The following is a 115343-nucleotide window of genomic DNA, read 5'->3' as shown; positions in this document are numbered from 1 at the left end:
TGATTCGGTTCTTTTTGCTTGCTGAAAATCTCCTCACTTCCCGAAAAGCTAAGAAAGTATAGTAAATGTTAAAAAAGTGCTATTGATAGCGCTTTCATATTGAATTTTCAGAGTTTATGATTAAGTAGTAAATACTTTTTATTCAAAAAGAGAGGGGTAAAAAAATGATTAAGAAATTTAAGGGGTTAACATTTTTGGCAATCTTGATGGTGTTCGCACTCGTCGCAGCTGGATGTAACAATGACGGAGGTAGTTCGGTTGACGTAGGTATTGTATTACCGACGAAGGATGAACCTCGATGGGTACAGGATGAGCAACGTTTCAAGGATGCATTAGCAGATTCAGATTATTCAACGGAAATTCTATTTAGTCAAGGATCTTCAGCGAAAGAAAAAGAAAATGTCGAGGCATTATTAAATAAGGGCATCAAGGTATTAATCATCACTCCTCATGATGGTGCGGCGGCTGCATCTGCAGTAGAAGCAGCGAAAAAAGAGGGTGTAACTGTTATAGCGTATGACCGTTTAATTACAGATACGGATGCAGTGGATTATTATGTAACATTCGATAGTTTAGCAGTAGGTGCTGCACAAGCACAGTATTTAGTGGACAATGCACAGGGGTCTGACGTTCCGCTTTACCTTTATGCAGGTGCGGCTTCAGATAACAACGCATTTTTATTCTTCGAAGGGGCCTGGAAAGTGCTTCAACCGAAAATTGCAGATGGTACCTTTAAAATTGCTAACTCAAGTGAAGCAGAGGGGTTAAAAGATTCAGCCGAACTTTCGCGCGACCAACTGGGAAAAATTATTGGTCAAGTTACAACGAACTGGGATGCAAATGATGCGAAAAACAAAGCGCAAACACACTTAACAGCTGCGGGTGACGACTTAAAAGGTGATGTTGCAGTTCTAGCTCCGAATGATGGAACAGCTCGGTCAATCGCAGACGTATTTGCTTCTGATAGTGTAATTTCAAGTTACTTTGTGACTGGGCAAGATGCAGAGAAAGCATCTATCCAATATATAATCGACGGAAAACAGTCGATGACGGTATTCAAAGACGTTCGTGCACTGGTGAAAGATGCGATGGGTATGGCAGTTGAAATCTTAGATGGCAATACACCAGAAACAACAGGTTCTTATGATAATGGTTCAGTTGAAGTTAAAGCGAAACAAACGGATGTAATCGTGGTGAATGAAGATAACGTGAAATCTGAGCTAATCGATTCTGAATACTACGAGGCAAGCGAATTCACAGGTTTAGAGTAAAAGTATCACATTGGAAAATGGAAAATAGTGATAGTGTAATCTATCACTATTTCTCCATTTCTATTTTGTTTGGGTTAGGGAGGCGATAGAATGAGCGAATATATTTTAGAGATGAATGACATATCTAAAGAGTTCCCGGGAGTCAAGGCCCTATCGAACGTGAATTTCAAAGTGAGAAAAGGAGAAATTCATTGTTTGGTTGGTGAGAATGGTGCAGGAAAATCGACGCTGATGAAAGTGTTGAGTGGAGTCTATCCATATGGCACATACGACGGAGATATCGTATTTGAAGATCAAGTTCAACAGTTCAATGAAATTAGCGATAGTGTGAAGGCTGGTATTGGCATCATTTATCAAGAGTTGGCACTTTTTCCGGATTTGTCCGTCTATGAAAATATATTTGCAGGCAATGAAGTGAAAAAGGGTCCGTTCGTTGATTGGAATCAAACAATCGTTCAAGCTACGCAGATACTGAAAAAAGTAAAGCTAAAAGTGACGCCGGAAACACTGATTAGGGAATTAAGTGTAGGAAAACAACAGCTCGTAGAAATTGCCAAAGCATTAAGTAAAGATGTAAATCTGCTGATTTTAGATGAGCCGACGGCAGCACTGAATGAAGATGACAGTGAAAATCTGTTAAAACTCCTAAAGGAATTAAAAAGCCAAGGAATTAGCTGCATTATGATTTCTCATAAGCTGAAGGAAGTTATCGAGATAGCGGATAAAGTAACGATTTTGCGGGACGGCAAGACGATTTGTACGCTAGATGCAAGTAAAGGGGAAGTAGTGGAAAATGTCATTATCAAAAATATGGTAGGACGTGAAATCGAAGACATTTATCCGAAACATCCTGATAAGAAAATCGGGGATACTGTCCTCAAATTAGATAACTGGTCAGCGTATGACACGCAACTAGGAAGAAATGTTGTGAAAAACATCAATCTTCACGTGAAAAAAGGCGAGATTATTGGGATCGCTGGTCTGATGGGGTCCGGTCGTACAGAACTTGCTCTTAGCATTTTTGGGAATCCGAAAAACTATAAGTTACAAGGGGATTTAGAAATTCAAGGGGCGCCAAAAGTACTGAAGCATACAAGTGATGCGATTAAGGCTGGTATTGCGTATGTGACGGAGGATCGAAAAGGAGACGGATTGTTTTTATTACAGGATATTAAGAGTAATGTCTCGGCGGCACATCTGAAAGGTATTTCGACGAAGGGGATTCTCAACTTAAATGAAGAAGTGAAGGTTGGTAAAGAGTACAAAGATTCGTTGTATATTAAAGCGAGTTCACTAGAGCAAATAGTTGGCAAATTGAGTGGTGGAAACCAGCAAAAAGTCTCGCTTGGGAAATGGTTGTTTACTGGACCTAAGATTCTGATCTTAGATGAACCGACAAGGGGAATCGATGTTGGGGCGAAATTCGAAATTTATACGATTATGAATCAGTTGATTGACGAAGGTATGAGTATTATTATGATCTCCTCTGAACTTGGTGAGGTGCTAGGGATGAGTGATCGTATCTATGTTATGGCAAATGGCGCGATCAAAGGAGAACTGGCCATGAAGGAAGCGACACAAGAAGCGATTATGGAACTTGCGACGCAATAGGAGGGATAACGATGGGATTTTATAAAGAAACTAAAGCGCTCGTCAAAGCCAATATTCGAGATTACGGGATGTATATTGCGTTAATCGTTATTTTGTTAACATTTACGATTATGACGAACGGCTTGTTTATGTCTTCTCGAAACATAAGTAACTTACTGGATTCTGCTGGTTATATTGCGGTTTTGGCGGTGGGGATGACCCTTGTTATCGTCATTCGTCATATTGATTTATCGGTGGGCTTTTTAGCAGGATTTCTAGGTGCGATTACAGCCATTTTCTTGACGCAAATGGGCTTGTCAGTATGGATTACTATTCCGCTGATTTTAATTTTAGGTGCTATCATTGGATTATTTAACGGGGTATTAGTTGCTAAAATTGGAATTCCATCATTCGTTGCTACGCTGGCGGGGATGTTGATTTTCCGTGGTGCACTCCTTCAGGTTACAGAAAAAACGGGAACGATTATTGTTAGGGATGAACAATTCAATGCGATTGGGAATGGATTTATTCCATCGATTATGCAAATTAATGGCTTGCATCTACTGACGTTATTAGTAGGGTTTGTCGGAGTACTTTTATATATATACAATGAAATCGCCAATCGTCGTAACAAATTGACGTATGGCTTTGATGTAATGTCTACGGGGATATTTAGTGTAAAGCTTGTTTTGATATCAGCGATTATTGCTTACATTACTTGGATTTTAGCTGGCTATAACGGATTTTCTTGGACGGTTGTCATTATAATAATCGTTGTCATAGTTTATCACTTCTTAACGACTAAAACAGTACTCGGTCGTCACATTTATGCAGTCGGTAGTAATCCTGAGGCCGCGCATTTGAGTGGGATCAATGTACAAAAGATTACATATATCGTCTTCGGTTCCATGGGGATGCTCGCGGCGTTATCAGGAATTCTATTTACATCTCGGCTTCAATCGGCAACGACCACAGCTGGAACTCTCTTTGAGCTTGACGCGATTGCAGCGGCATATGTTGGTGGAGTATCTTCTGCAGGTGGTGTCGGTAAAGTAACAGGTGCTATTATCGGAGCCATCGTGATGGCCTCGTTATCGAGTGGGATGAACTTACTAGGTGTAGGAATTTCCTATCAATATATGATTCGCGGTGGTGTTTTAGCTGGAGCGGTAATCTTTGACGTCATGACACGGAAGCAACGGGGTTAAAAGAGAATAGTAGAATAACTGGGCACCCTATTTGTAGGGTGCCTGATGTCGTTTTGTAAGACATTGTTAATTCCTAGACAGGTTGATAAGATGAAAGAAACAAGCTTTAGGAAAGGGGAAGGGATATGCGGAAAAAAGTTGTTTTAATACTTGTCGCACTCATTATGATTTTTAGCTATTTGACTATTGTATCCGCAACTAAAGCGTATCGTTTAACTAGTGATAGGCCAGCTAACCTCCCCATTTCCCTGGAATCTATTCGTCTCGTGCTCATTACCCAAGAGCTTGATACTCCATTTTGGAATAAGGTTGGCCAAGGGGCATTGAAGCAGGCACAAGAAGAAAATGTTCAGCTTGAAGTGTGGGGAAGCTATGGAAATAACCAAGATGATTTTTTGAAGACAATGGAGATTGCGATTCATTCTAAGGTGAATGGTATTATCGTTCAGGGGCTAGATAATGAAGAATTTAAAGAACTGACAAAGGTTAAGGCGGCTTTTTATGGGATTCCTATCATTACCATCGCTAATGATGTACCAGTGGAAGAGAGCTTGCGAAAAACATATGTTGGTTCAGATCAATTTGGGGCAGGACAAATGGTTGCTCGTCAATTGATAAAAGAAATGGGCACCACAGGAGAAGTGATTATACTTGGTGATCAAGAGCAAGCATATTATCAAAAAGAACGTTTAGCTGGTATCCAGAATGTATTGGGTGGCTATCCAGACATCGAAATGATTGTTAAAGGAACGGCAGATGCAAAGGAACAAGTAATGACAACGACGCAACAGCTGATGAATGAAGTACCGCGAGTCACTGCATTTATAGCCATCAATGCAAATTATACAGGTCCAATGATTCAAGAAATCGGAAGACGTACTCAAGTAGAGCCGTATTATATTTATACCTTCGATGACGGCGTTGGATTAACTGCCCTCTTAGAGCAAGGCAAGATCGATGGAATTTTGGAGCAAAAGCCAGAAGCGATGGGCAGCGAGAGTGTTAAGCGGTTGATGGAGTGGATTTCTGGCGAGACCGTCCCGCTCGATTCAAATGGTTACCTCACTGAAACGCGCATGGTTGACGCGGAAGGTGAAGAACTATGATGACGATTCAAAAAAAGATTTGGATACTCGTTTCCGTTGTGTTGCTGATAATGGGAATTATTTGGTTGACGCTTACATCCTATAATCAGAAAACTCAGGAAAAATCCAATGATATTTTACAACGCTATTTGCGGATGAATGAAGTAACAACAGCAAGTCAGCAAATAATTACCAACTTAAATAACTATTTACTTGACCCAACAGCTAATCATAAGCAACAGATAGAGAAAAGCGTAGCCGTTATTGAGGAGGTACAACAGGATGTAGCGGAGCTGCGGAATGTGGAAAATGCATTTTCAATAACCAATTATATTCATTTAATCGATAGTCTTATTGAGACGACGAATCGCTCCATTATGTTTTCAGAGGAGCAAGAAATGGAAGGGTCGACGAACGAATTTAATGAAGCAAACCGTATTTCTATGTACATATCTGAAATGACCTTAACGATTTTAGACCGAGAGCTGAAGACCTCTAACCGGTTTTATCGAGGTATTATCAAGCAATCGGAGGAGTTGAAAAAGCTAGGAATCTGGCTGTTGCTATTGATTACTGCTGTGTTACTTTTGGCTATCTACTGGTTTTCACTTAGTATTACGCGGCCGATTCATCAGCTCACGAAGGCCGCTAACGCATTGTCTCAAGGTAGTTTTAATCAACAGATTGAAGTGAAGTCTAATGATGAGATAGCCTTTTTAGCAAAGACCTTTGATGAGATGCGTGTAAACATTAATGATTTAATAGTAGAAATTCAACAAAAGGCACAGCTCGAGCATGAGCTTCAGCAAAGTAAGTTGTTATTGAAGGAGAGTCAATTTAGAAGCTTGCAGAACCAGATAAATCCACATTTTTTATTCAACACATTAAACACATTGTCGAAAAAGGCTTATTTAGATGGTGCGGAGGAGACGAGCGATCTTATAGTCAGTGTAGCCGGCTTGCTACGTTATAATTTGAAGCGGATTGACCGCTCTGTGACGGTGTATGAAGAAGTAGTCGTTTTGAATCAGTATATGGAAATCCAAAAGGCTCGTTTTACGGATCGCTTACAATTTAAATCTGACATCAACGAATCTTGCTTAGATGTAAAAATTCCGGGACTAACCCTTCAACCCATCATTGAAAATGCGGTAATTCATGCTATTGAGCCGGAGCAGGATGGAGGCATCATTTGGTTTAGGATTAAGAATGACGGTCCATGGGTCATCATTGAAATCGAGGATAGTGGGCAAGGGATGTCCCCAAAGAAAGTGGAGCAGTTGCTGAAGGGGCACATTATACCAATCGAAGGACATTCTACAGGAATAGGCTTTCAAAATGTGGTGAAAAGATTGCATTTATTCTATGGAATAGAGGATTTGGTCACGATTGAAAGTAGAGAAGGTCGGGGGACAAAGGTGGTCATACAAATTCCAAGGGCCAGGGAAGAGGGAAATGATGATGAAGCTTCTAATCGTTGATGATGAACCGATTGAGCGAGAAGGGATGCAGGCAATCTTACAAAAAGCGTTCCCTGAACTTTCCATTTACCAAGCAAGGAATGGGGAAGTAGCAATAGAATTAGCAGATACAATTCAACCAGATTTGGTCTTAATGGATATTAAGATGCCTGGTATGACAGGACTTGAAGCCTTAGAAAAGATTCAAGATAAGCATTCTACTATCAAATTTGTTATGGTGACTGCCTTTGATATGTTCGATTATGCGAGACAAGCGCTCAAGCTCGGTGTGAAGGATTACTTACTGAAACCCAGTAGAGCAAGTGAGATTGTTGCAACGGTAGGGAGAGTATTAGAGGAATGCAGGCTAGAACGTATTGCAGAGGCTACGAGCCAAATGCAGCATGAAAAGTGGCAAAAGGCGTTGACATTAGTCGAAACAGATATCGTGACACAGCTATTATTTGATCATGTTCATGAAGTTCATATCGATATGCTCGTCGAGATGCTAGATATTCGCTCTACTCATGAAAAGTTTGTAGTAGTAGTGTTGTTGCCAGAGGGAGCAGAACACTATTATGTGAGGATTAAGGAAAAGGTGCGTGAAGAGGGAAATGCTTGGGTAGGTGCGTTATATGGACGGCAGCTGCCCATCATTGTGTTTCGTGATCCAGTGAAATCCTTTCGTTCGCAAGCAATGACATTAGCCAAAGCGATTTTATCGTTGGCTAAGGAACAAATGAGCTTAGACTGGTTTATTGGGATTGGTCAGGTTTGCGAACCATTAGACGAGATTCGTCAGTCGTACCAAGAAGCGCTTATTGCGACTATGGATACAACGCTAGCGGTCAAGAGTCGGTTTTATGCTGACGCTCCAGTGCTCAGTTTAGAGACAGATAATCAGGTTATCAAGCAGCAGCAGAAAGACTTTTTTGACCAAATTCGTTTAGGGGACTGGGTGTCCATTCGCTCCGGGATATTGGATTTGATACAACAGCATGAGAATGAGGGGAATTCCCTAATTTACACGCAACAGCGAATGCTTGAGTTGCTTTGGATTGCGAACAGAGTGATGGATGAAATGGGAATGGAAGCGAATGCCCCATTTTTTTCGTTTCAAGCACAGGACTACCGACAATTGCGTACGGAGACGCTCCTGCTACTCGAACGGATGAATGCTGCGTATGAGGCACATTACGAACGAGTAGAGGCTGATAAGATACATCAAATTAAACAATTTATCAGTGAGCATTCACATAAAGACATTTCACTGAACATTCTCGCGCAAAAAGTCGATTTAAGCCCGATTTATATTAGTAAAATGTTCAAGGAGAAGTTGGGCATTAACTACATCGATTTTCTGACGGAGTGCCGAATTGAAAAAGCAAAGAAGCTATTGAATGATCCAGAGCGAAGCCTAAAAGAAATTACGTTTGAGGTCGGTTATCATGAGCCAAATTATTTCAGCAAGGTGTTCAAGAAAATGTGCGGAGTGTCCCCGAAGGAGTACCGAAAAACGTTATTGAGTAAAAAAGTTGAAGTCTGATAGGGGGCAAGTAGATGAAACGAAAGGCTATTATCGTATGGCTTTTGGGAATGATCTTGATACTAGTTACTTGTATAGCTATACCAAAGCAGACATTGGAGACTGTTGAGTTAGAAGAAACGATACCTTTTAGTGCAATCGACAGTCCAATCCGTATTGGATTTTCGATGGACACACTACTTGAAGAACGATGGCTGAGAGACCGTGATTTGTTTAAAGAAGCCGTTGAAGCACTAGGAGCAGAAATCGAGATTGTCGCTGCGAATGGAGATGATGCGCTTCAGATTTCACAGGCAGAGGCGCTCATTCAAAGCGGGATCGACCTTTTGGTAATTGTCCCACATAATGCTGAGGCAACAGCCGCGATTGTTCACAAGGCGCATCTTGCAGATATCCAAGTAATTGCCTATGATAGACTCGTCAAAAATGCGGATCTCGATCTATATGTTTCTTTTGATAATGAACAAGTGGGCGAAATGCAGGCGAAAGCCATCACTGCTCTCGTACCGAAGGGAAATTACGTCTTTATTGGTGGCGCGATTACCGATAACAATGCACATTTATTGAAAAAAGGTGTGTTCAATGTGCTGCGTCCCTATATTGAACGAGGTGATATTAAGATTGTCTATGATCAGTGGACGAAGGATTGGACTCCAGTGAATGCACAAGCCAATATGGAAGAAGCTCTTCGGACAACGAACAAGCAGATTGATGCGGTAATTGCTGCGAATGATGCCACGGCAGGTGGTGTTATTCAAGCACTTTCGGCTGTTGGACTAGCAGGTCAAGTACCAGTTGCCGGACAGGATGCGGATTTGGCAGGAGTGCAGCGAATTGTTACTGGAACACAAACGATGACAGTCTATAAGCCAATCAAGATGCTTACACAGGAAATGGCGAAATTAGCGGTTGCGATGGCAAAAGGTGAGAAAGTATCTGCTGAACAGAAAGTTAATAATGGGAAAATCGAAGTTCCTTCCGTACTACTAACACCAATCGCTGTAAATGAACACAACCTAGATAGTACGGTGATTTTCGATGGATTTCATTCATTTAAAGATGTGTATCAAGTAACATCGAAGTAAATCGGGTGTCCAACACTTAGCGAGAGACCATTTTTGGTAACTCTTGCTAAGTGTTTATTTTTCGTTGCAATACGAACGTGCATTCTATATGATGACTAAAAGAGGAGGGAACGAGTGTGCGTGTCGAGTTGGTTAAGTCAATGGAATGGAATCACGTCTCAGATATGATATCCGCGGTGAAAGACGATGCGATAGGCAAGCGAAGCATTAAAATACTACAAGTAGGTGATGTCTTATTTAGGGTCGATCGCTATTCACCAAAATCCAATCGTACATTTAAAATCGACACTATCCTTGCACTCGTTCCCGTTACTTCAAGAGAGCGGATTGTTGTATGATTGACTACGGTAAATTTCCAAATCGGCACATCGCCTGTATTGATATGGTGAGTTTTTATGCTAGTTGTATGGCTACGTTGTATAGCTTAGATGTACAAAAGGTGCCGATTGCGGTCGTTGGGAATCTTGAACGAAAAGGGTCTGTTGTACTCGCGGCATCGCCTCCAATGAAAAAAAGATTTCGCGTCAAAACAGGTTCTCGTTTGTACGAAATTCCACAACACCCTGACATTAGGCTATTCAATCCAAAGATGAGTTATTTTCTAGAAATGTCGATGGCTATTACATGCCTACTTCATAAATACGTTCCGGCTGAAGCGATTCATGTCTACAGTGTAGATGAAAGCTTTATTGATTTAACTGGAACCGAAAAGTTGTGGGGCGACCCAGTACAAACTGTTAAAGTTATTCAACAGGAAATAGTTGCGACGCTAGGCTTACCTTCAACGGTCGGCATGGGACCGAATATGTTAATGGCAAAGCTTGCACTAGATCTAGAGGCGAAGGATACAGGCTTTGCAAAATGGACCTTTGAGGATGTAGCGGGGAAATTATGGCCAATTTCTCCATTAAGTGAAATGTGGGGGATTGGTCGTCAAACGGAAAAAAGTTTAAACAATATGGGGATATTTTCAGTTGGTGATTTGGCCAATGCCGATTTACAAAGGCTTGAAAAAAAGTTTGGTGTAATGGGCAATCAGTTATTCCATCATGCGTGGGGAATAGACCTCTCCAAGATGGGTGCACCAATTCTTGAAGGCCAGGTTAGCTATGGGAAGAGTCAAATACTTATGCGAGATTATAATTTGCGGGAAGAAGTAAACGTGGTCTTGTTAGAGATGTGCGAGGATATCGCCAGAAGAGTAAGGGAAGAATACAAGGCCGGACGCACGATATCGCTCGGTATCGGATATAGTAAAAATGCTTTTGGTGGTGGATTTCGTCGTTCTCGTACTATTGTGGAAGCCACAAACGACACAATGAAAATTTATAACGTTTGCAAAGAATTGTTGAATGAAAATCATGGCAATCAAGCCGTGCGGCAGGTCACCGTTTCGATTACGAAGTTAGAAGATGAGCGTTCAATGCAATTAAGTTTATTTGACACGAAAAAGTGGCAAGTACGGAAGCTAGGTACAACAATGGATACTATTCGTACTCGTTATGGGGATACCGCTATATTAAGGGCGGTATCACTCACAAATGCAGGGACATCTATTAAGAGATCTACATTAGTTGGCGGTCATCAGGGATAGGAGTTGTACTATGATTAGGGACCGAGGAAATAGTAAATGGACAGCGATGATGCTGTCGGAGCATGTAAGGGAGTTACGAAAATGGATGGATCAGGATAATTACACTGAAAGACCAGAACTAAACGAGTGGGATCTTCAATCGATTCAAGAAGAGCTTGAATTAGCGTATAAGAGTCAATGTGAAACGCTAATTAAAACTTGGGAAAGTGGACGAATTATTCAACATCACGGGATAGTTGAAGACATCGATTTGAGAGGGCTGTGCATTGAATTGAAAAATCCGCTCGGTACAGAAATAATACGGGTAGCTGCTATCACAAATGTGCAAAGCTTAGAGTAGAGAGACAATAACGCCAATTTAAAACTGATAATAGTATCCCTATGTTAAGGGATACTATTTATTTTGGAGGTTAATTAATGGGGTATAATGGGTTTTTGAGAGTTGAAATGGTTAACTTTATCGACCAATAAACAGTAAGAGGCATTCCGGACTAATTCAAACAAGAAAGTCCCTCCTGTTCAGTGGTCGGTATCGTGTCGTATCTGGATGGTGTTAATCGCAGGAAAAGAAAATAGCGGACATTAATCGTGAAAACATATTAAGAGTATGTAAAGCTTCTTGATTACATCTTGAATGTATTATTTGAAATGGTATATTTGTCTTGTTGCAAAACAATATCGATATTAAGGGAATAGTGGCATAGAAGATAAAGTATTAAGAGGAGTCAATATGAAAAAAGCTAAATCAAATAGGGGATTAAAATCACTTTTGGAACTATTTTTAGTTTCAACACGACTTGGATTGACCTCCTTTGGCGGGCCAACAGCTCATTTGGGGTATTTTCATGAAGAATATGTACGAAGAAGAAAATGGATGGATGAAAAAAGCTATGCGGATTTAGTTGCTTTGGCTCAGTTCCTACCTGGCCCAGCTAGTAGTCAAGTAGGTATTGGTATAGGTGTTATGCGGGCGGGCGTTTTGGGTGGAATTATATCCTTCATCGGGTTCACAACGCCTTCAGTTATTGCACTTATTTTATTTGCCTTGTTGCTCACAGGAGTTGACGTTGGAAATGCTGGATGGATACATGGCTTGAAAATCGTAGCAGTGGCGGTAGTTGCGCATGCTATTATCGGAATGGCTAAAAATTTGACACCAGATTTAACAAGGAAATCCATTGCTCTATTCGCACTAATAGGTACCCTTTTTTTGCAAACAGCTTTTGCTCAAGTAGGTGTCATTTTAATCGCTGCATTTGTAGGGTTCATTCTGTTTAAACAACACGAAGAAAATGATGAGGTGAGTTCGCAATTTCCAATCGCTAAGAGTGTTTCAGTGATCTGTTTACTGCTATTTTTCGGGTTACTCTTTCTGTTACCCGTAATCAGGGAAGTAACTGGATCCTACTGGGTAGCTATGTTCGATAGTTTTTATCGGTCAGGTGCTTTAGTTTTTGGTGGCGGTCATGTCGTCTTACCTTTACTAGAACAGGAATTTGTACCAACTGGATGGATAAGCGAAGAATCATTCTTAGCTGGTTATGGTGCTACACAAGCAGTACCAGGCCCTTTATTTACATTTGCAGCTTATTTAGGAACGGTAATGAAGGGCTGGCAAGGTGGTTTAGTAGCTACGTTTGCAGTATTCCTACCTGCATTCCTACTTATTCTCGGCGCACTCCCTTTTTGGGATAGTTTACGAAGCAATCCTAAAATTAAAGGAGCCATCATGGGCGTAAATGCAGCAGTTATAGGGATATTAATAGCCGCTTTTTATTTTCCTATTTGGACGAGTTCCATTTTAGCGCCTATTGATTTTGCTTTAGCTGCCCTATTGTTTAGTATGCTTGCCTTTTGGAAGCTTCCACCTTGGATTATTGTAGTTACAGGAGCTATCGGTGGTTCATTACTGACACTATTATGAAATCAATAACGTCACGCATGGGGTTTTTCCTCAGGTGTGACGTTTATTTTATTTCTACTATTATTGTCATTTTATCGTTTCAATCTAACTCGATAGACATTCATCACACAGATGGTGTACAATAAAACCGAGAAAACTAAAAAAGGTTTTTTAGTTTTCCAGGTAGTTGAAGTTGAAAACAAGAAATTTAAATGCATTTAAAGAAGGAATTTATCGCGGGAGGCATCCACAAAGCGTCCAAGCGGTATTAGCCGGCCATTATTAGTTGTATATTCTTATATAAATCTAGTCTTTAAATATGAAAGGAAAAATGATGACAGTAATTATAAATGAAGTTACAAAAGACAATATAAACGATATTCTAAAACTGCGTATTAATGAAGAACAACAGTCTTTTATTGAAACGCCGCAACAATGTTTAGATGAGGCAAAGGCATGCAACAACTTTCAACCAGTAGGGCTTTATTGGGAAAAGAATTTAGTTGGTTTTGCTATGTATGGATTTTTTCCTGACGAAGGAATAAATGGACGAGTGTGGCTGGATCGGTTTTTAATCGATTCTAAACATCAAGGTCTTGGATTAGGAAGCATTATGTTAAGCGCATTAATTCAACGGTTAGAACAAGAATATAGTTGCAATGAAATCTATTTAAGCATCATTGCCGATAATCAAGGAGCACTTCACTTGTATCAGAAATTCGGCTTTAAGTTCAATGGTGAAGTGGATAGTAATAATGAAAAACTAATGGTGAAAAGTTTATAATATTTTTTGGTTTATCGTTTAGAACTTGACCTACTTAACTCTGTAGACATTCATCTCACAGAGGTTGTATAATGAAACTGGTAAAACTACAAACGGATTTTTAGTTTCTGGGGAGGTCGAAAATTGAAAACAAGAATCAGAAATGCATTTATTGAAGAAACGCGAAATAATGGCATTAAGTTCACGATGGATGATTTGGCAAAGCGTCTTGGAATTAGCAAGCGGACGTTATATGAAAATTTTTCATCTAAGGTAGATATCCTTGACTCAATTATAGATATGACGCTCGTTGAGTTCGATGAACAAACACGGCGTATAATTGACAATCCAGAACTTACGCTGTTAGAAAAAATCCGTAAGGCGATTGTCGTCATGCCAAAATACAATGAGTTTTACGATCTCCGGATTCTGAACCAATTAAAACGGACTTACCCTGCACAGTGGGAACGGGTGAACCGTGAGTTGCATCAGTGGGATGATTTAAAGGGTCTTCTTAAAGAAGGGATCCGAACAGGTATTATTGTGGATCGAAATATCGATTTGCTGATGAAATTGATTATTGAAGCTTCGAATGCAACGCTCGACCGACAATTTTTTTTAGAACATAGTATTTCTGTTACGGAAGCGTACGGGGCGATTGTGGATGTGTTATTGACAGGTATGGTGAAGGAAAAATAAGGTGAGCTTACTGGCATTTTAACTGCCAGTCTATTTTTTTGACTGGCGAAACTATAAAAACTAAAATCGTTTCCGTGTTTTATGGAACGACAAAAGATAAGGAATTGAATTGGTAATGAAAAAGGAACAAGTAGTAAATCGCTTAGATACGGAATCTGTTGGAAAATCTTTTTTGAGGTATTTAATCCCGTCGATGATTGGGATGCTACTGATGGCTGTCAATATTGTGATCGACGGAATTATGGTAGGCAATCGCTTAGGCCCAGTCGCCCTTGCCGGGGTAGGGATTGCAGCGCCAGTTTATACGGTTTTTGTCGCGATGTCACTGTGGATTGGAATTGGTGCAGCGACCCGTTATTCCGCAATGATGGGAGCTAAACGACCTGATAAGGCGCGTGTTATTTTTTCACATGCCATTGTCTCTATATTTATTTTAACGCTGATTGTCGGGCTTACTGCCTTTGTTTTTAGGACGGAACTTGCGTATTTATTGGGCGCGAATGCCGACACATTTCAGTACACTGCAGGTTATATGAAGGTCATGTTGCTATTTGGATTCATCTTCACTGTTGAAAATGCATTCAGTATTTTGGTGCGAAATGACGGTGGACCGAACTTATCAATGATTGCACTTGTTGCTACGGCAGTCGTCAATATCGGATTGAATTATGTGTTTTTATTCGTACTTGATTATGGTGTAGAGGGTGCTGCAGCGGCAACGGTCATTGGTGCATTTGTGGGGCTTGTCATATTGAGCACGCATTTTTTCAGAAAGAAAAGTAATTTGCGTTTTGTTCGCTTTAAGTTCAATCGAAAGCTTTTTCTATTAATATTAGTGATTGGATTTCCGAATTTTCTTGCGGAAGTTGGATTTTCGGTCTTTACAATCTCGCATAATATTACGTTTGAATACCTCGCTGGAACCGTAGGCGTGTCTGCATTTACGATATTGAATTATGTTCACAGTGTTATGTTGCTGTTATTTTTAGGAATGGGTGCGGCGATTCAACCGCTGATTAGCTATTACCGTGGGGCAGGTAGCGAAGTCAAGATGAAAAAGACTGTTCGAATGGCTATTGGGACAGCACTCGGGGCCGGCATCTTCTTTCTGCTTGTCGGCCAATTTGCAGCCGCTCCAATTGCAAGTTTGTTCGGCGATTTTCCAGAAGAAGTAATGAAAATTGCGGTTCCGGGTATTAAACTGTTCTTTATCGCCTATCTTTTTATGGGCACAAACTTTGTCATGATGACGTATTATCAATCCATCGGACAGATCCGAATGGCAACGTGGATTACTGCAGCAAGGGAAATTGTTGTTTTGCTAATCTTGCTCGCCATCATGCCACGGCTATTTGGATTAACAGGTGTCTGGCTCGCTATACCGATATCGGAATTCATCGTTCTGATGACAATTTATTATTACCACAAAAAATGGAACAATTGAGATGTGACTTTATAAGAAATGTTGTAAGAGAAATAACCTATATATGTTGAATTAAAGAATCCTATTGAATCTGCCGTGGCGCTCAATAATAAGAGATGTGTAATTCGGGGTATGGATTGTAGAACGCTTGGCGCTTCGGCGACCCCTTTGCCGCGCCTGCGCTAGGGTGTTCATTATCGAGAGAAATGTGATTTTAAGATGTATATGGCGAGACTATAATGTGATTACTAGTTGATACTGCTTATAGTCAAGAAAGACGCACTCCAGGTTGCAGATTTCATCACTAATAATGAAATGCGCTTTCTCAAATAGACCATCCAGCGAAGGCGCGTCTTCGTGGTAGCCGGAGCGATAAGACTGAAAGAGGTCTTCTTTCTGGCTTATCGCGGGAGGCATCCACAAAGCGGCGAAGCGGTATTAGTGGCAATACTAATTCATTCCAATTGCTAGGGATTTTTCAGTGGCCTCCTAAAATCCCTTGTAAAGCGCATACGCCGTCTTCATTTGTTCAACATATCTAGAAGGTATTGGGGGATAAATATGCAAAAAGTAGTGCAGACTAAGTGATTGGTCTGTACTACTTTTTTGTTGTAAGAAGAACAATTTCTTTAGGGTTATTTTTTCTAGTGAGTACATATAATTTATTTTATTAGATTATAAACTGGTATAGACAACTATACCGATTGAGTGTATAGTGAAAATTAAGAATACTAGACGTGTTGAACAAATAATACCTATATAAACTAGCGAAGGTGCTGTAAGCGGCGGATTTGAATGGAGTTTATTTCTATTTATACAGGATATTCAAAAGGGATGAGGAATTTGATGAAGACATTGTTGATTTCAAATATTACAATTGCCAATGCAACAAAGGATGGTATATCGGGAGACATTTATATAGAAAATGGCGAAATTATAGAAATAGCTACTTCTATAAATAAAGGTGCAGATATACGAATCGATGCGGCGGGTAAGGATTGGATTGTTGTGCCTGGTTTTATTGACATTCACATTCACGGTTCTTCAGGCTTTGATGTAATGGATGCGACGCCGGAAGCATTAAATGGTTTGGCGAGCACGCTTCCCCGTGAAGGGACGACGAGTTTTTTAGCAACAACAATGACGCAGTCGGATGAAGCGATAGCAGGGGCGTTACGCAATGCGGGTTTATTCAATGCGGATGAAAGGCAAGCTGAAATGTTGGGGGTTCATTTGGAAGGGCCTTTTATTTCAGCTATACGAGCGGGTGCACAACCGGTTGAGCATATTACAACACCGTCTTTTGCCCTTTTTGAACAATGGCAAGAGCTGAGTGGTAACCGCATTAAAATTGTAACTGTTGCTCCTGAGGTGGAAAACGGTCTTGCTTTCATTGAAAAGGTAACGACGAGTGGTGTGATTGCATCTATTGGACATACGGATGCAACATCGGATATCGTTCGTAATGCGGTTGAGGAGGGTGCTACTCATGTGACTCATTTATACAACCAAATGAGCCCGTTTCATCATAGAGAACCAGGGGTTGTTGGAGCTGCTTTTTTAGAGGATTCACTTCTCGTTGAAATTATCGTCGATTGCATTCATAGTCATCCGAAATCGGTTGAACTCGCTTATCGTCAAAAGACTTCCAATCGAATTATTCTTATTACGGATGCAATGCGTGCGAAAGGGCTTCCGCCTGGCATTTATGATTTAGGAGGCCAAGATGTAGAAGTATCACACAAAGATGCGCGGCTTCGCGATGGAACGCTTGCAGGAAGCATATTAACGATGGAACAAGCAGCGCAGAATATGAAGGCTATTACAAATTGTTCATTAGCTGAATTAGTTGCAATGACCTCAACAAATGCTGCCGAACAACTTGGCCTATCCAATAAAGGCAGGATTGAGCCTGGAAAAGATGCGGATCTTACCATCATCGATGGGGAGTGGAATGTCCAGATGACTATTTGTAGGGGGGAAATTGCTTATACAAAGGAGGTAATGGGATGAAGGTAGTCATATGTGCTAATTATGATGAAGTAAGCGTAAAGGCCGCACAATTGGTAGAAGCACAAATTCTTGGAAATGATCACTCGGTGCTTGGACTTGCAACAGGATCAACGCCACTAGGGCTTTATGAACGATTAGTTGAAGGTGTTAAATTACGTGGGATATCGTATAAAAATGTGTGCACGATTAATCTAGATGAATACCTAGGTCTAGATAAAGGGCATCCGGAAAGTTACCGCACATTTATGACTGAAAACTTATTTGATAAGATTGACATTGTAATTGGAAATACGTATATTCCGGATGGGACATCTGATTCAGCAGAAGAATGTCTGCGTTATGAACAAGTAATTGATAGCGTAGGGCCGATTGATCTGCAGGTATTGGGGATAGGAAGAAATGGGCATATCGGCTTTAACGAACCGGGAACGGATTCAAACAGTCTGACACATGTCGTTGAACTTGTTGCATCTACCCGAGAAAGTAACGCACGCTTCTTTCCTTCCATTGATGAAGTTCCAACACATGCGATTACAACGGGCATCAAATCGATATTAAAAAGTAAGGAAATTATTTTATTGGCATCCGGAAAAGATAAAGCAGAAGCTGTGAGAACATTATTAAATAAAGATGTGACTGAAAGTTTTCCAGCATCAATTTTATGGAATCACGATAATGTTACACTTATTGTTGATAGGGATGCATATGAACTGGTTAAATCATAAGGGAAGTGAATATTATGCTGGATAAACAGTCACCGATACCCATGTATGTCCAAATCGAGGACTATTTGAAAAATCAAATTCTGCAAGGGGATTTTGTAATTGGAGAGGCAATCCCTTCCGAACGTGAACTGACGGATACGTTTGACGTAAGTCGCATGACTGTCCGCCAATCCATAACGAATCTAGTAAATGAGGGGCTCCTTTATCGTGAAAAGGGGCGCGGAACATATGTGGCGACACCCAAGATTGAACAGCCTCTTAGTGGTCTTACAAGCTTTACGGAAGATATGCTGTCACGTGGGATGAAACCTAGTAACAAACTTATTAGTTTTGAGAAAATGATACCTGAAATAGATATTATGCATGAGTTACAGTTGGCTAAAGATGAAGAAGTATTCGTCGTTAAGCGAATTAGGTATGCGGACGACAAACCGATGGCGATCGAAAGGTCATATCTTCCTGTTAAGCTCGTCCCAAATCTTGAATCGAATGACATAGAAGGATCACTGTATTCGTTTATCGAGAAGGATAAACGGCTAATAATTAGCCATGCCTCGCAACGCATGGAAGCAGTGTTAGTGAAAAAGGAAGATGCAGAGTTCCTTCAAATTTTTATGCCTTCAGCAGTTTTGTTGATAGAACGAATCAGTTATTTAACGAACGATGTTCCGATTGAAATTGTTCGAAGTACATATCGGGCAGATCGTTATAAATTTATCAGCGAGATTCGGAGATGATTGAATGAATGCGTATTTCAAGGAAATCGAATCATTGATGAAAAAAGTTATTCAAGAAGAACAGCAATCTGTTGAAAAGATTGCAGCAGAGATAATGAAACGCCTTTCGCGTGGTGGTATTGTTCAGTTATTCGGCTCAGGTCATTCTCACTTAATAGCGGAGGAGCCGTTTTTCCGTGCGGGCGGTTTAGTACCAGTACGACCAATTATTGTCGAGACTTTGATGCTTCATAATGGGGCTTCACAGGCATCTACGAATGAAAAAGACCCTGAATTTACCCAAACATTTGCGGGTCAGCTAGACATTCGTTCTGAAGATGTAGTCATTATTATTTCAACTTCTGGACGAAATGTGGTACCAATAGATGTGGCGTATATTGCAAAAGAGTCCGGGGCTTATGTTGTTTCTCTCCAGTCTCTTTACTACAACGCGTCTGAACAGCCATCTAAACACCATTCAGGAAATAGACTTGAAGATGTTACTGAAGCTGTTTTGAATACGCATGTAACGGTTGGGGATGGGCTTCTGCTATCGGAGGGAACACCTTATGCACCGGCTTCTGGCGTCATTGGGAATATGCTTCTTCATGCGACATTCAGTCGTGTGATTGGTATGATGATTGAAAGTGGTATAGAACCTCCAATATTTAAAAGCGCAAATTTGGATGGAAGCTCAGCACATAATGAGCAAATGATTGCTACTTATAGCAAGCGAATTAAGTTTTAACTTGATTCGACTAATCTATTAAAAGGGAGAGTTTAAAATGATTGAGAAAAATTACAAAGTTACTAGCAACGAGGGACTTCACGCCCGTCCATCATCCGTATTAGTATCAGCGGTGACACCATTTACGTCAGATGTGAAACTTGCATACATGGAAAAGACAGTGAACTTGAAATCGATTATGGGTGTTATGTCACTGGGAATTTCAGCTGGGGCAGACATTAAAATCATCGCTGATGGTGAGGATGAAGAAGCATTAATGGCTAAAGTGGATGAAGTAATAAAATCAGAAGGAATCGGTGAGTGATTTCAACGATTTAAGGCATTCCACTTTTGCATGCTTTTAGCGTTTTGAATGCATCTATATATTGAACTACTAAAAACTATATAAACTAAGCGAAGGCGCCTTACAAGGGGTAGCCGAAGCGAAGTCAATGGGATTATTTATTTCATCAAATATAAAACAAAGATGTTTCAAGTCCTTGTGAAAGCGTCACCGAGCTCTAGTCGGGTGACGCTTTACTGTTTTACGGGATAGCTCATCGACTTTTTTTACCTAATTGACCAATTATCAATGTTAAAACAGAAATCGCTGTGATATAGTGGGAAATGATGAAAGAAGGTGTGCGTATTGAGAAAGAAATACGGAAGACTCAGGAAAAAAGAAAATGTTATCGTCTTTCCAGGAACATTTGAAAAGCTTGTTGAAAATGGCCATGTAGCCGTCGAACAGGAGAACTATGAGTTAGCGGTGGAAGCATTTGACCAAGCTATTGTATATGAACCTGACAATCCGGAATTTCTGGGACCATACGCGGTTGCCCTTTATGAGACAAAAGACTTTCAACGTGCAAAAGAAATTGCAGCAAGGCTCCTTCATAGCGGAACCGCCGATTACGTCGATGCAATGGAGCTGTATTTGACAATTAGCATTCAACTGCAGGAGTACGATGAAGTTGAAATGACAATTGATGCGCTAATTGATGAAGGAATCGTTCCGCCTGATATGCTGAACAAATTCAATTATCTGCGGGAATTGAATGGTCGTTTGTCTGACCGCTATGCACAGGACGAGCCCAGCTATCGAATGGAATTATTCACACTAGACGAATTCATGAAGATGGATGCTTTGGCACAACAGTATGCACTGGCTTCACTTGAAGGTAGTGATTTAACTGATTTAGTCCCTTTACTTGCGATAATTGTAGCGCGGGACGATGTGGCACCATTAGCAATTACGTTCGCATTAACGCTTCTGCATCAGACAGGGCACTCTGATGAACTTACAGTGCGGAAATTCGGCTGGGAGAAGCGTATTGTTCCAGCAGCTATGACATTACCTGGGCAAGATGATTTAACGAAACAAGTTCTTGAAGAAGTGGATCGTCGGTTACTGCAGGATCCATCTAGATTAGAAATGGCTCAAGGTCTCATTGAGAAATTTGCAATTACTGCTTTCCCTTTCGGCTGGGGGACTCATCAAGCAGAAGAAGTCGCAACAGCCTATGTAAACTACATAGAAAGTCTGTTTTCAGGTGAGCAGTTACCCGAGACAGCACTGAACTTACTTATTCAACAGATTGACAACGATTCGGACCTTTAACAAAGTGTGAAATCTGTTGAAAGATGAAGAGACTATGATATACTGAAATGGTTGTCAATGGAGTATATACGGAACAAAAGATATTGGCCAAAACGATTCGGAGGTATTTAATTATGTCAGTTAAATGGGAAAAGCAAGAAGGAAACACAGGGATTCTAACAGTAGAAGTACCTGCAGAAGCAGTAACGGTAGGTCTTGATAAAGCATTCAAGAAAGTTGTGAAAACAATACAAGCACCAGGATTCCGTAAAGGGAAAATGCCACGTCAAATGTTTGAAAAAATGTATGGCGTAGAATCACTTTACAATGAAGCACTTGATTTCATCCTTCCAGAAGCATATTCAAATGCTCTTGACGAAGCAGGCGTTGAACCAATCGATCGTCCTGAAATTGACATCGAGCAAATGGAAAAAGGAAAAGACCTTATTTTCAAAGCGGTTGTTACATTGAAACCAGAAGTGAAACTTGGCGATTATAAAGGCCTTGAAGTAACACGTCAGGAAACAACAGTTACTGACGAAGAAATCGAAGAGCAACTGAAAGATCGTCAACAAAAATTCGCTGAATTAGCTATTAAAGAAGATGGCGCAGTTGAAAATGGCGACACAGTGAAAATCGACTTCGAAGGTTCTGTTGATGGAGAAGTTTTCGACGGCGGAAAATCTGAAGGGTACGACCTTGAAATCGGTTCAGGTTCATTTATCCCTGGATTCGAAGAACAATTGGTTGGCATGAAACAAGACGAAGAAAAAGACGTCGAAGTGAATTTCCCTGAAGAATACCATGCAGCAGAACTTGCTGGTAAACCAGCGATTTTCAAAGTGAAAATTCATGAAATCAAGTCAAAAGAAGTTCCAGCACTTGATGACGAACTTGCAAAAGAAATTGATGAAGAAGTAGAAAGTCTTGAAGCATTGCGTACGAAGCTGAAAGAAACTACTTTGGAAGAGAAGAAATCGGCATCTGAAGTAGCACTTCGCGACGATCTTGTCGAAGCGGCTGCGAGAAATATGGAAGTCGAAATCCCTGAAGTAATGATCAATTCTGAAATTGAACGTATGATGGAAGAGTTCGGACAACGTCTTCAATCACAAGGTATGAACCTTGAGCTTTACTTCCAGTTCTCTGGACAAGATGAAGAAGCACTTCGTTCACAAATGAAAGACGATGCACAAAACCGTGTTCGCGTTTCACTTGTACTTGAAGCGATTGGTAAAGCTGAAAACATCGTAGTTGAAGAAGCTGATATTAACGCAGAACTTGAAAAAATGTCCGCGCAATTCGGTATGGATGTTGAGCAAATTAAAACAACACTTGGTGGAACTTCTGTTCTTGAAAATGACCTTCGTTTCAATAAAACAGTTGAATTCCTTGTTGAAAATGCAAAGATTACTGAATAATAAAGTGAAATAAGGACAAGGTACGGAAGACCGTACCTTGTTTTTCATAGAAAGACATAGAATTACCTTCTTGAATAGGGAAGAATTCTAATTAGTTGATAAAAACGGGGGAATCTTGTAAGATTGTCACTTGAATAGGGGTGAGCATAATGTTCAAATTTAACGATGAAAAAGATAACTTGAACTGTTCTTTTTGCGGGAAATCCCAGGAACAGGTTCGTAAGTTAGTCGCTGGTCAAGGCGTCTATATTTGTGATGAATGTGTTGAACTTTGTGCTGAAATCGTTGAAGAGGAAGTCGGACTTGAAGAAGGTTTCGAGCTTAAAGACGTTCCGAAGCCGAAAGAAATACAAAGTATACTCGATGAATACCTTATTGGACAGGACCGTGCAAAGAAATCACTTTCAGTTGCTGTCTATAATCACTATAAACGTGTTAATTCGAACAGTAAGATTGATGATGTCGAGCTATCGAAATCCAATATCGTCTTAATCGGACCAACAGGGAGCGGTAAAACATTACTTGCTCAAACGCTTGCTAGAATTCTCGATGTACCTTTCGCGATTGCAGATGCTACATCTTTGACGGAAGCGGGATATGTTGGTGAAGACGTAGAAAATATTCTATTGAAACTGATTCAGGCTGCAGATTATGATGTAGATCGTGCGGAAAAAGGGATCATCTATATTGATGAAATCGATAAAGTCGCGCGTAAATCCGAAAATGCGTCCATTACACGTGACGTGTCAGGGGAAGGTGTCCAACAGGCACTTCTGAAAATTCTTGAAGGGACAGTTGCGAGCGTGCCACCACAAGGCGGACGTAAACATCCACATCAAGAATTTATCCAAATCGACACGACGAATATTCTCTTTATTGTTGGGGGAGCATTCGACGGAATCGAAGAAATCATTAAACGCCGTATCGGACAAAAAGTAATTGGTTTCGGTGCTGAGCCGAACTTGGTTATTGAAGAGGAGTCTTACCTTGCTAAACTGATTCCGGAAGATCTTCAACGTTTTGGTTTGATACCAGAGTTCGTAGGTCGTTTACCTGTTCTTGCAAGTTTGGAGCAGTTGAGCGAAGATACGCTGTATCAGATTTTGACGCTTCCGAAAAATGCGATTGTAAAACAATACCAAAAAATGTTTGGGCTGGACAATGTTGAACTGCGATTCGAAGATGATGCCTTGCTTGAAATTGCAAAAGAGGCAATCACACGAAAAACAGGTGCTCGTGGTCTGCGTTCAATCATTGAGAATATTATGCTCGACGTAATGTATGAACTGCCTTCACTTGAAGAAGTGACTGAGTGTGTCATTACTAAAGACTCCGTCTTGGGGCAATCAAATCCAATTCTTTTAACAGCGGACGGTACCCGAGTTCATCTGGATAATGAGAAAGACTCGGCGTAACGCCTGAAGGATGAAGCTGACTCCGATGACGCGCGTGAAAATGCGCTCTTCGGATGTCAGCTTTTTTTAAATATTTGATTGAACTAAAAGTTGGATATACATAATTAATGGAGGTGACTTCCGCATGTTAACTAATAAATTGAACAATATACCATTGTTGCCGCTGCGTGGGCTGCTCGTATACCCTACGATGATTTTACATATTGATGTTGGAAGAGAGCGCTCCGTATTTGCCATTGAACACGCAATCGCACAGGATAACCTTATTTTTCTTGCTACGCAGAAAGATATAAGTATAGAAAATCCGGAACCGGAGGATCTGTATAAAGTAGGGACATTGGCGTTTGTTAAATCGATGACACAATTACAAAACGGGACGTATCGTATACTTATTGAAGGTATTGAACGTGCAGAATGGTCGGATTATGAGGAAGCGGATCTTTATCCCGTGGTTAAAGTAATTGGTTATCCAGATGATGAGGAAATTGATGCTGAATCAGAAGCGCTAATGAGAACGCTACTTACATATTTCAAAAAGTACTCAAAAATCTCTAAAAAAGTGACAGAAGAAACATATGATTCTGTTGCTTCAATTATAGAACCGGGAAGGCTGGCAGATACGGTCGCTTCTCATTTACCGCTGAAATTGGTTGCAAAGCAAGAAGTACTTGAAATAAAAAATGTCAATGAACGCCTTGAATGGCTAATGAGTAGACTTTATAATGAGCAAGAAGTGCTGAACCTTGAAAAGAAAATTAATGAACGTGTCAGGGAAGCCATGGAGCGAACGCAAAAAGAGTTTTATTTGCGTGAGCAGATGAAGGCGATTCAGACTGAACTCGGTGATAAAGACGGTAAAGGTCTAGAAGTAATAGACTTGACTGAAAAAATTGAGAGTTCCGGTATGCCGGCAGGTGTTAGAGAAGCCGCGTTGCGTGAACTCGACAGATATGAAAAACTACCATCTGCTGCAGCTGAAAGCGGAATCATCCGTAATTATATCGAGTGGCTTGTTACGTTGCCATGGTCCGATGCATCAACAGATCAGCTTGACATTAATCGCTCGGAAGAAATCTTAAATCGCGACCACGATGGACTAGAAGCTGTTAAAGAACGTATACTTGAATATTTGGCAGTTCGTCAATTAACGAATTCATTACGGGGACCAATCCTTTGTCTTGCGGGTCCACCAGGTGTCGGAAAAACGTCTTTAGCTAGGTCTATTGCAGAATCTCTAGGTAGGAAGTTTGTTCGAATCTCACTTGGCGGAGTGCGTGACGAGTCGGAAATTCGTGGTCATAGACGGACATATGTGGGCGCAATGCCTGGACGAATTATTCAAGGTATGAAAAAAGCTGGCAAGATTAACCCCGTGTTCTTACTGGATGAAATCGATAAGATGTCGAATGACTTCCGTGGGGATCCATCGTCCGCGATGCTTGAGGTGCTTGACCCGGAACAAAACAATAAATTTAGTGATCATTACATCGAAGAGCCTTATAACTTATCGAATGTTTTGTTCATTGCGACTGCCAATGATTTAAGTGCAATTCCGGGACCACTTCGTGACCGGATGGAAATCATTTCAATTGCCGGTTACACAGAAATTGAGAAGCACGCTATTGCGAAAAATCACTTAATCCCGAAACAGTTGAAAGAGCACGGACTGACAAAATCGCAGGTTCGTATCAATGATCCTGCGATACAGGACATTGTAAGGTATTATACACGCGAGGCAGGTGTACGTGGCCTAGAACGACAAATTGCAGGTATTTGCCGTAAAGCTGCGAAACTGATTGTCACGGGAGAGAAGAAAAGTATAACGGTTAGTTCTAAAACACTTGAATCTCTTATTGGTAAAAAGAAATACAGGTATGGACAGGCGGAGACAGTGAATCAAATAGGCGTCGCGACAGGACTTGCTTATACGCAAGTTGGTGGAGATACATTGCAGATTGAGGTTTCTTTATCGCCAGGAAAAGGTAAACTTATACTGACGGGTAAACTTGGAGATGTTATGAAAGAGTCTGCACAGACTGCATTGTCCTACGTGCGTTCGAAAACGGTGGAATTCGGTATTGATCCAGATTTCCATGAAAAGTGTGATATTCATATCCATGTACCTGAAGGTGCGATCCCTAAAGATGGTCCTTCAGCCGGTGTGACGATTGCTACATCACTGGTCTCTGCATTGACTTCACGGCCAGTACGCCGTGAAGTCGGGATGACTGGTGAAATTACACTGCGCGGTAGAGTTTTACCGATTGGTGGCGTGAAAGAAAAAACATTAAGTGCCCATCGAGCTGGCTTGACGACGATTATCTTGCCAAAAGAAAATGAGCGCGACATCGAAGATATTCCAGAAAGCGTCCGAGAGGAACTGACATTTAAACTCGTTTCTGACGCAGAAGAGGTCCTCGAAATTGCATTGGAGGAGACTTCCAAATGAAAGTCCATAACGTAGAAATGATAATGAGTGCTGTACGCCCCGAACAATATCCGGCGGAAGGGTATCCGGAATTTGCGTTAGCAGGCCGGTCGAACGTCGGTAAATCATCTTTCATAAACAAGATGATTGGTAGAAAAAGCCTTGCTCGAACTTCTTCGAAGCCAGGTAAGACACAAACATTAAACTTTTATAAAATTGAAGAGCAATTATTTTTCGTCGATGTACCGGGATACGGGTATGCAAAAGTATCCAAGTCTTCTCGTGAAACATGGGGGAAATTCATTCAACAATATATGACTGAACGGGAGCCACTTCGAGCTGTCATTCAAATTGTAGATTTACGCCACGCTCCAAGTGCTGATGATTGTGCAATGTACGATTTCCTTGTAGAGAATAATATGCCTGCAATCATCATTGCGACGAAAGCGGACAAGATTCCAAAAGGGAAATGGGAAAAGCATAAAAAAGTCGTTCGTGAAACGCTTGCAATGCGACCATACGATGCATTAATTGTCTTTTCATCTGAAAAGGGAATCGGAATGGACGAAGCATGGAAAGAGATTGAAAGCAGAATGTAATTGTAGAATTGGGAAATCCGGAAGACGAGATATACATCGTTTTCCGTTTTTTTATAGTGTGCTGGCGCACAGTTTAGTAATTCAGTCGTATACTATAATAATTTGTTCTTCAGTTTTCTTATCCAGTCGTATAGTTTAGTCAATCTGTCGTATAGTATTAGTAATCGGTAATGCAGTTCCAATAAATTTGAGTTAGCATTGCACATTAATTGCATGTGAAATCGAAGGCTGTTAGGATTAGATTATAATCATTATAAATAGTTACGTTTAACCGTTCGTAGTCATAGGTTGTTCACAATTTCCAACAAGAAAAGTGATAACTATATGGTATAATGGGAAGCGTGAAATAGAACGTGAGAGGTGTGAACACCTGATGCATACAATCGTAATCGGTGTCAATCACCGGACAGCACCTGTTGAAATAAGAGAGAAATTATCTTTTATTGAAACAGAACTGCCGCAGGCGATGCAAACATTGCAACAGCAAAAAAGTATATTAGAAAATATTATTATATCAACTTGTAATCGAACTGAAATTTATGCAGTTGTTGATCAGTTGCATACGGGTCGTTATTACGTGAAGAATTTCTTGGCTGAGTGGTTCGATTTGCCACTTGAGTCTTTCTCTTCTCATTTAATTATTATGGAAAATGATGGTGCGATTGAGCATCTGATGCGCGTATCGGCAGGTATCGATTCTATGGTACTTGGTGAGACACAGATTTTAGGTCAAGTGAGGGACAGTTTCCTTGAAGGCCAAACAATTGGTACAACAGGTACTGTTTTCAATGAGCTATTTAAACAAGCTGTAACGCTTGCGAAAAAAGCCCACACTGAAACTGCAATTGGCGATAACGCTGTCTCAGTTTCCTATGCTGCTGTAGAACTCGGTAAAAAGATCTTCGGTACATTGGACCAAAAGCATGTGGCCATTCTTGGAGCAGGCGAAATGGGTGAACTTGCCGTTAAGAACTTGCACGGAAGCGGTGCAAGCAAAGTGACTGTTGTTAACAGGACACTGTCGAAAGCGGAAGTCCTTGCCGATAAATTCGGAGGTGTTGCGAAGTCGATGCAAGAACTGCAATGTACACTTCTTGAAGCAGATGTACTGATTAGTTCAACAGGTGCAAACGACTTCGTTATCGATTTTGAACTTATGCAGTTAGTAGGTCGGTTGCGTAAAGGAAGACCAATATTTATGGTAGATATCGCAGTACCGCGGGATCTGGATCCACGTATCGGCGATCTTCCAAATGTTTTCCTTTACGATATCGATGATTTACAAGGAATTGTGGAAGCGAATCTCGCGGAAAGAAAGCGAGCAGCCGAAGAAATTGGCCTTATGATTGAGCAGGAACTTGTCGTATTTAAAGAATGGGTTGCTACACTTGGAGTGGTTCCGATTATATCGGCACTTCGTCAAAAAGCGAATCGCATCCAATCGGAGACAATGGCGAGTATTGAAAACAAAATGCCAAATTTAACTGAACGTGAAAAGAAAGTATTAAGCAAGCATACGAAATCTATCGTTAATCAATTATTGAAAGATCCTATTCTACAGGCGAAAGAGCTGTCAATGGATCCGAAAGCATCCGAAAAGCTGGAATTGTTCCAGCAAATATTCGGTATTGATGAAGATGTAGTAAATGAGAAAGAAACGCTTGCAAAACAGGCGAAACAACGGTTAAAAGTCAGAGCTGAAAGACATGCGACGGCACAACCGGATTTGACATTTTGAACGTTTGTCAAAGGGGCGTTTCCGCATCAGTGTGATACACTATAGATGCAGAAACGCCCCTATTAGTTCGGAAAGGCAGAGAGGTTATCATGGCTGAAATGATGATGGCGAGGCTGCATGAAGTGATGGTCGTACTCTATGCAGTAAGCCTTGTTTTTTATTTTATAGATTACTTGAATAAGGATACGTTTGCACACCGAAGCGCTTTTTGGATTTTAACCGTCGTCTACTTTCTACAAACATTCTTTCTTGTGATGTATATAATCGAATGGCAAAGGTTCCCTGTACTCACTCTTTTTGAGGGGATTTACTTTTACGCTTGGCTGTTGATTACTTTATCAATTGTCATGCACCTGTTTTACAAAGTTGGTCACGCCGTCTTTTTCTTAAATGTGATTGGATTCATCTTTATGACAATTCATACATTTGGACCTGAACAAATTGAGCAGTCGCCGATAGGGGAAGCACTTATTTCAGAGCTGCTATTCATCCATATTACATTCGCGATTTTGTCTTATGCAGCGTTTGCGATGTCATTCGTTTTTTCGATACTCTATCTTCTTGTTTATAAAGTATTAAAGAAGAAGAAATGGTCAAAACAATTTCATAGGCTTCCTTCTCTTCATCAAACGGAGATAGGCATGAAGGCGTCTCTTTATACAGGTATTCCGTTTCTGCTCGTCAGTTTAATTCTCGGCATGCAGTGGGCGATAGTTGCACTCGATGTATGGTCCTTTTTTGATATGAAGATTATTGGTTCGTTTATCCTTCTTGCCATTTACGGTTCTGTATTATTCTTGAAGCGAAGTGGCAAGCTAACAGGAAATGACTTTGCATGGGCGAACGTATTTGCATTCCTTTTTGTTATCATCAATTTTTTTCTTGGAAGTAAGTTATCCGGGTTCCATTTTTGGTTATAACTTAATGCAGTCAGATTTCAAGCCCCGGCTGTATTAAGTTAAAGCCTCTGGCGGATGCTAAAGATTTTTTGGGGATTTATTATCAATCAAACTCGAAAAAATCTGAACACAAATACGCCAAGGTGTATTCGATTAAGAAAGGTTGGATTAATTAATATGAGAAAAATAATCGTAGGTTCAAGAAGAAGTAAACTTGCATTGACACAAACAAACTGGTTTATAGACCAGATGAAAGCTGCCGGTGCTCCATTTGAATTCGAAGTGAAAGAAATCGTTACAAAAGGAGACCAAATCCTAGATGTAATGCTGTCGAAAGTTGGCGGTAAAGGGCTTTTCGTGAAAGAGATTGAGCAGGCCTTATTTGATAAAGAAATCGATTTCGCTGTACATAGCATGAAAGACATGCCAGCCGTTCTTCCAGAAGGACTTGTTATCGGTTGTATTCCTCCGCGTGAAGATGCGCGCGATGCATTCATTTCGAATGGTCATGTGAAATTCATGGACTTACCAGTAGGTGCTAAAGTTGGAACGTCTAGTTTACGTCGTAGTTCACAATTACTGCTTCTGCGTCCCGATCTTGACATCCAATGGATTCGTGGCAATATCGATACACGTCTGAAAAAAATGGTTGACGGTGAATACGATGCGATTCTTCTTGCAGCTGCCGGCATGAAACGAATGGGCTGGAGCGCGGATGTGACTACGGAATATATGTCCGTTGAAGATTGTATTCCAGCAGTAGGACAAGGGGCATTAGCAATTGAATGCCGTTTTGATGATAAAGAGTTACTTGCAGAACTTGCGAAATTAACGGATGAAAAAACATGGAAAGAAGTTGAAGCAGAGCGTACTTTCCTAACAGAAATGGATGGTTCGTGCCAAGTTCCGATTGCCGGATTTGCGCAATATAACGGTAGCGAAGTCGAATTGACGGGCTATATTGCTTCTCCAGACGCAACACAAGTGTTTAAAAAGACTTTCTCAAGCACGGATCCCGTTGAAGCGGGTATGGAAGTTGCAAAAATATTGCGTGCCGAAGGGGCTTCAGAAGTGATTGAGAAAGTGAAGGCGGATATGGATGCGTGATTGTCAACCGCTGTTAGCTGAAACGGTCATCTTTACAGGGACTCCGAAGTCTGAAGATGTCTTTGAATTGGTAAAGCGCTACGGAGGGACGCCTGTTTCATTGCCGCTTATCCAAGTGGCGGAGTTAGTGGAACAGACAGATGAACTTCGTTTGACTGCTTGTCCGATGTATGATTGGTTAATATTCACAAGTCAAAGTGCGGTTGCAGCGTTTGGTGCAAAACTCATTCGTCATGGTGTTTCTTCGGAATCAATTCCGGCGAAAATAGCAGCGGTCGGCACTCGAACTGCAGAAGCGCTTGAAAAAATTGGTTTTACAGTCGATTTCATCCCAACCGTGTTCAGTGCAGATACATTCGTAAAGGAATTTAATCCTGCTGAAACAGATATTCGTCGTATTCTTTTTCTACGCGGATCAATTGCAGGCGTCACCATCAAAGAGGAAATTCCTTTTGAAGTGGATGAATGGACAGTTTATGCGACAGAGCGTGCAAATGATTCCATCGATTCACTAGTAGATTTATTGCAACAACAACAACAGCATTTGAGCGTTTTATTCGCAAGTCCTTCGGCAGTTGAAGTTTTTGCTGAAGAAGTGGCTCCGCGGACAGGTTGGAACGGCTTTACAATCGGGGCTATCGGACATGTGACGGAAAAAGCATTGGTAGAAGTTGGTGCGGTCGTTCATGTTAGACCCGATACATACACACTTATGGATCTCGTCGAGAAATTGGCGGGGCGAAAGGAAGGGTAATTTTGGATACTTTACAATTCAGACGCAACAGACGTTTGCGCACTTCAACTACATTGCGTTCTATGGTGAGAGAAACTGTTCTGAGGAAAGAGGACTTCATCTATCCGATTTTTGTTATAGATGGGGAAGACATCAATAATCCAATCGCTTCTATGCCGGGTGTGTTCCAGAAATCACTCGACCATTTTACAATTGAACTCGATGAAGTTGTGTCACTTGGAATTCCATCAATTATTTTATTTGGTCTTCCGGCAACTAAGGACGAATTGGGGTCGGAAGCTTATTCTGATCAAGGGATTGTCCAAAAAGCCACTCGTTTAGCGAAAGAACGTTATCCTGAACTTGTCGTCATTGCGGATACTTGCCTGTGCCAATATACAGATCACGGACATTGCGGTGTTCTAGAAGACGGTAACGTATTAAACGACCCGTCATTGGAACTGTTGACGCGTACTGCGGTAAGCCAGGCGAAGGCGGGCGCGGACATCATTGCGCCGTCGAATATGATGGACGGTTTTGTAGCAGCTATTCGCCAAGGGTTAGACGCAACTGGTTTTGAGCATATCCCGATTATGTCATATGCAGTGAAATATGCATCCGCTTATTACGGACCATTCCGTGACGCTGCGGAATCTACTCCTCAATCAGGCGATCGCAAAACGTATCAGATGGATCCAGCAAACCGCATAGAAGCAATGCGTGAAGCGGAATCAGATGTTGCAGAAGGAGCTGACTTCCTAATCGTAAAACCGGCGCTTTCGTATCTCGATATCATGCGTGATGTCAAAGACAATTTTACATTGCCAGTAGTTGCATACAATGTGAGCGGCGAGTATGCAATGGTTAAAGCAGCAGCGCAAAATGGTTGGATTGATGAAAAAGCAATCGTTCTTGAAACGTTGACAAGTATGAAGCGTGCGGGTGCGGATCTCGTTATGACGTACCATGCGAAAGATGCGGCACGCTGGCTGGAGGAGAACTAATTGGGTAGAAATTATGAAAAGTCGAAACAAGCATTTGCTGAAGCGGTAAATCTTATGCCAGGAGGAGTTAACTCTCCTGTTCGTGCATTCAAATCTGTCAATATGGACCCGATTTTCATGAAGAGCGGAAAAGGGGCTATTCTTACAGACATCGATGGCAATGAATATATCGATTATGTACTATCTTGGGGTCCGCTTATTCTCGGTCATTCCGATCAAGACGTAGTGGAAGGTATTAAGCGCGTTGCAGAAACTGGAGCAAGCTTTGGTGCACCAACGTTAGCGGAAAATGAACTTGCGAAACTTGTTATTGAACGCGTTCCTTCAATTGAAATGATTCGTATGGTGTCATCAGGTACGGAAGCAACGATGAGCGCACTACGTTTGGCACGCGGTTATACTGGTCGCAATAAGATTTTGAAATTTGAAGGCTGTTACCACGGTCACGCTGACTCATTGCTCATTAAAGCGGGTTCTGGTGTTGCGACACTAGGCCTACCAGATAGCCCAGGTGTACCTGAATCGGTTGCGAAAAACACAATCACTGTTCCTTATAACGATTTAGAGAGCATTAAAGTCGCAATTCAAGAATTTGGTGACGACTTAGCGGCAATTATTGTTGAGCCTGTCGCGGGTAATATGGGGGTTGTCCCACCTGAACCAGGTTTCCTTGAAGGATTGCGTGAGTTGACAGAGAAAAACGGCACGCTCCTTATTTTTGATGAAGTAATGACGGGCTTCCGTGTTGGCTATAATTGCGCACAAGGTTATTACGGTGTGACGCCGGATATTACATGTCTCGGAAAAGTAATTGGCGGCGGCCTTCCAGTTGGTGCATATGGAGGAAAACGTGAAATTATGGAAAACATGGCTCCTGCAGGAACGATTTATCAGGCAGGAACTTTATCGGGTAATCCACTGGCGATGACTGCGGGTATTGGAACGTTGAAAAAATTAACGCCTGCATCATATGACCACTTCATTAAACTTGGTGATCAGCTAGAAGCTGGTTTCCGTTCAGCGGCTGAAAAGTTTGATATCCCGCATACCGTAAACCGTGCAGGCTCGATGATCGGCTTTTTCTTCACCAACGAAAAAGTGTCGAATTACGACAAAGCAAAAACGGCTGACCTTGAATTATTTGCTGATTACTATCGCTTAATGGCTGAAGAGGGTATTTTCCTTCCACCATCTCAGTTTGAAGGTATGTTCCTATCGACTGCGCATACAGAAGCGCATATTGAGAAGACAATTGAAGCGTTCCATACGGTATTTGCTAAACTTCGCGCGTAAAAAAGTTTAGTCAATTCAAATAGGAATTTGATAGTTGTGTTTGATTTCAAGGCTGTTCTTTAACCATTTATTTGCATAAAATACTGGTGAGTCGGGCTTGATGACCTTCATTTTCACTGAACTATTCTCGGCCCGCTTTCGACTAACTATTCATGACAGATTTACTGAGGGGCATAGTGTGGCTAGAAGTGACTCCGTCACTTCTAGCCACACTATTTTTAGTAATACTGTTGCAAATAGTTGCCTGTCGCGTTCCTACACTATTCAAGTGAAAAATGCAGTTGTTTTGGAAGAAAAGAATAAATGACATTCTATGGAGAGTGTAAGTGCCCGAAGATGCAATTTCGGGCACTCTAGTACGTTGTACAATGCGTTCCTTGATTACTTTTGCAAAGAGTATACATCTAATCATGTGATGCCTTATAGAAAGTGGTACTTCTTTAAAATAAAAAAGAAAAAACCATGAGTTAGCATCAGCCGACAAAATTGCATCTTTGGCGGCTTTTCTCCAGGTAAGAAGCCAGCTATTCTTTCGTCCCCAAAACCATCAGAACTTTGTGTACGTATACTTTTGGAGCGCGACGGACGAAGGACCACCATACGATTACCGAAAAAAATGTGTAGGGATGCGACTTTGTCGCATTCCTACACATCCAGACATCCCGTTAATTGTTTAGAAGTCATTCAAACCAAAGCAATCGAAAAATGCAACTATACAAGTAGCGCCCAGTAGGTGATTATGTTATTCACTGGTTACTTTTGGTTAATCAACAGAGGTGGTTTGTTTTAATAATAAAGACAATATCCTCCGACTAGTTTACTGGTCGGAGGATATTTGCGTTCGATCTATTTAATCTTCTATTGTAACCATGCCGCGCATACAATTGTTTGTGAAGGAATAGAAGGAGGGAACAGGTATGGAGAAAAAACAGTGGTCAATGGAGGAAAGTTTCTATTTCCCAGAACATGCTGGTGTACCGACTGGTGTACAGTCAGTCACAGTGACGCCAAGGTATACTGAAGAGCGTACAGAAGACTCAGTCCGGTTGACAGGCATTTATCATATTGCGGCGAATGTCGAATTCGGTGAAGGGCTAAGGGCGGAGGAATGGGACGATTCATTTATCCTCATTGACGATGTCGAAGTGGATGGCAAAGATGGTTATTTTGAATACGCGGTACCGCTTAATATTGACTTGCCTTCAGTAGCAGAGAGCCCATTGGAGATTGTAACAACGCAAGCAACAGGTAAATCAGACGGACAAGGTACTTATGGAGTTGTCTGGAATGTAGAATGTACGTACACAGAAGCGGTTGCAATAGTGGAAGAGGCTGAGGAAGTGCAAGTAGCGGTTGCGGTTGCAGCGCCGGTTGTAGCAGCAATTGACAGCACTCCGTTAGACGAGATGGACGAAGTGCTGTCGTTCATTGCGGAGCTTACGGATGGCATATCGACGACAGCCTACCGTTCAAATGATGTTTTTGTAAAGAACGAAAGCTAAACCACACAGGAAACAGAACAGTAGAAAGTCGCCTGTCGTCGGTATGATCAATAATCTTATCAACTGAAAAAGGCAAATAGGGATAATGATTCCTTTAGCGTAAAATCGACATTTTCGAAGCCACGGTGGAAGTAGGTAAGGGTTATATCCTCTACGCATAACACAATCCTTTCGTTATATACTTGACGAGCAACCGGTTATTCCGTTACAATTATTGCAATTGCATATGGATGCGATGATTGGGATAGTACGTGAATGGATTAGACTAAAGAGAGGGTTCGAGTGCTGAAAGGACCTGTCGATTATTTACCGAATGTAACCCATGAGCAGTTTCCGTGAAAGTATGTTCAAAAAGAAAAACATTTTTGAGCGTAGTAGCGGAAGCCGGTTTGAAGCCGTTATCGAAGTTTGAGGTGCACAGTTCTTTTGTGTGCACGAATAAAGGTGGTACCGCGAACAGCTCCTTCGTCCTTTAAGGCGATAGGAGTTTTTTTGTACCCAAAAATAAAGGAGGAAACAACATGTCAACTGAAAACAACACGTCGATGCGGACGAAATATGATCCACAGACTATTGAAGCAGGTCGTTACGAATGGTGGCTGAAAGGGAAGTACTTTGAAGCACAACCTGAAAGCGATAAAACACCTTATACAATTGTTATTCCACCGCCGAACGTCACAGGTAAACTTCACCTAGGCCACGCATGGGATACAACGCTACAAGACATCATGACGCGTATGAAACGTATGCAAGGCTATGATGCACTATGGCTTCCAGGAATGGACCATGCGGGAATCGCGACACAGGCTCGTGTTGAAGCAAAACTTCGTGAAGAAGGAACGACACGTTATGATTTAGGCCGCGAAAAATTCGTTGAAGAAACATGGAAATGGAAAGACGAGTACGCAGGACATATTCGTGCGCAATGGGCGAAACTTGGTTTGGGCCTTGATTATACACGTGAACGATTTACCCTGGATGAAGGACTTTCGAAAGCTGTACAGGAAGTTTTCGTTAAACTCTACAACAAAGGGCTTATCTACCGTGGCGAATACATTATTAACTGGGATCCGGCAACGAAAACAGCTATATCTGATATCGAAGTCATCCATAAAGACATACAGGGTGCTTTCTATCATATGCGTTACCCACTAGCAGACGGAACGGGCAGTATCGAAATTGCGACAACTCGACCTGAAACAATGCTTGGGGACACTGCGGTTGCAGTCCATTCTGAAGATGAGCGCTACAAGCATTTAATCGGCAAAACGGTTAAATTACCGATTGTCGGCCGTGAAATCCCGATTATTGCAGACGATTATGTCGACATGGAATTTGGAAGTGGTGCCGTGAAAATTACACCTGCACATGACCCGAATGACTTTGAAATCGGTAACCGTCACAATCTTCCACGTGTCCTTGTGATGAATGAAGACGGTTCAATGAATAAGCTTGCTGGTAAATACGAAGGAATGGATCGCTTCGAATGCCGTAAAGAAATCGTTAAAGACTTGCAGGAGATGGCTGTTCTATTCAACATTGAAGAACATAATCATTCTGTCGGTCACTCTGAACGCAGTGGTGCTGTCGTTGAACCGTATTTATCAACACAATGGTTCGTTAAAATGCAGCCGCTTGCTAATGAAGCGATTAAATTACAAGAAGCAGAAGGCAAAGTGAACTTTGTCCCGGACCGTTTCGAAAAAACGTATTTAACATGGATGGAAAATGTCCATGACTGGTGTATCTCGCGTCAACTTTGGTGGGGCCACCGCATCCCAGCTTGGTACCACAACGAAACGGGCGAAATACATGTCGGTCATGAAGCGCCTGCTGACAGTGAAAACTGGAGCCAGGACAATGACGTTCTTGATACATGGTTCTCATCTGCGCTTTGGCCGTTCTCAACAATGGGCTGGCCGGATCTCGACAATGAAGAATTTAAACGCTATTACCCAACAGATGCACTCGTAACGGGCTATGACATCATTTTCTTCTGGGTATCACGGATGATCTTCCAAGGCATCGAATTTACAGAACAGCGTCCATTTAAAGACGTCTTAATTCACGGACTCGTACGTGCAGAAGATGGTCGTAAAATGTCTAAATCACTTGGTAATGGCGTCGACCCAATGGATGTTATCGAAAAATACGGAGCGGATGCATTGCGCTACTTCTTGTCAACAGGTTCATCGCCAGGGCAAGACCTTCGCTACTCAACTGAAAAAGTTGAAGCAATCTGGAACTTTGCCAATAAAATCTGGAATGCATCCCGTTTCGCTCTTATGAACATGGATGGCATGACTTACGAAGAAATCGATTTGACAGGTGAAAAATCCGTAGCAGATGCATGGATTCTGACGCGGTTGAATGAAACAATCGACCAAGTGACGAAACTTGCAGATCGTTATGAGTTCGGCGAAGTCGGCCGTGCACTTTATAACTTCATCTGGGATGATTTCTGTGACTGGTACATCGAAATGGCGAAACTGCCATTATACGGTGAAGATGAAACAGCGAAGAAAATGACACGCTCAGTACTGGCATACGTACTCGATAATACAATGCGTCTATTACACCCATTCATGCCGTTTATCACAGAAGAAATCTGGCAGAACTTACCGCATGAAGGCGAATCAATCACAATCGCTGCATGGCCGGTTGCAGATCCTGCACTTACTGATAAAACGCGTGCAACAGATATGAAACTGCTGATGGATATCATCCGCGCAGTACGTAATATCCGCGCAGAAGTAAATACACCACTAAGCAAAAAAGTACCACTCTATATTTCAGCTAAAGACGATGCAACTGTAGCCGTGTTGGAAGCAAATCGCAGCTACATCGAACGATTCTGTAACCCTGAGACATTAACGCTAGGCAACAACATCACAGCACCAGGCAAATCGATGTCAGCTGTCGTTACAGGAGCAGAACTATTCTTACCACTAGAAGGTCTTTTGAACATCGACGAAGAGCTTGCACGTCTGACAAAAGAACTTGCGAAATGGCAAGGCGAAGTAAAACGCGTTCAAGGCAAGCTTTCCAACGAACGCTTCATGTCAAAAGCGCCTGAAGCAGTAGTTGCAGAAGAGCGAGCTAAAGAAAGTGACTATCTAGAAAAATACGCGGCAGTAGAGCGTCGTATGCAGGAATTGAAGGAAATCTGATAAACGTGAAATACCCCATCACAACTTTGATTGTGAATGGGGTATTTTTTTGGAAGGATAACTTTGATTGCTAATAACAGGATGTGGTAAAATAGATGTATATGAGAGAGTAGTATAGTTGTATTTATCTAACCTTATAGGTTTAATGGATTAGTAGAGTTCGTTTTAAGCAAATATAAACTAACAGAATTACTAATAATATATGAAGGGGGAGCGTCTGTGAAAAAGAAATTTCAAAGTGAAAATGGAATGACATTGATTGAAATACTAGCGGCGCTCGTCATTCTTGGTATTGTATTTATTGGGTTTATGACGATATTCCCGCAAATGACTGCATTTAATGAAAAGACTGGCGATAAACTTGAAACGATGAATCTCGCAAAGGAGGAATTAGCTTACTGGAAGAGGAAAGAGGGGGCATACTCGTTAAGTGATTTTGACAAGTACCAACGAGTTATGATTGCCGAAGATAAAGTTAGGCGATTTCCAGGACATGTTGAAAACTCCGAAATTGACTTTTATGAGTCAGAAGATTTAAAAGGGAATTCTCATAAAGATTCTTTTTGGTTACATAAAATTCATATTAAGATTTTAAGAGAAGGTGAAATTTTAAGCGAAACATACGGATATATTAAAGTAAGATAAGGGGAGAGGGGATCAAGGCATGGTGAGGAGAATATCAGTGAAGAAAAATGAATCCGGTATGACACTTGTTGAAGCTTTAGCCACACTTACGATTCTCTCTATGGTCGTTGTTCTTATATGGACGACCTTCTCTATCTCGACAAAACATAGCATTATGGAAACGACTAAACTTCAATTACAGCAGGAAGCGAATTATATATTAACGGAAATACAACAGCAACATCGTCAGTTGGAATGTTATACACTAGACATAAGAGAAGATAGAGTTCAACTTTTTAATTGCAAACAAACTCCTGAGCTTATTGAAGTGATTAGTACAAATTATAAATATAAAGAATATAATTCTGGTGATATTAAGCCGAAAGAAGGCAACCTATCTTTCACTTTAACCGTAAAAGATTCAAAGAAAGATAGTAAACTTAAGGTTGAAGTAGTAACAAATATTTCACGCTACAAATCATATAACTGACAGGAAGGATGATTTCGATGAAACATAAAGGAAATGAACAAGGATACGCCATGGTCATAGTTTTAATGCTCATCGTAGTCATTACAATCTCCTCTGCGGTATTTATGAGAGCCTCTATCGGTAATGCTAAACAAGAAAAAATTGTTGATGAAAATAATTTATCTGTGGTGGCTGCGGAGATGGGTGTAGATTATTATAAAAATGCGATAGTTAATGAATTTAATAATGAGAAGCATAATTTGAATGTATTAGCTCAAGATGAGATTAACAACTTGGTGAATTCATTAGAGTATAAAGAAAAAAAAAATAATGATATTTGGGTTGCATCAAAATTAGAAATTATTCGACAGAAGTTAATAATAGAACTAAGGAGTCATTTTAATGAAGTCGTTGGCTCTTTCTCATTAGAAAAGACTATCGATATAACAGTGAAGTTTAATAAAAAGGGTGCAATTAAAGCAGATAAGATAGCGAGCGGTGTAATAGTGAAGGGGATAGTTACTGGTCATAGTGGAACATACACAAAGGATTTGGATTTTTATATTACGTTTATTGTACCTGAATTGATTATGGATAAAACGGGAGGTGGGTCTGGCGGGGGAAATGTTACCTTAGACAACGTTTACCCAAATCCAGTACCTATGGGATTGCCGAACTGTACAGATAACAAAAGCGAAAGTTGTATGGGGAATAACAATACATCTCTCCAAAACAAGGATAGTTCAACAATTTATTTCTCTAATGGATTTTCAAAAGAAAACGGTAATCTGGACTTTAATACAAATCACTCAAAATTATATGTGAATTCCCACTTTATTGTTCATAATGCGAATAATATGAATTTGAGCGGCTCATCTCTATTTGTTAACGGAGAATTTAAAGTGAACCAAAACTCTAATAACATGAATCAATCTTTAATCAAAGTGAATGGTCCATTTACAGTCGGTCAAAATATGGGCAATATAAATGATTCTACAATTATAGTTAATGGTTCGTTTAAAGTTGGTCAAAATATGCAAAATGCAACTGGCTCTAAAATTTGTGTAAATGGTTCATTTAAAGTCGATGGGAATATGAAGCTGGAGAGATCAGAAATTTATGTAATTGGTTCATTTACAGTTGGAAATGACATGAATTTGGGTAGTTCCTCCAAAATATACATATATAATCCAGGGGCAGATATTTCAAGTAAATATAAGGGTAAAGTTATTTTACTTGATTCCGATGCTATTATTCGGGAAAAATGTGGATATAGTGGGACAAGCTCAAGTCTGCCACTTATAGGTCTCGACTGGGATGATAACCATGAAATAAACGTAGAGTATTAAATCTCTATACCAGTCACCCACTCAATCGCAATCAGATAAACAGAAAAGAGCTCATAATATCGATGATGAACTGAGCTCTTATCTGTTTATAATTTTTATGATGCCCTTTTACTCTAAACTAACTAATCTCTAGAAAACGTCTCTTTTATATACCCCACCAATTCCCTAGCCACCGAAAAATCATGCGTCACATACAACGACCGCGCCCCAACCGGATCCTCAATCTCATTCAACAGCCATCTTCCATCCAGCAACAACAAGAAGTCAATCCCGACATAGTCGCTTTTTATTGCTCGGGAAATAGTATGCGCATCTTTTTCCTGCCAGCTAGAAAGTATGTATTTTTCGACGGAGCCACCAAGCGTGTAGTTTGATTTAAATGTCCCATGGCCAGTGCGTTTTACGGCTCCGACAACTTCATTGCCAATCATAAATACACGTATATCTCGGGCACCGGATTCGATGAAGGGTTGGATAATTAGTTTTCGGTCGTGGAATTTGGTGAAAAACAACTTCGCGTCCGCAGTTGATGTACAAAGAAAAACTTCATTCCCACCATGACCATCGACCGTTTTCAATACACAAGGATACAAGTCAATTTCTTCTATTGAACGAATCCTTTTCGTTGGAACGGCAGGAACGCCGAGCAGGGTAGCAAGTTCAAATGTCCGCAATTTATCGTTTGCAATTCGGTTCACTTCTGCTCGGTTGAATACTCGAAAACCTTTCAGTTCAAAAGTAGCAGCGCGTTCAGGATTGCGATCTCTGAAAAGAATGAAATCTGCATCTGAATTTGGTTTTTCATCTTCAACTAGCAATTGCAGTTCAATTCCAATTTTCTCAGATTCGATTATCAAATCATCAATAAATGCTCGATTCCGAACTGATTCTGCCTTTGAATAATAAACATAGCCCTTCAACCTAGCTTCCTCAAAATATAGGCAATCATCGCATCTGCAACATTGATCCCAGTCACATTGTAAATATTACGGATGTGGGCGGCCGCATTGACCTCGCAGACGAGGGGTTCTTCGTTGTCACCGAACAATAAGTCGACACCGGCAAACTCCGCACCGACTGCGTGGGCAGCTTGTATCGCTAACGCTTTTTGTTGGTCTGTTAGTTCAATTACTGTCGCCACACCGCCATTCGTTATATTCGCCCGGAAATCAGTTTCAGAGTGACGGTGCATTGCTGCTACAATCTCGTCCCCGACGATGTTCACCCGAATATCACGACCTCTGCTTGTTGCGATGAATTTCTGAAATACATAGTCGATACCGCGCAATTCATCCGTCTTTTCATAAAACTGTTCTTCTGTTTCAATCAAATACACTTTCATGCCGAATGAACCATGACCTTCTTTAATGACCATTGGCAGTCCTAGCCGTTTCAATACTTGTTCATAGTAACCTGAATCTTTGATTGTGAAATACGGATACACTTTCGGTGCAATAATTGTTTCGGGCATCGCAATGCCTTGTTTCGAAAGTTCGAGATATTGTATGGCTTTATTATCACATGTTTCAATGACATCTGGATCGTTGAAAACAGGGATTCCTGAGTTTTTCAGGAAATTAGCGAGTAGAATATCTTTATCTAGAAAGATAACAAAATCGGGGCGATTCTCTAAAACCGTATCCAAATTCATCATCACTTCATAGTTCTTCTTAAGTTCAGTGCATATACCCGCGCGTTCCGCAGCTTCTTTTATCAGCTCAGCCTGATCCTTAAATTTATCGCTTGTTAAACTTCCATTATAAATAACCCAACAACTTTGCATTAGGAACCCTCCGGGAATGATATACTTTTTCTAACTAGATTCTAACATACGGAGGGATAGTTTTGATTCCAAAAATGAATGTATATAAAAAACGATGGGGAATTGATAGTGATGACTCTATTAAGCCGGGTTTGGAGGCGGTGCAAGAAGCGCTTGTAAAAATGGGTAGTCCCGAAAAACAATTGCAAGTCATCCATGTAACAGGGACGAACGGGAAAGGTTCTACGATTGCATTTATGGAAGCAATTTTGAAAGAGCATGGATTGTCGACAGGTGTTTTTTCGTCGCCAGCAATTATCGACATACATGATCAAATACGTATTAATGGCGAAGCAATAACGGAAGAGGAATTAGATAAATCATTTCAGGCGATGAAGGAAGCAGGATTGAGCGGGTTCCTGACAGATTTTGAATTGCTAACTGTAGCGGCATTTACAACGTTTAGACGACTTGCGCCCGATTATGTTTTACTAGAAACAGGAATGGGTGGATTGCTAGACAGTACGAATGTCGTGACACCACTTGTTTCAGTTATTACCTCAATAGCACTTGATCATACTTCGTTTCTAGGGACGACTGTTGTGGAAGTGGCAAGGCATAAGGGAGGCATTATAAAAAAGGGAATTCCTGTTGTAACAGGGCTGTTACTTGAAGAGGAAGCACTCAAAGTTGTCCGTACTATTTCAAGTCAGCAAGGTAGCGCCCTTTTTATGTACGGTGAGCGTTTTGATATGAAGGATGATTTGTTTAACGGAACTGAAACGTTCCAGTTGGCTGGACGAAAAATGAAAGGGCTGCACCAAGGTGTAAATGCCGCGGTTGCAATTCAATCACTTCTTGTGGCTGGCATTCAGCTTGCTGAAGAAGCGGTCTCTTGGGCAGTTGCTATCACGCAACTCGCACATCGTTTCCAGGAAATATCACCAGGGGTCTTCGTGGATGGGGCACATAATCCTGCAGCTGCAAAGGCGTTAGCAGCCACAATTCGTTCGGAGTTCCCGGGGGAGAAAGTGGACTTCATAATTGGGATGCTAAAAGGGAAAGACATAAAGAAAACGCTGGAGGAGCTCATCCCAGTGGCGGCATCATTTACGTTCCTGACGTTTTCGCATCCTCAAGCGGCAACTGGAGAGCAGTTAATGGAATATTGCCACCATGAAGAGAAAAAGGTGACAATGGCTGAAAGTAATACTATAATACTATCTAAAGAAAGAAATAAAAAGAAGATAGTAACAGGTTCACTATACCTATTGAACAGACTAATGAACTATGATGCAAATTGATTACTCGAAAAACTTTTTTGGGGGTATTAGTGACAAATATATTTTGGTCTGATAAACTTTTGAATACTTCTACCTTTTCTGACTTATTTAATTGGGAGTGGATAATGTAATGAAGGTTGCAAGTAGGTCCGCTATTCGTTATTTTATTTTGTGGTTATTGACCGTTCCGACTGGATTGATTTATGTTTTTTTAAATTATCCTCCAGTGCAAGTAAACTGGATGTACGTGACGGTTTTTATGGTATTCGGATTCCTTACAGTCTATTTTCCGATATTAAGGAATGATATACCGATATTCCTAGTACTCTGGGTGACTGTGCCCGCCTTTTTAATGTACGGACTCTTTATCGAAATAATTGTCATGCAAATTTCAATCCTTGCAATCCTATTAGCATTACCGAGTAAGTTACCATCGTTACAACGTTTTTTCATTAACTCGACGCTTTTTATTTTTTTATCGATTATTGCTGCAATCATTTTTGATATGGTGGGTGGGGAAATCGGCTCAATCGAATTTTGGCCAGTTATTATTGCGGTATTCTGCTATCAATTCATTCATACAGTATTCAACGACGTGGTGCTGAAGTTATATGCGGTTTACCAAAAGGTTGAGTCCCCTTTCTTTTCAAAAGACCTATTGTCCGACTATGCGATGATCATTGCTGTTCTTCCCTTATCACTTACGTTCTATTATTTATTGCAACTTGTCGGGACAGGTTCCTTTTTCTTAATAGGAATTCCTTTTTTCTTTATTTCATTAATTGTCCGTCTTTATAATAATTCGGAAAAAATTAATACTGACTTGCAGCAAGCAGGGGACATCGGTAACGGCCTTTCGGAATTATTAACGGAAAAGGCTGTAATTGACCAATTCGTCATGGAAGTTTCGGACATGTTCTACGCAGAGTATACATATCTTTTTGACCATCAGGATGGTTGGCTAGAGCTCCTCCGTTCCTATGAACATGATAAATTCATTGATATCGATTTTGCCCTTTTATCCGCGGGACAAGGAATCGCGGGATCAGTTCTTGAACAAAATAAGCCAATCATCTATTCGGAAAGAAAAGAGTGGGAATCGATATCAAAAGATTATTCGCCTAATGAAATGCAAAGTATACTTTGTGTCCCAATTTCACGGAACCAGAAAATCGAGGCAGTTTTGTTTTTGGCCTCAGAAAAGAAGGCATTCTTTGATGGCTATCAATTGAAAATCTTAGACTTACTATGTTCCTATTTCACTGTTTCGGTGGAAAAAGCACGCTATATGCAAGAAGCAGTTTCAAAAAATGAGCGTTGTGCGTTAACCGGACTCTATAACTATAGGTATTTGGAGGAACGGCTAACGTATGAGATGGACAGGCTTAAAAACAACGCAATAAAAAACCTTTCAGTCGTGATGCTTGATATTGATCATTTTAAACAAGTGAATGATATGTATGGACATCAAAGTGGGAACGATATTTTGGGTATGCTTGCGAAGAAACTTGAAGCTGCACTTCCTATTGGTGGGACGGTTGGCCGGTTTGGAGGAGAAGAATTCGTCTACATTTTACCCGGTATTACGAAAAAAGAAGCTGTTGAATTTGCTGAAAATCTACGCGCTGAAATTGGTGGCCATGATTTTACGATTGTTCCAGATCTAGTCGATGATAAGCATCCGCTTGTCATCCGTATTACATCAAGTATTGGAGTTTCTTCGGCTCCAAGTGATACGGATGAAGTGATGACGCTTTTGCGCAATGCGGATCGTGCACTTTATTTAGGAGCCAAACAGGCAGGGCGAAATAGGGTTGCTGAATATGTGAAATGAATTAATGAGGGAGAGTGCCAGGGGAAATGGGGATATCTAAAAGGTTACAGATTATCACTTTAATAGCGTGGATTGTTATCGTTCCTCCTGGTATCTTTCTTGCATTCAGGTTATTTCCTTCAATAAAAATAGAATGGATGAACCTGAGCATTTTGTTTGCACTGCTAATCGTGACGATGACAATGCCTTTGCAATTGAAAAATATTACAGTTTCATTTGAACGCTGGATCACCTTCACCATTTTTTTTCAATACGGAGTATTCGCAGAGTTGGCTTTTATGCAGATTGCGCTGCTTATCCTAGTATTTACCACGAAATCAGATTTGCCGCTTTTGCATCGTTTTTTTGTGAATTCGCTGATTTTTACACTTGTCTCATTAGCAAGTGGAACTCTATTTCATTATGCGGGTGGAGTAATAGGGTCGACGGATTTTTCGAACATATGTCTATTCGGACTTTTTTACGCAATTAGTTATTCGGTTATTAATAGTGTTTTGATGCAACTTTATTTATATTTTGAAATGGGCGTCTATTTATTTAAAGAAAAATTTGTAGTATGGGATTTTGCTTCTACAATGTTGTTGTTTCCGTTCAGCATATCCCTGTATTTTCTAAATAAACAATTTGGTAATAATGCAATACTTTTGATTGGCATCCCATTCCTTCTCGTATTATTAATCGCGAGGTTGTATCATCGATCTGATAATTTGAATGACAAACTGTCTTCTGCGGGTATTATCGGGCGTGAACTTGCTGAGCGACTGGGCTTTGAAGATGTGATTCGGACATTCATTGGAAAGCTAAAAGATGTGGTTCCTTATGATAATGCTTATGTTCTAGATCTTAGGAATGGGGAGCATTTAATCACGTTGATGGCTTCTGAAAATGGGATTATTACAAAAGATATGACTGGACTTTCATTCAATCTAGAAAAAACTGTAGACGATGGATTGGATATGGACAATCCGAAAATTTTCGGGACTCAAAAAGAAGCAAAGGTGCTAAATAACTTAAAATTCATACAACCAGTGGAAAGTGTCATGACCGCTCCAATCAAGCGAAATCAGAAAACAGAAGGATTTCTAATCCTAACTTCCAAGCGGAAAAATGTATTTCGAGCGATGGAAATGAAAATCGTTGACGTTTTGACCGGATACTTTGCAATTTCATTAGTAAAGGCGCGCTATTATGAAAAGACTGTCGAGCAAAGTGAACGATGTGGTTTAACCAAACTGCATAACTTCCGTTACCTAGATGCAAAGTTGGACGAAGAAATCATCCGATTCCATACTGGAGATATCAATTCACTTACGGTTTTAATGCTAGATATCGATCATTTCAAATTAATTAATGATACACATGGACATCAGAGTGGAAATGACCTTCTTAAGGCACTTGCTAGACTGCTTGAACCATTTGTTCCGATGGACGCAACACTTTCACGGTACGGAGGGGAAGAATTCGTTATCGTCTTACCGAGTTATGGGAAGAGTGAAACAATTAAGCTCGCGGAAAAAATAAGGCAGGAAGTGGAATCTTCTACATTCCTTATCATTCCGGATCTTTCTAAAGAACGCAAGTCTGTTGATGTCCATATGACTGTTAGCATCGGGGTAGCGAGTGTTCCTGAAGATGCAGGAGATGCGAAAGAACTGTTGCGTAATGCCGATAGAGCACTTTATATCGGCGGGAAGCAAGCGGGAAGGAATAGGGTTGGGGTATATGGGAGAAATTACGTTGAAACATTATGATGCATAATCGTTGGTTGTCCTAATTCCATATAATTGATTTTTAGAAAAAGACCAGAAATTGGTCTTTTTTTCATATCATTCTTTCCGTTAGATAACTTTCACCGTGACAAACTATGAGAAGTCTATGATAATAGTAATAGGGAAATCAATAAGTAAACATAATAACTATCCACAATTATATTGTTCTAATTAAAAAGAAACTATCAATTATTAAACGAGTAAGAGGAGACCACATATGGAATATATGATTCTACTAGTAGCTGCGATTCTATCCCTTCCTATAGTAATATATTTAGTTCGTCGGAAAAGAATAAGTAATCGAATTTTATTGGGAACGATGGCTGGATTATTTATAGCTGTTATTGGTCTCCTGATGCAAGGTGCATTTGATCCAATCTATGTCCTTGTAGTGATGTTCGGACTAGCTTTCGCTGTTTCCGTTTTGTTGGACAAGCGGTCTGAACCGGAAGCAGTAACCGTTTCTGAGCGCCCCGCGGTAAAAGATATCCCTCGTGAAACTATCAACACTAACCGTATCAATGCGAATGAAGAAATAGCTGCATCAGTTAACAAGGAAGTTGATTTTGCGATGGAACCGATTGAGGATGATTTGAATCAATGGATGAGCGCAAATCGAGAAGAAATTGAAAGTGGGCAGAGTGAATTCCGCGATAGAGAGGGGCGTTCTGATGGGAAGTAAAGGATTCTTAAATACGTTTATCATAGTCTTGACGTCGACGCTCGTTTTTTACGGGTTTTCTTCTGTTGGTGCCCTTGCATTTACTAATGTGTCATCAAAGGACTTTGGGGATCAAACCTTTGTCGGTCCTTTCGATATCTCAAGACAAAAAGAACAAGCAGTGAAAGAGAAGTTAGAAGCAGATTTCATAACACTTCAAACGGATTTTGCAGTCGATTTAACTTATCAGGATATCACTGTTGCTTTGCCTGCTGAAGTAGTTACTTTCGACGTTGAAAAAACGGTCGAACAATCGAATTCTGGTAAAGAAAATCCCATTGTCGCAACAGTTTCAGTCGATGGACTTCGAACGATTCTGACACAGCAGTTTTCTTCAATCCTGTTTAGTGAAGATAGTCTTCAATCGATTGCAACTGGTATCGAACGGGAGTTAGGAACAGGTATTATGCCACTGACTATTCATATTACGGATTACTCGGATTTCACGGAAATAGAAATCGCAACATCGTCGATTGCCGTAATAGAGCCCTCGACTTCATTCATGAATGTAATCAATGCATTAAATGGTACAGAAATTGCTTCTTTTGCAACGTTTTCTTTACTAGATTTCATTAAAAGTAATGAAATTGGTGTCGTGTCTGATGAGGAACTAACAGTGCTTGCGTCTGTTCTCTATTCGACAATTTTGCAGACGAACTTTGTTATCGATGAACGCAATATAGGAAGTATGCTAGCACCATTAGCAGAACCAGGGTTCGAAGCAGCGGTCAATGAGCGGCTTGGACTAAATTTCGTCTTCACCAATCCAAATAAGACGGCTTTCCAATTGCATGTTCAATCTGCCAATGGAACAATTGTTTCATCAATTACCGGTATGCCTTTACTCTATTCCTACTCACCGTTTGTCGGGCAACTAGAATCATTCGAGCCAAAAACAGTGCAGCAATTTAGCGCATTTGTACCAAATGGACAAGTAAGTGTAGCTGATGAAGGCAGAAAAGGAATGGAAGTGGAAGTCCACCGAACGATTTCATACGAAGGCTCGGTAGTAGTGGATGAAATGATTTCATCTGACTTTTATGCTCCGATGCCTAAAATCGAACTCCATCCATTGAAAAGAGAGTCGCAACAAATTCCTGGAAATGGTAATGACGGAACAGTCAATTCGCCGGACATTCAAAACGCTGCCGATTTCCAAAATGGGGAGTCTAACGTTGATAAAAACCCTTCACAATTACAAGGCGAAGACGAGATAGAAGTTCAATATGATAAAGGTGGAAATATAATTGAGTAAGCGTAAGAACGGAGTGGGGGAATAGCATGTCGACTACACGTAAAAGACTTGGTGACCTGCTCGTTGAGTCTGGACTCATCACAAATGATCAATTGCAAGCAGCATTGAGTGAAAAACCGCGCGATCAGAAACTTGGCGACTCGCTCCTTCAATACGGTTTTATCACGGAACAGCAACTGATTGAAGTATTGGAATTCCAACTGGGCATTCCGCACGTCAATCTGTTTAGATACCCTTTTGATCCGAAACTGTTTAATGTTGTACCAAAAGAATTTGCTAAACGTAATTTGCTTGTTCCGTTGAAAGCCGAGGGGGACAGGCTTTTTGTCGCAATGTCTGACCCGATGGATTATATTACAGTCGATAATTTGCGGTTGTCTACTGGATTCCATATTGAAACTGCGATTGCTTCAAAAGATGATATAATGCGAACCATTTCAAAGTATTACGATGAGGAGTCATTCGATGAGCTTTTCATCGAACAGACAACTGAACAGATAGAACAACAAGATGAGTTGACGGATTTGGATTCTCCGATTGTCCGGCTTGTCAATCAACTCATGTCTTCAGCTATCACTCAAAAGGCTAGTGATATTCATTTCGATCCCCAAGAGCATCAAGTCGCTATACGCTTCCGGATTGACGGTTTGTTGAAATCGGAACGATTTTTACCGAAGCATATGCAGGCGATGATTAGTGCACGTATTAAAATTATGGCAAATCTAGATATTACAGAACACCGGATACCACAAGATGGCCGCATCAAGACGAATGTCGATTTTCGACCGATTGACCTTCGTGTCTCCACGTTACCGACAGTTTACGGTGAGAAAATTGTCATGCGTATTCTAGATCTCAGCAGTTCTTTGAACGATCTGACGAAACTTGGTTTCAATAAGTTGAATCTGGACCGGTTCCTTGAACAAATCGAAAAACCTAATGGAATTGTCCTTATTTCAGGGCCTACGGGATCGGGTAAATCGTCAACGCTTTATGCAGCGCTTAATAAATTGAATAAAGAAGAAGTGAATATAATTACAGTAGAAGACCCGGTTGAGTATCAGCTAGAAGGGGTAAACCAAATACAAGTGAACCCGAATGTCGGATTGACATTCGCGGCAGGTCTAAGGTCGATATTGAGACAAGACCCAGATATCGTTATGGTCGGGGAAATACGTGACCGTGAAACAGTTGAAATTGCCATTAGGGCATCATTAACTGGTCATTTAGTTCTTAGTACAATCCATACGAATGATTCGATTGCTACGATTACAAGGATGTTAGATATGGGTGTTGAACCGTTTCTCGTAACTTCATCGCTAAATGCTGTTATCGCCCAACGGCTCATCCGCCGTGTTTGTCGAGATTGTGGACGAGAAATGGCTGCATCTAGTCGCGAAGTGGAGATTTTTGCGAAGCGGGGTATTACGATTGAAAAAGTGATAAGAGGTTCCGGCTGTGCGGTATGCAATATGACTGGGTATCGCGGACGGATTGCCATTCACGAAGTGCTCGTTTTGAACGACGAAATGCGAGACGTTATTAATAGAGGCGGAACGACCGCAGATTTGAGAGAAATTGCAATTCGCAATAAGACAATGTTTTTGATGGATGATGGTTTATTGAAAGTAAAACAAGGGATTACGACGACAGAAGAAGTATTGCGCGTCGCATTGATTGAATAGGGGTTTTGTACATGAACAGGAAGATTGATGAGCTGCTAAAGACGGCGTTTAAGTTAAATGCTTCAGACATTCATTTAACGGTAGGGGTGCCTCCGATATTCAGGGTTCACGGGGATTTAAAACGCTATGGAGATGTGTTGATTGATAAAGAATTTACTGAATCAGTCGCACAATTGACAATTCCGGATAAGATGTATCCAGACTTTGTGGAGCATGGCCAAATCGATTATTCCTATGAAGTCCCGGGAGCAGCTCGTTTTCGTGTCAACGCATTTCAGCAACGCGGTTCTATATCACTTGCTTTTCGGACGATACCGACGATGATACCGACAATCGATGACTTACAATTGCCAGAAACGTTAAAAATGTTGGCGCAGACGCATCAAGGACTTATCCTTGTGACAGGGCCAACGGGGTCGGGTAAATCGACGACACTTGCAGCGATGATCAAATATATGAATGAAACCATGCACAAGCACATCATTACGTTGGAAGATCCAATTGAGTATATGCATGCGCATGGTACATCTATCATTGATCAGCGGGAAGTCGGGTTTGACACTGCCTCATTCACATCAGGGTTACGTGCTGCGTTGCGGCAAGATCCGGATGTCATCCTTGTCGGGGAAATGCGAGATTTGGAAACAATATCGACAGCAATCACTGCGGCTGAAACGGGTCACCTTGTTTTGGCTACGCTTCATACATGGAGTGCGGCATCGACTATTGACCGGATTATTGACGTATTCCCGCATGGTCAACAGCCGCAAATTCGTGTCCAGCTTGCTGGCGTTTTGACATCCGTTATTTCGCAACGGCTATTCCGGACAGCTGACCGCACAGGACGACGCGCTGCGACGGAAGTAATGATTAATAATCCTGCCATTGCTAACTTGATACGGACAGAGAAAGTCCATCAGATTCCCACTGTCATTCAAACAAACCGTGCGGCAGGTATGCATATGATGGCATCTTCCGTCCGCACCTTCCTCGATCAAGGGATCATTTCATATGACACCGCCACGCCGTATTTAGAAGGTGATGAGTAACGATGGCTCGTTTCAAGTATGAAGGACGCGATGCAAAAGCAATCCGGACAGGTGTCATCGTGGCGGTGGACAAGCGGGAAGCTGCGATAAAACTAAAAAGTCAGGGAATCCGTGTGACGAACTTAACTGTGCAAGCAGAAACTGCGATGACAAAAGAAATCGTCATCGGAAAACCGGTGAAACGAGAACATTTAATCATGTTCCTCCGTCAATTTTCAACGCTTCTCAGGGCGGGTGTTACAATCATTGATGCTATACGGATACTGGCATTACAAGTCGAATCAAAACCGTTCCAAAAGATACTCATAACGGTAAATGATGATTTGCGTGGAGGCGGTTCTTTATCGGGAGCATTCACAAAACACCCGAAAGCGTTCGAACCAATCGTTGTTAATATGATTCGGGCCGGCGAAATGTCGGGTACGATTGATGATTCACTTGATCGTCTTGCTGATCATTTTGAAAAATCACATCAGCTAAAGCAAAAAGTTGTGTCTGCGATGTCCTATCCATTAGTCGTCGCAGTTTTGGCAATCGGAGTTGTTATCTTTTTGTTGACGACAATCGTTCCTATGTTTGTCGAAATGTTTGCCAGTTTCGGAGGAGAGTTACCTTGGATTACGCGCTTCGTTATGAATGCAAGTACTTTTGTGACCACTTACTGGTACTTGCTAGTTTTATTCGCGGTGATAGTCGTCGGTGGGATTTGGATGATGAAAAGAAATAAAGAAGGTAAGCTTTTGTTAGATACATTTCTTTTAAGACTACCAATATTTGGTGACATCATGAAGAAATCTGTTTTGGCAACCATGACGCGGACGTTAAGTTCATTGTTTGCGAGTTCTGTTCCAATTTTACAAGCGATGTCCATGACCGAAAAGATAGTAGAAAATGAAGTCATTTCTAGGGTGATTGCAAAGTCAAGAGAGTCATTAGAACGGGGCGGGTCGTTGACGGAGCCAATGAACGGGCACTGGGCGTTTCCACCGCTGATTCCCCATATGATTGCAATTGGTGAGCAAACAGGGTCTTTAGACGCGATGTTGGCGAAAGTTGCCGATTTTTACGAGAAAGAAGTGGAAGCTGCAACAGATCGGTTGAAAGCCTTGATTGAACCTTTGATGATTGTGCTGCTAGCAGGATTGGTCGGGACTATAGTCCTTGCTATTATGATGCCGATGTTCGAAATGTTTAATAACATAGACGGAATGTAAGGGGTAATTTCAATAATTAGTAAAAATGACGTACTAATTATCGATATAGTAGTTTCATATTTTGTAGAATTAGGTATAATTAAGAAGTAAGTAGAATAAGAAGATGAAAAAGGGAGGAAATACACATGAAGAAATTTATGCAGGAACGATTGAATAATGAAAAAGGGTTAACGCTGGTCGAGCTATTGGCCGTTATTGTTATTTTGGGGATTATTGCGGCGATTGCGATACCATCGATTGGTGGGATTATTCAGGGGACTAGAGAAAAAGCTGTTATTGCTGATGCACAAAATACTTTAGCGGCAGCAAATCTTTATTTTACTGAAAATAACAGTCTAGATGGTGCGACAGTTTTATTGAAGAGCAGTGAAACAGTAGATGGCTTGGTTGGGGCTTATTTGGATGATGCAGGATCTTTGCAAAGTGCAACTGTTACAAAAGTCGCAACAGGAAATACTATTGTCTTCTCAGGGACAGCTGGAAATAAAAAAGTGGAAACGTCAGCTGGCCTAACTAAGAAAAGCCTTAGTGATCTCGATAAAGCTGGACTGAAAGCTTTAGTAACTCCTTAAGTAATAAATAGTAGATTCTTAGGATTTTTGTTTTATATTTTTAGATTAGGAGCTGTTCCCATGTCCATATTCACGCGCCGCAAGCGCACGGAATCCATGACAATTGAAGAAGATGCAGTCCGGTTTGTTCGGCTGAAATCGGTTGAACCGCTCGTTATTGATGTTGCGGAGGAAGTTTCACTTCCTCCGAACGTCGTTGTTGAGGGGAAGATTGTCGATTCCGAAACGCTTGCGACGATATTGGACGGGGCTATTGAACAGTGGGGAATCTCCAAACGATCCGTCCAATTCCTCGCCCCGGATCAATATGTTATTATCCGCAAAGTCCCATACCCCGACGATGTCATGACGGACGAATTGAAGGGCCATTTCTTCATTGAGATTGGTTCAACACTATATCTCCCGTTCGATGATCCTGTCTTCGATGTCGTCCCTTACCTACCAAATACCGAAACGAACGAAGCGATTATCATTGCCTCAAAAGAAAGTGTACTTAACCGTTATGAAGAGGTTCTGAAAGAAGTGAAACTGGATCCAAAAAAAGCTGATATCACACCACTTGCCTTATATCGTCTTGCATATAGACAGCACTCATTCACGGGTAAAGAGCATGTTCTTTTAGCAGATCTGAAAGATGGTAAACTGACGGTATCTATTTTCCATGAGCATTTCCCACTCTTTATGCGACCAGTTGATTTGGAAAATTCGACGGATTTATCCGTTGTGACAGATATGACTGGTAAAGTGGGCAATGTTACGCCATCGACCATTGTGATGGAGCTAGAAAAACTCATTAATTTTTACCGCTATAATATGTGGAATGGTGCCGCTTCCATCACGCATCTTCTCGTGAATGGGGAGTACTCTCAAATGGATGCACTCCTTTCCGGAATCAGAGAACGGCTGAACGTCAAAGCAGATGTATTGGTCAAGAAGCCTTTACAACTTGCGACCGGGGAAGAGCTGCCAGCGCGCTTCAACAGAACAATCGGGTTGGCATTGAAAGAGGTGTAGTCATGTTAGTCGATATTAATCTATTACCTGAAAAAGAGAAGGAGCGGTCGACGCTCCTCATCGCTGCACTGGCTATTTTAGGTGCAGCTGTTCTTTTATGGTTGGCTTTATTCATGCTTTCTACTAGTCTAGCAAAAGAGACAGCAACGCTTGAGCAGCAGCTGATAGTTCTACAGCAAAGTCAGGAAGAAATCCGTTCTGAGCTCCAGCAAACCGATTCAGGTGACGAGAAAAAGTTGCTCGCATCGACTGTAAATTGGGCAGAGGACTATCAGTTTGATACGGTTCCTCTTTTACATGAACTTATAAATTTATTGCCAGAACGAGGATTTTTTCAAACGTTTGATTTTACGGGTCCCAATTTGGCGACGGTTATAGTCCAATTCGATACAAAACCAGACAGTGCATATTATTACACGCGATTAAAATCATCACAGGTCATATCAGAGATTCATCTTGATTCTGTGAAAGTTGAAAATGTATCGACTGAAGAAACTAATCCAGCAACTGATGTTCTGCCGCGTTATATGGCTACTTATTCAATTTTATTTACCGATCAACGGGCTGTGGTCGAGGGGACAGCTGGAGTTGACGAGGCACAAAGTTCGGATGAGGGAGATGATACGGGTGACTAATTTGACGAAACGCCAAAAAGAAATAGTCCTTGTCGTCCTCTCCGTTTTGTTATTTATTTCACTTGCGGCCTATTCTTATTTTAAAGTGTATGTACCTGTTAAAGATACGAATGAGCAGATAAAGCTCACGACATCCAATGAGCGGGACGTGTTGTTTGCTCTTCGCAAGCAGTCCGCGGCTAAGGGGCAGACTGATACGACTAGTTCGCAGCCATTGCAGCGTAAAGTACCGTCAATGCCAGTAGAAGATGCCGTACTTCTCCAAATCGGCAAAGCGGAAATCAAATCTGGCACCCTGGTACAAGACATAACATTTGCGCAAGGCGAATTGATCATAGAAAATCCTGTTGAAAATGTTGAGAATGTTAACCAGTTATTGACTGAGGTGGTTCTTCAATCCGATTCGTACACGGGGATTGAAAAATTCGTCGATGAAATTGAGAAGATGGAGCGTATTTTTATCATTGATTCCATCAGTATCAATGTACCTGGTGAAATTCGTGACCAGCAATTAGACGAGGGAATGATAGAGATGACGGTGGCATTTTCCGCTTTTTATCGTCCTGATTTAGTAGGTTTACAGCACGAGGTCCCGAAAATAGATGCACCTCCGCCTAGTGAGAAAATCGATCCGACACCTTTCAATGATGGCGTGGAAGCAGGGGATACCAAATAACGATTGTAATCACAAGCCTATTTTCCGTTTCCTTCTTCAACATTGTTTACCTACGAGTTCCTAAAAGGGAATTAATTGTATGACGACCTTCCTATTGCACGACGTGTGACCAAAAACTGCGATTTCTTGATCTCGTTCCGGTCTTTTCTATTCTGAATAGGGTTTAATTTTAAGCAGTTGGTGCGTGGCGCTACAAAGTTTCACAACAGTCTAGGGGAAATCAAAACGATTTCTCCTTTTAGGTTCTATAAGCAGAAAGAGGTGGAACAATTGCCTACTCAACAACTCGTAATCTATCTATTAGTATATATGGTTCCTGCCTTAATAATTTTTGGAATAGGCTGTATGGTGTTGGCGCAAAGCCCTCGACGTTTGGAACATAAGTTAATGGTGGCTTTTAGTTTTACGTATTGTCTGCTGTATCTTGAAGAATTTATTCGGCATTTATTACCATTGTCTTCTAGTGTTTGGATGATTGGTCTATTTTTTTACCAAATCAGATTATTGACGACCACCATTTTATTCCACTTTCTTATACATATGACGAAAACTTACAAGCATTATGGCATTCCCTTCTATCCATATCTTATTTACGTTCCTATCGCAATCGTCGTCATTTTAACGTTGATGAACGTCAATGTCGTGGATAATACTGAATTTATTCAAACTGGCATTTGGTACTCACCGATTTTTAATAAAACCTATTATATGAAACTGATCCTTTCAACTGTAATAATTGTTTTTATGATAGTCACTTTATGGAATGGGATGAACCGCGCGACTTCGTTCAGAAAACGTAAATCCATACAGTTTTTACTGGTTGGAATGATAAGTATGCTCATTTTGACAGGCATTTTGGGTTATCCGAATTATGGTAGGTTCTTACCCCCGCATCCTTATCTACTATCTGGTATTGTGTTTTCCGTTTTCCTATCTATTTCCGTTTTGCGTTTTCAGTTACTACCTTCCGTCTCGAGAAGATATAAAGAATTGTTCAACTTAAGTCCGGTATCCATCATCATTACGAATGATCAGTGGGAAGTATTGGAGTTCAATGACAATGCGGCTATTGAGCTTGGGTCTCAAATTAAAGAAGGTTTCATTTTAATCGATTATTTTAGAGTGACAGAGAATAAACAGCAACTTCTTCGACTCAGTGAGCAGTTGGAAAAAGAAGTGACAATCAGAGATTACCTCATTAAAATTATGAACCCAGCCAAGGATGAAACCCTCTATTTTTCGCTGGATGCATCGATAGTGAGAGTGGATGAGGATGTCTTTTATTATTTGATTTGGCGTAATGTGACCGATGAATTGGAAAGTAAGCAGCTAGTACAGCGCTTAGCCTATCATGATGCACTCACTAATATTTCCAACCGAGCGTATTTCGTTACTGAAGTAAAGAAAAGATTAAAATCCTTGCCCGTTCAGTCAACGAATGGGACGGCGGTTGTGCTTATTGACTTAAATCGATTCAAAGTGATCAATGATACATATGGACATGCTGTCGGTGATCAAGTGCTGAAGCATACAGCATCCATTTTGATGAAAATAACACGGGAAAGTGACATTGTCGCACGTTTTGGCGGTGATGAGTTCGTCATTTTTCTGGAGGAATACCCAACGGATCAAGCGGTGGATGATTGGGTGGATGTTTTACGGGAGGAATTCGCAACCAATCCGTTTGTTGGAAATGCCTTGGAGTTGGAAATTGAGCCAAGTATCGGGGTTGCTTTTTATTCAATTGAGGCAAGCCAATTCGACGAACTATTTCAATTGGCCGATGTGAGAATGTATGAAGATAAGGAAAAGTCTAGAAGGACGCGAAGGGCGCTCCAAATAGACCCAGTAGATCAACAGTAGAAGGAGAATTGCATGGGAATTGTTATTGGTGTTTTCTTTTTCCTATACGGTATTGTATTAGGATCATTTTTCAATGTTGTCGGATTACGTGTACCGAAAAAGGAGTCGATCGTTTCGCCTCCTTCACATTGCACCGTCTGTAATCGGAAATTAGGCGTTCTAGATCTTATTCCAGTCTTTTCTTATCTATTTCTAAAAGGGAAATGTAGGGGATGTGGTACAAGAATTAGCCTGATTTATCCAATCATGGAGCTGGTGACGGGGATTTTATTTGTGTTAAGTTACGCAATGCTCGGATTTAGTGGCGAATTAATCATCGCAATTTTATTCGTGTCGCTTCTTGTCATCATCACTGTGTCGGACATCGCGTATATGCTTATCCCTAATAAGGTATTGCTGCCGTTCGCTATAGTGCTTATCGGACTGCGGTTAGCCATTCCCCTTGAACCTTGGTGGGATAGCTTCCTTGGGGCTATAGTGGGCTTTGGAGTACTCTATCTCATCGCTGTTGTGTCGAAAGGTGGCATGGGTGGCGGGGACATCAAATTGTTTTTCGTTATCGGTCTTGTGCTGGGTACGACGAATACACTTGTGACACTGTTTTTAGCGGCGTTCATCGGGTCTATTGTTGGGCTTATCGTGTTAAAGCGGACAGGGCAAGGACGAAAAACACCAATCCCATTCGGTCCCTCGATTGCAGTGGCTGCTGTCATCTCTTATTTCTGGGGAGCTGATTTTGTCGCTTGGTATGGCAATCTATTCTATTAAGTCGATAAATTTATTGGAACAAGGCGACATACGTCTTGTTCTTTTTCATGTCCACTCTGATACGGTTAACTATAAAAGTACCTTGGTTAGGGCAGACTTATGCCCAAGCAACTAGGCGCTAGATAAACTTAAAACGGGGTGGTCAGCAATGAAATTCGGAAAACGTTACTCGAAAGGGACAGTTTTCATGGCGATGCTTCACGGTGTCCTCATAGGTGTCGCAGCTGTTGCAGTGATTGGTCTACTACTTGCTGGGACCAAAGGGAAAGACGATGTAAAGACCAGTGGCAAAGAATTAGCCGCATCGGGTCCAGCACCTGTTGAAAATTCAGCAAAGCCTGATGAAGAGCCGTTACAATTATTTGCAAAACAGCATGGGGCATTCTCGTCCTCGGAATCTGCAACTCTATTTATTGCAGAAGATCCAACTCTATCGAAAGCGGCCGTTATAAAGGCGGCCGATAAATACTTAGTTTGGACCGCTGTTGGATTGACGGAAAATGAGATTGATTCTAGTGAGTCTGAAGGTACTTATCGGAAAACATTCAGGGCAGATACCTCATCCTGCGGGGCAATCGGTGCAGGGAAATTGCGTGAGGTCCTCATGCAAACAGAAATAGCCAAAATTAATAATTTGGACGAAACTACAAAGGAGGGGAAAGATGATGATAAGACAAAAGGTTTTTACAAGAATATTACCACCATTACAACATTTACGAAGGATTTACGTGTCGTTAGATTGCTTCTTCTTTCCCAGTATTCACATACAGAAAACTGCGTTAAAATCACTTTTTGAGGCTTGAAAAGGGGAGGGATTTGAGTTGTGAGGATTTTGAGACAATTTTCACAAATCCTTTTATCCAGTATGATTGGCTAAAGGGGGAATTACTAATGAAATTTACAGTTGTTAAACCAGTTATTCTAGCTTCAGCATCTCCGCGCAGGAAAGAAATTCTAAGTTTGCTTGGCTTCCCGTTTACAGTCGTGCCAAGCAATGTGGCTGAGGATTTAGCTGTAGAAAATGACGATTTTGAAGGCTATGCACGGCAACTTGCCGCGATGAAAACGCAGGCAGTAGCGAATGATAAGCCCAATTGTATTGTAATCGGAGCGGATACGATTGTTGTGCATGAAGGCAAATTATATTCGAAACCTGAAAGTAAAGAACAAGCGCAAGTATTTTTAAAAGAGCTTTCAGGGAAAACGCATTCAGTTATAACAGGCGTTGGAGTATTTATGGATGATAAGATATGTACATTTTCCGTCCAGACAAAAGTTACTTTTCGTGAACTTGACGATAGGTTGATCAACGCATATGTGGAATCCGGAGATCCAATGGACAAGGCTGGCGGATACGGTATTCAGACGGCTGGCGCATTATTGGTCGATAAAATTGATGGTGATTACTACAATGTTATGGGATTGCCAATTGCGAAGTTAACTGAGTATATGCGGAAGCTGGGCTTTATGGAATTGAATGGTGGTGTATCATTCATTGACAATTGATCTTCAGCCCAAAATGATGATTCGCGATGTACATATTGCGGACAGGCCACGTGAACGACTCATCAGACAAGGTGCGGAAAGTTTGTCCAATCAAGAGCTGATTGCGATATTGTTACGCACAGGTACAAAACAGGAATCTGTTCTTGTTCTTGCTAACCGAATCTTATCCTCATTCGATAAAATCCAAGACTTGAAAGACGCTACGATTGAAGAACTGATGCTGGTAAAAGGAGTCGGTAAGGCGAAGGCTGTCCAAATTCTTGCTGCCGCCGAGATTGGCAAGCGGATGTATCGTAAGCATTCAGAGGGACGATACACGATAAGATCCCCGGAAGATGCAGCTGCCTATTTAATGACGGATATGGCCTCACTCAATCAAGAGCATTTCGTAGTGCTCTTTTTGAATGTTAAAAATGAAGTCCTTCATAAACAGACTATTTTTATCGGTAGCCTCAACTCCAGCATAGTTCATCCGCGCGAAATTTTTCGCGAAGCAGTAAAGCGGTCTGCCGCGTCAATAGTAGTTGCGCATAATCATCCGAGTGGAAACCCCATAAACATAGTATCCTAAACTAGAGTACTCTAAGTACTTAAAGTTTAGGATTTTTTTAATTCAATACTTTAACTAATGAATAAATATAGGTATTATTTATAGGAGTTAAGGTATTTAAAGGTGGTGGAGAAATGAAAGTTCAAAAAGTAGTTGTTGAGGAAAAATCATATCCATTATACATACTATTAGACAAAAATTTTGAAGTGGTAGAACCGGTTAAGAGATATATAAAGTACTTGGATAATACGGGGAAAGCGCCAAATACGATTAAAACATATTGTTATCATCTCAAGCTGTTTTATGAATTTATGAGCCAAAGAGGAATTAGATTAGAAGATTTGAAATTCGAGGAAATGTCAAACTTTGTGGGATGGTTAAGAAATCCAACGGGGGAGGTAAAGGTAATAGATTTACAACCAAAGAAGGCTAAAAGAGAAGAAACATCTGTTAATGCCATACTTAATGCTGTAACTAGTTTCTTAGAGTATTTAAATCGTACAGGAGATTTTAAAGCTATAGATATGACTAAAGAAGCGAGGGGAAGAAATTTCAAGGGGTTTCTTCACCATATTTCTAAAGGTAAATCTTATCAAAAAAATATTTTAAAGCTTAGGGTCAAAAAGAAACTTGTACAAGTATTAGAACACGAACAAGTTAAAGCAATAATCGATGCGTGTCATACAAAAAGGGATAAGTTACTTATTATGCTTATGTATGAAGGAGGACTTCGGGTAGGAGAGGTATTATCCCTTCGTATCGAAGATATTTCTACTTGGGATAATCAGATTAATATCATGCCAAGAGATCACAACGAAAATGGGGCTTATATTAAGCTTAGAAAAGAACGAACAATCGATGTTAGCAAGGAATTAATGGCTTTATACACCGATTATTTAGTTCATGAATATGGGGAAGATTTGGAGCATGATTATATATTTATAAATCTCAAAGAATCTTATTTTGGGAAACCTCTAAAATATCAAAGTGTATTAGATCTTATAAGGCGATTGGTGAAACGGACAGGGATTACCTTCACTGCCCATATGTTGCGTCATACGCATGCCACAGAACTCATTAGAAGTGGATGGGATGCTGCTTACGTACAAAAAAGGTTAGGTCATGCACATGTACAAACAACACTTGATACATACGTTCATCTTTCTGATCAAGATATGAAAAATGAATATAAAGCGTATCTCCAAGGGAGAGAAACATAAAAAATGAAATTTCCAAGCGTTGCAACAAATCGAAAGCTCGTCACTAACACAGAGATTAATAAAAAAATAGCGGATATGACTAGTGTCTTACAAGGGTTTTGGGCAGCAGATAGATGGGATATAAGAATTTGCCCACATCCTAGTGCGATAGAGTTAAGTAAGAATCCTTCGTTAAGAAATCGTTGGGTAAATTTTGATAAAGTAGAAAACATCTGGTTAAAAACAGAATTAAAATACTTTTATTATGTTCTCTTAAATAATGGAACTTGGAGTGCAAAAACTGTTTGGATTAGAAAAGGAACAGTGATAAGTCGAATGTTGGGGTTTTTAAATTTAAAATATCCCGATATTACCTCTATAACTGAAGTACCTATAGTAAAAGCTTTGACGGAATACCGAACTTACTTAGTAGAACAAGGAATAAAATCTACGACTAAAAATTACAAGCTTGATATAAATCAAAATAAAATTTCTGTGCAAGCGAACTCCTACTACGTTACTAATTTAAAACAGTTTATGGAGTTCTATGAGGATTTCTATTTTGATGGTGAAGAATGGGATAAAGATGTTTGGGATCTAAGAAAACTTTCATTGCCGGAAGATAAGATAAATCCAACGTCCTACGAATATACAATCAATTTCAAGGGTTTTGAAAATGATTATTTTAAAGAAATCGTCAAGCGATATTGTAAGTTAATGTTAAATACACGTAGCTTTTCCCATGTAGTTGATATGGCGTCAAAATTAAGAGAGTTTTTTAATTTTATAAATACAAATTGTGAAGGCATACGAAGGATTCATCAATTAACTAGGAATGAAGTTGAGCAATATTTAAATGAAATTAATTTAAAAGGTTTAAAACCTAGTACTGCGACTGGACGAATATCTACTTTAGAAGTTTTTTTCTCTACACTTCAAAGGTTTGATTGGAAGGATTCGCCTTCCCAAATCCTTATCTTTCGAGAAGATTATCCTAAAGTGCCGAAGGCACAACCACGTTATATAGATGAACATGTCCTTGAACAATTAAATGTTAAATTGGATAAATTGGAACCTTATATGGCTGCAATGGTTATGGTACTTCAAGAATGCGGAATGCGTATCGGTGAACTTTGTACATTGAAAAAAGGGAGTGTCATAACAGATAAAGAAGGGGATTGCTTTTTAAAGTATTATCAGTGGAAAATGAAGAAAGAACATACCATTCCTATTTCTAAAGAAATTGCTGCATTGATATTGGTTCAAGAGCAAAGAGTGGCTTATGAACTTGACGATGGATGTGTATATGTATTTCCACGGAAAGATGGTTCTCCATTGAAGCAAGATACCTTTAGAGTTAAATTAAATAAATTAGCTTATGAAGAAAAGATAACGGATAATAAAGGAGAGATTTTCCGATTTCATGCTCATGCCTTTCGGCATACAGTTGGCACTAGAATGATAAACAACGGAGTGCCACAGCATATTGTTCAAAAATTCTTAGGGCATGAATCACCAGAAATGACTGCAAGATATGCCCATATTTTTGATGAAACTCTAAAGAAAGAGTTCATAAAGTTTAAGGAAACTTTGGTGACGAATAGCGGTAGCATTCTGGATTTAACCGAAGAAAATACTGAAGCTGACAATACAGATCTTCAATGGTTTAAAAAAAATATCAATGCACAAGCACTTCCTAATGGCTATTGTCGTTTACCAGTAATTGCGGGACCGTGTCCTCACGCAAATGCTTGTTTAGATTGTACGAACTTCTGTACAAGTAAACAATTTCTAAATGAACATGAAGAGCACTTAGACCGAACTAAAGAAATATTAAATAGGGCTAAACAGAACCAATGGCAGCGTCAGGTTGAAACTAACGAACGTGTTAAAAATAGATTAGAGCAAATTATTCATTCGTTAAAGGAGACGAATTAAGATGACTAGAAAGAGTAACACAACTGCCATAATTCAACTATCCAAAGAAAAGTCGGAGAAGACAAGAATTAGGGTTGAAAAGACAATTTCAGAGATGGCACTGAAAAAAGAGAAGATTAATTTTAATTCCGTTGCACAAAAAGCAAGTGTTTCAAAGTCATGGCTGTACAAACAAAAAGACATTAGAACTAGAATAGAGACATTAAGAGGGATGCAAATAAGTGAATTAGTTCCCCGTAAACAGAGTAAAAACCTTCGTTCAGAAGATAGTTTAATTAAGACATTAAAAATCCGAATAAAGGCACTAGAAGAAGAAAACAAACAATTAAGGGATCAAGTTCAAAAATTACATGGCAAGTTGTTTTAGAGGTCTTGTTGAATAAGATAAAATAGTACATTGCAAATTAAAACAAGAAAAGCACTCTGTTAAATATGGAGCAAGGCATTCCCGAAGATCTTCTATGGTTAGACTACAGCTAATGTTACTGGATAGATAACATTCCCTTGGGGAAAAATCAAAATATACAAAAGTAAGTGGAGAAAAACGACTCGTTTTTCTCCACTTACCCTTTATTTTATGATTTTTATAAAAACTTCTCGAAATTTTCCCGAAATAGATTTGTTAATTTTGTTGCTTGGATATCATAAGCCTCTTTATCTTTCCATGTATTGCGGGGGTTAAGAATTTCAGATGGTACATTAGGACAACTTTTAGGTATGTTAAGACCAAAACTCCGTTCCATTTCAAATTCTGTATGTGCTAATTGACCTTCAATAGCTGCTGTAACCATCGCTCGAGTATGGGAAAGGGAAATACGTTCGCCTATTCCATAAGGGCCTCCTGACCAACCTGTATTAATTAAATAAACATCCACGTCATGTTTCCGAATTTTCTCTCGAAGCATTTCAGCATAAACTCTAGGTGATAATGGCAAGAATGGTGCACCAAAACAGGTTGAAAATGTTGCTTCTGGTTCTGTTATGCCCCTTTCAGTTCCAGCTAATTTACTGGTATAACCTGAAAGAAAATAATACATGGCATGTTCTTTTGATAATTTAGAAATGGGTGGTAAAACACCGAACGCATCTGCTGTTAAAAAGAAAATAACATTTGGATGTCCTGCCGTACTCGGATTAAGAGCATGCGGAATGTTATGGATCGGATAAGCTGCTCGTGTGTTTTCTGTTAAACTACAATCATTATAATCTGCCAAATGTGTATGAGGATCGATTATGACATTTTCTAAAACAGATCCATAAGTAATCGCGCGAAATATTTCTGGTTCTTTTTCCTCTGATAAGTTGATGCATTTTGCGTAACAACCACCTTCAATATTAAATACACCTTTGTCTGACCAACCATGTTCATCATCACCAATTAACATACGATTAGCATCTGCTGAGAGAGTGGTCTTTCCCGTACCTGATAAACCAAAAAATAAAGCAACATCTTCATTTAATCCTTTATTTGCAGAACAATGCATAGAAAGAACATCATTAATTGGTAAAAGATAATTCATTATAGTAAAAATCGATTTTTTAATCTCTCCTGCGTACTGTGTTCCTCCAATCAATACGATTTTTTTATCGAAATTAATCACAATAAAAGTTTCGGAATTTGTTCCATGAATGGAAGGTGTAGCTTCAAAATTAGGAACGCAGATTACAGTGAAATCTTCTTTGTGTACAGCTAACTCTTCTTTTGTTGGACGAATAAATAATTGATGAGCAAATAAATTATGCCAAGCATACTCGTTAATGATTCGAATAGGTAGACGATATGCTTGATCGGCTCCAGCGAACCCATCAAATACAAATAGTTCTTTTTCTTCTAGATAATTAGAAACATCCTTTAAAAGAAGATCAAAATTTGCTGACGTCATTTGTTGATTTGTTTTCCAATCAATTGCAAGTTCAGAGGCAAGTTCTTTAACAATAAATTTATCTTTAGGTGAACGGCCTGTATATTTACCTGTTTTCGCTACTATCGCGCCACCAGAAGAAAGTTGAACCTCTTTACGCTTGATAGCGATTTTTATTAGTTGACTAGGTGTTATATTAAAATGTAATTTGAGTGCGTTGTTTAGTCCCATTTTATATCCATCCTTTTTAGTTATCTTTTATTTTTTATATTTCTAGTAATTTAGACTCCTTTTTATCGAGATTTCCTGTATGTGAAAGTTGATTGCATTCATGAAAAGCGAAATGCTTACATCCTAAACATTTATTATGGTTAATTTCTGAGATGGAATAGTCAATGGCTTCGCCTGTACGACTAAATATATACTTTTCACCAATTTCATCATAAAGACCAGACTTTTTCAATGACTTTTTCAAATCATCAACTATACCTGAAAGCACAAGAATTCCACCTTGTTTTTTATAATAATTGACAATATTCTTCAAATTCGCTTCACCTGTCGAATCGATGAACGGTACTTTCCCCATACGTAAAATCAAGACAGTAGGTTCATAATGAATTGTATCCATTATGCGTTGTTCAAACACTTGTGCAGCACCAAAAAAAAGTGGCCCTTCAATTGTATAAATGCTAATTTGTGGGCAGTTATGAGCTTCGTTAACTACATGGGATTGAACAATTTCATTCTTATGAGTGTGGTCTGGTAACACTTTGGAAACAACCAACATATTACTCATGCGTTTTGCGAATAAAACGACAGCTAAGATGAGACCAACCATAACTGCTATCGTAATACTGGTGAAGACAGTTAAAAGAAATGTAACCAATAAAATAAGAGAATCGCCACTTTTCATTTTCAACACATGAAGAAACTGTTTTCTTTCACTCATATTCCAAGCCACTATCATTAAAACAGGCGCCATACTAGCTAACGGAATAAGTGAAGCATAGGGTGCTAATATTAAGAGGGTTAATAAAACAAAAATCCCATGAATAATCCCTGACATAGGAGAAGTAGCACCAGATTTAATATTTGTCGCTGTTCGTGCAATTGCACCTGTAGCTGGAATTCCTCCAAATAAAGGAGTAATGATATTTGCAATTCCTTGGCCCATTAATTCACGATTACTATTGTGTTTACTATTCGTCATCCCATCTGCTACTACAGCGGATAAGAGAGATTCAATTCCTCCCAATATAGCAATTACAAATGCAGGTACTATTAAACGCTGTATTCTTTCCCATGTTATATCGGGAAAGCGAAAATGAGGGAGTTGGCTTGGAATTTCTCCAAAGGTGGAGCCTATAGTTGAAATATTGCCTGAAAAGAATACTGTTGCTATTATTGTTGTTACGATTAAACCAATTAGTGATCCAGGAACTTTCGGCAATAATTTCGGTGTGAGTAAAATGACGAAAAGACACAATATGGCAATTCCTATACTATAAAAATTCATTGTATCAATATGAAAGATAATTTCCTTCATGTTGTCAATGAACTTCTCATGTTTTTCAAGCCCTGTCAGTCCAAAGAAATTTTCAATTTGCCCTGTGAAAATAATAATGGCAATCCCTGAAGTAAAACCAATTGTGACAGGACGAGGGATGAATTTAATCAAAGAACCTATTTTAAAAATCGCCATTAAACACAAGATAATACCGGCTAAAAAACCAGCAAGTAATAAATCTGTATATCCATAAGCTATGACAATCCCAAAAAGAATAGGTACGAAAGCACCAGTAGGTCCTCCAATTTGATATTTCGATCCACCAAATAAAGAAATTAAGATACCAGCAATACATGCTGTGTAAATCCCGTATTCTGGTTTCACACCTGATGCAATAGCAAATGCCATAGCTAATGGTATAGCAATTACCCCTACAATAACGCCTGAAAGAAGATCTTTTTGGAAATGCCGTATTGAATAGTCATCAAATCTTCCTGTAAAAAAGCTTTTCATTATACCCCTTCTTTTTCTATGAATGATTAAAATAGTAAATTGATTGTATATTATTGATTGTTTAGGGAGTTATATCTATTTAAATTTCCATTGATTACTCCGATTCTATGATTTAGAAAGTGTATCTTCTTCATCTAATTCTTCTAACATAGAAAGGGTATCAATTAAATGATTATTGAAGATTTCTCGTGTAACTATTAAAAGTTTTATAATGGATGGGTCGCGAAGTGAATAAACAACTCGTTTACCATTTTTGATACCAACTACAATATTTTTAGAGCGTAATACACTTAGTTGTTGGGAAACTGCGGAACCTTCACTATTAAGAGTGCTTTGAATTTCTGTAACGCTCTTTTCTCCTTCTGACAGTAATTCAAGAATCCGTATTCTTAGTGGATGTGCCAAGGCTTTAAAAAAATCAGCTTTAAATTGTTGTATATCTGTCCACAATCAATTTTCCTCCTTTGACAAATTCGATTATACATATTCAAATGTTTGAATATGTATAATCGAATTATACCTCCAGTTCTTTTGATTTACAAATCATTTTAAGTTAAAAATACAGAAATGTAGTTTTCTATCGTTAATACCTAAATTAATTAGTTAATCAACAATTCCTAGTGCGAAGTATCTTTACAGCGAACGACCAGACTTCGTTTATCCATCCAGTTGGTACAAGTTCCTGTTCTAATAAAGGCAAAACGACATGATCCCCACCGAAAACTAAATTTACAGGGGTAAACGAAATAAAAAGGCGACCACTCATTTGAAGTGCCCCCATAAAGTTAAACAGTTTTTCTTATCTTTTTTGACTAATTCTTTCATAAAAAAGGTAATTTTATAATTTAGTTATGCTAACTCTGAAGACATGTAGTCAAAGCCAAGAGATTGCTTTCATAATATTTCTCCCACTTTACTATTGATATACAGTTTCACCATCTCCAGAAGATATCGAAGTAACAAAAAGATTAATTGAAGCGGGTTCGATTATGGGCATCGAAGTTCTCGACCACGTTATCATTGGAGATCACCAGTTTTTAAGCCTGAAAGAGAAGGGTTATATGTAAATTTATTCTGAAATAATGCTTCGAATGGCACGAAAAATGAATAAGGGTACATGTGACGCTGTGAATTTGCTCTTCTATCCGTTATACTATGGTGTATGATTTCATGAATGCCGTAATTAACGGTTTAGCAGAAAGGAAGAACACAATTGTTTGGATTTGGATCTAGAGATGTCGGGATTGACCTCGGCACAGCAAATACATTAGTTTTCATTAAAGGAAAAGGCATTGTCCTCAGAGAGCCTTCAGTAGTAGCGAAAAATACACATACTGGTGAAATTGTAGCAGTCGGTAGCGCTGCGAGAAATATGATTGGTCGTACACCTGGATCTATCGTGGCAACACGCCCGATGAAAGACGGCGTCATTGCTGATTTTGAAATTACGACAGCAATGATTGAGCATTACATGAAAGAGGCAACGAAAACGTCGGGCGGAGCATGGAAAAAGCCAAACGTCCTAATTTGTGTGCCTTACGGAATTACTTCCGTTGAACAGCGCGCAGTTATCGATGCTTCACGTCAAGCTGGCGCCAAAGAAGCGTTCACAATTGAAGAACCGTTTGCGGCTGCAATCGGTGCAAATCTACCTGTTTGGGAACCTACTGGTAGTATGGTCGTCGATATAGGTGGCGGTACAACAGAAGTTGCGGTCATTTCACTTGGCGGCATCGTAACAAGCGAGTCAATCCGTGTCGGTGGCGACACAATGGATGGCGCGATTATTAGCTATATCCGCAAAATGTATAATTTGACTATCGGTGAACGGACTGCAGAAGCTATTAAAATTGAAATTGGTTCTGCAAAAGTAATCGGCGATACACAGAAGATGGAAATTCGTGGACGTGATCTTTTGACTGGTCTACCGAAAACAATCGAAATCTCTTCAGACGAAATCGCGGAAGCGCTGCGTGAGTCAATTGCACAAATTATTGATGGCGTGAAGAAAACGCTTGAAACAACGCCTCCGGAATTATCTTCGGATGTTATGGAACGCGGAATTGTGCTAACAGGTGGTGGCGCATTGCTCCAGAATCTTGATAAAGTCATTTCTGATGAAACACAAATGCCTGTTTTCATAGCTGAAGATCCACTTGATTGTGTTGCAATCGGTACAGGTAAAGCACTTGATAATTTTGAATTGATCAAAAAAATGCAAGGTAGATAAGTAAGGGAGGACATGGGCAATGCCGCGATTTTTTTCAAATAAACGTTTGATATTACTGCTCGTGGGCGTCATTATCCTTGTGGCATTAATTTCATTCTCCCTCAAAGACCGGCAGAATGCCTCCCTTCCAGAACAAGTTGTGAAAGATGTCGTCGGCTTCGGGCAGTCACTATTCTCGAAGCCGGCGCTTTACATAACAAACGTTATTGGGAATATTGATGGGATTTTGAATACATATGAAGAAAACAAACATTTAAAAGTAAGATTAAGCGAATACGCCTCTGGACAAGCCGAGCTGGCGGATGTGAAAGCAGAAAATGAACGCCTGCTCGAAATTGTCGGCAAAAAAGATGAATTGCGTGTTTATGATCCGGTCCAGGCAACGGTCATTTCACGAAACCCTGATCAGTGGGAAGAGAAAATCATCGTCGACAGAGGCAAAGAACACGGTATTAAAAAAAATATGGCAGTCATTACAGCAGATGGCCTAGTTGGAAAAGTTGTACTTGTTACAAAGTTTACTTCCACAGTTGAGCTATTGTCGACTGAGAATCGTAATTTCCGTGTTGCCGCAGTTGTTGCAGGTGAAAAGACTTACGGACTTATCGAGGGGTACGACATTAAACGCAGTGAGCTTATTATGAAACGTATTGACTCTAGTTTCGAAGTCAAAGTCGGTCAGAAAGTCCAAACATCAGGTCTGGGTGGTATTTTTCCAAAAGGGCTTTTAATTGGAGAAGTAACAGAAGTATCGACAGATGATTATGGACTGACGAAGTTGGCGTATATTCGTCCGGCTGCAGACTTTTCGTTGTTGGATCATGTCATAATAGCCAAGCGCTCAATAATCTTTGAGGATGGTACGGACGGTAACAATACAATAAATACGGAGGGGGAGGATGGATCATGATCCGATCCGTCATCCCTCTTATTGCCGTATTGTTGTTTTTCCTAGAGCCTGTATTCAGTCTGTTTTCACCGGTGAACATTGGTAGTGGTAGCTATACGCTTGTTCCGCGGTTTGTTATCGTGTACCTTATTTTTATAGCTGTCTATTACAGTAGAAAACATGCAATCATTTACGGAATTGTGCTTGGACTCTTGTATGATATGTACCATATTGATATTATTGGATTATATGCATTTCTCTATCCTTTGATCTGCTTTATTGCAACACTAATTATTCGCCAAATCCACCGCCATATTGTTACGGTGATGTTCTTGGCCTTACTTCTGATTATCGTGCTCGAAGTACTATCATACTTTTTTGCTAGTCTCGTTTCATTGACATCTATTGGATTGGATGAATTCATTACAGGGAGACTTATTCCAACGATAATTGCCAACTCCATATTCGTTGGTATGTTCGGTTGGTTTTTCAAAACACTTATTTATAAAAGAGTAGTAGAGCGACAGGGCGAAACTTTGTAAAAGAAAATGCGGGGTGACGCAAATGACGAAACAGCAATATGTAACAATAAAAGGGACAAAAGACGGTCTTGTTCTTCGGCTTGACGACAAATGCGCTTATTCGGACATGATTGCCGAGCTCCGCAGAAAAGTGGAGGAAGACGGCTTGGAAGGACTTGCGGAAGTGCAGGTTCATACGGGTAGTCGCTACTGCAATGAAGAAGAATTGCGAGAGATAATGAACGCGATTCATGATTCTCCAAATTTACGTGTATCAAAAATCCAAAGTGATGTTATCACGATGGAAGAATGCAATAGAAAAGTACTTGAAAATCAATCTGAAACCTACATCGGCATCGTGCGATCGGGTCAAGTTGTGCAGGCAGAAGGGGATCTCGTTGTCATTGGTGACGTGAATCCCAATGGCCGCGTCGTCGCTGCTGGCAGCATTTATGTACTTGGTAGACTGAAGGGGATCGCTCATGCAGGATCGAGCGGCAATACGAAGGCTGTGATCGCGGCTTCTTGGCTTGAAGCAACACATCTTATAATCGCGGACAAAATGGAAACGATGACGGATGAGTTAACGATTTTGTCGGAACAACCAGAAATGGAATGTGCTTATTTGCATCCGAACGGCTTCATTGCCATCGACCGTCTGCAGGAACTCCGGATTCTTCGGCCTGGTCTGTCATCATTCAAAGGAGGAAGCTAGTTTGGGAGAAGCAATCGTAATAACATCTGGTAAAGGTGGTGTCGGCAAGACGACGACATCCGCAAATCTTGGAACTGCACTGGCTCTCCAAGGTAAAAAAGTGTGTCTGATTGACACTGATATCGGCCTCCGCAATCTTGACGTCATTCTCGGCCTTGAAAACCGTATCATCTATGATTTAGTGGATGTTATTGAAGGACGCTGCAAAGTTCAACAGGCACTCGTGAAGGATAAACGTTTCGAGGACGGTCTCTTTTTATTGCCGGCTGCTCAGACTACTGATAAAAACGCAATCAATCCTGAACAGATGAAAAACTTGGTTACTGAACTGAAACGGGATTATGATTATATATTGATTGACTGTCCGGCTGGAATCGAACAAGGTTTCAAAAATGCCATTGCTGGTGCTGACCGTGCCATTGTCGTTACGACTCCTGAAATTTCGGCCGTTCGAGACGCCGATCGAATCATTGGTTTGCTTGAACAGGAAGACATAGACCCCCCGAAACTGATCATCAACCGCATCAGACGGCATCTCATGAATAGCGGAGATGCACTTGATGTCAACGATATTACGACACACTTGTCTATCGACTTGCTCGGCATCATCCTAGACGATGAGAACGTTATCACTTCCTCGAACAAAGGGGAGCCCGTCGTCATGGATCCAGCGAATCCTGCAGCAATTGGCTATCGTAACATTGCGCGCCGTATCCTCGGCGAATCAGTTCCGCTTATGTCTCTTACCACGGGAAAACCTGGATTCTTCGGTAAACTTAAATCGATATTTGTGAAATAACCCTAAAACCCCTTGCACATATTTATTGTGTTGGGGTTTTTTTTGTGAATTTTAGGTGGCGAGTAGAGAGTTGGGATTAAAACGCAGAGGTTGGTATTACGTTTTTAAAGTCGATATTAAATTCTCAAAGTTGTGATTAGTATCCAAGAGTTGACATTATAAGTAGCAAACATCGAATCATCAAAAGGAGGAGGATATTCATTGATTGTCAAACCGAGGGGAATACCAAGAAAACTAGCTGCGCTTGCATCATTAGTTTCACGCTTGCCAGATTCTGCAGCGTCAATCCAAAAAGTTAAATCTGATTATAAAATGAGTCGTGCAGGCTTTGCTGGTGAATTAAAAGTTGATAAATTCCTGGAAGAGCTTGAATTACAAAGGCCACATTATATAATACATGATTTGGACATCAAAATTGGAACAAAAAAGTCCAAATAGATACCATACTTTTTCACCCGAATTTCATTTTGCTGATGGAAATAAAAAATATGCGGGGTGAATTTTATTTTGATCCAAAAAACCGACAATTTTTTAGAGTTAATGATAACGGGAAAAAAGAAGGCATGCGAAACCCCGAAGCTCAAGTAAATCGCGCAATAAAAGCAATTAATACATTTCTCTGTAGCAAAGGATATGACGGTATTGCTGAAGGGATTATCGTACTAGTCAGTCGTGCGGGAATCGTTATGAATGCGCCTGAGAGGTGGAAAACGATTCCTTTGGATTCACTTACAGAATTTATCGAAGCGCTGGAAAGACAAACAAGTAGTGTTTTTACTGATGATATCTGCAAAAAGTTAGCGCTTTCATTGTTGGATGAAGATAGGTCAGAAGCGATGAGTGGATTAACAACTTATTACGCTGTTTCTGAAAAAGATGTGATAAGAGGTGTTCGCTGTCCGGAATGCCACCAAATCCCAATGGAGCGTAAACATTCCCGTTGGTCGTGTACAAGATGCGGAGCAGAGTGCCGGAATGCTCATTTGGGGTCATTGCAGGAATATCGATTATTATTCGGACCTGAAATAACTAGTCGGCATGCTAAAGAGTTTTTTCAAAATGAATCTTTGAACTTTACGATTAGGGTTTTGAATAAATCGACAGTCCCGAAAGCGGGGAAGGTGAGATATCGATTATTTCATATTAGTGAAAAATTAACCTACTTAGAAGGTTTTGTTAATAATGAGATGAAGCAGTAAACAGAAAGTTATCAATCAAGTCCTTGAAGTTGGGATTAGAATTGCGAAGTTGGTATTAGATTTGAAAAGTTGACATTACAATCCGCGAGTTGACATTACAAACAGAAAGTTGACATTACTGCTAAAGAAGATTGATTAAAATCTTCAAATTCCGTTCAACCGCCCATAATATTCCCCCCACCTACGTCATATACTAAAAAAAACGGGTGGTGTGACCGGTTGAAATGGAGAACGAAGTGGATGATGGCAATTGTGTTGACGCTCGGGGTGATTGGTGTGGCGAAGTTGGAGGATGCGGGCGTAATACGGGAACCTGTTACGCAGTATGTCACGTCTGGCAAGGACTTTATAGCGATGAAAAAATGGGTGGCAACAATAATTAAAGATCCGGCTGCTGACCAAATCGCGGTCATGGCAGATCCACATCAGGAAGACCCTTTTTCCGCGTATGAATCAATGCAGCCATATAAAGAGGGTGTGATTGTATCCTATACACAACCGTTAACGATTGATGCGCAAGAGAACGGGCTTGTCATTTTTACAGGTTTCACCCGCGAATCGGGGAAAACCGTTACGGTGTTATATGATAGTGGGGATGAAGTGACGTATGGTTACGTTGGAAAAGTTGTCAAACTGCCGTATACAGCTGTGAAAAAAGGGGACACGCTGGCGCTAATGGATGAGGGGGCGATTTATCTGAAGGTAAAGCGTGATGGTGTGAAAATGGATGCGTCGCTTTTGCCGACATATCTTTCGGGCGGGGAACAATGAAATTTAAGCTTCATCCTGTTCTTTTGCCTTTTTTTCTATTTTTAATCATGACCGGCAGCATTTCGATCTACGCCATTATATTTATATCGCTTCTGATTCATGAAGCTGGGCATCTCCTTGCTGCCTATCTTACTGGAATGCGCATACGATCCTGTACAATCATGCCCTACGGCGGCGAAATCGTTATTTGGAATAAACATATGGCACCAAGGAGAGATCGTCTCCTCGTCGCGCTCAGCGGTCCTTTAGCAACGTTGCTCCTTTTATTAATGGCGATTTGGATTCCATTTCCGGGTGACGACCAAGTTATCCGGATTCAAGTTGCATTGCTAGTGCTTAACTTGCTTCCCATTCTACCGCTTGATGGTGGACAGGCAATATGTGCCCTGCTCGAAACAGAAGGTTCCGTTTATCGCACACGCTCGCTCGTTTTGCTGCATTCAATTCTACTTCTTTGCGCTAGTATTATCCTATTATCAATTGATATACCTAAGACATTGCCCTACATTCTCCTGGCAACGTTCCTCTTGCTTCAAAACATTTCCGCTTTTAGGTTCCGAAAATATGAAAAAGCATTTGCAGAAATAAAATTAAATAGGTTGACGTAATTAAATATACGTGGTAATATTCAAATGTTATTGTTTGTAGCACCCGTGCTACAACCGCGCTGATAAGGTACAAGTATCCGTACGGATCACCTTGGAAGGCGAGTCTGTAATTATAGAGGAGGTGCAAGTATGTACGCAATTATTGAAACTGGTGGAAAACAGATTAAAGTTGAAAAAGGCCAGGAAATCTACATTGAAAAAGTAGCTGGTGAAGCTGACGAAGTTGTCACTTTCAACAGAGTTCTATTCGTAGGTGGAGAAGACGTGAAAGTAGGCGTTCCATTCGTGGAAGGCGCTACAGTTACTGGAACTGTTGTTAAACAGGGCCGTGCTAAAAAAATCACTGTTTTCAAATACAAGCCGAAAAAGAACTATCACAAAAAACAAGGTCATCGTCAGCCATACACTAAAATCGTCATTGACGGTATTAACCTGTAAGCCGGCATGATCAAGATCATCATCAAGAAACAATCATACGGTCGTATCAACTCTTTTGAGATGACAGGCCACGCTAATTCCGCAGAATACGGAAAAGACCTTGTCTGTGCAGCTGCATCTGCAGTATCATTTGGTGCTGTCAATGCAATTATTGCACTTACAGGCAAAACCCCTGAGATTCAACAAGGATCTGACGGCGGCTATTTGAAAGTCAGTTTTCCTGAAACTGAAGAAAACGATCACGATACACAGTTGATTGTAAAGGCGATGATTGTTTCATTGCAGACGATTGAAAATGACTATGGGCAACATATAAAAATTATTCTTAAATAGTAGGAGGTGGCATACATGCTACGTTTAGATCTCCAGTTTTTCGCATCGAAAAAAGGGGTAGGTTCTACTCGGAACGGTCGTGACTCTCACTCGAAACGTCTTGGCGCAAAACGCGCGGACGGACAGTTTGTTACTGGCGGCTCAATCCTTTATCGTCAGCGCGGAACGAAAATTCATCCAGGTGAAAACGTCGGTCTCGGTGGTGACGATACTCTTTTCGCAAAAGTTGACGGCGTCGTTCGTTTCGAACGTTTTGGTCGTGACAAAAAGAAAGTTAGCGTATACCCTGAAGTTCAGGAAGCTTAATATACGTACGACAGAAAGGACTGCATACGAATATGCAGTCCTTTTTCTTTTTTTCCGAGAGAAGAAAATGTGCTTTTTCTACTTAGATTGTTGTCTTGGCGCTAGCCGCTCGCCGCTCGCATTGCTTCAGTGGAAAGGGATTAGAACTGCATTGCTCTTACTTGATGAAAAAGCAAAGAGCTCCTTTATGTTCAAGTCTTCCAGCGCTTTTAGCGTCTAAACGGCGTCTTGCGCATTTCTAGGCAACAGATGCTATACTATATACATGAAAATTGTTGGCGGTGAATGGGAATGGGGAACAGTAAACTTACCACGGCGGAAGCGCTGAAATTTGCAAGACATGATTTTTTAAATGAACTTCAATTAGTCTTGCTCTATATCGATCTTGATAAACTACCGGAAGCAAAACAAAAGATCTTGGAAGCAACCAATCGTATGCGTGAAGTGGCATTATTAGAAAGGCTCGGACTTCCAGCCGTTGAGATATGGCTCACTACGTTCGACTGGCTATATGGTGCGTTTACAAAAACGATGACGTGTACAATAGCATCCGGAATCCGGAAAGCCGATGATGTGGCAGTTGCAACATACTTAGAACGAATGTTCAGCGAAGTCGAAATAACACTAGACCCGAATTCCGAATATGAAACACAAATCGATGTGCAGGCATCAGCGGCAAGTTGGTCAATTACAATCACCGTTCATGCTCACTTGAAAAAAGATCTGTTAGAACCGGTGACACTCGGAAACATTACTGTTAAAGAGACACTTTCGCAAAATCAATGGATGTTCACAATTAGTGGACAATAGGAGGAAAATAAATGTTTGTCGATCACGTAAAGATTTATGTAAAAGGCGGCGACGGTGGTGATGGAATGGTTGCTTTCCGTCGAGAAAAGTATATCGCATATGGTGGTCCAGCCGGTGGTGATGGAGGACAAGGTGCTAACGTTGTTTTCATCGTGGATGAAGGATTGCGTACACTGATGGATTTCCGTTACCAGCGTCATTTCAAGGCGCCACGCGGTGAGCATGGTGGCAGTAAAAATATGCACGGGAAGAACGCAACTGATGTAGTTGTCAAAGTTCCACCTGGTACGATTGTGACAGATGCAGAAGATGGTTCAATCATCGCTGACCTCGTTGAACACGGTCAGACAGCAATCATTGCTAAAGGTGGCCGTGGAGGACGCGGGAATAGCCGATTCGCGACACCGTCAAACCCTGCACCTGAACTATCTGAAAAAGGTGAGCCGGGCGCTAATAAAGAAATTAACCTAGAATTGAAAGTGCTAGCGGATGCAGGACTAGTCGGCTTCCCAAGCGTAGGGAAATCGACGTTATTATCTGTCGTTTCCGCTGCAAAACCGAAAATTGCAGATTATCATTTTACGACACTTGTTCCAAATTTAGGAATGGTTGAAACGGATGATCACCGTGGTTTCGTGCTTGCTGACCTTCCAGGATTGATTGAAGGAGCGCACCAAGGTATCGGTCTAGGCCATCAATTCTTACGCCATATCGAACGGACACGCGTCATCATCCATGTAGTCGATATGTCCGGTCTTGAAGGACGTGAGCCATTTGAGGACTTCCTGACGATCAATGAGGAGTTAGAACAATACAACTTACGTCTAACAGAACGTCCGCAAATCATTGTTGCCAATAAAATGGACATGCCTGAAGCGGAAGAAAACCTTGAAATCTTCAAGGAAAAACTGAATGATAGCAACGCACTCATCTTCCCAATTTCAGCACTCACAAGAACTGGACTTGACGGATTGCTACATGCGGTTGCAAATCTACTTGAAACGACACCGGAATTCCCGATGCATGAAATTGAGGACGAAGACAAAGAGAACTCAGTTCTGTACAAATATGATGGAGAAGCAGAGTTGTTTAAAGTGGCGCGTGATGATGATGGCGCATTCGTATTGTCGGGCTATACAATTGAGCGTCTGTTCAAGATGACCGACTTCAACTTTGACCAATCCGTACGTAAATTCGCGAGACAATTGCGTGCTATGGGTGTAGATGATGAACTCCGTAAACGTGGCGCGAAAGACGGAGATACTGTGCGACTTCTTGACTTCGAATTTGACTTCGTAGATTAATCAGACTGAATGACTAAAAAATGACAAAAGCTACGCACGAAGGGGGATATCCTATGAAGCAGTTGGGGGAAGGTCAGTTTTATCTTGTAAGGGAAGACGTACTGACAGAATCGATGCTGAAAATGTTAGAAGCGAAAAGGCTTTTGGCAAGCGGAGAGGAATCGACGATACAAGATGCCACGAAGAGGGTAGGATTATCCCGTAGTGCATTTTATAAATACCGTGACACTGTTTATCCGTTCGAATCAATTGCACGTGAGCGTATCCTAACGATTTTCATTCAGCTGGAAGACCGTAAAGGATCGCTTGCGACATTGTTGCAGATTGTCTCTGAGTCAAAATGTAATGTGTTGACAATTCATCAGACCATTCCTGTTCAAGCGCGGGCTAATATTACTTTGTCACTCGATGTAACAGAAATGATCATAAAAATGGAAGAGTTCCTGCAACGGTTGAAAGCACCTGACTTTGTCGATTCAGTTGTCTTAATCAGTTCAGGTGCACTCTGATGGGAGGATACTAGTATGGGAAATGAAAGATATACGCCGACTGTCGCTTATTTAGGGCCGGAAGCATCATTCACGCACGTTGCGGCAAGCACTCTTTTTGGAAATTCGGGATTGATACCTCAACCTACGATACCGGATTGTATAGAGGCTGTGGCGGAAGGGCGTGTCGCCTATGCGATTGTCCCGCTTGAAAATGCGTTGGAAGGATCCGTTCCGATGACCATCGATTACTTGTTCCATGGAGCAGATTTGTTCATCAATGCTGAAATATCGATACCGATCGAACAGCATCTTATGGTCAATAAAAAGCAAGTTCCTTTTATCACTGAAATCGAATCCATCAATTCCCATCCCCATGCCCTTGCGCAATGCCATAAATATTTGCAGTACCATTACCGTCGTGTCCCGCTTATCCAGACGACCTCTACGGCGGCAGCTGCCAAATATATTTCCGAAAACCCGGAAGTGAAGGTTGCGGCAATCGGAAATAAGTTGGCGGCTGAAAAATATGGTCTACATATCGCAGAGGAGAATATTCACGATTTTCATTTTAACCATACGCGATTCGTCGTATTATCCCTGCGAAAAGAAAGTTTGGAAACAAATGGCCATTCTGCAAAACTAAAAACGACATTAATGGTAAAATTACCAGAAGATGACCGTTCAGGTGTGCTGCACCAGGTTTTATCCGTTTTTGCATGGCGCAGACTCAATTTAAGTAAAATTGAATCAAGGCCGCTAAAAACAGGACTTGGCAATTATTTCTTCATTATCGATGTAATGGAATCCGAAGATCACCCGATGATGAAAGGTGCGATGGAAGAACTCAGCGCACTGAATTGTACTGCTCGTTCATTCGGTTCATATTTCATATACGACCAACTACCGTCACGTCATTCAATATGACCGTGGTGGTTTTTTTATTGGGCAATAATGTATACGCATTTCTTAGTGTCTAGACTCCAGCGCCTAGCCCCTCCAGCGCTTTTCGGCTCTACCAAGGCGCTTTACGCTTTTCTTAGTGTCTAGACTCCAGACGCCAGCCCCTCGAGTCGCTTCAGTCTTACAGAAAAGGCATAGTACGCCTTTATCTTCAAGACCTACAGCGCTTGTCGGGGCTAAACGGCGTCTTCCGCTTTTCTTTAGAATAAATAACCCACTTCCGCATATACATGGCAAGAGAGGATATCTCGTTAAAGATGAGCGTCACACAGACGGGCGTCCGTTCATACGATGGATTGACGGAAGGGGGAAATTTTTAAGTGGAAGTCCATATTGTTGTAAAAGGGGATACGCTATGGAAGATTGCGCGCCAATACGGTATCCCGTTTGAAGATTTAAAGCGGGTGAATGCGCATCTTGCTAATCCAGATTATATTGTTCCTGGAATGAAAATTTTCTTGCCAAAAAGACAGCATAATGCTGAACATCCTGAAAAAGGGAAAGGGCCGGTGACGCCGCATCCTCCAAAGGGTACAAAACCGTCGCCGCCAATACCGGTGCCAAAACCACCAACATCAAAACCACCGACACCAAAGCCGATACCAGTCCCAATACCGCCAGCACCAGCACCGAGACCACCAACACCGAAACCGCCAACACCGAGACCACCAGCACCAACGCCAAGACCGCCAACACCAGTACCACCATCCAAACCAACACCACCAAAACCAGCACCACCACCAGCAGTACAACCAACAGTGCCAGCTCCCATACCGTTACCAACGCCAACGCCAACACCAACACCAACACCAATGCCGATGCCGATGCCAATGCATCCGCCACAAACATTTGCTCATCCGATGATAGGTATTCCGTGTGGGTGGATGCCGATTTTTGACGCAGATTGTTTCCCGTTCATGCATTCGGGGCAAATCCAGGCGATGCCAAGGCAAGAACAACCGATGCACCACGCTCCTTTACCATCGACTCAATTTCCGATGTATGAACAAGAATCACCGATTTTCTCTGGCCAAGGCCCTGCAACATCTCCTTTAGAAATACCTATGGTAGAAGGGTGGCAGTTGCTCGAATCGCCTGATTTTATGTTTGAAGAGACGGCTGAAATGGTTATGCAACCAGCCGCTGAGTATTCACCAGAGTATATGTATGAAGAATCACCTGAAATTGACCTGCAACCATCTGCTCCGTGTCCACCTGGGCCGGGCTACGTACCGCAGGCTATATCACCAGCTGTACAAGGTCAATGGAACCCCGGACAATTCGGTTATCCTGCAATGCCGCAACCAGGTTATCATCAAGGGTGTGGCTGCGAGGGTCAGCACCAACACCATCGTCAGCAAATGATGGTCCCGATCTTTTATGGTCATCCATGCAATTGCCCTTCATGCATGCAACAGGCAACTCCTTATTCTGGAATGCCTCCTAATCAAGGTTCCAACTGGTTCGGAGCGTATTGACCGGCATATGGCGCTGGATGGGAAATTAGAAAAAATAAAAGATAATGTGTGGAAGTTAGAGAGTGATGGCAAGCGCTTTTCGGTGAAGCGATATCAGTCCAACTCCACCGCGATGAAAGTACAACGTGTACACGAAGCTCTTCATTCTGTTTCTTTCCCGCATATTGTAGATGTAGTGTCTCAAGAGAATCAACTGACGTTTGTTCAGCCATGGTTGGATGGTGCGAAGGCGGTCAACTTCAAGAAAAGGGCAGATCGGACGGATTCGCTTGCTGCTCTTCATGCACTTCATGAAACAAAAGCACAACTCGACTGGCACGCCTCACCCTATCTGCATCCGTACCCCCTTATCGCGAAGTGGGAAGACCGGATCAGCCGTTTCCGCGAAATTGGTGGAGAGTGTGAGGCGTATATTGGAAAAGGCCTTGTCGATGAAATCTTATTTTATGCATTGAACGCGATTAGCGCAGTGAAGAAAACTTATAAAGACAATCTGAATGGTACATTGCTTCACGGTGATGTCGTCCATCATAATATATTGCGTGATAGAGATGGCGTCATCCGTTTCATCGATTTCGATCTAGCGAGTACGGGGCCAGCCGGTACTGAAATTGCGCTCTGGATTCATCGAGTGCTGCCACAGATAGGATATGACATTGATTTTCTGTTTGATGAACAGCCGTCGCTTCGAAGACTGAATTATGCTTCCAAGACACTGCTTCTATTTCCAAATGAAATACTTCGAGAATGGCTTCATTTCTTCACATTGTCACCGTCTGGAAGAGAAAGACAGGCGAAGCAACTGGTCCCCTTTACTGAGTCCGCACTCTCACATTGGCCAAAATTATGGTATGATGTAGAACGGATTAACACATAGGGGGTAAGGTTATGGCAGGGCATTCTAAATGGAAAAATATCCAAAACCGTAAAGGCGCACAAGATGCAAAACGCGGTAAGGTTTTCCAAAAGATGTCGAAAGAAATTTTTGTAGCCGCAAAAGCAGGCGGACCTGATGTAGAATCGAACGCATCTCTTCGTTTGGCTATTGAAAAAGCAAAAGGCGTTAATGTTCCAAACGACGTGATTAAACGTGCAGTCGAAAAAGCGACGGGTGCTGGCGCGGATGAAAACTATGAGGAAGTAATCTATGAAGGATATGGTCCTGGAGGAGTGGCAGTACTTGTTTACTGCTTAACAGAAAACCGTAATCGAACTGCGCCGAATATACGTGTCGCCTTCAGCAAAAACGGCGGTAATCTCGGTGAAAGTGGTTCGGTAGGCTATATGTTTGACCGAAAGGGACGTCTTTTCATCGAACGGACGGATAGTACTGATGAAGATGCAGTTATGATGGCGGCGCTTGAAGCCGGTGCAGATGATATTGAGTCGACAGTAGATGGCTTTGAAATTATTACGCAACCAACGGACTTTTTAACAGTGAAAGAGACCCTTGAAGCGGAAGGAATCGATTTCATTTCGGCGGACATCGAGATGATTCCTTCTATGTACACGGTCCTTAGCGAAGATGCTGAAGAGCAATTTGAAAAGATGCTCGAAGTACTCGAAAATGATGAGGACGTTCAGGATATCTACCATAATGCAGAAGACCAAGATTAATCCCTTTAAATAGGATTCATTCTAATATCCATCCACCGTTTAAGAATGGTGGATGGATATTTATTGTGATAGATGAACAGTGAAAATAATATACATATCAATCAGTAAACTAGTGTACAATCTAATTGTGTCTGTGCATCTAAAAAAACAGTAATTACGTAATAGGAGTCGTGGGAAGGTGATTTCTTTTGATTGAAACATTATTATTGAACTTTTTGTTTTTACTCTTTCCGATTCTGATTGCTGTAATTTTTATTGAAAATGGGTTAACTAATTTTAATAAATATTTGCTTATGTTACTGTCCTCTGTGACGCTCGTTTTTTGTATGGCATTCCCAATTAAATTGGAGTTAGGATATATCGTTGATTTAAGATATGTTCCGTTTATTATTGTCGCCCTTTTTGGCGGATACAAAATGGCCTTTCCACTTTATATAATTCTAAATGCGTATCGGTTCTTTATCGGTGGAGATGGGATTTTTCAGTCACTTGCTCTCTCGACGGCGGTCCTTATTTTGGTACCGTTATTAAGTGCGAAATTTAAGCAACAAAACTCGCGATGGCGAATTTTTATTGCGATCTGCGTCACTTTTCTTACTATGACGTATTACTTTTTCACATTGAGCTTTAAATTTCCGAAACTGACAAGCGAATTTTGGTACTTGGTATTTTATACGCTTAGCACTTATCTAATGGCGACCTTTATACTAATGGCTTTAATTGAAAAAATTATCTCTAACATCAAAAGGCGCGAAATATATGTGCAAGCAGAAAGAATGAGAGACGTTAGTCATTTTTCGGCAAGTATTGCTCATGAAATCAGAAATCCACTTACTGTAACACGCGGGTTTCTCCAACTGTTAAATGAGTCCAAAACGATTAATGCCGATGAAAAAATATATATTGAATTTTCGTTGAAAGAATTAGGACGAGCAGAAACTATTGTCAGTGACTTTTTAACGTTTTCGAAACCACAATGTGAAAATATGGTTTTCTCTGATTTTGCAAAAGATATAAAGTATGTTGAGAATATTATGCAACCGTATGCGAAGAGGAATAGAGTTGAAATCCTTGTTCGTTCAACAAATACGCTGAAAGCAACATATGATGAAAATCAGATGCAGCAATGTCTCATTAATCTGGTTAAAAATGGTATCGAATCAATGCAGGATCACGGTGGCGTGCTTTATGTCGATGTGTCGGAACACAAGAAAAAAATCTTGATAAAGATTCAAGACAGTGGGAGCGGCATGACAAGAGAAGGGATTTCACAAATGGGAAAACCTTATTATTCTACAAAAACAGAAGGAACAGGCCTTGGAATGTTCATGGTTTATAGCACAATCAGGAATGTTAAAGGGGAAATTAAAGTGAAAAGTACGGTAGGGAAGGGAACAACTTTTCTGTTATACATACCTGTATAACTGTATTGATAAATAGTGTGGTAATTGCTATGATAAGTGTAATCTAGATTAATGTGAGTGAATGACCGATGACCGCCGATAAAGCGGTCATCTTTTCTTTTGCATACCAACCACCAATCAACTGCGCCTGGTTATTATTATGTCCACTTTTTGAAATGGGCTTGCCACTGGATACGGTGTTTTCAGTCTGAGTTCCACTAATCAGCAGGAACTTCTGAAGATTCAAGTTAAAGGTAGAAAGTGCGTTCGTATGGTATAATCGGTTCTATATATAGGGGGAGAGTAGCGTGTACGACTACATAAAAGGGCAGGTCACACGTGTGACGCCTGAACATATCACACTCGAACAGGGTGGGATTGGCTGGCTCATCATGACGCCTAATCCGTATGCTTTTCATAAAACAGAAGAAATCCAACAAGTATTTACTTATCTGCATGTACGTGAAGATATCCAGTTGCTTCTTGGATTCAAATCCTTGGAACAGCGGGAGTTGTTCAAAAAATTGATCACAGTATCCGGTATTGGTCCAAAAGGTGCCTTGGCAATACTTGCTAGCGGCGTCCCTTCACAAGTAATTGGTGCAATCGAACGGGAGGATGAAACGTTCCTTGTTCAATTTCCGGGAGTTGGGAAAAAAACGGCACGACAGATGATCCTCGATTTGAAAGGGAAGTTGTATGATCTATTTAATGCGATGGACATGCCAGACGAGGATATCACACTTCTGACAATGGCGGAAAATGGTGCACTTGATGAAGCAATACTTGCACTAGAAGCACTCGGTTACTCACAGCGCGAGCTGACAAAAGTGAAACCTAAATTAGAAAAAGAAGAACTTGATACAGAAGGCTACATGAAAATGGCACTTCGGTTATTATTAAAACAGAACTAATTGTATGTATATGTTGAACAAATGAATGCTTATGTAAACTAAGCGAAGGCGCCTTAAAAGGGGTAGCCGAAGCCCTAAGACTAGCGGCGAAGCTGCCTGGCTTAGGGCGGGAGGCATCCCCTAGCGCCGTAGCGAATTCAATGGAATTCTTTATCTCAACATATATATCAACGGCAGAAAGGGGGGGCGGACAATGGAGGAACGTGTTATTTCCGGAGAAGCATCGGATTTCGATGAACGTTTTGAACAATCGCTTAGACCGCAATTTCTTAGTCAGTATATAGGACAGGAAAAAGTGAAAGAAAACCTCGGTATTTTCATCGAAGCAGCAAAAGGCCGTAGCGAAAGTTTGGATCATGTCCTATTGTATGGACCACCAGGTCTCGGTAAGACGACGCTTGCAACGGTCATTGCCAATGAGATGGACGTCAATATCCGCATGACCAGTGGCCCTGCAATTGAACGCCCTGGCGATCTCGCAGCGGTCGTTTCATCTCTCGAACCAGGGGATGTATTATTCATCGATGAAATCCATAGGCTGAACCGTACAATCGAAGAAGTGCTGTATCCTGCCATGGAAGATTTCTGTTTGGATATCGTTGTCGGAAAAGGGCCCTCTGCGCGTTCTATCCGACTCGATTTGCCGCCATTCACACTGATTGGTGCGACAACCCGTGCAGGAGCATTATCGGCGCCGCTACGTGATCGTTTCGGTGTTCCGCTGCGCCTCGAGTATTACGAAGTTGCGCCGCTCAAGGAAATTGTCATTCGTAGCTCAGGCCTTTTTGAAGTAGTAATTGATGAACAGGCTGCAGTAGAAATAGCACGCCGTTCTCGCGGCACCCCGCGTATTGCAAACCGACTGTTGCGCCGTGTGCGTGACTATGCACAAGTAAGAGGCAACGGGAGCATTACAATGGAAATGGCAAATGAAGCACTAGAAATGCTGCAAGTCGATTCACGTGGTCTTGATCATATTGACCATAAGTTGATTACGGGAATGATTGAGCGCTTTCGTGGCGGGCCTGTTGGAATTGATACGATATCTGCAAGTATTGGCGAGGAATCGGTAACGATTGAAGATGTCTACGAACCGTATCTCCTTCAAATCGGTTTTATCCAACGGACACCGCGTGGGCGGATTGCGACTCGTCTTGCATATGAACATTTTGGCTATCCAATTCCCGAGCACAACGATTTCTAATTCAATTATAAAGGGAGAATTTATAGACGATGGATGTAAATGATTTTGATTTCGATTTACCAGATAATCTAATAGCACAAACACCGTTACTAGACCGCACAGCAAGCCGTCTTATGGTACTTGACCCAAAAACAGGGGAAGTAGAGCACCGTCATTTTCGTGATCTTCTCGAAGAGCTAGAGTCGGGAGATATGCTCGTACTCAATGATACGCGGGTGCTGCCTGCTCGATTAATGGGTGTGAAAGAAGATACTGGAGCCATGATTGAAGTGTTACTATTGAAGCAAACGGCAGATGACGAGTGGGAGACGCTAGCAAAACCTGCGAAACGTGTGAAACTTGGTACGATTGTCACTTTTGGTGACGGACGTCTGAAAGCAGAGTGCACGGGGATTTTGGAACAAGGTGGACGTACATTCAAATTTATCTATGACGGTATTTTTTATGAAATCCTAGATGAACTTGGGCAGATGCCACTACCACCATATATTACTGAAACGCTGGATGATCAAGCACGCTATCAGACTGTGTTCGCCAAAGAACGAGGTTCGGCAGCAGCACCGACTGCAGGACTTCATTTCACCGATGAAATCCTAGAAAGTATCCAGAATAAAGGCGTCAATATCGCATTCATTACACTGCATGTCGGTCTTGGCACATTCCGTCCAGTCAGTGCAGATACGATTGAGGATCACACGATGCATTCCGAATATTATCATGTCACTGAACAAACAGCGGATGCAATAAATGAAGCCAAAGCACAAGGTGGACGCGTCATAGGGGTCGGTACGACGTCTGTGAGAACACTAGAGACAATCGCTTCGGAAAATGCCGGTAAAATTGTGGCTTCAAGCGGCTGGACGTCGATTTTCATCTATCCAGGTTATACATTCAGTATTTTGGATGGACTATTAACCAATTTTCATTTACCTAAATCGACGTTGATCATGCTGATTTCAGCGCTAACAACTCGAGAACATATTTTAGCAGCATATAACAGGGCGGTTGAGGAAAAATATCGCTTCTTCAGCTTTGGAGATGCAATGTTCATAAAACCGTCACAAAGGAAGGAATCATAAAATGACAGCAGTTACATACGAACATATCAAAACTTGTAAACAAACCGGAGCACGTCTTGGAATCGTCCATACACCACACGGTTCATTTGAAACACCAGCATTTATGCCGGTTGGTACACAGGCAACTGTCAAAACATTATCACCTGAAGAGCTGAAAGAAGTCGGAGCAGGCATTATTTTAAGTAATACCTATCATCTGTGGCTTCGTCCGGGTCAGGATATCATTGAAGAGGCAGGCGGACTACATAAGTTCATGAACTGGGATAGACCGATTCTGACCGATTCAGGCGGTTTTCAAGTGTTTTCACTAAGCGAATTCCGTAAAATCGAAGAGGAAGGTGTCCATTTCAGACATCATTTGAACGGTAGTAAATTGTTCCTTAGCCCCGAGAAAGCAATGGAAATTCAGAATTCACTAGGCGCAGATATTATGATGGCTTTCGATGAATGTCCGCCGTTCCCTGCAACGCGTGAATATATGAAAGCTAGCGTTGAACGGACATCTAGATGGGCTGAAAGATGCCTAGGAGCACATGCACGTCCGGCAGATCAAGCATTATTCGGCATTATACAAGGTGGCGAGTTTGAGGATTTACGTGCTCAAAGTGCAAAAGATCTTGTGTCACTTGATTTCCCAGGTTATGCAATCGGCGGCTTGTCTGTTGGCGAGCCGAAAGATATTATGAACCGTATCCTTGAACACACAACACCGCTTCTACCACAGGACAAGCCGCGTTACTTGATGGGTGTAGGTTCGCCTGACTCACTTATTGACGGTGCTATCCGCGGTATAGACATGTTTGACTGTGTCCTACCGACTCGTATTGCGCGAAACGGTACGCTTATGACGAGTGAAGGACGTTTGAATATCCGCAATGCGAAATTCGAGCGTGATTTCCGTCCTCTTGATGAAAAATGTAGCTGCCATGTCTGTAAAACGTACAGCAGGGCTTATATTCGCCATCTTATCAGAGCGGATGAAACTTTCGGAATCAGGCTGACTTCTTATCATAATCTCCACTTTCTACTTAATTTAATGGAGCAGGTAAGGGATGCAATTCGCCATGATCGACTGGGAGATTTCCGTGAAGAATTTTTTGAGAGCTACGGATTTAATAAACCGAATGCAAAAAACTTTTAAATCTAGTATAATGAATCTTGATTGAAGGGGGGATATATATATGGGTTCATTAACACAACTATTGCCATTCGTTGCGATGTTCGCAGTGATGTGGTTCTTGCTAATCAGACCGGCGCAAAAGAAACAGAAAGCGACGAAGCAGATGCAAGGAGATTTGAAACGTGGAGATAAGGTCATCACAATTGGTGGCATTCACGGCACGATAGACGCTGTAGATGATTCATCGGTTTTTCTTAAAGTTTCTGAAGGCACGACACTGCAGTTCGATAGACAAGCTGTTGGACGTGTAACAGAATCAATTTAAGTATTGTAAGAATTTGAAGAGGCGATTGGCTGAGTGGGATATTTCCCATTCAGGCAATCGCCTCTTTTTCCGTACTGAACGTGTATATAAGCAGAAGTGTAAAGGGCATCCTTTCGTAAAAGGGGTAGATCTTTATGAACGATTTATTAATTATCGGTTTTAGGACGGTATTTCTTTATGTGCTCATCTTGATCATCTTACGGATTATGGGTAAACGAGAAGTCGGTGAGCTGGGTGTTATCGATGTTGTGGTCTTCGTCTTTATGGCAGAGGTTGCCGCATTTGCACTCGATTCCCCCGACAAAGATCTGATTCAATCCGTCATACCGATGCTTATTTTACTCGTCATTCAAGTCGTTTCTTCTTATTTTTCAATGAGAAGTAAGAGGTTTAGAGATATTGTCGATGGTGAACCAACACTTATTATTAGGCACGGTAAAATAATTGAGCATGAAATGCGGAAACAACGTTATAATCTTGACGATTTATTTCAGCAACTTCGTGAACAACAGATTGGCTCTGTTCATGAAGTCTCATTCGCTTATTTGGAACCATCGGGAAATTTGTCCGTCTTTAAACACGACAGTATCCAACCAGTACTTTCGCTTATTTCCGATGGTGTTATCCAAGGTAAACATCTTGAACTTATCGATAAAACCGAAGAGTGGCTTTTAGAAGAACTACTGAACCTCGGAATAAATGATGTTGAACAGATTTTCTATTGTTCATTTGAAAATGATGGACTGAAGTTTCAGTTGAAAGAGAGTTATCAATGACTTTTCAGTAGTCTCCTGAACAGAAAGAGATCACTTTTTTTAACTTGACCTGTCAAAATAAGTATCACAAGAAGGAAAACACTTGTGATTGCACATTCTGTGAATAAACCAAAATCTCCAATTGGGATGAAAATTGGTCGCATAATACAGGTCATGATAAAGGAAGCATAAGGCAGAGCAAATATGGTGAAGCCGGAAGCGGTCGATTTGTTTTTCCGAAGTGTTGCTATATGAAGGAATGATGTAATAAGCACGCCAAAGCCGATCGCAAGGACTGCCCCTGTCACCTGTAAACCAGGCTGGGAAGCGAGGATGAACATGACCGCCAGTTTAGCAATACCACCGTATACGGAGTTCATCATCCCTGCCTTGGCATCACCCGTAGCTTGTAAAATTGAATAGAGCGGGCCTTGGATATAATAAAAGAAAAAAACTGGAGCAAGTAACGCCATATAGGAAGCACCCTGAGTGACATGGAATAACTTTACTGCCAAATCCTCACCGTGAATGAAAAACACAGTTGCTGCAAACGTACCTGTTAAAGCGGACAGGCGGAGCGATAGATGAATTCGTTCTTTCAGTTTTCTCGTATTATTTGATGCGACTGCTCCGCTTACGGCGGGCACTAGGACAACAGACAAGGCATATGGGATGAACGCCGGAAATAGGAGCAACGGGACAAGGACACCGGATACAATGCCGTACAACGTTGTGGCAGCTACCGCTGAAACACCTGAAAACGCGAGTGCACGGAGGAAGATAATCGGCTCAAGGAACCAAGTGAACGTACCGAATAGGCGGCTACCAGACGATGGCAAAGCGATGGCTAGCAAAGGTTCCATTGGATAGCGCTTGAGTTTCTCCTGCTGTTTTGGTATTCGCTTCTTTTGTTGCCTATATTTGAACAACAAATAAAGGACGGATAGCATTTCCGCAAGAAGCGTGACGCCCATCGCATAAGCGGCACTCAGTGCTGTATTATCAGCTACGAGTAGATGCGGTAAAAGCCATGTGATTAGCGTGATACGGCATATTTGTTCTATGATTTGTGACCATGCGGTTTCTTCGATTCGTGCGATACCTTGGAAATATCCGCGGATCAAGCCCCCGATAGCAGCGATAGGTACGATTGCGATTCCGACATACAGTGTGGTGGATGAAGCAGAATTACCGAGAAGTGTTTCAGCTAAGTAGGGAACGAACAAAATAGAAGCTGGAATGAATACCACTGCGGTCAAGATAGTGATGAAGGAAGCTGTCTTCATAAGAGAAGGGATTTTTACGGATTGCCCTTTCGCTTCGAGTTCGGCAATCACTTTGGCTATGGCAATCGGTACACCAAGCTGAACAAGTGACAGGAAAAAGATAAAAGCGGGATAAGCGGTCATGTAGATGCCGACCGCCTCTTCGCCTGCAATCCGCATGAATTGAATCCGGAAGACGAATCCTAAAAGCTTGGTTAGGAAGACGGCAACCATCAGTACGACAGTTCCGCGGATGAATGAAGACAATTTAAACAACTCCTTCTCAATTCCGGTCATTTCGTATACACTAAACCTATGCAGAAATATCCATACTTACGACTGTCCAGGAAAGGGATGGAAAAGATGCCAAGACGATTCGGACAACTGTTCACACATATGCTGCCTGCAATTGAAAGCAAAAAGACTGAATTTCATCTGTACGGCTATACAACAGTAACCGAAGAGGACATTTGGACATTTTGCGTCCAGAAGAAATGGCGTAAAAAAAATATCGAGGACATGGGGATGCATGAAATTGCAAATGGAATCCTCAAAATCTCACCAGCAGAATATATGACGTTTACACAGATTGAAGAACAACGCGGTGCAAACTGGTTTACCGATCTGAACAGTGAAGAACTTCAAATCTTACTGACACCACATAAATCGAAAAATGAGTTATGATAGAGTGAAACGTGACAATTTGACACATGAATGACTGTGTTTCATAATAGACATATTGTGTTTTTATAATTGTGTAGTATTCAGCGCCTAGTTGTTGCGGGGCGCTGTCGCTATTCTCGGAGTATGTACATAGATAAATACCGTACAGTTGCACTCCATATTTAGAGGGGGAAATTGGATTATGAAAAGAAGAGGACGGATCGTAGCGTTTCTATTATTAATCGTCGTATTTGGCTTGACGATTGGGACGACTGCAAATCCGATAGTGAAAGATGTAAAACTAGGTCTAGATTTACAGGGTGGCTTTGAAGTCCTTTATCAAGTTTTACCTTTGAAAGACGATGCCCCAAAAATAACGGAAGAAATGGTTAAAGATACAGCAAATGCACTAAGAAACCGGGTTGACGTACTTGGGGTAAGTGAACCAAGTATCCAAATCGAGTCGGGTAACCGGATTCGCGTGCAGCTTGCGGGAGTAGAGGACCAAGAATCAGCTAGGGAACTCCTGTCGACTCAGGCAAATCTGACGTTCAGGGATGCCGATGACAACCTCCTTTTAGACGGAAACGACTTAAAAGAGGGGAAGGCCAAGGCTAACTTTGGCGAAAATGGTAATCCAGTTGTTACCCTTGAAATGAAATCTCCGACTAAATTCGGTGAAGTGACAACATTGATCTCACAAAAAAAACCAGAGAACGTAATGGTCATCTGGTTAGACTTCGTAGAAGGTGAAGATTCATTTAGAGCGGAAGTAACGAAAGAAAAACCTAAATTCGTTTCAGCACCCTATGTGGCAAACCCGATTAACTCATCAGACGTTGAAATATCGGGATCATTCTCTTTAGAAGAGACGAAGAACCTTGCGGGAATTTTGAACGCAGGTGCACTACCTGTTCACCTTGAAGAAGTCTATTCGACATCCGTCGGCGCACAGTTTGGTGAACAAGCACTTAACAAGACAATTTTTGCGGGGATTATCGGTATCTCGCTTATCTTCTTATTCATGCTTGTGTATTACCGTCTGCCAGGTTTAGTAGCAGTCATTACGTTAACGGTTTATATTTTCATCATTTTACTTGTCTTCACGCTCATTAACGGCGTGCTAACGCTGCCTGGTATTGCGGCACTCATGCTCGGAGTCGGGATGGCGGTCGATGCGAATATCTTAATGTATGAACGGATACGTGAAGAATTACGTGTTGGTAAATCCGTCAAGACATCGTTTATGGCTGGAGCGAAAAATTCTTTCACCGCCATTCTAGATGCTAATATCACGACGCTTCTTGCAGCAGTTGTTCTGTTCATATTCGGGACAAGCTCAGTGAAAGGCTTCGCAACAATTCTCATCATCAGTATTCTAGCTAGCTTCTTAACAGCTGTATGGGGCTCTCGTATACTCTTGGGTCTACTCGTCGATAGTGGTGCGTTTGATGGGAAAACTGCATGGTTCGGTATTTCGAAAAGCAGGGTTCATGCACCCGAAGAAAACGTTGAAACATTGGAACTAACAACGAAATTTGATCGTTTCGATTTCGTAGCTACACGCAAAAAATTCTATGTCATTTCAGCAGTATTGCTAATTAGTGGTGTCATTGCGCTCGGTATCTTCAAGCTGAACCTCGGCATTGATTTCTCGAGTGGTACGCGTGTTGAAGTGCTTGCCGATCATCCCTTGACGACAGATGAAATATCTACGTACCTGGATGAAATCGGACACCCGACAACTGATATCGTCATTTCTGGTGATACGGGCAATATGGGTGTCATGCGTTACGTAGAAGAGTTTACACAAGAAGAAGTCAATAAGCTTAAAGCGGATATTGCGACCGAATTCGGTTCTGATCCGAATATTTCAACGGTTTCAGACACGGTTGGTAAGGAACTTGTGAAAAATGCGATCACAGCATTGCTTATTGCTATGCTTGGAATCGTCATATATGTAGCACTTCGTTTCGAATGGCGTATGGGAGTTGCGACCATCGTCGGACTTCTCCATGATGTGTTCTTTATGGTAGCAGTGATCAGTCTCTTACGTTTAGAAGTAGACATCACCTTCATTGCCGCAGTGTTGACGATTGTAGGTTACTCCATCAATGATACGATTGTGACATTTGACCGGATACGGGAAAATATCAATCATCGTGGTCGCATCGATAATGTGGCAGAACTTGCGGATATTGTTAACAAATCATTGCGTCAGACACTTGGACGTTCTGTTAATACGGTGCTCACAGTCGTCTTTGTTGTAGTGGGGCTTATGCTATTCGGTGCAGAATCAATCCGGACATTCTCAATAGCACTTCTAATTGGACTGTTTGCGGGAACTTATTCTTCGATATTCATCTCAGCTCAAATCTGGTTTGATCTGAAGAAACGTGAAATCAATAAAAAAGGCGCAATTAAAGTCGAAGACACGAAGAAACAATGGGGCTCAGACGAACCTATCGTTTAACACCTATTATGATAAGTTTCGGTTATTCATGGAACAGGGTATACTTTATGTATACTCTGTTCTATTTTTTTCTTAATGAAAGGGGAAAACTATATGAAGTTTCAGTGGAATTTGCTGCTAGGTCTATTATTCGCCATTATTATCGCCATCTTTGCTGTTTTTAATGTTGACGCGGTTCAAGTCAATTATGTGTTTGGCAAAGCACAGTGGCCACTCGTTCTTGTTATTTTAGGTGCAGCACTTCTTGGTGCCGTAGTCAGCGGATTTGTCGCGATGTTCCTGTCATTTCAATCAAGCCGTCGCATAAAAGAGCTTATGAAAGAAATGACCACCAAAGAGCTTACAATTGCAGCACAACAGAATGAAATTGCGGAACTGCAAAAGTACACAGCCTTACCATCCAATGATGAAGTAATTATCGAAAATAAAAATGTATAAGCAAAGAGCGTCTTCCAGCTACTAATACAGGGAAGATGCTCTTTTTTGTTAACGAATTTAGTGCAGACTTCTACTTCAGGGAATTTTAGCAGTCTTTTCTTTTAGAGTCGGAGCCCATCCGCTATAATGAATGTAAGGATGTGAAGGAATTTGATCGAATCAATGAAAAGATGGAAAGTGGAACGACCGAATGAAGAAATTGTAGCAATGTTGACAAAGGATCTCGGTATTTCATCTGTCCAGGCAAAAATACTTACTTCAAGGGGAATAATAGATTCCGGAGTGGCAAAAGATTTTTTACATATGGATGCATCTAGCATGCATGACCCTTTTTTACTATATGATATGGACAAAGCGGTGTCGCTCATAACAACAGCAATCGCTTCAGATAAAAAAATTGCTGTTTATGGCGATTATGACGGTGATGGTGTGACGAGTGTGACGGTCCTTACAACGGCTTTGGAGCGAATGGGTGCAGATGTGTTCTATGCGATACCCAATCGGTTCCAGCACGGCTATGGACCGAATAAAGACCTTTTCTTGGAGCTATACGAAAAAGGGGCCTCGCTTATTATTACTGTCGACAATGGCATTTCGGGTATTGATGAAATTGCATATGCGAAATCACTCGGAATGGACATCATCATTACAGACCACCATGAAATCGGTGAAGTGTTACCAGCAGCAGATGCCATCATCCATCCTCGACATCCAGAAGGGGAGTATCCGTTCGGAGAGCTTGCTGGGGTTGGTGTAGCATTCAAACTTGCGTGCGCATTACTTGAGGATGTTCCGGAAGATTTATTTGAACTTGTTGCTATCGGGACAGTTGCAGATTTAGTTCCGCTTCGCGATGAAAACAGATATTTCGTCAAAGAGGGCATCAGGCAGATGCGTGTTTCAAAACGTCCTGCAATCCAGGCGCTCGCACGCATCGCTAGCACTGAACAAGCAACACTCTCAGAGGAGTCAATCGGATTTATGATTGGGCCTCGTCTGAACGCAGCTGGGCGTCTAGGCGATGCTACCCCGGCAGTTCAACTATTGAAGACAGAAGACGCAACGCTTGCGACAACATTGGCAAAAGAACTTGATACGCTGAATAAGGAACGACAAGCGATTGTAGCTGAAATAGCTAAAGAAGCGGAAGACATGATATTGAAAATGTATGGTGATACAGTTCCGCTCGTCTTCGTTATCGGAGGAGAAGGTTGGAATTCAGGTGTGGTGGGAATTGTAGCATCAAGATTAACTGAGAAATATTACCGTCCGTCAATTGTCTTGTCGATTGACAGGGAAACAGGAATTGCGAAAGGGTCTGCAAGAAGTATTGCTGGTTTTGATATGTTTGTCGAGCTATCCAAAAATGCGCAGCTTCTACCTCACTTTGGAGGTCATCAGATGGCGGCGGGAATGTCTCTTGCAGTGACAGACGTTGTTACGCTGCGTGAAAACCTGAATAAACAGGCAGTTGAGGTGTTGACTGAAGAAATGTTGACGCCTGAAGTTCGTATCGATGTTCCACTGTCAATTAGTGAAATTGATGTTAGCGTTTTGGAATCACTGGAACTGCTGCGTCCATTTGGAATGGCTTTTGAAAAGCCTGTTTATATGATCGAAGATATTACAGCCACGACTGTGCGGAAAATTGGTGCGGCAAAGAATCATATGAAGCTGGAATTAGCGGATGAGGGCGTTTCACTTGATGCCATTGGATTCGGACTGGGTCCTATTGCGGACCAACTTACACCAGGTGTAAAGTTGTCGGTTACGGGCGATTTGCAGGTGAATGAATGGAATGGTAATAAGAAGCCACAGTTATTAATCAGCGATATCCGTTCAGATGAATGGCAACTGTTCGATTTGCGTGGCGTACGCGAAGCAACAAGATGGCTGCCAACCATTCCATTAGACGATACAGTGTTTGTTGCTTTCCATGAACAAACGGTGACACATTTTCAATCATCCATGAAGGGGATTGTTATTACTCTATTTGGACAAGAAGCAATAACGAAGGCTGAAAATCTTGTCCTTCTAGATATACCGGACGATGTTATCCAACTTGAAGAACTTGTAGGTTCTGTCCATCCAGATCGCGTCTATGCACATTTCCATGCATCCGAATCAAGGTATTTTGATGGAATTCCTGATCGTGAGCAGTTTGGCTGGTATTACAGTTTCTTGAAAAAACGTGAGAAATTTGACTTCGTTACGAACGGAGCTCAGCTCACAAAACATAAAGCATGGAAAAAAGATACGGTTTATTTCATGTCAAAGGTGTTTTCTGAGCTAGGATTTGTTAAGATTGAAGATGGTTTTGTTTCCGTTCAGGAAACAGCCGGTAAACGCGATTTGACGGAAGCGCCAGCTTATAAAGAGCGCGAACGTCAAATTGAGCTTGAGAAAAGACTGCTATATGCGCCTTATATGGAATTGAAACAATGGTTCGATACTGTGCGAAATGGAATTGTCGACAGGGAGGAACACTAATGGATTTGAAAGAATATGTGACGATTGTACCGGATTATCCGAAAAAGGGAATCAGCTTTAAGGATATTTCAACAATCATGGATAATGGTCAAGCTTATAAATTTGCAACAGATGAAATTGTTAAGTTTGCGAAAGAGGTTAATACTGATATAATTGTCGGCCCTGAAGCGCGTGGATTTATCATTGGGTGCCCAGTTGCCTATGCACTGGAAGTAGGATTTGCTCCTGTCCGTAAACCCGGAAAATTGCCAAGAGAAACAATTGAAGTCGAATATGATCTTGAATATGGAAAAGATACATTAACAATTCACAAAGATGCCATAAAGCCTGGTCAACGTGTATTGATTGTCGATGATCTTCTTGCGACAGGCGGTACGGTGGGAGCGACAGTCGAGCTAGTTGAAAAACTAGGCGGAGTTGTTGCGGGCTGTGCGTTTATCATAGAGTTATCGTATTTAAGCGGTCGTGAAAAATTGCAAGGTTATGACATGCGTTCACTGATCACATATTGAAAAAGGTCCTCCGCGATAATAAGCGGGGGATCTTTTCATATGTTCAGAATGAAGGTGCGAACCACTTTTCCATATACTAACCCTTTACACGAGCATGTATTTATACATACAATAGGAATACAATCATTTTTGCGGATAAAGTCGGAAGGGGTAATCGTATGGCGAAAAATCGTGACATGACGGCGGAAGAAATATTCACACTTGTTGCCTCTTATATGAATGAAGAACATGTTGAGTTCGTCAAAAAAGCATATGAGGCAGCGAAAACTGCACACGAAGGACAGCATAGAAGTTCAGGTGAGGTATATATTATTCACCCTGTCCAAGTAGCGGGTATTCTTGCCGAATTGGAAATGGACCCTTCGACAGTTGCAGCTGGGTTTCTACACGACGTTGTGGAAGATACAGACATCAGCAGGGACGACATCATCCGAGATTTTGGAGAAGAAGTGGCAATGCTTGTCGATGGTGTGACGAAACTCGAAAAATTACAATATAAATCCAAAGAAGAGAAACAGGCAGAAAATCATCGTAAAATGTTCGTAGCAATGGCTCAGGATATCCGTGTCATACTTATTAAATTAGCGGACCGGCTCCATAATATGCGAACGTTAAAACATGTCCCGGAAGAAAAACAGCGCCGGGTTGCGGCTGAAACGCTGGAAATCTTCGCACCACTTGCCCATCGTTTAGGTATATCGGCTATTAAATGGGAATTGGAAGATACAGCATTACGTTATTTGAACCCACAGCAATATTACCGAATTGTCAATATGATGAAGCGCAAACGCGTCGAACGAGAAAACTATTTAGTAAACGTTATGGAGCAAATCAAGACGGAAATTGGAGAGATGGAAATTGACGCTGATCTTTCAGGACGTCCAAAACATCTGTATTCGATTTACCGCAAGATGGTTATCCAAAAGAAAGAATTCAATGAGATTTATGACCTTCTGGCTGTCAGAATTCTCGTTTCAAGTATTAAAGATTGCTATGCGGTTCTTGGTATCATTCACACATTATGGAAGCCGATGCCTGGCAGATTCAAAGATTATATTGCGATGCCAAAACAGAATCTGTATCAGTCGTTGCATACGACCGTTGTAGGGCCGGCTGGAGATCCACTTGAAGTGCAAATTCGGACCGAAGAGATGCACAAAATTGCTGAATTCGGAGTTGCAGCACACTGGGCCTATAAAGAAGGAAAAACGGTAGCCGAAACCCCAAGTAATATTGATTCGAAATTGACTTGGTTCAGAGAGATACTCGAATTTCAAAACGAATCATCTAACGCTGAAGAATTTATGGAATCACTGAAATTCGATTTATTCTCGGACATGGTTTATGTCTTTACGCCGGACGGAGACGTTATTGAACTGCCGGCAAGTTCAGTCCCTATCGATTTTGCCTACCGTGTCCACTCAGAAATTGGGAATCGGACAATAGGTGCAAAAGTGAATGGTAAAATGGTCCCGCTTGATACTGAATTGTTTACGGGAGATATTATTGAAATTTTGACATCGAAGCAATCGCTTGGACCAAGCCGTGATTGGTTAAAACTTGCCAATACATCACAGGCGAAAAATAAAATTCGGCAGTTTTTCAAGAAACAACTTCGGGAAGAAAACATCCTAAAAGGCCGGGAAATGATTGAAAAAGAAATAAAATCACAAGAGTTTGATGTGAAAGACGTACTTACACAGGAAAATATTAAACGTACAATCGAAAAATTCAGCTTCACTTCCGAAGATGATATGTATGGAGCTGTTGGGTTCAATGGTATAACCGCTCAGCAGGTAGTTAATCGTCTTGCTGAAAAGTTACGGAAAGTACGTGAACAACAAGATACAATTGACAAAATCGTTTCAGACATGAAATCCCCTCAACCGGAAAAAATGACTGAATCAGGTGTTATTGTTAAAGGGATCGACAATTTGCTAATTAGGTTATCGAAGTGTTGTAATCCAGTCCCTGGTGATGAGATTGTTGGATTCATCACAAAAGGTCGCGGTGTTTCCGTCCATCGTACCGACTGCCCTAATATTGTGGTCGAAGATGATGAGTATGATCGAATTATCGACGTCGAATGGGCGATAGGGCCTTCTAGTTCAAGGAAAGAGTTCCTGGTTGATATAGAAGTGTCAGCTTTTGATCGACAAGGGTTGTTGAATGAAGTGATGATGGTTGTCGCCGATACGAAAACGCCGATGGTTGCGGTCAGTGGCAAAGCGGACCGAGACAAAATCGCCCGCATTCATATGACGATTAAAATTATGGATATTGCACATTTGCAAAGAATTGTTGATCGGATTAAACAAATCCGCGATATCTATTCTGTGGAACGTGTCATTAATTGATTGGAAGGTGTAACAGATGAAAGTTGTGTTGCAACGATCGGGTCCAGCTTCTGTCCGCGTCGATGGGGAGACAACGGGTTCAATTGATAAGGGCTACGTGCTCCTTGTTGGTGTAACTCACTCGGATAGCGAAGAAGACGCTGCTTATCTTGCGAAGAAAATTTCAGGCCTTCGTTTATGGGAAGATACGGAGGGGAAGATGAACCATTCAATCCTTGAGGTAGGTGGGGATATTCTTTCAGTATCCCAGTTTACTTTGTTCGGAGACGTGAAAAAAGGACGTCGCCCAAGTTTCATTGAAGCGGCAAGACCCGAACAGGCAAAACCGCTTTGGGAATTCTTCAACCAAAAATTAGAAGAAGAAGGCTTGAAAGTTCAAACCGGTGTTTTTGGCGCAATGATGGATGTCGAGCTCATTAACGATGGTCCGGTAACGATTATTCTAGACTCGAAATAATAACATAAAGGACCTTCCTCAATACCTGGGAAGGTCCTTTATGTTTTTGGAGAGTGTTTGGTATGTCCTTTTCTATTCAATGCGTGGTGGCAGTAACTGGCACCACGCATTTTTCTTCATACCACTAGTAATTGTATTCTATACAAACTAAGCGAAGGCATCCCCGAGCGCCGTAACGAATTCAATGGGATTCTTTATCTCAACATTTCTAGTTAATTTTTATTGAAATAGTCAAGAAGACCTTGATATATACCATGCGTCGCACGTTCACGGAACATATCGCTTGTGACCGTTCGTTCCTCGGCAGAATTCGATAGGAAACCGAGTTCAATCAGAATAGCATTTTGCCTATTCTCACGAAGAACTAGGAAATCGCCAGGCTGAGATCCTCGGTTACGCAAATTCACTGTTGAGGCAAGCCCGTCATTAACCGAAGAAGCAAGTGCTTGTTGATGTGCGTGTGAGTAATACGTCGTAAAGCCCGCTACGCTAGAATCGGGATTGGCATCATAATGGAGACTGATGAATGCATCCGCAGCATGCTGATTACTGATAGCGACTCGTTTTCTCAACGATACATAAGTGTCTGTTTCACGAGTTGTAATCACATTCGCGCCTGCAGCTTTTAATTTAGCTGCTAATAATTCAGAAGTAAGAATTGTAATGTCCTTTTCGTCTGTTCCACGGGCTCCTGTTGTGCCGCGGTCATTACCGCCGTGTCCAGGATCAATCACGATCGTAAGCCCCTTTAAAGTGCCGGCAACACGTGGGACTGATTCTTTCATAACGGGTTCTGTCAATAGTGCCTCGTCGCCCGTAGAGACTACCCATGTAGCAATAAATGCAGAAGCCCCTGTCGGTAAAGAAATTTCATACCAGTCGCCATCTTGTTTAACAATTGGAAACTTTTCTCCTGCATCTGCTCGAGCGGCAATCTGTGAAGAAGTCGTAGCGGCTTCACGGATATTCGTCCCATTTGATAGGATGGTAACCGTTCCTAAATTTGAGCTTTCGGAAGTCTGGTTGCCATTCGATGTGAGCGTGCCGTGGAATGAGTAGACCCAACCCAATTCGTTATCATCTAATGAAATTTGTACCCAATTGCCATTGACTACCTTAACGTCATACGATTCACCTTGACGGATGAGACCTACTCGTTTGGAGGTCAGGTCTGCATTTTTTCTGACGTTGAGTGCTTCAACTGAAACGGTAAATGACTCGGGTGTTGCGGCTTGATTGGTTGTCTTTGGTTCAGTTTGATCTGCCACCGGTGTAATATAATCTGTATGTACCCAACCGTTTGTGCCGTTAAATGTAATGGAAGTCCATTCACCGTCATTTCCAGTGGCAATTGCTTCGTCCCCAGCGGCCATCCGACCAAGTACTGCTGAATTGGTGGAAGGACTGGATCTCACATTTAACTGACTGACGCGTGAAACGACTGCGGTACTTGTCCCAGTAGCTTGATCTGCGGAAGCAGTTAGCCAAGAGGCAATCCATCCAGAACTGTTGCCATGCTGGATTTGGTACCAGTCTCCAGAAACAGCAATAACGTCTACCCGATCACCCTGTTTTAGCGAGCCGATTACAGCAGAAGTAAGACCGGCACCGGACCGGATGTGTACGGATTTTGCATCAACGACGACTGAATCCGTATTAGCGTAAGTCGTTGGAATGTCGTAGAATACGCTGAATAAAAGTATGAATGCGATCATCCATTTGCTCATTTTTGACAAAATATCATACCCCCTACAGTCCATTGTAGAAGTTTTCACTACAAAAAACTACAATTAATCGAAAAAGGTTGACACTATGACGCAGAATCATTAAGATGATGATTAATTAACAATTTAACTCACACGGATAGTACGTGTTATATTTATGCCAACGACATGGAAAGTAATTGTATAATTGACTGACAAGAGAGGGACGGACGTGGCTGAAATCCATCCTACAGCGATTTACAATGAATAACACCATCGAGGCTCTGTACTGAACGATTTCTAATTCAGTAAGTACAGACGGAACCGGCCGTTATCCGGTTTTAGAGTGGGCGCAAACTTTTGCGTCAATTTGGGTGGAACCGCGGAAGCTATAAAGGCTCTCGTCCCTTGCATAGGCAAGGGATGGGGGTCTTTTTTTGTGTACCGACTAAGCGTGTCTAGGCTTCGGCGTGCCTACAGGAGGTAGGTTATGCAGTGGATAGGGATTGAACTTCATCCCTCTTAGTTGCTACAGGTCGTGGTGTACTTAGACTGCAATTCTTATTTAGGAAGGGGAATTTATATGATTTTCAAAGTGCCAAGAGGAACTCAGGATATTTTGCCATCTGAAACATGGAAATGGCAGCAAGCAGAAAAAATCATTAACGAAGTATGCGATATCTACCGTTATAAAGAAATCCGTACACCGATTTTTGAACAAACGGAATTATTTCAACGTCTCGTAGGTGAGACAACTGATGTCGTTCAAAAAGAGATGTATACCTTTACGGATAAAGGCGATCGTTCAATGACGCTACGACCTGAAGGAACTGCAGCTGTCGTACGCTCTTTCGTGGAGAATAAAATGTTTGGTTACCCGGATCAGCCTGTAAAGCTTTTTTACACAGGTCCAATGTTCCGTTATGAGCGTCAGCAAGCAGGACGTTACCGTCAATTTGTTCAATTTGGAGCAGAAGCAATCGGCAGCGCAGATCCTGCGATTGACGCAGAAGTGATTGCGTTGGCACTGGATGTCTATAAGCGAGTGGGATTGACAAAGTTGAAACTTGTTATTAACTCGCTAGGCGATACAGAGTGCAGAATAGCGCACCGCGAAGCGCTTATTGCGCACTTCAATCCGCATATAGGGGAATTCTGTTCTGATTGTCAATCTAGATTGGAAAAAAATCCACTACGCATATTAGATTGTAAAGTCGATAACGGCAATCCGCTCATTGCTTCAGCACCATCCTTAGCTGACTATTTGAATGAAACGTCTGCTCAATACTTTGCAGATGTAAAAGGTTATCTCGACGATGCAGGGATTTCTTATGAGGTCGATGCAAATCTTGTGCGTGGCCTTGATTATTATAATCACACGGCATTTGAAATTATGAGCACTTCGGAAGGATTCGGAGCAATTACGACTTTGTGCGGCGGTGGTAGATACAATGGTCTCGCTGAGGAAATCGGTGGACCTTCTGCACCAGGTATCGGTTTTGCGATGAGTATTGAGCGTTTACTTCTTGCGATGGCTGCTGAAGGGAAATCGTTTGAAGCTGAGCCAGTACTTGACGTTTATATCGTTACTCTTGGGGAAACAGCACGTCGTCCAGGCTTTAAATTGCTTGGTGCACTTCGAGAAGCTGGTATTCGGTCGGATATGGATTATATGGACCGGAAAATGAAAGCGCAAATGAAATCGGCAGATAGATTGAATGCACGGACAGTTGTACTAATCGGTGAAGATGAAGTAGCGGAAGGCGTTGCTTTATTGAAAAACATGGCTGACGGGGCGCAAGTAAAAGTTCCTGTTGCTGAACTGGTTCAAAAACTTAAAGAAACATTGATTGGCTAAAGAGAGGCGGATGAAGGCAATGAAACGTACACATTATAGTGGTGAATTGACAGAAGAGGTAATCGGACAACCGGTTACATTACAAGGATGGGTTCAAAAAAGAAGGGATCTTGGGGGACTAATTTTCGTCGACGTACGGGACCGTTCAGGAATCGTTCAGGCAGTATTTAACCCGAGTTTTTCAAGCGAAGCAATCGTTACGGCAGACAAACTGCGCAATGAGTTCGTAATCGAGCTAACAGGTTTAGTTGTTGAGCGCGCAGAAGGCCAGAAAAATCCGCTATTGAAAACCGGTTCGATTGAAATTCAAGTTACTGAATTGAACATCGTGAATGAGGCGAAAAACCCGCCGTTCATGATTGAAGATGAAACAGACGTGAATGAAGAAATTAGACTGAAATATAGATACCTTGATTTACGCCGTCCAAAACTTGCGAATACGTTCAAAATGCGTTCAGACATCACTAAAACAGTCCGTAACTTCCTTGACGATGAAGGGTTTTTCGAAGTAGAAACGCCGATTCTAACGAAATCTACACCTGAAGGCGCACGCGACTATCTAGTACCTAGCCGTGTTCACGAAGGAGAATTTTACGCGCTGCCACAGTCACCACAATTATTCAAACAGATGCTGATGGTAGCCGGATTCGACCGTTATTATCAAATTGCACGTTGTTTCCGTGATGAAGACCTTCGCGCTGATCGCCAGCCGGAGTTCACGCAGATCGATATGGAAATGAGTTTCATGTCAATTGAAGATATTATTGAATTGAATGAACGAATGATGCAAAAGGTAATGAAAGATGTCAAAGGAATCGATGTTCAAATTCCATTTAAACGTCTTCCTTATGACGAAGCAATGGCGCGTTTCGGTTCTGATAAACCGGATACGCGATTTGCATTGGAACTGACAGATGTCTCTGACGTCGTTAAAGATTCTTCATTCAAAGTATTTACGGCAGCAATCGAGTCAGGTGGGCAAGTTAAGCTCATCAATGTAAAAGGAGTAGCGGATAGCTATTCTCGCAAGGACATTGACGCACTTGGCCAGTTTGCAGCAGTCTACGGCGCAAAAGGTCTTGCATGGTTGAAAGTCGATGCCGAAGGTCTAAAAGGACCTATCGCGAAGTTTTTCGAAGGGGAAGAGGGCGAAGGACTAAAAGCTGCAGCGAATGCTGAAGTAGGAGATCTATTGTTATTTGTAGCAGACAAAAAGAAAGTTGTCGCAGATACATTAGGAGCACTACGTACTAAGCTTGCCAAAGACCACGACTTAATTGACGAATCGAAGTTCAACTTCCTTTGGGTAACTGAATGGCCACTGTTCGAATATAACGAAGAAGCCCGTCGCTACCAGGCAGCACATCATCCATTTACAATGCCAGCAGATGTGGAAGAACTAGTAGCAAGCCCTGAGACAGTTAAAGCACAAGCCTATGACCTTGTATTAAATGGTTATGAACTTGGTGGGGGGTCACTACGGATTTACAAACGTGATGTTCAGGAAAAAATGTTCGAAGCACTTGGATTCAGTAAGGAACAGGCGAACGAACAATTCGGATTCCTTCTTGAAGCATTTGACTATGGAACACCTCCGCATGGCGGAATTGCATTCGGTCTCGACCGTATTGTAATGTTGTTATCTGGTTCGACGAACTTGCGCGACACTATTGCATTTCCAAAAACAGCGAGTGCAAGCTGCCTGTTAACGTCAGCGCCTGATCACGTTGACGATACTCAACTAGCTGAACTTGGAATTCGCGTGATGGCAAAGAGTAAACGGTAATCAGTTAAGTTAGAAAAATGTAAAAACTATTTCCGTGAAATCGTTGAACTGACTAAAGATGTATGTTATTATACAAGTAATACGAATCCTGAAGTGTTCGTTATTTGCCAATCAGTTTTGACCGAACATTTTTTCGTCGGGAGTCCGCATTTCGAGTCGGATGACATGCCTTTAGTCGGGACCTCAAAAGAATCGGATAGGACACCCACCTGCTGAGAGCGGGTTCAAAGCGATACTACAAAGACGGCACATTTGGGATTCGTTACTTACATGATCATACACCCCTCTGACTTACGTGCGGAGGGGTTTTTTATTGGGGAAAATTTAAACTTATAATGGATGGAAAGGCGGAATTTCAATTGTTACATCAATTTTCAAGAAATGAATTAGCCATAGGCACAGAAGGTGTAAATCGTATGCGGGACATGACTGTCGCGATACTTGGTGTTGGAGGAGTCGGTTCATTTGCGGCAGAAGCATGTGCGCGGAGCGGAATTGGACGGATTATCCTTGTCGATAAGGACGATATTGACATAACGAATATTAATAGACAGCTAATCGCTAATTTGTCGACAGTCGGCCGTTCTAAAGCAGAAGTGATGAAAGAGCGCATTGCTGATATTAATAAAGAGTGTGAAGTGATTTCGCTCCATATGTTTTATACGGAAGAGACAGCTGAAGAGTTTTTCAGTTACAAACCTGATTATGTCATTGATGCATCTGATACAATCATCTTTAAAATTCATTTGATTAAAGAATGTGTCGCACGTAACGTGAAAATTATATCGAGTATGGGCGCTGCTAATAAGATGGATCCGACCCGTTTTCAAATTGCGGATATTTCAAAGACGCATACAGATCCGGTAGCGAAAGTAATTCGTCGCAAACTTAAAAAAGAAGGTATTTATCAAGGAGTGTCAGTGGTCTTTTCTGATGAAAGCCCAATTGTCGTGAGACCGGAAGTTGTTGACACAGTTGGTAAACCTGATGCCTTCATTCGAAAAGCAAAAATGCCACCTGCATCGAACGCATTCGTCCCATCAGTTGCTGGTCTTGTTTGCGCCAGCTGGGTAATGAATGATATCGTTGCCGATATTCCTATCCGGCGAGTGAAAGATAAAGTATAATGGATAGCATCGCGGGCCTACAGGATGTAGGTCACGCAACAAGGAGGGATTGAACTTCATCCCTCCTTGTTGCCACACGATGTGGCGAACTTAGGCTGTGTTCATTTTCATGCGGTACCTTTTTGGTTGTCACCAAAATATGGGTAGAGGTATAATAGAGTGATTGCTTATGAAAATGAACTTGGATTGCTAGAAAGGGTGTTTATGTGTGAATAAAGTGTTTAAGGTATTTGTTTTTGGGTTAGTTGCCCTTTTATTAACAGCATGTGGCAATGTGGAAGCGAAACAGGGGATGACGGCACAAGACGTTTTCGAAAAAGCGAAAGATGCCTCTGCTAAATTGAAAAATGTGCGTACACATATCTCTTATGATGATTTTTGGAAAACGACAGCACCTGACGAAAGATATAGCGTGAAATATGAAATGACTTCAGATGCTGCGTTACAACCAGAAATAGTTAAACAGGACGTAAAAGTGCGACCGCAACCTATAAATGGGGATCCATGGGATGCGGAAGTATATAAAGTAAATGACCGTGTTTTCATTAAGGATACGAAAGTAAAGGAATGGGATGAGTTGCAGTCCGGTTCGATTGCTGAATTATTCGGTTCGATGATTGAAAATGTTCAGCCAACACTGGATCTCGCGTTTTTTAACGACTTTGAAAACGATTTTGTGTTAGAACCGATTGACTATGGTTATAACTTAAGGCTGTCATTATCGAGAGAACAATATAAAGAATTTAAAAAAACACTGTACCTGTCGAACAACGGTAGCGATATGGATGTAGATGTAGTGGACAGTGAGTTTCCTCTTATTAATAAATTCGACATTGTGATTGGAATTGATAGCAAATCATTCTATGTAACTGATTTCAAAATGACACTCGATACAACAACTTACTCAATGGTACAAGTTGATGGTAATTCCCATCGAGTTAAACAAACGATCAATGCAGTTTATAGTCACTACGATAACGTGGATGATGTAAAGGTTCCGGCAGAACTATTAGAAGCTGCAGCTAACTAAAAAATACTCAGTAAAAACCCTCCCGAAAGTTTAACTTTTAGGAGGGTTTTGCATATGCTATTTTGAATATCGAGTAATTGTCCCGCAGGAGCTTATATTGAAAGTGTGGCGGGCATAACAAGCTTTATACTAATTGGGCTGAATAACCATCAACATTACTAAGAAAGAACTTTCATTTAATTACATATTAATATGGTTGATAACTGGGATTTCAATCATGAGGCGTTACTCCACTGTTTATTTCGAAGTTTCTTATGATAGATTTAGACTATCAATATTTAACTGGAATAAAATTTAACAAAACAACTAGGAGTGTAATAGCATGCCACTAACTTTTGCTCACCCAGCAGCCATACTTCCGTTCTCAAGAAAAAGTAAATATATTAACTTTTCTGCAATGGTATTCGGTAGTATGGCTCCTGATTTTGAATACTTTTTGAGAGGCCAACCAATGGGGGACATTGGACATACTTTTACTGGGCTCGTTTTGTTTAATTTACCCTTGGTGACAATCGTTTATGTAATTTACCATATATTTGTACACCAAATTCTATTCAATCATTTACCAACTATTCTACAAGATACTTATGTGAAAAGAGTAGATTCGACTATTATATTAAAGGTAGTTGTATTTTGTTATTCTGCACTGTTCGGTATGTTAACTCACGTTGTATGGGATTCTTTCACTCATATAAACGGATATATGGTGTTAAAATTTCCGGCTTTATTCACTCACAGCTATAACATCTATGGTTTTGCTATACCTTTGTATAAATTTTTACAACATGGGAGTACATTATTTGGAATAACAATGATTTTAGTTTACATGTATTATAGAGCATTGACCCAGAGAAAACATAAGCATATTACTGTTTATCCTAAGAAAAAACTTATTTTTTGGTTTTCTTTATTCATATTAACAGTATTATTTGTATCGCTGTGGTGTCTTATTGACCCTGTTTCGATAACCAGTTATGGGATATTGGTCGTTAGAATTATAGACTCTTCTTTACTAAGTTTATTCCTAATTTCTTTGTTGATAAAATATATTCGAATGTAATTAATATTTCATGTATTTTAGGAACATAAAGATAAGTACAGATTGGGGTAGCTTCTGTGGAAAAACGTATTTCATTTGATTATCAAATCCTAAATAAAACCAAGTAAAGCATATAATAAGCGCCCCAGAAAAAGGGGTACTTATTATATTCTTACTCATAATCTAATTTAATGTTACCCACTGAAAGAACACTCCACCTATTTAATTTAAGTATTTATTCGCATCAACCACCGTACATACTCCGGATTCCTCCAAAAACTGTTTAATAAGATGAACGTGGCCGCCGCCGATTAATAGCAAAACTCGATCCTGTGGAGTTGATATCAACCTTCTCACATTTGTACAGAGTATTAAATTTCGTTTGTACCACCAAGTTAACCAATCCATTGCAAAATAATCTTTCTCTTTTCCAATCATCGCAAATTCCATGTAAAATTGGTGCATATTTTTAACAGTTTCTGCTGCATTCACACGTTTATAGCCTTCTAAAATCGGGAGTTTGGACCATTCTTCTGCCTCACGTTGCATGGGTTCGATGTACGTTGTCATTATTTTCTTATAGCGTTCGGGTTCATACTCTTTTGCATACTGAAAAATATCGCCTATTGTTGCTATTTCATTATCGTCCCCCCTCCAATCGATACAAGAAACTTCGCTTATGCCCGATTCCTTCGCTAAAGGGAAACCAATCGTTTCTATTTCATTTTTCATTGGGGTCGGATCATTCAATAGATACTTTCGATAACTTTCATTTAACTTCGATTGTACTTCCGGATCAGCTTCGACAGCTAACTTTGTCGGATTAAACCGACTTAGTGCGTCAACAACTTCCTTTGCTTCTAGCTCTAAATCAATATCGTTTTTGCGTTCAACATTGATTAAATCCGATGTGTCTCCTAAATGATACACCCCGACGATCATCACTTCTGGAATCATGTTAACCCTCCACTGTAAAGATATTGTAGTTGAAGATTGTTATTATTCTTTCAATTAATTGTGTATTATCCAAAATGTAGCTTTTAACCAGAAAAAGTAATAAGGTGAATACTTTTTTGTAGATAGTTAATTAAGCTATTCCAAGAATCAAAAACGGTCATATAAGATTTCAGTGTTTTTGTTTTTAAACATACTGTTATCTCTCTTTTTTCGTAATTTTCCGCTTAAAATTTATAGCTAGAGTTAGATAGCGATTAATCTTTTGGTACTAACAGTATAGAGTAAATGGACTTAATTATCGGTCTTAGAGTAATTAATATCAAATTTTTGTAACGTTAAATGAAAGATGATTTTTATTTATTGAAACTATTCAGTCACAATGAACGTACTAGTAGTAGAGAGATTTCTAATTTAAGTAATGTGTAGATCGATTGTACAAGGGGACCTGTCAATTCTCCGACAGAAAAATATACAGCTAATGCTTACTACATGACATATGGTGGTGCCGCTGGAGGTGTCAATCTATGGATAGAAATCACTTATAATGATGTGGATGATAAAATTGAGACAGTTTATTATAGTGATGCAAAAAGTTATTTTTCTATGGAGTGGAAGGATGAAAACACTTTATATATTATAAATGAAGAAATTAAGTATCCAAATTCAAACAGAAGTATTGAGTTGGAAATCGGCAAAGAAATTTATCATGAAAGTGGGTTAGTATGTCAGAGCTGGTTAATGAAAGATCAGTATGAGACTTGCTATCAAAACTACCGACTCTTGTTTCGTGTAGGGGCAGGACTGTTGAACAAGAATGAAGAAACGAAAAATATAAAGGGGGGATTAGATATGATTGTTTTGCTTAATCTTGGCAGCTTAGTGCTTGGGCTAATTGCTTGGATACTTCCTGTTGTTAATCTGATGCGATATGAAAAGCAGAACCAAAAGAATTGGGTCCCTCTTACTATTATGAGCATCAGTGCTTGTGCTATTTCGCTATGTTTCCAGATTTTCTATAACTATCACTTGGTAAAGATTGAGGATTGGTCTGCTCTTATGGACACAACGGGTGCTGTGGCGTTCGTTGCGGCAGTTCTTCTCATCGTTACCATCCTATTAAATGTAATTACGCTGATTGTATATCGTGACCGAGCAGCGAAGTAGGATGTCAAATTCCAGTTTATAAGGTTGAAATAATTAATTCACACTTCTCTTATTAGGTATTTGGGATTGTGAAAAGGGGAGGGAATGTAATGCATTGGGTGATGTGGGTTTTCTGGGGTTCCATTGTAACTTTGCTTGTAGGTGGCTATCTTGTGGATTTTTTGACAGGGCGAAAATATGATTTTAAAGAACAGGAAAAGTCAGTGAATCAGAACTCAGCGGTAGCCGGTTCTCTACGAGAAGTGGGGCGGCATGACCAGCAAAATGGACCGTTTTAATAAGAGGAAAGTTGAAGGGGGGAGTCTTAAATTAAAAGATTTTTATTTTATTTCGTTTCCGTAGTAGTTATGGGATTTATTTTTTATCTAGGAATGGATTATAAAGTGCGATTAAGAGAAGAGTCGGCAACAACATTTAATATAATGCCTTATTTAATTTTCATAACTATTTTTCCTGTTTTTATTGGATTTTTTTTACGATTCCCTAAATTAATTATAGAGATTAAAGAAAAAAAGCAATGGTCGTTTGATTGGATTAAGGTTGTTGCAATTGGAATTCCGTCTCTTTATATAGCAATGATACCTATTCTGTCTATTTATTTCGGGTTGAATTTGTTATTCGCAAAAGAGTTTCTGCTATTAGGAGATACTACATTTACGTCAACAGCTGGGATTGTATTTGGTTATGTTTTGTTAGACAGCTTAAAAAAATAACAATTCCTCAACTAAAAATTCGGCACTACTCATTTGGAGTAAACTAGGTGGTATACCTCACTCGAATAACGAACAAATCTAGCGAAGGAGCGACAAACGAGAGGCCATCACCAAAAGAAAAAGCGGCGTTGGAAGAACATTCTATTTGTTAAGTGCAGACTATATAACTGGGTGCGTTTCTACAAAAAAGTAGAGGCGCATTTTTTAGTAACTGGCAGTTTAGATGGAAATACGGTAAAAATTACAATTATGACTGTTTCCCTTCTGTGTAAGAAGAATACAGAAATGAGCATGAAGACTGTATTATGGAAATCATATTCAAGAAAAATAGGCAGTCTATTCTCTATTAGATTGTAGAGAATAGACTGCCTAACTGGGGTTTTATATGCGTCTTATATCGCTTGGGAAATTCATTTAGGATGGGGTTTTAGATATTCCAGTCACTTCTTTTTCCGAAATTCTTTCAACCTATCATAAATTGCAGCCATCTTTTTTTCTTCTCCTGCTATAACTGGTTTGTAAAACTCCGTGTTTTTTAATTTATCGGGTAAATACTGCTGGTTAGTCCAGCCTCCGAAGGAACCGAGTGGTGTGTCATGCGGGTATTTGTAGCCGACGTGACCGAGCTTCGCTGCACCGGCATAATGTGCGTCCCGTAAATGCAATGGAATATCTCCGGTTTTGCCCTCGTTAATCGCTTTTACAGCCGCGTCGAATGCTTTATAAGCTGAATTCGATTTAGAGGCCAGGCACATTTCGATAACAGCATTTGCGAGTGGGATACGCGCTTCCGGCATGCCGAGCTTCACCGCTGCGTCTGTCGCCGCTAATACGTGTGGTCCAACCTCTGGTGAAGCTAATCCGACATCTTCGTAGGCCATCACAAGCAAGCGTCTATTGACGGCTACTAAATCGCCAGTCTCGAGAAGATTTGCAAGATAATAAATAGCGGCATTAACGTCACTACCACGAACTGATTTTTGAAGTGCAGACAATAAATTATAAAAGTGTGAACCTTTTTTATCTCCAAATAACCCGATGCGTCCAAGCAGATTTTCAAGTAGCCAGTCTTCGATGATTATTTTTTCATCGACTTCATCGCTTGCAGAAACGGCAGACTCAAGAACAGTTAACGCTTTTCGTGCATCACCGTTAACACCTTCCGCAATCAATGTAAGCTGCTCATCAGTTATGGTAATCGGCATTTTTCCAAGCCCGCGTTCTTCATCTGCTATCGCCTTTTGAAGCACTTCCATTAGGTCTGTTGGCTCTAATCTGGATAATTGTCGGATTTCACCACATCTAGAACGTATGGCGGGATTGACGTCGTGGTATGGATTTTCAGTTGTTGCTCCTATTAAGACAATTGCTCCACTTTCGACGTGTGGCAGTAATGTATCTTGCTGTAATTTATTGAAACGATGAATTTCATCTAAGAATAGTAGAACTTTCCCAGTAATTCGTGATTCTGCTACAACGTCTTCGACATCTTTCTTCCCTGAAACCGTTGCATTCATGGCGATGAAAGGCAGATTGCTAGTACCTGCAATTGCATGGGCGAGTGACGTTTTACCGATTCCGGGTTCCCCGTACAACAACATAGATGGAACATGACCGTTTTTTATCATCCGGTAAAGTGCCGTCTTTTCACCAATAATATCCTTTTGTCCAGCAATTTCATCTATAGTTCTTGGGCGCATGCGAAACGCCAATGGCTCATTTTGCAACTTATTCACTCCTTACCTAGTACATCCGTTCCTCTATTATACACGTTAGACAACCGTAAATCATTTTAAGGAAGCTTGAGGGTCAGTTATGCTATAATATTTTGAAGCAATCGTAAAAGGACGGGATAGATATGAAGATTTCTACAAAAGGTAGATATGGATTAACAATAGTTGTTGAACTTGGCTCTAAATTCGGGGAAGGTCCAGTACCGCTACGGAAAATTGCGGAAGAACAGAAGTTGTCTGAAGCATATCTGGAGCAACTTATTCCGCCACTTCGTAATAGTGGAATTGTGAAAAGTGTTCGCGGCGCTTATGGCGGATATATGCTGGCTAAGCCGCCGACGGAAATTACTGCGGGAGATGTTATCCGAATTCTTGAAGGACCCATCCAAGTTGTAGAGGGACTAGAGGGATCTGATATTCCGCAACAAGAACTTTGGAAACGGATTGGCGAGGCGGTACGCAGTGTCCTCGATACAACAACGATTGAAGACTTGATGAAGTCGGGTGAAAAAGATGAGCGCGATAGTTATATGTTTTACATTTAAAGGAGTCTTATTATGACTAAAATTTATCTTGACCATGCGGCGACGACACCGGTTCATCCGGCAGTAAGCGCTACTTATATAGAAACACTTGAATCTGTTTTCGGTAACCCTTCCAGTATCCATAGTTTTGGAAGAGAAGCACGGAAATGGCTAGATGACGCACGGAAAACGCTAGCACAGTCAATCCACGCAGAACCGTCGGAAATCATTTTCACTTCGGGCGGTACGGAAGCGGACAACACCGCGGTTTTTGGGACTGTTATGGCGATGAAGGTCAAAGGGAACCATATTATCACGACGAATATTGAGCATCACGCTGTATTAAATCCATGTAAACAACTAGAACTGCTAGGTTTCGAAGTAACTTACTTAGAAGTCGATGACAATGGACAAATAACTGTGGAACAAGTGCAAAAAGCACTGACAGACA

General features: G+C 41.0%; 106 protein-coding genes, 1 other RNA gene, 4 pseudogenes and 3 other annotated features (1 of these 114 running past the window's edge). Of the genes and pseudogenes, 102 read left to right on the top strand and 9 right to left on the bottom strand.

All coding sequences use genetic code 11. From position 1 onward, the window contains the following. The first annotated feature begins 164 nt into the window (after positions 1 to 164). The 35 genes from MKZ26_RS05820 to MKZ26_RS05650 all read left to right on the top strand — a co-directional run bounded on the left by MKZ26_RS05820 (position 165) and on the right by MKZ26_RS05650 (position 41159). Positions 165 to 1271 (top strand): sugar ABC transporter substrate-binding protein, encoded by a 1107-nt coding sequence (locus tag MKZ26_RS05820; protein ID WP_067208002.1) that lies wholly within the window; start codon positions 165 to 167, stop codon positions 1269 to 1271. A 90-nt stretch (positions 1272 to 1361) separates the two neighbouring features. Continuing rightward, entirely contained in the window at positions 1362 to 2882 is a 1521-nt protein-coding gene (locus MKZ26_RS05815) for a sugar ABC transporter ATP-binding protein (protein WP_340765029.1), read from the top strand. Positions 2883 to 2893: 11 nt separating this feature from the next. Further along, positions 2894 to 4069 carry a sugar ABC transporter permease gene (locus MKZ26_RS05810; RefSeq protein WP_340765027.1) on the top strand — a complete coding sequence of 392 codons (1176 nt, stop codon included), beginning with the start codon at positions 2894 to 2896 and terminating at the stop codon, positions 4067 to 4069. A 125-nt stretch (positions 4070 to 4194) separates the two neighbouring features. Next, positions 4195 to 5175, top strand: a complete 981-nt coding sequence (locus MKZ26_RS05805; protein ID WP_340765025.1) for a substrate-binding domain-containing protein — start codon at positions 4195 to 4197, stop codon at positions 5173 to 5175. Further along, positions 5172 to 6635 carry a sensor histidine kinase gene (locus MKZ26_RS05800; RefSeq protein ID WP_340765022.1) on the top strand — a complete coding sequence of 488 codons (1464 nt, stop codon included), beginning with the start codon at positions 5172 to 5174 and terminating at the stop codon, positions 6633 to 6635. Before MKZ26_RS05805 ends, MKZ26_RS05800 begins: the two co-directional genes overlap by 4 nt. After that, positions 6613 to 8160: a response regulator gene (locus MKZ26_RS05795; RefSeq protein WP_340765020.1), complete on the top strand. Its 1548-nt coding sequence runs from the start codon at positions 6613 to 6615 to the stop codon at positions 8158 to 8160. Before MKZ26_RS05800 ends, MKZ26_RS05795 begins: the two co-directional genes overlap by 23 nt. A gap of 14 nt (positions 8161 to 8174) precedes the next feature. Further along, entirely contained in the window at positions 8175 to 9245 is a 1071-nt protein-coding gene (xylF, locus tag MKZ26_RS05790; protein ID WP_067208018.1) for a D-xylose ABC transporter substrate-binding protein, read from the top strand. A 116-nt stretch (positions 9246 to 9361) separates the two neighbouring features. Then, on the top strand, positions 9362 to 9583 hold the full coding sequence (locus MKZ26_RS05785; RefSeq protein WP_340765018.1) for a transcriptional regulator: 222 nt from the start codon (positions 9362 to 9364) through the stop codon (positions 9581 to 9583). Then, positions 9580 to 10839: a Y-family DNA polymerase gene (locus MKZ26_RS05780; RefSeq protein WP_340765016.1), complete on the top strand. Its 1260-nt coding sequence runs from the start codon at positions 9580 to 9582 to the stop codon at positions 10837 to 10839. Before MKZ26_RS05785 ends, MKZ26_RS05780 begins: the two co-directional genes overlap by 4 nt. A gap of 10 nt (positions 10840 to 10849) precedes the next feature. After that, the gene (locus tag MKZ26_RS05775; protein WP_340765014.1) at positions 10850 to 11179 is read left to right on the top strand and encodes a YolD-like family protein; all 330 of its coding nucleotides are present in this window, start codon (positions 10850 to 10852) and stop codon (positions 11177 to 11179) included. A 390-nt stretch (positions 11180 to 11569) separates the two neighbouring features. After that, complete coding sequence (gene chrA, locus MKZ26_RS05770; protein WP_340765012.1) at positions 11570 to 12763, top strand: chromate efflux transporter; 1194 nt, start codon at positions 11570 to 11572, stop codon at positions 12761 to 12763. A gap of 313 nt (positions 12764 to 13076) precedes the next feature. After that, a complete protein-coding gene (locus MKZ26_RS05765; protein WP_340765010.1) occupies positions 13077 to 13526 on the top strand; it encodes a GNAT family N-acetyltransferase in 450 nt (149 codons plus the stop codon). A gap of 123 nt (positions 13527 to 13649) precedes the next feature. After that, the gene (locus MKZ26_RS05760; RefSeq protein ID WP_340765008.1) at positions 13650 to 14204 is read left to right on the top strand and encodes a TetR/AcrR family transcriptional regulator; all 555 of its coding nucleotides are present in this window, start codon (positions 13650 to 13652) and stop codon (positions 14202 to 14204) included. A gap of 115 nt (positions 14205 to 14319) precedes the next feature. Beyond that, positions 14320 to 15648, top strand: a complete 1329-nt coding sequence (locus MKZ26_RS05755; RefSeq protein WP_340765006.1) for an MATE family efflux transporter — start codon at positions 14320 to 14322, stop codon at positions 15646 to 15648. 822 nt (positions 15649 to 16470) lie between these two features. Next, positions 16471 to 17640, top strand: coding sequence for an N-acetylglucosamine-6-phosphate deacetylase (gene nagA / locus MKZ26_RS05750; protein WP_445683454.1), 1170 nt, complete (start codon positions 16471 to 16473; stop codon positions 17638 to 17640). Beyond that, complete coding sequence (nagB, locus tag MKZ26_RS05745) at positions 17637 to 18365, top strand: glucosamine-6-phosphate deaminase (RefSeq protein WP_340765002.1); 729 nt, start codon at positions 17637 to 17639, stop codon at positions 18363 to 18365. The genes nagA and nagB overlap by 4 nt, the downstream gene beginning before the upstream one ends. A 14-nt stretch (positions 18366 to 18379) precedes the next feature. After that, positions 18380 to 19102, top strand: a complete 723-nt coding sequence (locus MKZ26_RS05740) for a GntR family transcriptional regulator (protein ID WP_340765000.1) — start codon at positions 18380 to 18382, stop codon at positions 19100 to 19102. Between the two features lie 4 nt (positions 19103 to 19106). Continuing rightward, positions 19107 to 19829, top strand: a complete 723-nt coding sequence (locus MKZ26_RS05735; RefSeq protein WP_187047444.1) for a sugar isomerase domain-containing protein — start codon at positions 19107 to 19109, stop codon at positions 19827 to 19829. Between the two features lie 37 nt (positions 19830 to 19866). Further along, complete coding sequence (locus MKZ26_RS05730) at positions 19867 to 20133, top strand: phosphocarrier protein HPr (RefSeq protein ID WP_304627122.1); 267 nt, start codon at positions 19867 to 19869, stop codon at positions 20131 to 20133. Between the two features lie 324 nt (positions 20134 to 20457). Beyond that, positions 20458 to 21429: a tetratricopeptide repeat protein gene (locus MKZ26_RS05725; RefSeq protein ID WP_067208052.1), complete on the top strand. Its 972-nt coding sequence runs from the start codon at positions 20458 to 20460 to the stop codon at positions 21427 to 21429. Positions 21430 to 21542: 113 nt separating this feature from the next. Continuing rightward, on the top strand, positions 21543 to 22829 hold the full coding sequence (gene tig, locus MKZ26_RS05720; RefSeq protein ID WP_067208055.1) for a trigger factor: 1287 nt from the start codon (positions 21543 to 21545) through the stop codon (positions 22827 to 22829). Between the two features lie 149 nt (positions 22830 to 22978). Further along, complete coding sequence (gene clpX, locus MKZ26_RS05715) at positions 22979 to 24244, top strand: ATP-dependent protease ATP-binding subunit ClpX (RefSeq protein ID WP_067208057.1); 1266 nt, start codon at positions 22979 to 22981, stop codon at positions 24242 to 24244. 124 nt (positions 24245 to 24368) lie between these two features. Continuing rightward, positions 24369 to 26693: an endopeptidase La gene (lon, locus tag MKZ26_RS05710; RefSeq protein ID WP_340764998.1), complete on the top strand. Its 2325-nt coding sequence runs from the start codon at positions 24369 to 24371 to the stop codon at positions 26691 to 26693. Continuing rightward, positions 26690 to 27271 carry a ribosome biogenesis GTP-binding protein YihA/YsxC gene (gene yihA, locus MKZ26_RS05705; RefSeq protein ID WP_067208063.1) on the top strand — a complete coding sequence of 194 codons (582 nt, stop codon included), beginning with the start codon at positions 26690 to 26692 and terminating at the stop codon, positions 27269 to 27271. Before lon ends, yihA begins: the two co-directional genes overlap by 4 nt. A 373-nt stretch (positions 27272 to 27644) precedes the next feature. After that, entirely contained in the window at positions 27645 to 29009 is a 1365-nt protein-coding gene (gene hemA, locus MKZ26_RS05700; RefSeq protein ID WP_187047445.1) for a glutamyl-tRNA reductase, read from the top strand. 89 nt (positions 29010 to 29098) lie between these two features. After that, on the top strand, positions 29099 to 29929 hold the full coding sequence (locus MKZ26_RS05695) for a cytochrome c biogenesis protein (RefSeq protein ID WP_340764996.1): 831 nt from the start codon (positions 29099 to 29101) through the stop codon (positions 29927 to 29929). A 156-nt stretch (positions 29930 to 30085) separates the two neighbouring features. After that, positions 30086 to 31015, top strand: coding sequence for a hydroxymethylbilane synthase (gene hemC, locus MKZ26_RS05690; protein ID WP_067208071.1), 930 nt, complete (start codon positions 30086 to 30088; stop codon positions 31013 to 31015). Beyond that, positions 31008 to 31769, top strand: coding sequence for a uroporphyrinogen-III synthase (locus MKZ26_RS05685; protein ID WP_340764994.1), 762 nt, complete (start codon positions 31008 to 31010; stop codon positions 31767 to 31769). The genes hemC and MKZ26_RS05685 overlap by 8 nt, the downstream gene beginning before the upstream one ends. Positions 31770 to 31771: 2 nt before the next feature. Continuing rightward, positions 31772 to 32752, top strand: coding sequence for a porphobilinogen synthase (hemB, locus tag MKZ26_RS05680; RefSeq protein WP_340764992.1), 981 nt, complete (start codon positions 31772 to 31774; stop codon positions 32750 to 32752). Next, positions 32753 to 34045, top strand: coding sequence for a glutamate-1-semialdehyde 2,1-aminomutase (gene hemL, locus MKZ26_RS05675; RefSeq protein WP_340764990.1), 1293 nt, complete (start codon positions 32753 to 32755; stop codon positions 34043 to 34045). Positions 34046 to 34962: 917 nt separating this feature from the next. Next, positions 34963 to 35547, top strand: a complete 585-nt coding sequence (locus MKZ26_RS05670; RefSeq protein ID WP_340764988.1) for a hypothetical protein — start codon at positions 34963 to 34965, stop codon at positions 35545 to 35547. Positions 35548 to 35773: 226 nt separating this feature from the next. Further along, positions 35774 to 36023, top strand: a binding site (T-box leader). A 45-nt stretch (positions 36024 to 36068) separates the two neighbouring features. Further along, on the top strand, positions 36069 to 38717 hold the full coding sequence (locus MKZ26_RS05665; RefSeq protein ID WP_340764986.1) for a valine--tRNA ligase: 2649 nt from the start codon (positions 36069 to 36071) through the stop codon (positions 38715 to 38717). Between the two features lie 219 nt (positions 38718 to 38936). Next, a complete protein-coding gene (locus MKZ26_RS05660; RefSeq protein WP_340764983.1) occupies positions 38937 to 39362 on the top strand; it encodes a PulJ/GspJ family protein in 426 nt (141 codons plus the stop codon). 37 nt (positions 39363 to 39399) lie between these two features. Next, positions 39400 to 39831 carry a PilW family protein gene (locus tag MKZ26_RS05655; protein ID WP_340764981.1) on the top strand — a complete coding sequence of 144 codons (432 nt, stop codon included), beginning with the start codon at positions 39400 to 39402 and terminating at the stop codon, positions 39829 to 39831. 17 nt (positions 39832 to 39848) lie between these two features. After that, entirely contained in the window at positions 39849 to 41159 is a 1311-nt protein-coding gene (locus tag MKZ26_RS05650; RefSeq protein ID WP_340764978.1) for a hypothetical protein, read from the top strand. 122 nt (positions 41160 to 41281) lie between these two features. On the opposite strand, the gene MKZ26_RS05645 is transcribed toward MKZ26_RS05650, so the two are convergent. Together MKZ26_RS05645 and MKZ26_RS05640 are read right to left on the bottom strand one after the other, a co-directional pair. Further along, on the bottom strand, positions 41282 to 42079 hold the full coding sequence (locus MKZ26_RS05645) for an ATP-grasp domain-containing protein (RefSeq protein ID WP_340764976.1): 798 nt from the start codon (positions 42077 to 42079) through the stop codon (positions 41282 to 41284). Further along, positions 42076 to 42942 (bottom strand): ATP-grasp domain-containing protein, encoded by an 867-nt coding sequence (locus tag MKZ26_RS05640; protein ID WP_340764974.1) that lies wholly within the window; start codon positions 42940 to 42942, stop codon positions 42076 to 42078. Before MKZ26_RS05640 ends, MKZ26_RS05645 begins: the two co-directional genes overlap by 4 nt. A gap of 62 nt (positions 42943 to 43004) precedes the next feature. On the opposite strand from MKZ26_RS05640, the gene MKZ26_RS05635 reads away from it, so the two are divergent. The 21 genes and pseudogenes from MKZ26_RS05635 to MKZ26_RS05540 all read left to right on the top strand — a co-directional run bounded on the left by MKZ26_RS05635 (position 43005) and on the right by MKZ26_RS05540 (position 64819). Beyond that, complete coding sequence (locus MKZ26_RS05635; protein ID WP_340764971.1) at positions 43005 to 44225, top strand: bifunctional folylpolyglutamate synthase/dihydrofolate synthase; 1221 nt, start codon at positions 43005 to 43007, stop codon at positions 44223 to 44225. A gap of 109 nt (positions 44226 to 44334) precedes the next feature. After that, on the top strand, positions 44335 to 46038 hold the full coding sequence (locus MKZ26_RS05630; protein WP_340764969.1) for a sensor domain-containing diguanylate cyclase: 1704 nt from the start codon (positions 44335 to 44337) through the stop codon (positions 46036 to 46038). A gap of 26 nt (positions 46039 to 46064) precedes the next feature. Further along, a complete protein-coding gene (locus MKZ26_RS05625; protein WP_340764967.1) occupies positions 46065 to 47789 on the top strand; it encodes a GGDEF domain-containing protein in 1725 nt (574 codons plus the stop codon). Positions 47790 to 48024: 235 nt separating this feature from the next. Beyond that, on the top strand, positions 48025 to 48489 hold the full coding sequence (locus MKZ26_RS05620) for a hypothetical protein (RefSeq protein WP_340764965.1): 465 nt from the start codon (positions 48025 to 48027) through the stop codon (positions 48487 to 48489). Next, a complete protein-coding gene (locus MKZ26_RS05615) occupies positions 48479 to 49783 on the top strand; it encodes a hypothetical protein (RefSeq protein WP_340764963.1) in 1305 nt (434 codons plus the stop codon). Before MKZ26_RS05620 ends, MKZ26_RS05615 begins: the two co-directional genes overlap by 11 nt. 26 nt (positions 49784 to 49809) lie before the next feature. Beyond that, on the top strand, positions 49810 to 51468 hold the full coding sequence (locus MKZ26_RS05610) for a GspE/PulE family protein (RefSeq protein ID WP_340764961.1): 1659 nt from the start codon (positions 49810 to 49812) through the stop codon (positions 51466 to 51468). Between the two features lie 11 nt (positions 51469 to 51479). After that, the gene (locus MKZ26_RS05605; RefSeq protein WP_340764959.1) at positions 51480 to 52517 is read left to right on the top strand and encodes a type IV pilus twitching motility protein PilT; all 1038 of its coding nucleotides are present in this window, start codon (positions 51480 to 51482) and stop codon (positions 52515 to 52517) included. A 2-nt stretch (positions 52518 to 52519) separates the two neighbouring features. Next, positions 52520 to 53731, top strand: a complete 1212-nt coding sequence (locus MKZ26_RS05600; protein WP_340764955.1) for a type II secretion system F family protein — start codon at positions 52520 to 52522, stop codon at positions 53729 to 53731. 125 nt (positions 53732 to 53856) lie between these two features. Beyond that, positions 53857 to 54303, top strand: a complete 447-nt coding sequence (locus tag MKZ26_RS05595) for a prepilin-type N-terminal cleavage/methylation domain-containing protein (protein WP_340764953.1) — start codon at positions 53857 to 53859, stop codon at positions 54301 to 54303. Positions 54304 to 54363: 60 nt separating this feature from the next. Then, a complete protein-coding gene (pilM, locus tag MKZ26_RS05590; protein WP_340764951.1) occupies positions 54364 to 55317 on the top strand; it encodes a type IV pilus biogenesis protein PilM in 954 nt (317 codons plus the stop codon). Between the two features lie 2 nt (positions 55318 to 55319). Continuing rightward, positions 55320 to 55952 (top strand): fimbrial assembly protein, encoded by a 633-nt coding sequence (locus MKZ26_RS05585; protein ID WP_340764950.1) that lies wholly within the window; start codon positions 55320 to 55322, stop codon positions 55950 to 55952. Beyond that, positions 55945 to 56628 (top strand): pilus assembly protein PilO, encoded by a 684-nt coding sequence (locus tag MKZ26_RS05580; RefSeq protein WP_340764948.1) that lies wholly within the window; start codon positions 55945 to 55947, stop codon positions 56626 to 56628. Before MKZ26_RS05585 ends, MKZ26_RS05580 begins: the two co-directional genes overlap by 8 nt. Before the next feature lie 92 nt (positions 56629 to 56720). Beyond that, positions 56721 to 56795, top strand: a pseudogene (locus MKZ26_RS22320) (hypothetical protein); the annotation flags it as partial. Positions 56796 to 56898: 103 nt separating this feature from the next. Then, a complete protein-coding gene (locus MKZ26_RS05575) occupies positions 56899 to 58491 on the top strand; it encodes a GGDEF domain-containing protein (protein WP_340764946.1) in 1593 nt (530 codons plus the stop codon). Between the two features lie 12 nt (positions 58492 to 58503). Continuing rightward, positions 58504 to 59259 (top strand): prepilin peptidase, encoded by a 756-nt coding sequence (locus MKZ26_RS05570; RefSeq protein ID WP_340764944.1) that lies wholly within the window; start codon positions 58504 to 58506, stop codon positions 59257 to 59259. A gap of 148 nt (positions 59260 to 59407) precedes the next feature. Further along, the gene (locus MKZ26_RS05565) at positions 59408 to 60055 is read left to right on the top strand and encodes a hypothetical protein (protein WP_067208126.1); all 648 of its coding nucleotides are present in this window, start codon (positions 59408 to 59410) and stop codon (positions 60053 to 60055) included. A 95-nt stretch (positions 60056 to 60150) separates the two neighbouring features. Further along, the gene (locus MKZ26_RS05560; RefSeq protein WP_340764942.1) at positions 60151 to 60765 is read left to right on the top strand and encodes a Maf family protein; all 615 of its coding nucleotides are present in this window, start codon (positions 60151 to 60153) and stop codon (positions 60763 to 60765) included. 16 nt (positions 60766 to 60781) lie between these two features. After that, positions 60782 to 61318: pseudogene (gene radC / locus MKZ26_RS05555) on the top strand (RadC family protein); the annotation flags it as partial. A 131-nt stretch (positions 61319 to 61449) separates the two neighbouring features. Further along, complete coding sequence (locus MKZ26_RS05550; protein WP_340758916.1) at positions 61450 to 62535, top strand: tyrosine-type recombinase/integrase; 1086 nt, start codon at positions 61450 to 61452, stop codon at positions 62533 to 62535. 3 nt (positions 62536 to 62538) lie between these two features. Then, positions 62539 to 64452 (top strand): tyrosine-type recombinase/integrase, encoded by a 1914-nt coding sequence (locus MKZ26_RS05545; protein ID WP_340758915.1) that lies wholly within the window; start codon positions 62539 to 62541, stop codon positions 64450 to 64452. A gap of 1 nt (position 64453) precedes the next feature. Next, positions 64454 to 64819 carry a DUF6262 family protein gene (locus tag MKZ26_RS05540; protein ID WP_340758914.1) on the top strand — a complete coding sequence of 122 codons (366 nt, stop codon included), beginning with the start codon at positions 64454 to 64456 and terminating at the stop codon, positions 64817 to 64819. 217 nt (positions 64820 to 65036) lie between these two features. Here the strand turns inward: MKZ26_RS05540 and pckA are convergent, their stop codons facing one another. The 3 genes from pckA to MKZ26_RS05525 form a co-directional block, all read right to left on the bottom strand. Then, positions 65037 to 66545, bottom strand: coding sequence for a phosphoenolpyruvate carboxykinase (ATP) (gene pckA, locus MKZ26_RS05535; RefSeq protein WP_340758913.1), 1509 nt, complete (start codon positions 66543 to 66545; stop codon positions 65037 to 65039). A gap of 34 nt (positions 66546 to 66579) precedes the next feature. Beyond that, a complete protein-coding gene (locus MKZ26_RS05530) occupies positions 66580 to 68334 on the bottom strand; it encodes a SulP family inorganic anion transporter (protein ID WP_340758912.1) in 1755 nt (584 codons plus the stop codon). A gap of 105 nt (positions 68335 to 68439) precedes the next feature. Further along, positions 68440 to 68784 (bottom strand): ArsR/SmtB family transcription factor, encoded by a 345-nt coding sequence (locus MKZ26_RS05525; RefSeq protein WP_340758911.1) that lies wholly within the window; start codon positions 68782 to 68784, stop codon positions 68440 to 68442. Positions 68785 to 69266: 482 nt separating this feature from the next. On the opposite strand from MKZ26_RS05525, the pseudogene MKZ26_RS05520 reads away from it, so the two are divergent. The 27 genes and pseudogenes from MKZ26_RS05520 to MKZ26_RS05390 all read left to right on the top strand — a co-directional run. Continuing rightward, positions 69267 to 69401 (top strand): annotated as a pseudogene (locus MKZ26_RS05520) (JAB domain-containing protein); the annotation flags it as partial. Positions 69402 to 69547: 146 nt separating this feature from the next. Then, a complete protein-coding gene (locus tag MKZ26_RS05515; RefSeq protein WP_067208132.1) occupies positions 69548 to 70564 on the top strand; it encodes a rod shape-determining protein in 1017 nt (338 codons plus the stop codon). A 19-nt stretch (positions 70565 to 70583) separates the two neighbouring features. Next, a complete protein-coding gene (gene mreC, locus MKZ26_RS05510) occupies positions 70584 to 71474 on the top strand; it encodes a rod shape-determining protein MreC (RefSeq protein ID WP_340764940.1) in 891 nt (296 codons plus the stop codon). Continuing rightward, positions 71471 to 71995, top strand: coding sequence for a rod shape-determining protein MreD (gene mreD, locus MKZ26_RS05505; RefSeq protein WP_340764938.1), 525 nt, complete (start codon positions 71471 to 71473; stop codon positions 71993 to 71995). Before mreC ends, mreD begins: the two co-directional genes overlap by 4 nt. Before the next feature lie 22 nt (positions 71996 to 72017). Next, entirely contained in the window at positions 72018 to 72689 is a 672-nt protein-coding gene (gene minC, locus MKZ26_RS05500; protein ID WP_067208140.1) for a septum site-determining protein MinC, read from the top strand. Between the two features lies 1 nt (position 72690). Next, complete coding sequence (gene minD / locus MKZ26_RS05495; RefSeq protein ID WP_340764936.1) at positions 72691 to 73488, top strand: septum site-determining protein MinD; 798 nt, start codon at positions 72691 to 72693, stop codon at positions 73486 to 73488. Positions 73489 to 73689: 201 nt separating this feature from the next. Further along, positions 73690 to 73926 carry a hypothetical protein gene (locus MKZ26_RS05490; RefSeq protein ID WP_340764935.1) on the top strand — a complete coding sequence of 79 codons (237 nt, stop codon included), beginning with the start codon at positions 73690 to 73692 and terminating at the stop codon, positions 73924 to 73926. Positions 73927 to 73961: 35 nt separating this feature from the next. Continuing rightward, complete coding sequence (locus MKZ26_RS05485; RefSeq protein WP_340764933.1) at positions 73962 to 74687, top strand: nuclease-related domain-containing protein; 726 nt, start codon at positions 73962 to 73964, stop codon at positions 74685 to 74687. A 219-nt stretch (positions 74688 to 74906) separates the two neighbouring features. Continuing rightward, positions 74907 to 75458 carry a hypothetical protein gene (locus tag MKZ26_RS05480; RefSeq protein WP_156475998.1) on the top strand — a complete coding sequence of 184 codons (552 nt, stop codon included), beginning with the start codon at positions 74907 to 74909 and terminating at the stop codon, positions 75456 to 75458. Then, on the top strand, positions 75455 to 76066 hold the full coding sequence (locus tag MKZ26_RS05475) for a M50 family metallopeptidase (protein WP_067208151.1): 612 nt from the start codon (positions 75455 to 75457) through the stop codon (positions 76064 to 76066). Before MKZ26_RS05480 ends, MKZ26_RS05475 begins: the two co-directional genes overlap by 4 nt. 42 nt (positions 76067 to 76108) lie before the next feature. After that, positions 76109 to 76182, top strand: a sequence feature (ribosomal protein L21 leader region). Between the two features lie 13 nt (positions 76183 to 76195). After that, positions 76196 to 76504: a 50S ribosomal protein L21 gene (rplU, locus tag MKZ26_RS05470; protein WP_067208153.1), complete on the top strand. Its 309-nt coding sequence runs from the start codon at positions 76196 to 76198 to the stop codon at positions 76502 to 76504. A gap of 6 nt (positions 76505 to 76510) precedes the next feature. Beyond that, positions 76511 to 76837: a ribosomal-processing cysteine protease Prp gene (locus tag MKZ26_RS05465; RefSeq protein ID WP_340764930.1), complete on the top strand. Its 327-nt coding sequence runs from the start codon at positions 76511 to 76513 to the stop codon at positions 76835 to 76837. A 15-nt stretch (positions 76838 to 76852) separates the two neighbouring features. After that, positions 76853 to 77143, top strand: a complete 291-nt coding sequence (gene rpmA, locus MKZ26_RS05460; protein ID WP_067208159.1) for a 50S ribosomal protein L27 — start codon at positions 76853 to 76855, stop codon at positions 77141 to 77143. 291 nt (positions 77144 to 77434) lie between these two features. After that, a complete protein-coding gene (locus tag MKZ26_RS05455) occupies positions 77435 to 77953 on the top strand; it encodes a Spo0B domain-containing protein (RefSeq protein WP_340764928.1) in 519 nt (172 codons plus the stop codon). Between the two features lie 11 nt (positions 77954 to 77964). Continuing rightward, entirely contained in the window at positions 77965 to 79257 is a 1293-nt protein-coding gene (gene obgE / locus MKZ26_RS05450) for a GTPase ObgE (protein ID WP_338652751.1), read from the top strand. A 53-nt stretch (positions 79258 to 79310) separates the two neighbouring features. Further along, positions 79311 to 79766 (top strand): ACT domain-containing protein, encoded by a 456-nt coding sequence (locus tag MKZ26_RS05445; RefSeq protein WP_067208168.1) that lies wholly within the window; start codon positions 79311 to 79313, stop codon positions 79764 to 79766. A 15-nt stretch (positions 79767 to 79781) separates the two neighbouring features. Next, positions 79782 to 80672 (top strand): prephenate dehydratase, encoded by an 891-nt coding sequence (gene pheA, locus MKZ26_RS05440; protein ID WP_338652750.1) that lies wholly within the window; start codon positions 79782 to 79784, stop codon positions 80670 to 80672. A gap of 356 nt (positions 80673 to 81028) precedes the next feature. After that, complete coding sequence (locus MKZ26_RS05435) at positions 81029 to 82186, top strand: LysM peptidoglycan-binding domain-containing protein (protein WP_340764926.1); 1158 nt, start codon at positions 81029 to 81031, stop codon at positions 82184 to 82186. Beyond that, positions 82089 to 83063 (top strand): phosphotransferase, encoded by a 975-nt coding sequence (locus MKZ26_RS05430; RefSeq protein WP_082786539.1) that lies wholly within the window; start codon positions 82089 to 82091, stop codon positions 83061 to 83063. Before MKZ26_RS05435 ends, MKZ26_RS05430 begins: the two co-directional genes overlap by 98 nt. 11 nt (positions 83064 to 83074) lie before the next feature. Further along, on the top strand, positions 83075 to 83803 hold the full coding sequence (locus MKZ26_RS05425) for a YebC/PmpR family DNA-binding transcriptional regulator (RefSeq protein ID WP_340764924.1): 729 nt from the start codon (positions 83075 to 83077) through the stop codon (positions 83801 to 83803). A 188-nt stretch (positions 83804 to 83991) separates the two neighbouring features. Next, the gene (locus tag MKZ26_RS05420; RefSeq protein ID WP_067208181.1) at positions 83992 to 85227 is read left to right on the top strand and encodes an ATP-binding protein; all 1236 of its coding nucleotides are present in this window, start codon (positions 83992 to 83994) and stop codon (positions 85225 to 85227) included. Between the two features lie 287 nt (positions 85228 to 85514). After that, the gene (ruvA, locus tag MKZ26_RS05415; RefSeq protein ID WP_187047470.1) at positions 85515 to 86120 is read left to right on the top strand and encodes a Holliday junction branch migration protein RuvA; all 606 of its coding nucleotides are present in this window, start codon (positions 85515 to 85517) and stop codon (positions 86118 to 86120) included. A gap of 193 nt (positions 86121 to 86313) precedes the next feature. Next, positions 86314 to 87324 (top strand): Holliday junction branch migration DNA helicase RuvB, encoded by a 1011-nt coding sequence (gene ruvB / locus MKZ26_RS05410; RefSeq protein ID WP_340764922.1) that lies wholly within the window; start codon positions 86314 to 86316, stop codon positions 87322 to 87324. Positions 87325 to 87353: 29 nt separating this feature from the next. Beyond that, entirely contained in the window at positions 87354 to 88403 is a 1050-nt protein-coding gene (gene queA / locus MKZ26_RS05405) for a tRNA preQ1(34) S-adenosylmethionine ribosyltransferase-isomerase QueA (protein ID WP_340764920.1), read from the top strand. A 1-nt stretch (position 88404) separates the two neighbouring features. Then, positions 88405 to 89544 (top strand): tRNA guanosine(34) transglycosylase Tgt, encoded by a 1140-nt coding sequence (tgt, locus tag MKZ26_RS05400; protein WP_067208191.1) that lies wholly within the window; start codon positions 88405 to 88407, stop codon positions 89542 to 89544. Positions 89545 to 89584: 40 nt separating this feature from the next. After that, a complete protein-coding gene (gene yajC, locus MKZ26_RS05395) occupies positions 89585 to 89848 on the top strand; it encodes a preprotein translocase subunit YajC (protein WP_067208193.1) in 264 nt (87 codons plus the stop codon). Positions 89849 to 89982: 134 nt separating this feature from the next. Further along, a complete protein-coding gene (locus tag MKZ26_RS05390) occupies positions 89983 to 90624 on the top strand; it encodes a DUF421 domain-containing protein (protein ID WP_067208196.1) in 642 nt (213 codons plus the stop codon). Here the strand turns inward: MKZ26_RS05390 and MKZ26_RS05385 are convergent. Further along, on the bottom strand, positions 90618 to 92135 hold the full coding sequence (locus MKZ26_RS05385) for a putative polysaccharide biosynthesis protein (RefSeq protein ID WP_187047474.1): 1518 nt from the start codon (positions 92133 to 92135) through the stop codon (positions 90618 to 90620). The two genes, MKZ26_RS05390 and MKZ26_RS05385, sit on opposite strands and share 7 nt — an antisense overlap. Positions 92136 to 92231: 96 nt before the next feature. On the opposite strand from MKZ26_RS05385, the gene MKZ26_RS05380 reads away from it, so the two are divergent. The 7 genes from MKZ26_RS05380 to dtd all read left to right on the top strand — a co-directional run bounded on the left by MKZ26_RS05380 (position 92232) and on the right by dtd (position 101258). Beyond that, positions 92232 to 92552, top strand: a complete 321-nt coding sequence (locus tag MKZ26_RS05380; RefSeq protein WP_338652740.1) for a post-transcriptional regulator — start codon at positions 92232 to 92234, stop codon at positions 92550 to 92552. A 181-nt stretch (positions 92553 to 92733) separates the two neighbouring features. Continuing rightward, a complete protein-coding gene (gene secDF / locus MKZ26_RS05375; protein ID WP_340764917.1) occupies positions 92734 to 95004 on the top strand; it encodes a protein translocase subunit SecDF in 2271 nt (756 codons plus the stop codon). Positions 95005 to 95097: 93 nt separating this feature from the next. Further along, entirely contained in the window at positions 95098 to 95442 is a 345-nt protein-coding gene (locus MKZ26_RS05370) for a LapA family protein (protein WP_067208205.1), read from the top strand. A 150-nt stretch (positions 95443 to 95592) separates the two neighbouring features. Then, entirely contained in the window at positions 95593 to 97932 is a 2340-nt protein-coding gene (recJ, locus tag MKZ26_RS05365) for a single-stranded-DNA-specific exonuclease RecJ (RefSeq protein WP_340741927.1), read from the top strand. Then, positions 97932 to 98444, top strand: a complete 513-nt coding sequence (locus MKZ26_RS05360) for an adenine phosphoribosyltransferase (RefSeq protein ID WP_067208211.1) — start codon at positions 97932 to 97934, stop codon at positions 98442 to 98444. Before recJ ends, MKZ26_RS05360 begins: the two co-directional genes overlap by 1 nt. A 158-nt stretch (positions 98445 to 98602) precedes the next feature. Next, complete coding sequence (locus MKZ26_RS05355) at positions 98603 to 100801, top strand: RelA/SpoT family protein (protein ID WP_340764915.1); 2199 nt, start codon at positions 98603 to 98605, stop codon at positions 100799 to 100801. A 16-nt stretch (positions 100802 to 100817) separates the two neighbouring features. Further along, positions 100818 to 101258 carry a D-aminoacyl-tRNA deacylase gene (gene dtd, locus MKZ26_RS05350; RefSeq protein WP_340764913.1) on the top strand — a complete coding sequence of 147 codons (441 nt, stop codon included), beginning with the start codon at positions 100818 to 100820 and terminating at the stop codon, positions 101256 to 101258. Between the two features lie 212 nt (positions 101259 to 101470). On the opposite strand, the gene MKZ26_RS05345 is transcribed toward dtd, so the two are convergent. Beyond that, on the bottom strand, positions 101471 to 102985 hold the full coding sequence (locus MKZ26_RS05345; RefSeq protein WP_340767609.1) for an N-acetylmuramoyl-L-alanine amidase: 1515 nt from the start codon (positions 102983 to 102985) through the stop codon (positions 101471 to 101473). 151 nt (positions 102986 to 103136) lie between these two features. Further along, positions 103137 to 103373 (top strand) — a binding site (T-box leader). Between the two features lie 171 nt (positions 103374 to 103544). Here MKZ26_RS05345 and hisS point away from each other — a divergent pair. From hisS to MKZ26_RS05315, 6 genes are all read left to right on the top strand, one after another. Continuing rightward, positions 103545 to 104819 (top strand): histidine--tRNA ligase, encoded by a 1275-nt coding sequence (gene hisS, locus MKZ26_RS05340; RefSeq protein ID WP_338652736.1) that lies wholly within the window; start codon positions 103545 to 103547, stop codon positions 104817 to 104819. Between the two features lie 19 nt (positions 104820 to 104838). Further along, positions 104839 to 106605: an aspartate--tRNA ligase gene (gene aspS / locus MKZ26_RS05335; protein WP_067208224.1), complete on the top strand. Its 1767-nt coding sequence runs from the start codon at positions 104839 to 104841 to the stop codon at positions 106603 to 106605. A gap of 82 nt (positions 106606 to 106687) precedes the next feature. Beyond that, a non-coding RNA gene (ssrS, locus tag MKZ26_RS05330) (6S RNA) lies at positions 106688 to 106868 on the top strand. A 96-nt stretch (positions 106869 to 106964) separates the two neighbouring features. Next, a complete protein-coding gene (locus MKZ26_RS05325; RefSeq protein WP_067213910.1) occupies positions 106965 to 107732 on the top strand; it encodes a tRNA threonylcarbamoyladenosine dehydratase in 768 nt (255 codons plus the stop codon). Positions 107733 to 107940: 208 nt separating this feature from the next. Next, complete coding sequence (locus tag MKZ26_RS05320) at positions 107941 to 108762, top strand: DUF6612 family protein (RefSeq protein WP_340764909.1); 822 nt, start codon at positions 107941 to 107943, stop codon at positions 108760 to 108762. Positions 108763 to 109084: 322 nt separating this feature from the next. After that, on the top strand, positions 109085 to 109822 hold the full coding sequence (locus MKZ26_RS05315) for a DUF4184 family protein (protein WP_067208229.1): 738 nt from the start codon (positions 109085 to 109087) through the stop codon (positions 109820 to 109822). 201 nt (positions 109823 to 110023) lie between these two features. Here MKZ26_RS05315 and MKZ26_RS05310 read toward each other — a convergent pair whose 3' ends face one another. Beyond that, on the bottom strand, positions 110024 to 110758 hold the full coding sequence (locus MKZ26_RS05310; protein ID WP_340764906.1) for a DUF5694 domain-containing protein: 735 nt from the start codon (positions 110756 to 110758) through the stop codon (positions 110024 to 110026). A gap of 426 nt (positions 110759 to 111184) precedes the next feature. Here MKZ26_RS05310 and MKZ26_RS05305 point away from each other — a divergent pair. From MKZ26_RS05305 to MKZ26_RS05290, 4 genes and pseudogenes are all read left to right on the top strand, one after another. After that, positions 111185 to 111406, top strand: a pseudogene (locus MKZ26_RS05305) (DUF5412 family protein); the annotation flags it as partial. Positions 111407 to 111607: 201 nt separating this feature from the next. Beyond that, the gene (locus MKZ26_RS05300; protein ID WP_067208236.1) at positions 111608 to 111922 is read left to right on the top strand and encodes a hypothetical protein; all 315 of its coding nucleotides are present in this window, start codon (positions 111608 to 111610) and stop codon (positions 111920 to 111922) included. 89 nt (positions 111923 to 112011) lie between these two features. Then, positions 112012 to 112200 carry a hypothetical protein gene (locus MKZ26_RS05295; protein WP_340764904.1) on the top strand — a complete coding sequence of 63 codons (189 nt, stop codon included), beginning with the start codon at positions 112012 to 112014 and terminating at the stop codon, positions 112198 to 112200. 69 nt (positions 112201 to 112269) lie between these two features. Beyond that, positions 112270 to 112635 carry a hypothetical protein gene (locus MKZ26_RS05290; RefSeq protein ID WP_340764902.1) on the top strand — a complete coding sequence of 122 codons (366 nt, stop codon included), beginning with the start codon at positions 112270 to 112272 and terminating at the stop codon, positions 112633 to 112635. Positions 112636 to 113075: 440 nt separating this feature from the next. Here the strand turns inward: MKZ26_RS05290 and MKZ26_RS05285 are convergent, their stop codons facing one another. Next, entirely contained in the window at positions 113076 to 114362 is a 1287-nt protein-coding gene (locus MKZ26_RS05285) for a replication-associated recombination protein A (protein WP_340764900.1), read from the bottom strand. Positions 114363 to 114493: 131 nt separating this feature from the next. Between MKZ26_RS05285 and cymR the strand changes: the two genes are divergently transcribed. Both cymR and MKZ26_RS05275 read left to right on the top strand, forming a co-directional pair. Continuing rightward, a complete protein-coding gene (cymR, locus tag MKZ26_RS05280; RefSeq protein ID WP_067208248.1) occupies positions 114494 to 114913 on the top strand; it encodes a cysteine metabolism transcriptional regulator CymR in 420 nt (139 codons plus the stop codon). Between the two features lie 12 nt (positions 114914 to 114925). Further along, a protein-coding gene (locus tag MKZ26_RS05275; protein WP_340764898.1) for a cysteine desulfurase family protein crosses the window boundary here: on the top strand, positions 114926 to 115343 show its 5' portion. Its footprint extends 725 nt past the window's final position; the window shows 418 of its 1143 coding nt (coding positions 1-418); the start codon lies at positions 114926 to 114928; the stop codon falls past the right edge of the window.

Source organism: Sporosarcina sp. FSL K6-6792, from assembly GCF_038004885.1.
Taxonomy (GTDB): Bacteria; Bacillota; Bacilli; order Bacillales_A; family Planococcaceae; genus Sporosarcina; species Sporosarcina psychrophila.
This window is presented reverse-complemented; position numbering and strand designations above follow the sequence as displayed.

Bases quoted from the DNA above. Each gene is read 5' to 3' on its own strand.
- MKZ26_RS05650 (WP_340764978.1), top strand. From the start codon at position 39,849: ATGAAACATAAAGGAAATGAACAAGGATACGCCATGGTCATAGTTTTA.
- MKZ26_RS05370 (WP_067208205.1), top strand. From the start codon at position 95,098: ATGAAGTTTCAGTGGAATTTGCTGCTAGGTCTATTATTCGCCATTATT.
- tgt (WP_067208191.1), top strand. From the start codon at position 88,405: ATGACAGCAGTTACATACGAACATATCAAAACTTGTAAACAAACCGGA.
- MKZ26_RS05360 (WP_067208211.1), top strand. From the start codon at position 97,932: ATGGATTTGAAAGAATATGTGACGATTGTACCGGATTATCCGAAAAAG.
- MKZ26_RS05540 (WP_340758914.1), top strand. From the start codon at position 64,454: ATGACTAGAAAGAGTAACACAACTGCCATAATTCAACTATCCAAAGAA.
- MKZ26_RS05355 (WP_340764915.1), top strand. From the start codon at position 98,603: ATGGCGAAAAATCGTGACATGACGGCGGAAGAAATATTCACACTTGTT.
- MKZ26_RS05815 (WP_340765029.1), top strand. From the start codon at position 1,362: ATGAGCGAATATATTTTAGAGATGAATGACATATCTAAAGAGTTCCCG.
- MKZ26_RS05670 (WP_340764988.1), top strand. From the start codon at position 34,963: ATGGAGAAAAAACAGTGGTCAATGGAGGAAAGTTTCTATTTCCCAGAA.
- rpmA (WP_067208159.1), top strand. From the start codon at position 76,853: ATGCTACGTTTAGATCTCCAGTTTTTCGCATCGAAAAAAGGGGTAGGT.
- queA (WP_340764920.1), top strand. From the start codon at position 87,354: ATGGATGTAAATGATTTTGATTTCGATTTACCAGATAATCTAATAGCA.
- MKZ26_RS05605 (WP_340764959.1), top strand. From the start codon at position 51,480: ATGAACAGGAAGATTGATGAGCTGCTAAAGACGGCGTTTAAGTTAAAT.
- MKZ26_RS05630 (WP_340764969.1), top strand. From the start codon at position 44,335: ATGAAGGTTGCAAGTAGGTCCGCTATTCGTTATTTTATTTTGTGGTTA.
- yihA (WP_067208063.1), top strand. From the start codon at position 26,690: ATGAAAGTCCATAACGTAGAAATGATAATGAGTGCTGTACGCCCCGAA.
- MKZ26_RS05795 (WP_340765020.1), top strand. From the start codon at position 6,613: ATGATGAAGCTTCTAATCGTTGATGATGAACCGATTGAGCGAGAAGGG.
- MKZ26_RS05290 (WP_340764902.1), top strand. From the start codon at position 112,270: ATGGGATTTATTTTTTATCTAGGAATGGATTATAAAGTGCGATTAAGA.
- MKZ26_RS05765 (WP_340765010.1), top strand. From the start codon at position 13,077: ATGACAGTAATTATAAATGAAGTTACAAAAGACAATATAAACGATATT.
- MKZ26_RS05550 (WP_340758916.1), top strand. From the start codon at position 61,450: ATGAAAGTTCAAAAAGTAGTTGTTGAGGAAAAATCATATCCATTATAC.
- MKZ26_RS05595 (WP_340764953.1), top strand. From the start codon at position 53,857: ATGAAGAAATTTATGCAGGAACGATTGAATAATGAAAAAGGGTTAACG.
- MKZ26_RS05640 (WP_340764974.1), bottom strand. From the start codon at position 42,942: ATGCAAAGTTGTTGGGTTATTTATAATGGAAGTTTAACAAGCGATAAA.
- pckA (WP_340758913.1), bottom strand. From the start codon at position 66,545: ATGGGACTAAACAACGCACTCAAATTACATTTTAATATAACACCTAGT.
- MKZ26_RS05465 (WP_340764930.1), top strand. From the start codon at position 76,511: ATGATCAAGATCATCATCAAGAAACAATCATACGGTCGTATCAACTCT.
- obgE (WP_338652751.1), top strand. From the start codon at position 77,965: ATGTTTGTCGATCACGTAAAGATTTATGTAAAAGGCGGCGACGGTGGT.
- MKZ26_RS05560 (WP_340764942.1), top strand. From the start codon at position 60,151: ATGAAATTTACAGTTGTTAAACCAGTTATTCTAGCTTCAGCATCTCCG.
- hemC (WP_067208071.1), top strand. From the start codon at position 30,086: ATGAGAAAAATAATCGTAGGTTCAAGAAGAAGTAAACTTGCATTGACA.
- MKZ26_RS05615 (WP_340764963.1), top strand. From the start codon at position 48,479: ATGGGAAGTAAAGGATTCTTAAATACGTTTATCATAGTCTTGACGTCG.
- MKZ26_RS05740 (WP_340765000.1), top strand. From the start codon at position 18,380: ATGCTGGATAAACAGTCACCGATACCCATGTATGTCCAAATCGAGGAC.
- MKZ26_RS05775 (WP_340765014.1), top strand. From the start codon at position 10,850: ATGATTAGGGACCGAGGAAATAGTAAATGGACAGCGATGATGCTGTCG.
- hemA (WP_187047445.1), top strand. From the start codon at position 27,645: ATGCATACAATCGTAATCGGTGTCAATCACCGGACAGCACCTGTTGAA.
- MKZ26_RS05570 (WP_340764944.1), top strand. From the start codon at position 58,504: ATGGGAATTGTTATTGGTGTTTTCTTTTTCCTATACGGTATTGTATTA.
- xylF (WP_067208018.1), top strand. From the start codon at position 8,175: ATGAAACGAAAGGCTATTATCGTATGGCTTTTGGGAATGATCTTGATA.
- MKZ26_RS05530 (WP_340758912.1), bottom strand. From the start codon at position 68,334: ATGAAAAGCTTTTTTACAGGAAGATTTGATGACTATTCAATACGGCAT.
- MKZ26_RS05625 (WP_340764967.1), top strand. From the start codon at position 46,065: ATGGGGATATCTAAAAGGTTACAGATTATCACTTTAATAGCGTGGATT.
- MKZ26_RS05455 (WP_340764928.1), top strand. From the start codon at position 77,435: ATGGGGAACAGTAAACTTACCACGGCGGAAGCGCTGAAATTTGCAAGA.
- pheA (WP_338652750.1), top strand. From the start codon at position 79,782: ATGGGAAATGAAAGATATACGCCGACTGTCGCTTATTTAGGGCCGGAA.
- MKZ26_RS05345 (WP_340767609.1), bottom strand. From the start codon at position 102,985: ATGAGCAAATGGATGATCGCATTCATACTTTTATTCAGCGTATTCTAC.
- lon (WP_340764998.1), top strand. From the start codon at position 24,369: ATGTTAACTAATAAATTGAACAATATACCATTGTTGCCGCTGCGTGGG.
- mreC (WP_340764940.1), top strand. From the start codon at position 70,584: ATGCCGCGATTTTTTTCAAATAAACGTTTGATATTACTGCTCGTGGGC.
- ruvB (WP_340764922.1), top strand. From the start codon at position 86,314: ATGGAGGAACGTGTTATTTCCGGAGAAGCATCGGATTTCGATGAACGT.
- hisS (WP_338652736.1), top strand. From the start codon at position 103,545: ATGATTTTCAAAGTGCCAAGAGGAACTCAGGATATTTTGCCATCTGAA.
- MKZ26_RS05425 (WP_340764924.1), top strand. From the start codon at position 83,075: ATGGCAGGGCATTCTAAATGGAAAAATATCCAAAACCGTAAAGGCGCA.
- mreD (WP_340764938.1), top strand. From the start codon at position 71,471: ATGATCCGATCCGTCATCCCTCTTATTGCCGTATTGTTGTTTTTCCTA.
- MKZ26_RS05445 (WP_067208168.1), top strand. From the start codon at position 79,311: ATGAAGCAGTTGGGGGAAGGTCAGTTTTATCTTGTAAGGGAAGACGTA.
- MKZ26_RS05755 (WP_340765006.1), top strand. From the start codon at position 14,320: ATGAAAAAGGAACAAGTAGTAAATCGCTTAGATACGGAATCTGTTGGA.
- MKZ26_RS05475 (WP_067208151.1), top strand. From the start codon at position 75,455: ATGAAATTTAAGCTTCATCCTGTTCTTTTGCCTTTTTTTCTATTTTTA.
- MKZ26_RS05820 (WP_067208002.1), top strand. From the start codon at position 165: ATGATTAAGAAATTTAAGGGGTTAACATTTTTGGCAATCTTGATGGTG.
- MKZ26_RS05565 (WP_067208126.1), top strand. From the start codon at position 59,408: ATGAAATTCGGAAAACGTTACTCGAAAGGGACAGTTTTCATGGCGATG.
- MKZ26_RS05800 (WP_340765022.1), top strand. From the start codon at position 5,172: ATGATGACGATTCAAAAAAAGATTTGGATACTCGTTTCCGTTGTGTTG.
- chrA (WP_340765012.1), top strand. From the start codon at position 11,570: ATGAAAAAAGCTAAATCAAATAGGGGATTAAAATCACTTTTGGAACTA.
- yajC (WP_067208193.1), top strand. From the start codon at position 89,585: ATGGGTTCATTAACACAACTATTGCCATTCGTTGCGATGTTCGCAGTG.
- nagB (WP_340765002.1), top strand. From the start codon at position 17,637: ATGAAGGTAGTCATATGTGCTAATTATGATGAAGTAAGCGTAAAGGCC.
- dtd (WP_340764913.1), top strand. From the start codon at position 100,818: ATGAAAGTTGTGTTGCAACGATCGGGTCCAGCTTCTGTCCGCGTCGAT.
- MKZ26_RS05695 (WP_340764996.1), top strand. From the start codon at position 29,099: ATGGCTGAAATGATGATGGCGAGGCTGCATGAAGTGATGGTCGTACTC.
- rplU (WP_067208153.1), top strand. From the start codon at position 76,196: ATGTACGCAATTATTGAAACTGGTGGAAAACAGATTAAAGTTGAAAAA.
- secDF (WP_340764917.1), top strand. From the start codon at position 92,734: ATGAAAAGAAGAGGACGGATCGTAGCGTTTCTATTATTAATCGTCGTA.
- MKZ26_RS05735 (WP_187047444.1), top strand. From the start codon at position 19,107: ATGAATGCGTATTTCAAGGAAATCGAATCATTGATGAAAAAAGTTATT.
- clpX (WP_067208057.1), top strand. From the start codon at position 22,979: ATGTTCAAATTTAACGATGAAAAAGATAACTTGAACTGTTCTTTTTGC.
- MKZ26_RS05300 (WP_067208236.1), top strand. From the start codon at position 111,608: ATGATTGTTTTGCTTAATCTTGGCAGCTTAGTGCTTGGGCTAATTGCT.
- minC (WP_067208140.1), top strand. From the start codon at position 72,018: ATGACGAAACAGCAATATGTAACAATAAAAGGGACAAAAGACGGTCTT.
- MKZ26_RS05780 (WP_340765016.1), top strand. From the start codon at position 9,580: ATGATTGACTACGGTAAATTTCCAAATCGGCACATCGCCTGTATTGAT.
- MKZ26_RS05295 (WP_340764904.1), top strand. From the start codon at position 112,012: ATGCATTGGGTGATGTGGGTTTTCTGGGGTTCCATTGTAACTTTGCTT.
- MKZ26_RS05665 (WP_340764986.1), top strand. From the start codon at position 36,069: ATGTCAACTGAAAACAACACGTCGATGCGGACGAAATATGATCCACAG.
- MKZ26_RS05585 (WP_340764950.1), top strand. From the start codon at position 55,320: ATGTTAGTCGATATTAATCTATTACCTGAAAAAGAGAAGGAGCGGTCG.
- cymR (WP_067208248.1), top strand. From the start codon at position 114,494: ATGAAGATTTCTACAAAAGGTAGATATGGATTAACAATAGTTGTTGAA.
- MKZ26_RS05685 (WP_340764994.1), top strand. From the start codon at position 31,008: ATGCGTGATTGTCAACCGCTGTTAGCTGAAACGGTCATCTTTACAGGG.
- pilM (WP_340764951.1), top strand. From the start codon at position 54,364: ATGTCCATATTCACGCGCCGCAAGCGCACGGAATCCATGACAATTGAA.
- MKZ26_RS05600 (WP_340764955.1), top strand. From the start codon at position 52,520: ATGGCTCGTTTCAAGTATGAAGGACGCGATGCAAAAGCAATCCGGACA.
- MKZ26_RS05610 (WP_340764961.1), top strand. From the start codon at position 49,810: ATGTCGACTACACGTAAAAGACTTGGTGACCTGCTCGTTGAGTCTGGA.
- MKZ26_RS05315 (WP_067208229.1), top strand. From the start codon at position 109,085: ATGCCACTAACTTTTGCTCACCCAGCAGCCATACTTCCGTTCTCAAGA.
- MKZ26_RS05620 (WP_340764965.1), top strand. From the start codon at position 48,025: ATGGAATATATGATTCTACTAGTAGCTGCGATTCTATCCCTTCCTATA.
- MKZ26_RS05805 (WP_340765025.1), top strand. From the start codon at position 4,195: ATGCGGAAAAAAGTTGTTTTAATACTTGTCGCACTCATTATGATTTTT.
- MKZ26_RS05545 (WP_340758915.1), top strand. From the start codon at position 62,539: ATGAAATTTCCAAGCGTTGCAACAAATCGAAAGCTCGTCACTAACACA.
- aspS (WP_067208224.1), top strand. From the start codon at position 104,839: ATGAAACGTACACATTATAGTGGTGAATTGACAGAAGAGGTAATCGGA.
- tig (WP_067208055.1), top strand. From the start codon at position 21,543: ATGTCAGTTAAATGGGAAAAGCAAGAAGGAAACACAGGGATTCTAACA.
- MKZ26_RS05390 (WP_067208196.1), top strand. From the start codon at position 89,983: ATGAACGATTTATTAATTATCGGTTTTAGGACGGTATTTCTTTATGTG.
- MKZ26_RS05485 (WP_340764933.1), top strand. From the start codon at position 73,962: ATGGAAATAAAAAATATGCGGGGTGAATTTTATTTTGATCCAAAAAAC.
- MKZ26_RS05810 (WP_340765027.1), top strand. From the start codon at position 2,894: ATGGGATTTTATAAAGAAACTAAAGCGCTCGTCAAAGCCAATATTCGA.
- MKZ26_RS05380 (WP_338652740.1), top strand. From the start codon at position 92,232: ATGCCAAGACGATTCGGACAACTGTTCACACATATGCTGCCTGCAATT.
- MKZ26_RS05430 (WP_082786539.1), top strand. From the start codon at position 82,089: ATGGTCATCCATGCAATTGCCCTTCATGCATGCAACAGGCAACTCCTT.
- MKZ26_RS05310 (WP_340764906.1), bottom strand. From the start codon at position 110,758: ATGATTCCAGAAGTGATGATCGTCGGGGTGTATCATTTAGGAGACACA.
- MKZ26_RS05730 (WP_304627122.1), top strand. From the start codon at position 19,867: ATGATTGAGAAAAATTACAAAGTTACTAGCAACGAGGGACTTCACGCC.